Raw genomic sequence first — 115,343 nt, 5'->3', positions numbered from 1 at the left:
TCCTATCTTAAAATCTTTTGTTTGAAGCTTAACATCAAATTTAGTCTCAAATTCCCTTTGCTTAGCTCGTATCTCATTTATGTCTTGATTTACATTTTGGTATTTTTCAAGGTAAAAATGATCCATCTCAACTGGATAATCAAGGCTAACAACAATGGTATATATACAAAGTGCGATACACCCAATAATACTTAAAGTTATGCCATAAGGCCAAAATGTCTTTGTTTTAGCCATTTTTTACCTTTCTTTTATAGATCATAAAACCAAGAACTACAACAATGCTTGCATAAAAAAATATCCTAAGCGAATTTAATACATTTTTATTTGCATTTCCTATACTTGTTTGAAGTTCGACTTTTTTACTCTTTGCGATCTGCTCTGCTATATCGGCATAGCCATTTAAAAGCGCAGCGTTATATACATCTTTGCCTTTGTTTGAAACCAATATAGGCAATATAGTTCCACTCTCTGGAAATGGGCTTAAAACTTGCTCTTTATCAAATAGCCTTAAACTAGTATCATCAGCAAAAATTTCAACTTTTTTATGTGCTTTTTCTAAGATTAAAAAAACATATGGCTGGCTTAAATTTTGCTCTTTAAAAGCCTGCTCTAAACTCTTATCATTTAAGTTTTCAAATGCTGCAACAACTAACTTTACATCGGTTTTTTGTTTTAGCTCAGCACCTATGCTCTCAAGTTTTAAGCTCACTTGCTCATTTAAAATTTTATCATCATTTACAACAAATGGGTCTGCAAATAGCGAAGAAGTTAAGAAAAGGGCATAAAATACGCCCTTTTTAATAAAAATTTTCATCCTACAAAAAGATGGTTTGGCGTAAGAACCGCCCAAGCACATATCGCCCCCATAACTATCGTTAAGGCAATGACTGCTTTTTCTAACATTCCTGACATAACTACTCCTTTACGATGTGCTTAGAATTTTCAACGCTTTTCATTTGAATAGCGCTTGGATTTTCTATTTTGTATGGTTTGTTAGCCACATCTTGTTGTAGCCCAATACCCATGTATGTAAGAACAGCCAATATACTAAGCAACAAAACAGTTGCTATTAACATACCAGTTACACCATTTAAGGCAAAAACACTTCTATTTGTATTTTCCATTATTTACCCCTTGAAAGCGAGATAACATACTCGCCAACTGCTTTTTGCTGTATCTCATTTAACATAGTATCAAATTTTGGCATAACACCAATATCTCCAGCCTTACCACGAACTAAAACATCCATAACAAAAGCGTTTGAACCATATGTAGTTAGGTCAGGGAAAGTGCCATCCATGCCCTTGCCATCATCGCCGTGACATGCGGCACAAGCACCAGCATAAAGCTCTTTACCCTGCGATACAAGTGCTTCATTTTTGGTTGATTTTATACCGCTTAGCTCTTTGGCAACATATGCCGCTATCGCCTTAGAGCTAGCCTCATCGCCACCAAGTCCACCTGGCATTTCGCCACCTGGGAAATTTAGTCCTTTTGAGCCATTTAGTATGACATCATAAATTGCCATTTCACTACCCCACTTTGTAAGATCGGCAGCTTTACCGTTTATGCCATCTCCGATGATGCCATGACACTGTGAGCATTGAACCAAAAATATACCCTGACCCATCTCTTTTAGTTTTTTGTCATCAAGGTTTGCGTGCTCTTTTGCAAATTTTGCATTTGCAGCTTTCACTTCTTCATTATACTCGCCGATTTGTGAATATGAATTTAGTGGATATCCCACCAAAAAATACCATATAGCCCAAACCAATAGCAACAAAAACGATACTAGCCAGCCTGTTGGAACTTTATTTTTATACTCACCTATACCATCCCAATTATGCTCGCCAAGCTCGACACTAGCATCTTTTGAGACTTTCATTTGATTAACATATCGTCCTGCAATCGCCACAGTCAAAACAACAAGTGATAATAAACCGACAAGCGAGAGCAAATTTACACTGTCTTCTAAGTTAAACCACTCCATTTTAATGCCCCTTTACATTTTTCTCCAAGACATCGCCATTAAGCTCATCTTGTAAAGCCAAATTTGAATATTTTTCATAATCTCTTCTGCCTGTGCGCTCTGATTTGTATAAATGGTAGCAATATCCATAAAGTATACAAACCAAAAACACGACAAAGAAGAAAAAGCCATAAGCTTGTAGCTCCCTAATCGTTTGCGCGTCCATTTTTAGTCCTATTTTAAGCTATTTAGATAGGCGATCAATGCGACTATCTGGCGAATTTCACCGCTAGCAAATGCCTTTTTAATATCTTCATCTTTCATCTGCTCAACTATCATCGCTGCTTCAGCCTTTACATCTGCACTAGCTTCATCAAAAGTGCCTAGTTTTGGCATACCTTCTGCATCATAAGGAACATTAAATACCTTTTTTATAGTCTCTGCTTCAGCATATGCCGTAGCAACATCTGCATTTTTTACAAAAAGGTGTTTATATGCTGGCATGATAGAACCTGGAACAACAGAAACAGGGTCTTTCATGTGGTTTTCATGCCAATCACTTGTTCTATAGTTTCCAACACGCATAAGATCTGGTCCAGTTCTTTTTGAGCCCCATAAATGAGGGCGATCATAAGCGTATTCGCCACTAAGAGAGTACATGCCATATCTATCAGTTTCGCTTTTAAACGGACGAATCATCTGAGTATGGCAAGCATTACAACCCTCTTTCATATAAACATGCTTTCCAGCAAGCTGTAAAACAGTATATGGCTTTGTTCCCTCAACTGGTCTTGCACGATTTGCAAAGTCTGGTAAAATTTCAACTATACCAGCATAAGCAATAACTATAAATACACCCACTGCGAAGAAAAATGGGTTTTTTTCTAACCAACTAAACATTTGCCACCTCCGCATTTCTTGCACCACCCATAGGGGTTGTATTTTTTGGCTCATAATCAATCTTTGGTGCACCAAGCGACTTTAAGATGTTATATGTAAAGATGAAAAATCCAAACAGATATAACGCTCCGCCTATCGCTCTTATCCAATAATATGGCTCAAGAACAGCAACAGTATCTATAAAGCTATATAGTAAATTTCCGTAACTATCAGTTGCGCGCCACATCATACCTTGTGTGATGCCAGCTATCCACATAGAAGCAAAGTAAAGCACTATGCCAGTTGTTTGTATCCAAAACTGGACTTCCATAAGTGACTTTGAATAAACTTCACGCTTAAATACACGCGGAGTCATATGATAAAGTGCTGCCATAGTCATAAAGCCTATCCAGCCTAAAGCACCATCGTGAACATGTCCTGGAACCCAGTCTGTAAAGTGGGCTAATGCATTGACTGATTTGACCGAAAGTATAGATCCTTCAAGTGTTGAAAACATATAAAATGTTGAAGCTAAAACCATAAATTTAATCAAAGGATTGTCACGAAGTTGTATCCACTCACCCTTCATTGTAAGAAGTATATTTATAGCTGAACCCCAAGATGGAAGTATCAAAACTACTGAGAAAACGGAACCCATAGTCTGCATCCAGTCTGGTACTGTTGAGTATATCAAGTGGTGCCCGCCAGCCCAAAGATATAAAAACATAAGACCCCAGAATGAAAATAGCGATAGTTTGTATGAAAATATCGGCTGTCCACTCTCTTTTGGCAAGAAGTAGTAAATTTGTGCGATAATAGCGACAGTAAAAATAAATGCAACAGCGTTGTGTCCATACCACCACTGAACTAAAGCGTCATTACTTCCAGCATACATAGAAACTGAGTGCAACCAAGAGCCATGTTCTGATATAAGGCGAGTAGGTACTTCCATGTTATTAAACAAATAAAGCATAGCCACGCCAAGAAATGTAGCTATATAGTACCAAACTGATATGTATATAGTCTTTTCACGGCGAATTCCTATAAGTCCAAATATAGAAACACCCCAAAGAACCCAAACCAAAACAACCAAAATGTCAAGTGGCCACTCAAGCTCAGCATACTCTTTTGATGTATTTATCCCAGCAAAAAGAGAGACTACTGCACAGGCAAGCAATATAATATAAAGCCAAAAATGTAGCTTACCTATAGCCATCAAAAACGGCGACTCATTCATAGAAACTTTAAGCACACGCTGCCCAACATAATACCATGTAGCAAAAATTCCCGAAAGCATAAAGCCAAAGATGATACCGTTTGTATGTAGCGGTCTTAACCTACCAAAAAGTGAGTACTCTCCAGCTATATAGTTTAAGTCTGGATATGCCATTTGAAACGCTATTATAACGCCCAAAAGCATGCCGACTATACCAAAGACTAAAGTAGAAAACATAAAAAGTTTTGCTACTGAGTAGTCATAACTTAGCATTTGACCAGGTCGCATTTAACCCTCCTTATTAATATTACATTAACTCTAAATATGTTTTTTGTTATTTTAAGATAATTAAAATTTAATTTTACTTAAAATGAAACTTGATAGTAATTTTTTTATAAATATTTTAGAAATTTGTATCAATTTTGTAACCCAAGCCTGGAACATTTTTTACAAGGTCACAGCCAACTTTATCACGAATTCTCTTTACAAATGTTCTAATCGCCGCCTCACTAACACTTTCTCCAACCCAAACAACACTTTTTATATCATCATGAAGCACAACACTATCAAGATGTTCGACCAAAAGAGAGATAAACGCAAGCTCTTTTTTTGTAAGAGAAATTTCAGTGTCTCCTTTTATAAGCACCTTTTTTGTTTTATTAAAAGCACAATCATCTGTTATTTTTATCAAATTTAACTGCGATATCTTGCTTTGGGCAACCTGTTTTAAAGTACTTAAAAACTCATCTACATCGATAGGCTTCATGATATATTTATTTATCCCAACATCAATCGCCTTTAAAAGCTTCTCTTTTTCACTATGTGCAGATAGTGCGATTATAGGCGTTGTGCTTGAGATCTTTTTTATCGCATCGGTCATATCAAGCCCATCTACAATCGGCATAGCAATATCAGTAAGAACTATGTCTGGGCTAAATTTTTTAAATTTTTTAAGCCCCTCGTCACCATTTTGGGCAGTTATAACTTTGGCAAACTCATCTAATAAAATTTGCTCCATCAATGCCCTAGTTTCGCTCTCATCCTCAACTATCAAAACCGTGAGATCTTTTAAAATATTATTCAATTTCATCCCCTTTTAACGGTAGTTTTATACTAAAACATGCTCCATTTTTTACATTCATCACTTTTAACCCTCCCTTAAATCTATCAACAATCATTTTTGACATATAAAGCCCTATACCAGTGCCTTGCGAACTATGTTTTGTTGTAAAATACGGCTCAAAAATTTTATCTATCACCTCATCTTTTACCCCGCCCGCATTATCGATGACATTTATAAAGCCAAACTCATTATCGCTTAAAATTTCAACAACAACTAGCTTTTTTTCTATCAAACGCTCCACAAGAGCATCTTTTGCATTATTTAACAAATTTATTAAAACCTGAGTAAGCTGACTTTCATAACCATAAATCAGCACATCTTTTTTTACATTAATCTCTATCGCTATGCCTTCACGACTAAATGTGCCTTGAAGCATTGTTTTAGCGTTGTCTACCGCTTTTTTAAGAGAGAAATTCTCAGCCACTTTATCACTTGAAAAAAAGCCACGAAAGTCCTCAATGGTGTTTGACATACTTTTTATAATGCTCTTACAGCGTTCATATAATTTCTCAAGCTCATTAAGATCTTGAGCATTTTTTTTAATCTTAAAAAGCGTGATGCTTAGTTCATTTAATGGCTGTCTCCATTGATGAGCGATATTTGCTATCATTTCGCCCATGCTAGCAAGCCTACTTTGAACAAGCAAAATTTTAGTATTTTCTTCATTTTTAGCTATCTCAGCTCGTATGATGTTTTGCAAATTTTCGTTTAACTCACGCAACTCGGCAGTTTTTTCTCGAACATGCTGTTCTAGGCTTTGATTAAGCATTATTAGTTCGCTCTCCTTTTGTAAGAGCTTATCATTTAAATTTATAATCTGCGTGACATCGTGACGGATCGCAACAAATTCCTCTATCTCGCCCTCTGAGTTTAGTATGGGAGATATGGTAGTGTTTAGATAAACTACGCTGCCATCTTTTGCTAAATTTTTAGCAATGGTTTTAAAAACTTTTTTTGAAAGTATGGTGTCCCAAAGCTCTTTAAAAGTCGAAGAAGGGACATCTGGGTGGCGAACAATGTTGTGGTTTTTCCCTACCAACTCTTCACGAGTATAGCCACTCATTTTACAAAATTCATCATTTACAAATGTTATAATACCGTGTATATCGGTCTTTGAAACGATATTACTACGCTCTATGGCATCTTGATATTGTTTAAATTTTGTTCTTATGTCATCCATTTGCCATAAATCCTAAAAAAGCTAGATAAATTCCGTTTAGTATTATAATCAAAATTGCTATTTTAAACATAATTTGCTTAAACTTTTGTGTGATAAATTTAAAAACTGCATTTATTGATAACATAGCTGGTAGTGTGGAAAACCCAAAAAGTACCATGATAAACGCTCCTTGAAGGGCATTTGCGCTTGCTATAGACATTGCTAAAAAATAGTACACAACACCGCATGGAAGTAGTCCATTTAGCATTCCAAATAGGCAAAATTTCAAAATTTCTGGTAAATTTCTTAATGCTAGTGTTTTTTTTGTGATAAATTTTGAAATTTTATCATTTTCTATAAAATTTAACAATTTTCCAAGGCTTAAAAGTGCAAATCCAACAATCACAAGCAAAATTCCAACCACAAAAAATAGCACAGCCCTGCTTGTATTTGAGATTAAAAAAATCGAGCCAAAAGCACCAAATAAAGCACCTAAAACGACATAAGAAGCTATACGACAAAGGTGGTAAATAAGCGTCAAAAAAAATGCCTGTGAGATACTTTTTTGTTTAAAAGCAACTGCACAAAGTGCAAAAAAGCCACCGCACATACCTATGCAGTGGCTAAAAGATGATAAAACCGCTACGCTAATAATGCTAGCGACATTAATGTCTAAACTCAAAGAATTTTTAAAAACTCAGCAAAGATGTATTTGCTCTCGTTTGGTCCGCCGCTAGCCTCTGGATGGTGCTGAACTGAAAATATCGGATAGTCTTTATACCTAACTCCCTCAATCGTGTCATCAAATAAATTTCTGTGCGTTATCTCAGCTATTTGTGCAATCTCTTCTGGCACATTATAATTATGATTTTGCGCAGTTATCTCAACTCTTTGTGTTTGCAGATTTAAGACGGGGTGATTTGCTCCGTGCTGACCAAATTTTAGCTTATAAGTTGGATAGCCAAAGGCATTAGAAAGCAACTGATGTCCAAGACATATACCAAATATAGGAACTCTGGCATCTATAAGCTTTTTAATCTCAGCTATCTCACTAACTAAATTTTTAGGCTCTCCTGGTCCGTTTGATAAAAATACACCATTTATCTCGCTGTTTTTAAATTTTTGTATCAAAGTCTCAGCCTTTGTGTCATGCGGATATACATCAACCTCAAGTCCGACCTCACAAAGCTCATTTAAGATATTTTGCTTTACACCAAAATCAAGCACAGCAACGCGCTTGCCGATACTTTTTAGCGGCTTATAGGACATAATCTCCTTATCCCAAGCCGCTTTTTTATGCGAGTACTCATCTTTTGCACTAACGATAGCTACATAGTTTGTATCAGCTATACTTCCAGCCTTTTCAAGACGCCTTTTAAGCTCATCCTTATCGTTAATCTGCGTTGAAATGTAGCACATCATCGCACCTTCATCACGAAGCATTTTTGTTAAAAATCTAGTGTCAATATCATAAACACCAAATTTTCCCTGCTCTTCAAAGAATTTAGATAGTGACTTTTGTGAGCGAAAATTTGAAGCTTTATCGTTAAAACTGCGCACTAAAATACCGCTAGCATGTATCTTAACGCTCTCCATATCATTATCGTTTGTGCCTACGATACCTATCTCTGGCATCGTAAAGACTATAAATTGCCCAGCATAACTTGGATCGCTTATTATCTCCTGATAGCCAGTTAGCGAGGTGTTAAACACCATCTCCCCAGCACATTCGCCGTGTGCACCAAATGCTTTTGCCGTTAAAAATGTGCCATTTTGCATGTAGATGTAGGCGTTCATAGCATACCTCTTTTTTTGAGTTCTTCTTGATATAGCTTTTCAAAAACCATCTCATACTCCTCAGTGCCAGGTATGAGCTTGCGCTTATAGCCGTCGATTTTCTCCATAACCTCATCTTCGATAGTTTCATAAGTTTTTAGATAAGTGTCAATCGAGGTGTAAATGATATTTTTTATACGATTTTCTGAGACATTGTAGTCAATCAAATCATTTCTCATCAGCTCATCTAAAATTTTATGTGCAATATTGCTAAACCTATCTTCATATGACAGCATAACACCAAACTCGCCAGCAAGGCGTTTTTTGATAAGCCAAAACATATTTTTGCGGTCTATTTGCATACTTTCCATCTCATCTTCATTTTTTTCCAGAAGCTCATTCGCACGCTCTTCAAGCGCCCTTTCTTTTTGGACATCAGCAGTTAAAATTTCTTGCGCCTTTTTAACTAATGGCTCGATACCAGCCGAAAGTGTAACAAAGCCAGAGGCAAATAGATCTATTGCTATTTTATGTGCTATATATGGTGTGTGTGGTAGTTTAATGCGCATTGTTAGCCTTTTAAAAATTTTGGGATATTTTAGCCAATAAAAGGTAAAAATCCGTTAAAATTTCTACCTTTTTTGTGAGCTTTTAAGGTATTTGTGAAGTTTTGGGCTTAGTTTAGTATATTTCCAGCTGGTGCGTCTATGCTCTGTTCTTTTGGTTTGTCGATAAAAGGTGGTCCTTTTTGTAGCATTACAGTTATCTCAGAAGCCACAGCTGGGGTCATCTTTGCCATAATAGTTGAAATTTTTTTTGGGTCAAGAGTTGCTATTATCGATGTAGCTTCTGCTCTACTCATCGCAGAAAGAGTGTCTGCTGCGGCTTGGTCTTTCATCTTTGCATAAGAGAGCGTGACTTTGCCACTTGTGCCACTTTTTAACTCATCTAAAATTTTTTGATTTGAAGCTATTTGGGTATCTATCTCTTTTCGTTTTTGCTCAACCTGCTTCATCGTCGCATTTATCTCTGCCTCTTTTTTAGCAAGCTTTGCTAAATTTTCTTCATACAAAGTCCTAGTGCTAGCCCGAAAAGCCTCAAGTGCTTGGCGCTGCTCGTCAATAAGCTCCACCTCCTTTTGTATCTCAGCCTTTCTAGCTTCAAAAATTTGCACACAATCAACTGGAACATCATAGCCAAAAAGTGTGACTTTAAGAAGTATCAAAGCTATAAAAAATTTAACCATTTTGTTTTAATCCTTGTGCAAATTTCATCGTGGCAAACTCATCAAGAGCAAGCTCTTCATCTCGTTTTTTCTTTTTTAACACTGCTTTTATGTCCTCTTGTTCTAAAAATTTCATCTTTTCAAACTCAAGACTTGCATTCTTGTGCTGGTGAGTAAAATGCGTAAGCTCACGCTCGGCGATATTTAGCTCGGCTTTTATGGTTTTTAAACCATCATTCATTATCCGTAAAATTTCCAAACTCTCACGAAGCTCACTCATACTGCCTTGTGTTGGCATCTGGTAGGCATTTGCTGCATTTTGCGCCTCCTGAAGCTCTGCTTTTTTCCTTGCAATATTAGCCCTTGCCATGGCTACTTTACTTTCTAGTCTGTCAAGGGCTTGTTTTTTGACACTAACTACTGGAGTAAATTTGCTCTTCATTACCTTATTATCGTATCGCTTCTTTCAGGGCTTGTCGAGATGATGCCAACTTTTACACCAGTTAGCTCCTCTATACGCTTAATATATATCTTTGCATTTTCTGGAAGTTCATCATAGTTTTTTACACCATAAGTTTTACCCCAGCCAGCAAGCTCTTCGTATATAGGGGTAGCATTCTCAAGGTCAGTTGGAACATAATCAATCACTTTGCCTTTATACTCATATGCTTTACAAATTTTCACACTCTCAAAGCCATCAAGCACATCAAGCTTCATTAAAGCGTATTTATCAACTCCATCAAGGCGTGAAGCATATCTTACACTAACTGCGTCAAACCAGCCAGTACGGCGACGACGGCCTGTTGTAGTGCCATACTCTTTACCTATCTCACACATATCATCGCCAGCTTTTGTTTTATCCTCGGTCGGAAAAGGTCCGTGTCCCACACGAGTTGAATAAGCCTTTATGATACCTATAACTTCGCCTATCTCTTTTGGATTTAGCCCAAGTCCTGTACAAGCGCCTGCACTTATGGTGTTTGAGCTTGTTACATAAGGGTAGGTACCATGATCTATATCAAGAAGTGTTCCTTGTGCGCCTTCAAGTAAAATTTTCTTACCCTCATCAATGGCTTTCCAAACTATCTGTGTAGTTTCAGCTATAAACGGCTCAAGCGCTTGCTTATAACCTTCAAGCTCAGCCAAAAGCTCAGCTCTAGGCGGTACGCTAACTCCAAGAACATCAAGTATGGCTTTGTTTGCTTCAAAGTCTGCCATTAAAGCATCGCAAAGCTTGGCTGGATCTAAAAGCTCACCTACACGGTGACCAGACCTACCTATCTTATCCATATAGCAAGGTCCTATGCCTTTGCCAGTAGTACCGATAGCTTTATCGCCTTTTAGTCTCTCTTTTGCCTGGTCGATAAGACTATGGTGAGTTAAATTTAAGTGCGCTCTATCGCTTATAAAAAGCCTACCCTTAATATCACCAAACTGCTGCATCTCTTTGATCAAAACCGCTGGATTTACCACAACGCCATTACCGATGATATTTATGATGTTTTTATGCAAAATTCCGCTTGGCATAAGGTGAAGTGCGTATTTAACGCCATTTACCCATATAGTATGACCAGCATTATGTCCGCCTTGGCTTCTACACACAAGATTATAATCAGCTGCTAGCATATCAACTATCTTACCTTTACCTTCATCTCCCCACTGAACTCCAACAACTAAATCAGCTTTTCTCATTTTCTACCTTTCCATAATTTTATCAACTAAAGTATCTGTATAAATAGCAAAACCACTGCTTGCAACGCCGTCTATCTCGTAGTTTCCTCCGCCTGCTATTATCGAGTTTTGACTTAAAAATCTAAAAAACAACTTATCATAATATCTCATTTTTGAGTAGTAAAGAGGGACTATGCGTATATTTTCATGACTGACCGAGCAAACAAGTGTGAGTAAATTTTTAAGTGGCGTTTTTAATGCGTCTGGAACTACACTTATCACATCTTCAAGCTCTTTTTTGTTTGATAAAAGAGCCAAAGACTCAAGCCAAGGAATGTTTTGCGAGAGAATTCTTTCTATCTGTCCATTTTCAAAAATTTCTATATCAAGACCTAGAATTTTACATATAGTATGCGGGATCTCGATATTACTAAGCTGCAAAACTGCATCAAATTTTAGCTGGTTTAAAATATTTGAAACAAGCGACACGCTAGTGCTTAGCTCGCTTTCTCCGATCAGTTCAGCTCCTATTTGATAAAACTCGCTGCTTGGATACTTAAATATCGGCTGGATGTAAAACCACTTTTTATGAAGTTCGTCTTTTAGCCTTGCTCGAACAATACGAACGACATCAACTGTGCTATCTGCACGCAAACTTATTTCATGATTTGCATGGTCGCTAAATCTTAAAAGCATAGTAGGATTTACACTTAAATGCTGATGATAGGAAAAAAATGGTGTTAAAATTTCGCTAAAGCCCTCGCTATTTAAAAGATCACTTGCAAGTTGCTCGATACTGCGTTTTGTCGCTGCACTTTTGCCAAAATAAAGCCGTGAACCGACTGGAATTTCGTGTTCATAAACCTCTGTCATACTCTTGTCTTTCATAAAATACTCTCTTTGCCATCAATGTTTAAAATTTCAGCACACATGATATTTGCCGCTCGTGCCAGCGATAAAGTTCGCATCTTATCACTCGTAGCAAAGGCCTCTTTTAGATTATTAACAATATTTGTGTATTCGCTTGAGCTAAATTCATTAAGCTTTGGTAAAATTTCATTTTTTAACCCTACAAAAATTTCACTATCATCTAAAATGTGACGGGTGCTTAATGTTGAGATGATATTTTGCGCATACTCTTTTAAAGCGATACACTCTGCAAGCTTGTTAAACATCTCATCATCTATGCTATAGCTAGGATCAAAACCACTAATACCCTTAAATTCATATTTTAATACATCCTCAAGTCGCATCGGACGAGCAAAGAAATTTCCTTGGAAATTTCTAAATCCAAGACCACTTAAAATTTTAAGTGTGCTTGCGTCTTGCAGGTTTTTAATGGTTGGCGCTTTTTCAAACATATCGGCTACATTTTTTATAATGTGAACCGTAGAAAAGGCCTTCTTATTAAAAAACATATATGTACAAATGTTCTTATCAACCTTTATCTTATCTATCGGCAACAGTTCAAGTGCCTCAAATGAGCTTGTCTTGCTAGCAAAATCATCAAGTACAAACGAAACGCCAAAGCTCTTATAGCGCTGTAAAATTTTACTTGACTGAACTAAGTCTGTGACATTATTTGCATCGATTATCTCGATAAATAAAGAATTTAAATTTACATCACTATTTCTTAAAACAAGCTCTTTAAATTTCATATAAAAGCTATCACTGCAAAGCTCAATAATACTTATATTCACACAAACATTTGCGCTCTTGCCACTCTTTTGCCATGCAGCTTGTGCCTTAAGAGCTGATTTTATCGCAAATATAGCAATGTCTTCGATCACGCTTTGCTGCTGTATAAGCGGCAAAAACTCATTTGGATAGACGATATTTCCATTATGTTCCCAGCGTATAAGGGCTTCAAAACTTACAACTTCGTTGGTTTTTAGATCAATTTCTGGTTGATACTCGATAAAAATTTGCTCATTTTCAAGAGCTGTTAAAATTTTATAGTTATCAGCGTATTGATCTTTTAAGTTTTTATCTTTTTTAGGATCAAAGACATAGTAGCGGTTCTTACCACTTAGTTTTGCTTTATACATCGCCCAGCCAGCTTGCTCTATCATATTTTCAGCTGAGATATTTTTCATGGCGTCATTTATTGAAATGCCAATACTTGCACTTGCAAACAGCTTTTTGCCTTCATGATAGATAGTGCCACACGCTATGCGAAGTATATTTTCAGCCATCTCATAAATTTCACCAACATTTTCATGCAAGATGATAGCTACAAACTCATCGCCACCAATACGAGCAAACATATCACGATCTTCAAACAATACATCTATCTTGCTTGAAATTTCGGTTAAAAATTTATCTCCAGCCTGATAGCCATAAGTGTCATTTATCGCCTTAAATCCATCAAAATTCAAATAAGCAAGCGCGACTTGCTTTGCATGATCTTGCTGGGCGATGGCATGGCTTAGCTTTTGATTAAACAAATATCTGTTTGGTAGTTTTGTAAGTGGATCATGATAGGCTATGTGATCTAGGTACTCTTGCGTTGTGCGTATCTCGCCAATCTCTGAGAAAACACCAATATAATAAGACACGACATCATCTTTATCGCTTACTTCTGAGAGATTAATAAGGATAAATTTGTCATCTCCTTTTTTATTTTTTATCCAAATTCTACCCTGCCAAACACCGCTACTTTGAGTAGAGCTTAGAATGTTTGCATACTCTTGCGAACTTGTAAAGCGTGAGTTTAAGATGTGTATCGAAGAGCCTAAAATTTCGTCATATTCATAGCCCATTTCATTGCAGAAATTTTCATTTACATCTATAAATTTCCACTCTTTATCAAAGATGGCTATGCTATCTTTTGAGTATGAAAAGAGCCTTGAAGCTAGCTCTTGATAGCCTTGTGAAATTTTTTGATCGGTGATATTTCTAAATACCCCCTCTATCTTTTTGTTTACCCCATCTTTACTAAGAGTGGTTTGTCTTGCTCTAATGCTTAGCCAAATAGCTTTTTTATTTATATCTTTAGTCTTTATCTCGCCTATATAAACGCCTTCTTCAACGCAAATATCAGCAAAAAAGGTATCAAAATTTATAAATTTCTCACCAACTATTTTTCGCATTCTCACTTGATCTATGCTAACTATAGCAAGCCCATCAACTCCCAAAATTTCGCCAAATTCGCTACTGGTTTTTATGACTTGTTCGCTTGGGTCATACTCAAATGGTATAGTATCTGACGCCCAGATTAGATTTTTGTTTGTCTTTTGCTCATTTTCAAATTTATCTATCAGCTGCTTTTGCTCGGCATATTCGCTAATATGATAGGCAACTGCATCGAATTTACCGTCCGCATCTTTAAAAAATTTCACGCCTATCTTATAATAAATTCCAGTAAAAAGCGGAGTTTTTAATCTTATGACAAAATTTAAAAGATCTTTTGCCCCTTTAGCAACAGTGAAAAATCGCCTTGCAAGCTCCAGCTCATTTATAAAACCAAGTCTGTCAGCTTCAAAGATATACTCTTTTAAATTTACATTTCCACCCATAACATCTGAGTGCTTTATGCCAAGTAGTTTTTCGATATTTTGCGTGGAGTAAGAAATTTGAAGTATGTCATCTTTTTCGCCAAGCATGATAACCTCACTAAATGCCGAGTAGTACTCTGCCACTACTCTTTGGTTTTGCTTGGCAAAATTTTGCTCTGTTATATCGGTTGCTATGGTAAATATATACTCTTTATCGTTTGCACTAACAGCAGAGTTTCTAACGCTCATATCTCTTACTTCGCCATTTTTTAAGATATGCTGAGCGGTAAAAGAGCTATGTTTATCCTCCATACATCGTCTTACATCAAAGATAACTTCTTCAAATGTCGATAAAAATATATCTTTACAATTTAACTTAATAAACTCATCATGACTATATCCGTAAAATTCACACGCTTGCTGACTAACATCAACTATCTGACCATCGTAAGCATCATAGATTAAGACTATAAGAGGACTTTGCTCAAATATATAACCATAGCGCTTTTTATAATCAACAAGTCTAATCTCTTGCTCTTTGCTCTTATCATAAAGCTCTTTTAACTTATCAAAAACAGTCTGAAATTCTGTTAGAAATTTCTCATCTTGCTTGAAATTTTGCTCGGCAATACATTTATTTATCTCGTCTATAGGTTTTTTTACATAGCGCTTTGCAAATCTGATATTGCCTATCAAAGTTATCGTGTAGATAAAAAATAAAAACAAAGCTAGCCCAAAAAAGAGCATTTCAAGACCAATGGCTTGCATGCGTGGGGTATAAACTAAAACAAATACACCTAAGTTTTCATTGTATGTGGCTAAATTTGCTTGCATTTTTATATATGAAAGCTCTACTAAACCATCTTTTGTAAAATATCTATCCACCTCTTTGGTGTCTATTTTACTGCCTATCATATTATTTTCTATGATATTTGGGACTATGGTTTGAATGATGTTACCATCAATATCAAAGATATAGGTTGCGTGCTGATGTGGATTTGATAAAGCTAGGATCTCACCGCTAAGTTTTGCCAAATTTACCTCAGCCACCACCCTTTGCTTATGACCAATGTAATACGAAACAAAAATCGCCTTTGCATGTCCGCTACTTGATATAAATTTTGAGATAATAAATGGCTTTTTTTCAGTAGTTTCAAATATCCATTTGCCACCAAAAGTATCCAGCGCATAAGCACTATCTGTGACTTTTTTATGCAAAACATTTGCATTTTCATCGATAAAGTAGTAGGCTTTAAAATTTTCATCAAAAAGTTGCTGGGCAAGAGCTACATCTATATTATTTTCAAGGTTATAATCATGCGCGTTGGCATGCCTTGTGTAAATTTCAAATTCTTTTTTTATCTCAAAAATTTTATTATCTATAACATTTTGAACTTGGTTGTTGTAGTCACGAAGGTTAAATTTTATATCACCTACTCTTGAGTTAAATATATAAAACACGAGCGTTATTAGGATAAGCAAAACTATCGGATAGGTCATAAAAAGCCTAAGTCCGATGTTAAACCAAAGTCTGCTTGCGTTCTTAAAAATTTTTGATAACATAAAAAATAAAACCCTTTATATGGACTTTTTAAAGTTGGATTTTAACAAAATTTTACTTGTTTTATTATTATAATATCTTAAATCAACTTAAATTTATAAGCTTTTGTGTAGGTTTGCGCTCAAAAACTTCGCCGACTATTGCGCTTTGTGTGTAGCCAACATCTTTTAGTCTATTTAGCGCAAGTTGTGCATCTTTTTGCGATATAGCCAAAAGCAATCCACCTGAAGTTTGCGCATCATAAAGCAACATATCGGCTTTGCCATCCACATAAGCACTTGCAAAATCTCGGTTTTTATAGCTTCCTTCTGGCAAAAGACCAATATCAGCCATCTCTTTTGCACTTTGCAGTATCGGGACATTTTGAGTAAAAATTTCAAACGCTATATCATCTCGTCCCATCTCAAAAAGGTGCCCTAAAAAGCCAAAGCCAGTTATATCAGTAGCTGCATGAACGAAAATTTCACTCATCGCACCGACCGCATAAAAATTTAGCTGCGACATATAAAAAGCCGCCTCTTTTATCTGGTCTAAATTTAGCATATCGCCCTTTATCGCTGTGCTTAAAACGCCTGTACCAAGCGGCTTTGTAAGGATAAGCAAATCGCCAACTTTTGCTGTGTTATTTGCCCAAAATTTATTTGGATGTATAGCACCAGTTACGCTAAGCCCATAATACATCTCAGGCGTTGCTATGCTATGACCACCAACTACGACACCTCCGCACTCTTTGACTTTACTGGCTCCTCCAGCCATTATCTCAGAAAGAATTTCACTTTCAAGGTTGCAGCTATCAAAGCCAACTATATTTAAGGCATTTATAACGCTTGCTCCCATAGCAAAAATATCGCTAAGAGAATTTGCAGCAGCTATCTGCCCGTAAATAAAAGGATCATTTACAACTGGCGTGATAAAATCAAGCGTTTGAACAAGCGCCAAGTCATCACTTAGCCTAAAAACACTTGCATCTTCGTTGCTTGTCGTGGATGAGAGCAAATTTGGATGGGATAAATTTAGTGCACCGATACTTTTGTTTAGACCCGCCGGGTCAAGTTTGGCTGCTCAACCCGCTGCACGGACAAATTTTGTAAGCTTTTTATCATTATATATCATAGAGTTATCACATCATTTTTGCTTAAAATATCAACCACTTCAAAGGCATTTGTAATCTCACCAATAGCTAGCTTATCAACGAGTTTATAAGCCTCCAAGCAACTACCGCAGCTTAAAATTTTAACACCTGCATTTTCTAGCTCTTTTAGCGCACGAAAGCTGGGGTGTGAGCGATCAGTAGTCATCTTTACAGCCGTATTGACAAGCAAAATAGTACTTGGCTTACTTTGCACTTGCATAAAAGCTGCTATAAATTTTGACAAAAGCACTTCGCCAACTTCTCCGCTTCCAGCCCTATCTTCATTTAGATAAAGGACTTTTTGGCGTTTTGCTGGAATTTCACAGTTAAACTCATCAAAGCTTATATCTTTTAGTTCACCGTTTTTAACAACACGAAAAAGTGTCTCGCCATTTTCTAAATCACTTATCGTAAAGGCTTGTTTTTGTGAGTTTAAAAAGCGAGATATATTTTCTTTTGGAGCTATAGCATTTACGAAAATTTCTAAACTTTCGCCATCTTTTAGCTCGCTAAGTGCGTCTTTTGTATTTATAACTGGCTGCGGGCAGTCTAAATTTCTGCAGTCTATTTGCATATTTTTCCTTTAAAATGTAGTCTGGCTAAGCCTTAGCCCTTGTTGTTTTTGTTATTTTCTTGATTTTCTAACGATATTTAAAAGCAATTCAAAGCCGTGCTTACTTGAGTTCTCAACATCTTTAAATACGCTTATGCCATCTTTTTTATCAGAACTCTTATCTGAAAAAATCTTAATCGCCTTATTAAGCCCATTATGTACATTTTCATGATGTTTTGCAACTTCGTTTATGTTAGCGTTTTCACTTTGGGCAAAATTTTTAACATTTTCGCCAAACCACTTGCCAAATCTGCAACTATGATGGTCTGGTATATTGTGATGTTCGCCAGCAAAAAATGCCTTATATCCATCAAGCTTCATGTTTATATGATCTATCTTGCCATTACTCACATTGATCTCGCTGGTTACATTTAGCGTTTGATTTAGCGTTAAATTTGCGTTATTTCTTACACTTTCTATGTTTTTATAGACATCATCAAGCGTGCTAGAAACCTGTGAAGAGAGTCTAGCAAAAGACTCAGCCATCTCGGTCATAGAATTTGCATTTTGTTTTAAGCCATTAATATTTACCTCAACTTCTTGCGTGGCCTTTTGAGTGCGTTCAGCTAGTTTTCTAACCTCATCTGCAACCACAGCAAACCCTCGTCCATGCTCTCCAGCTCTAGCTGCTTCTATGGCTGCATTAAGTGCAAGTAAGTTTGTTTGATCTGAGATATCTTTTATCAAATTTATAATCTCAACAATCGAATCAACGCTCGAATTTAACGACGAGACATTAGTATGAAGTCCGCTACTTGTCTGTTCAACCTCTTGCATAGAGCCCACAACGCTACCCATTTGCTGCTCTAAAACCTGCGTTTTAGCAACAGTTTGGTTGTTTAAGCTATTCATCTCATCAAGCATTATAAGATTATTCTCCATGGTGCCTTGCAAGAAGTTTATCCCATCACCATAGCTATTTACCAAAAGCTCAACCAGCGTATCTTTGGCTGTTGTGTCAGAGTTTTTGTCTTGTGAGTTTTCACTTAAGTTGGCCAACTCAGCTCTTAAATTTAAAAGTTCGTTTTTTAAACTCTCGTTTTCTAGGCTTAAAGCTTCGATTTTTGCCTGTGCCTCATAAAGTTTTTTACCGCCACCAAACATATTATTCTCCTCGGAAAAATTTGCAATATTTTATAATATTTTTTATTAATTTAAGTTTGTTTTTTGAAATGGACGCCATTTGCGCCCATTTTCGGATATTATTTGCCAGCGAAATTTTGCTCTAGCCACTTTTGAGCAGCTTCAAAGCTCTCAAAGCGACCACTCTTTGCAACCTGTGCAACACCCTCATAAAAGCGAATACGAATGCCATCTTGGACATTATCAATCTTTACTCTTGTAATACGGTCTGTGTTTAGATAAACACGGTCATTTAATTTGATAAACATTTTTTCTCCTTTTAAAGTTTATTTATAATACAAAATTTTTAAAAATTTTACATAAGAATTTCATAAAATTTTGCAAAATAAAAATGTGTTGTTACCATTTAAAATTCTGCATTTTAAGCATATAAAATATGAAATTTATGCATATAGTTTTCACATAAAAATCAATAAATTTTTGACTAAAAAATATAGAATTTAAGTTCTTGAAAAAGGCAAAAAACTAATTTTTATTTGCCAGTTATGCGATCTTTTACATCAGATAAAAATAGCTCTTTAAATCTTTGATTGGCAAAATCTTCTATATCACGCTGAAGCTGTTTATAGGCATTTATAAGTTCGTAAGCCCTTGGATTTAGTGTAGTTCCTGCGTTTTCTCCACCACCTTGTTTTGTATTTACAAGCTCTTCGTCTAAATTTTTAGCTAAAATTTGCAGGTGATTCCAACATTTTTTATAGTTCATTCCTAAAATTTCAGCCGCTTTTACGATACTTCCAGCCTCTGCTATGACTTCAAGAACTTCGGTCTTTCCTTTACCAAAAAGCAGTTCGCCTTCTGAATTTTCTATCCAAGTTTTAGTTTTTACAATCATTTTTTTACCTTTTTTTTCTTTAAAGCAGCCAAGCTGGCAGTATTTTACATCGATATTATAATCTCTTAAAGTACCACGAATTTTGCCTAGTCCCACACCCTTTGCCGCATCTCTTGCATCTGAGCAAAGTATGCGACCACGCTCATCAAGTTTACCTTTTATATCTTTATAAGTTAGCACACTACCAAGCCCAACAGGAAGCTTGCCAAACTGACCTAACTCACAGGCATCTATCTTTACGCCAATTTGAGTGGCAGTTTCGCCAACCTGCCCTACATCACATCCAAGCTTTGCAGCAATCTTAAATGCCACTCCGCAATCAAGCCTACCTTTATCGTTTTTTAGCCTTTCTATCATTTGGATAATCTTTTCACGCATGAACACGCTCCGTACCGCTATAAACATTTAAATTTTCGCCCCGTGCAAAACCACAAAGGGTTAGATTAAATTTCCTAGCTATCAGTACCCCGAGACTTGTTGGTGCTGTGCGTGATACAAGCACAGGCAGTCCATTTACAACAGCTTTTACAACCATCTCAGAACTAAGCCTACCACTTACCATCAAAAGCCCGTCACTTAAATTTGCTCCGTCCATCGCCGCCTTGCCAATAGCTTTATCTATGGTATTGTGCTGAGCGATATCTTCACCTATATAAAATTTATCGCCTATCTTAAGCTTTGCAGTATGTACACAACCCGTTTTTTCATAAAGCTCACACTGTGTATAAAACTCACTCATTTGCTTTGAAATTTCATTTCTAGCAAAGCTAACACCTTGTTTTATCATTTTAGCCTGAATATTTGCAGGATTTACATTTGCAGTTACACTTCTGCCACAGCCACTTATTATGACTGCTTCAGTGTTTAGGTTTTTAAGATTTGTCTCATCAACCTTTGCTACTACATCTAAAACAAGTTCACTTTCATCAAATTTCAAACTTGTTACATCAGAGTAGCTTTCAAGGATATTTTCACTTAAAAGATAACCGATACCAAGAGCTTCAAGATCGGTAGGAGTAGCCATCATAGCGCCAACCTTAACGCCATTTATTCTTATGTCTAATTTGATCTCGCGGACTAAAATATCATCGGTCTCAAAACTCTCATCGGCTCTAAATTTTGTTATCTTTGTAGTAAAAATAGGGTGCATTTCTCATCTTTTAAAAAGACCCCAAATGGGGTCTTTGGGATTATTTTAGTTTCGGATATACTTTTTCGTATTCTGAAACTGGAATTTTGTTTTTAGAAACAAGTTCTTGATACCAGTAGTGGTGAAGTACATAAACCTCTTCCTCTTCCTTGTATCCATGAACCATTGACCAAATAGCACCATGAATAGCTATAGCTGCCATATAGATATGAACTAGGAAGAATACCGCACATACGATACCTAAAATATTATGTATAACCGCGCTCCATCTTAGAACTTCAATCTGTGAAATTCCAAGCCAAGTAGCTACTGGAACTGCTTGGAAGTCAAGGAAATACATTGCCGCGCCAGTTGCTATCATTACAAGTCCACCAGGTATCGCTACCCAAAACCATGCTTTTTGTCCAGCGTTAAATTTACCAGCTGGGATAGCACGCTTTTTCTTTGACAAATATCCACCTACGATAAACATCCAGCGAATATCATAAACAACTGGAAGCATTCTAACTGTCCAGTAGCAAATCATTGGTACAACTGAAATCGCAAATGCAATCGTTGAAAGTCCGTGAAGATCTTTCATAAATTTAACAAATGCACCGCCGCCAAATGCAGAGCCCCACATCATGATAATACCTGTTGGAACAAGGATAACCCATGAAATGGCTGCAATACCATGAGAGACACGCTCAACTATATCAAATGCATATATTTTTTTGCCATCGTGACTAAAGTGCTTTGGTCCGACGATCAAAAAGTGAAGTGCAAATGCAACAATAACAGCAATGATGATAGCTACAACGCCGTAAGCGAAATAGTCATTGCCTTGGATAAAGGTGAAAATTTTACCCATGCCATCTTCATAGCCTGTGATATTTTCAACCCTTCCTGCCGCCCAAACATTACTGTCGTATTGATTTGTTCCATCAGGTAAATTTAGAGCAAACGCACTCATTATCGATGCGATAAAAGCAAATACTACTCTCATACTCTATCCTTTGTGTAATATGCGATTTTCCATGTCGGAGATTCTTTGATATTTTTGATACCATATCCTCTTGCGCTGACCCGATCAAGATAAATCTGCTCTATTATATCAGATTCTCCCACAAGCAAAGCTTTAGTCGAGCACATTGCTGCACAAACAGGCACTTTTCCCTCTGCTATACGGTTTTGACCATACTCTTCAAATTCATGTTCTGAGTTAGTCGCTACATTTACGCCACCCGCACACATTGTACATTTATCCATCGCGCCTTTAACACCAAACACACCCTCTCTTGGGAACTGTGGTGCGCCAAATGGACATGCATACAAGCAGTATCCACAGCCAATACATACATCTTTATCATGAAGTACAACGCCATCAGCTCTGATATGAAAACAATCAACAGGGCAAACTAAAGCACAAGGTGCATCTTCACAGTGCATACAAGCGATCGAAGTAGAAATTTCTTTACCGACAATACCCTCATTTAGTGTGATAACTCGGCGTCTACGCACACCGATAGGTAGCTCATGAGCCTCATCACAAGCCACCGCACAACCGTTACAGTCTATACATCTATCATCGTCGCAGTAAAATTTTAATCTTGAAATTTTTTCACTCATCTCTCACCCCTTACGCTTTTTCTAGACGGCACAAACCGCCTTTTGTCTCTGGAATTTGCGTGACAATGTCATAGCCGTAATTTGTTACGGTATTTGCACTTTCGCCTACACTATAAGGCTTAGTTCCGTCAGGGAAATTTCCAGTCATATCAACACCTTGCATATATCCAGCCCAGTGGAATGGCAAGAATATCGAGTCAGATTTTACAGAGGCTACAAGACGCGCTTTAACCTTGATCTTTGTACCCTCAGGTGAGTGTATCCAAACCATATCACCATCATTTATACCGTAGCTTTTTGCCATATCTGGATGGATATCTGCAAACATCTCAGGTGTAAGGCGTGTAAGATACTTACTAGCTCTTGTTTCCATACCAGCACCACTTAAATTTACAAGTCGTCCTGTTACTAGGTTAACAGGGAAGTCTTTTGCAAAATCAGCACTTTGCTGTAAGCTCTCATACTTTGTAAATACTCTGTAGTGGTTTGGCTTATCTTTAAAGCTTGGGTATTTTTTAGCTAGATCAGTGCGAGGTGAGTGGATAGGCTCACGGTGAAGTGGGATCTGATCTGCAAAAGTCCAAACTATGGCTCTAGCTCTTGCGTTACCATAAGGTGCTATGCCAGCTTCCATACATTTTTCAGCTATTATACCGCTACCATCAGTAGCCCATGAAGCTCCAATCTTTTCTCTCTCTTCATCTGTTAAAGTTATACCAAGAACTTCTTCTATATTTTCTTTTGTGATTTGTGGATAGCCACCACTTTGTGCTCCACCAACTGGCGCAGAACCCTCAGCAGCTAGCTGACTAACGCCCTCATGCTCAAGCCCAAAGCGATTTCTAAAGCCCATACCACCTTTCATAACTGGCACATTGACATTATATAGCACTGGACTGCCTGGATGTTTTTCTGTCCAGCATGGCCATGGAAGTCCGTAGTACTCGCCTTCAACCGGCGTACCTGGCTTACCCATAAGTGTAAGCTCGTCAAATTTATCCCAGTTTTCTTGATGGCGTTTTAGTCTTTCTGGTGTCCAGCCTGTATAGCCTATTGATTTTACTATGCGAGCTATCTCTGCTGTTGCAGCTTCAGGCCAATTTATCTTACCTTCACTATCGCGGATAGTGCGAGTAAGTTCATCATAAAAGCCTATGCGTTTTGCAAGCTCAAACAACACTTCATGATCTGGTTTACTCTCATAAAGTGGCTGAACAACTTGGCTTCTCCACTGACCTGAGCGGTTTGTCGCAACGACTGTACCACTTGTTTCAAACTGTGTAGCAGCTGGCAGTAAGTAGATATTATCTTTTTTATTTGTGATAACGCCAGCGTCATTTACAAATGGATCAACTAGCACCAATAACTCAAGTGCATCTAGACCCTCTTGAATTTTTGCTTGCTGAGCGACTGAAGTAATGCCGTTACCAATAACTATAAGTGCCTTTAGTGCATCACCTGCATTTTCTATAGGATCGTTACCATTTTTACCATTTAGCGGACCAGCCCACCAGCGAGCCAGTGTAAATCCAGGCTTAAACATCCACTCAGGTTTTACGAAATTTTTCTGCAACCACTCATATTCAACACCCCACATCTTAGCAAAGTACTTCCAGCTGCCTTCATTTTTGGCATAATATCCTGGTAAGCTATCTGGAGCATTTGCCATATCGCTTGCACCTTGAACATTATCGTGACCACGAAGGATGTTAGTGCCACCACCTTCAACGCCCATATTTCCAAGTACAAGCTGTAAGATCGGAGCTATACGAGTATTTGAGCTACCTATAGTGTGCTGAGTAAGACCCATCGCCCAAACAACTGAACCAGGGCGGTTTTTCGCATAAACTTCTGTTATCTCTTTTAGTGTTGCAGCTGGTACGCCAGTAACATCCTCAACAACTTCTGGTGTCCATTTTGCCGCTTCTTCACGAATTTTATCGATACCATAGGTTCTATCATCTATAAATTTCTTATCTTCCCAGCCATTTTGAAGTATCAAATTTATCATACCATACATAAATGGTATATCTGTTCCTGGTCGAATTTGTGCGAAATAATCAGCCTTAGCTGCCGTTCTTGTATATCTTGGATCTACTACGATTAGCTTTGAGCCATTTTCTTTCGCTTTTAAAAAGTGTCTAAAACCAACTGGGTGATTAACCGCTGGGTTTGCACCGATAATAAATATAGACTTCGCCTTTTGAATATCTCCAAGGTGGTTTGTCATCGCGCCATAACCCCATGTATTCGCCACACCGGCGACTGTTGCGCTATGTCAAATTCTAGCTTGGTGATCTAGGTTATTTGTCCCAAACATTGCAGAGAATTTACTTATATAGTAGCTCTGCTCATTGCTCGCTTTTGCTGAACCCAAGAACATAACTTGCTCAGGGTTTTTCTCGCGATATGCTTTCATTTGAGCACCGATCTCATCAAGTGCTTGCTCAAAGCTTATGCGCTTCCATTTACCAGCGACTTTCTTCATCGGATACTTCACACGGCAGTGTGAGCGCACCATATCGATGACATCGCTTCCCTTACAGCAGTGTCCACCAGCACTTACTGGGTGATCTTGTGCAACCTCTTGGCGCACCCATACTCCATTTTGAACTTCAGCCTTAACCCCGCACCCAACAGAACATACTGTACATATTGTTTTCACAATCTTTGAGCCCTTATATGGGTCGCCTATCTCATGCTCGCCTGCTTTTCTAACAGCTGGGCTTGAAGCAAAAGCTGCGGTCGCACCGACAGCTGCACCCAAGCTTGCCATCTTAAGAAAAGAGCGTCTGCCAACTTGTGGCGATGAACTATCTCTCATGCTTTTTCCTTTCATGTTTTTTTAATTATTTTGCTTGCTTATAGTAAAATTCCCAAGTCTTACTTCTTGTGTATAAAACTTGCTTTTTTTCACCGTCTTCCTTGACATCAAGTGCTTTTACACCCATTGCAACAGCACCAACGCCTCCGGCTCCCGCCATGAGTTTTTTCAAAAACTCGCGTCTATCTTGTTTTTGCATACTTTTCCTTTCCATAGTTTTATTCTTCAAATTTTAATTCTCTTTCTTTAGCTCTGGCTCTACGATTTATCTCTCTAACAAGAGTTTCAGACCGTGAAATACCGCCAGTTGATTTTATCTTTTTCTCCAAAATAGGCTTTGGTGTAGCATAAAAAACTCGCTCAAATTCAACGAAATTTTCCAGCAGCACACAAGCATCAGCGTAAACATCAGCACTCTGATGCGCACTTGTAGCCTCGATAAATTCATCTATATAAGGATTTATAATCTCTTTAAAAAGATCGCCTGCATAGGTTTGATTTTCACTATTTTGCTCATTTTGTTTAAGCTCATTTTTTATAAACTCATGCATTAGCAAAAGGCAAAAACCAACATTATCCTCATTTTCTTTAAAAATTTCTTCATTTTTTCTGATATCTGTTTTTGCTATCAAATTTCTTACCTTTACACAAGCACTTCCAGTCTCATAACCTTCATCATAGTGTGAAAAAGTGTTACTTACAGGAGATGGTGGCGAGTGAAAAATGTCGTCGTATTCTTGAGATATATTTTGTAAGTTTTGTTTTTGGAATTTTGGGATTAATCTCTCTATAGCTTCTTCACATTCGCTATTAAGAGGGGAAACTTTTATAGTATTTAATAAGTCTAAAACACCGTCATATCTATCTGATTTTTGCGTAAAAACAAAAAGCTGTGAAAACAGCAAGTAATAGATAGCTCTAGCGTTTAAAATTCTTTCATGCTCACTCATTACTCTTTCCTTAAAAGATCATAGCCATCTCATCTAGTCGCTAAAATTGGGATTTTAGACTAGGCGGGATTTCTATGCTGAGAAATTTATCAAAAACTTGCTTAACTACTTAACTTAAGAAAAAATAAGTTTTTTATATTAAAGTTGTCTTAAATATGCCTTAATTGCATATTATAAATAGCTTAAAATTAAGCGCTTTATAAGTGAAAATATAACCGTTTTTACATTGATTTTACGATATTTTGATAAGCAAATATCAACTAAATTTTTTTTAAAAAATACAAAAAATTTTCAATACATTTTTCTTGTAAAAAAATTAACCAAAAAATGGCTTTTAGAAAAATTTTTATAAATTTTTAAGTATAAAAATGGATTTTATTTTAAAATCCTTTATCAAAAACTAGTCAAAATTTCACTTTTTTACAAAACTAAATTGAAATTTTTGAAATTTGTAGCTTTATTTTGTCATTTTTTTGCGTAAATTTATATATAAGATTGTCACTTATATAGCTGATACTGCTCTTTTTTGCCCGTGTTTGTTTTTGTTTTGAAATTTTTTCTAACATTAACGCAAGCTCTTTTTTGATAAGTTCTTTATATGACATGCCCATGCCATGAGTTAAATTTTTAATAAATCTTCCATCAACTTCACTTTGATCTTTTATAAGATGTAAGGTCGCATCAAAGCCTAAATTTTTAAGCTCATCGTAAAGATTTATCTTATCTTGTGGTGGTGCTATAAAGTCGCTAACACCGCAATGATAGCCAACATATATGGGCTTATGCTGCTTGCTTTGCTCTTTTAGATGTTGTAAATTTAAGACATTTCGTATGTCTTCATGAGCTTGAGAAAAGAAATTTGAAGAGCTTTTATCAAGTGTCCACATTGTCTTATCAGAGCCGTAAATAAAAATATTCTCAAAAAATTCTTTTGCGCAAAAACAGCAGTATTTCGTATAGTCAATCTCTTTGCCAAAGCCTATCATGCGCCAAGGGATAATGGCATAACTGCTGTTGTCTATAACGCCATCTATCTGCCAAGGCGCAACCTTTGCTGCCATATTTACCAAATAGCCTCCATGTGAGCTACCCACCATCACGCAAGGTAAATTTTTAGCCTCTCCCTTTGTCTTAAATAGGGCACTTGACTTAATGTAAAGTAAGGCATTTATAAGATCTTGAGCTTGCATAATGCCATAGTTTTGATACTCATTTTTTGTCGGAGCAAGCGTTAGGGGTAGATGCATTATAAACTCATGAGACAAAGAGCCATTTTGTTTGCACTGGGTTATGTGGCTATCAAGATTGGTTAAAAACTGATACATCTTGTCAAAATTTTCAAGAGCACTCATATCACCAGTTAGCCCAACGCCTATCTTTTGACACTCTTGGGATAATATTTTCCTATCAAACTCATCCATAAAAAATGTAGAACCAGTTTGCGGTCTGTTGCCTATACAGTGATAATTTACACTAGCGACCGCGACATTAAACTCGCTAGCTACAAACTCTGCTAAATGCTCTCTATAGTTAGCATCAGCATCATCGCCAAGCCCTGGTACTATAAAGATGATAGCCTCTATCTCTTTACCATCTTCATAACTTAGCTTAAAATCAAGAAGCGATCTACGCTTTATACCAAGCTCAACATCATCACATGATGGAATTTCATAGGTTTTACTAACTATCATAGCGCCTCCTTTTGAGTTTCTAAGATTTTAAGATTAGTTAAAACTAATGGCAAAAATTTCTGGCTTAGCAAGCTTTTTTATCTCCTCTTTTGCCATCTGTAAACACTTTGCGCCATTTATAAAAAGTGTGTTGTTATTAAAGCTAAACTCAAGCTTTAAATCAGCGCAGTTTAAATTTAACATCCTAGCCAGCGAAAGCATAAAACTCAACCAGCGCACAGTATCTTGCTTTGGCAACAAAGTTTTATACTTGTCATATTCATACACATTTTTCTTGCCATTTGTAGCGATGATACTTGCTATAAGTGCCTTTTGCTCGTGTGTAAAGCCAAAATTTAGGGCATTTAAAACAAGATATGCTGAATTTATGTGGTCTGAGTAAAAGCCGATGTCAGCGCCGATATTGTAAATTCTAGCCGCACTCACAAGCTCATTAAGATAAGCGCCCTCAAAGCCATGAAGTTCAGCTAAAGCATCATAGATGCCTCTTGCATATTTGCAAACACTCTTATTATCAGTTATTGCGAAACGATCTTGCAAACTTTTTATGCTGACATTTAAGCCTTCTGGGAATTTTCCTACACGCTCGCAAAGTTCACCTTTGCCACTTTTTCGTAAAAAATCTGCCAAAAATACACCCTCGCGCACTCCAACGCCACTTGTATATATATTTTTACAGCCAAGAGCCTTTGCTATGTTTAAAAATATCGTAGCGCCCTCTCTTATCGTATCAAATCTATCCTTTTTTATCGCAAAACCCTCAAGCTCATCGTTATTTGCCGCAATAAGAGAGGTGATAAAATTTTCATGCTCTTTTAACTCATATCTAAAGCCATGAATAGTTGATATAGGGTAGGAAATTTTTGACATTATTGCCGTCGAAAGTGCACGCAAACTGCCACCAATAGCGATGATGTTTTCGCACCTAAAATTTGCAGGTATTTTTGAAATTATCTTAGATAAAAACTCATCCAAACTCGCCTTATCTTTTTTGTCAGAAAAGAGCTCTTTTAGCCTAACGGTACCTATATCTAGCGAAACAGCACCAACGATCTTTGAGTCTTTTATAAAGGCTAGCTCACTTGAGCCACCACCAATATCAAGCGTGATAGCGTCATTAAGTGCGGGCAAAAGCCTATTTGCAGCTATCGCGCCATAAGTAGCTTCATCTTGTCCGTTTATAACTTTGATACTTATACCAAGTTTGTTTCGCACCATAGCTATAAGCTCGTTTGAATTTGGAGCATCTCTTAAAGCACTCGTTCCAACACAAAAAATTTTCATACATTTATAGCTTTTTGCAATGCTTTTAAACTCACTAAATGCTGCAAATGCCTTTTGCATAGACTGCTCCGAAATTTCTCCACCATTTCCATAGCCACCTTCACCAAGTCGCACTTTCATTTTGTACTCACTCAGTATAAAAAAGCCCCAACGCGATGTGCGCTCATAAATAGCCATACGCATTGAATTTGAGCCAAGGTCGATTACTGCTGTTCTTTTTGCCATTTTTTTACTTTTTATTTTTAAATTTTGTTCTAATAGGCAGGGTAAATGTAGCCACGGCGCCCTGTGTATCGGCTCGGTTTTTTATACTTACATCACCGCCAAGTGCTTGTGCTGCGCCCTTTGCCAAAAACAAGCCAAGCCCACTTCCGCCCTTGTTCCCATAGCGTTTAAACGGAGCAAATAAATCTTTATCCTCATCTATCCCGACACCCTCATCAAGCACCTCTATGATAAAATTTGACCCTTCAACTTTTGAAGCTATCGTCACGGTTTTACCTTCTGGGGAGAATTTTATCGCATTTTGTGCAAAATTTTGAACAACATGAGTTAGTAAGGTTTGCTGAATATTGAGATTAAAAATTTCTGGTTTTAAATCTAACTCAACCTTTTTTCCATCTTGATGAGCTAAAATTTTAAAGTTATTTCCTAATTTTCTTAAAAAGCCGATAACATCAGTACTAACTGGCTCCTCAAACTGCGCACCCTCTTGCCTGCCTATCTCAAGGATAGAGCCTATCATTTTATTCATACCATCGATGGCTTCGTTATTTGTGCGCAAAACCTCGATATATTTTTCGTTTTCTCTTGGTTTTAAAAGTGTAACTTCATTTTTAGTCTTCATTACTGCAAGAGGTGTCTTAAGCTCATGTGCAGTGCCTACAAAAAGCTCCTTTTGGTAAGTCACAAATGTTTGAATGCGCCGTATAAGCTGGTTAATGCTTGCACCAAGTCCTTGAAATTCATTTGGCAAACTTTGAGCATCTATCTCTTTTAAAAATTTTTCATTCAAATCACCAAGCATTAAACTAAGCTTTTTGATAGGAACTAAAAGCATTCTTGAAAGAAATAGCGCATAAAAAAGCACGAGCATGATTGAAGTGGCGTTTACGATTATAATGTCGATGAAAATTTGATTCATCGTATCGCTTTGCATTGTGGTATTTTTGGTAAGTCTAATATAAGAACTACTATCTAGCGGATAATAAAGCGATAAAAAGTCTTGCTTATTTTGCGTGTAGTGTATGTAATATGGCTTTTTTTTGGGTATTTTTTCGTTTATTATCTGTACATTTGTGGCAAGTCTATCAGGTAGTGTTATGGTAAAATTTTTCTGTCCGCTTGGGTTAAAAAGCTCTGGTTTTGCAGCATATGAGCGTGCTTCATATGCCAAGGTTTGCACTACTACTTCATAAACCGTAACTCTAATGTAATAGTAAAGGATAAAAGAAATGATGACAATTAGCATCATTGAAGCTGATGCTAATTGCAGTATAAATCTAGTTCTTAAGCTTTTTTGGGAAAGCAAAATCTATATCCACGGCGGCGAACTGTTTCGATAGTCGAGATATTGAGTGGCTTATCCATTTTTTGGCGAATTTGGTTAATCGCAACTTCGATAACATTTGGAGTTACTAGCTCTGGCTCTTCCCAGATAGCATCAAGTAACTGCTCTTTGCTTACTATCTGATCTGAGTGGCGAGCAAGGTGAGTTAAGACCTCAAATGGCTTACCTTTTAGCTCTATCTCTTTGCCAAGATATGTTATCTTTTCTTCATCTGGATTTATCGTAAGATCGTCTATCTTAATGATATTTGTTCCACCAAAGCGAAGTCTAGCCTCTATACGAGCAACCAAAACATCAAAGTCAAATGGCTTTCTGATATAATCATCAGCGCCCGCCCTAAGTGCCTTTATTTCGCTATCTTTATCATCTTTTGCCGATAAAACCACAACTGAAGTGCGTGGACTCTTGTGTTTTATAACATTAATAAGATCAACGCCATCACCATCTGGAAGCATCCAGTCAGTCAAAACTAGGTCGTAGTTTCTAATGCCTATAAAATACTCAGCATCTTTAAAATTTTCAGAGCTATCAGTCTGGTAGCCAAATTCTTGAAGACCTTCAGCTATAGTTTTATTTAGAGTTACTTCATCTTCTACTATGAGAATTCTCATTATGATTCCTTGTGTTAAAATTTTATGCGGATTATATCAGAAATTAAGCAATATTTCAAGATACTTTAATAAATTTTTAATAAACAAGCTCTATTTTTGCACCAACTAGGGCATTTTTGACTATCTCAATTTTTAAAATTTCTAGATTTATAGAGCGCAAATTTGTAAATTTTTGCTTCAAAGCCCCTGCAGTTTTTTCAACAGACTCTTCAACGCTTAGAAATTTTTGCTCATTGTAAAAACTTTGTATAAAATCTATCATCTCTGCATAATCAATAAACCCATCACTTGTAAAACTAGAATTTAAACGCACTTTTTGCGGTATTTTGCGCTCAAAGTCTAGCATACCAATGATCGTGCTAAACTCATAGTCTTTTATCAAAGTTGTAGTCATATAACCTTTGTTTCCTGACCGCTAAGTAGTCGCCTAATGTTTGGTATGTGCTTATAAAAGACGATATAGGCGATGATTAGTATTGGTGCATGCGAATGGATGGCGGTTTGTGAAGTTACAACAAAGCTGGATAAAACTATCGCAAGAAGTGCAGCAAGCGAAGCAAGGGAGCTTATTTTTAACACTTTTCCAACCACAAACCACACGACAAGGGCTATGATCAACTCAAATGGTAAGAAAAACCCAAGCACACCAGCACCAGTCGCAACACCTTTTCCACCCTCAAATTTTAAAAACGGAGAAAAGCAGTGTCCTATTACCGACAAAACTGCCATAGCCCAAAGCGTCTGCTCACTAAGTCCTATGGCTTTTGCTACAAAAAGCGGTAAAATTCCCTTTAAAACATCACATACAACGGTTAAAATGGCTATCTTTTTCGCCTTTTTTGGCTCTTTTTCTTTTAAAACACGAAGAACATTTGTCGCGCCTATGCTACCACTTCCAGCTTCAGTAATATTAACATTTGCAAAAATTTTACCAAATATAAGCCCAAAAGGTATGCCTCCAAGAATGTAGGCGATGAGATATGCTATTAAGTTTTCGTTCATTTTAAGCCTTTAAATTTAAAAGTTGGCATAATATTTAAATTTTCCTGATAATTTTATAAAATATCTATTTCCACAGCAAAACAACTTTTTCATCATATATATCGCTCTTTTTTGGTGGCAATATTAGGCTCTCAAGCTTGATATTTTTTACATCGTATGTATCTTTTAGCTCTTGGGCTTGTATCTCAAAATTTTGTGTTAGCTGCTCTATTTGGGCATTTATATCCTCTACACTTTGCTCGCTATGTTTAACATCGGTGCGGTTTTTTAGTACTCTGCTGGCACTTTTAACACCTGTTGCTATCTTGCCAACGCTTGTTTTTGTTACACCCCTGCTACCACCCAAAAATGCCCCAAGCAAGCTGGCACCAACACTTATGATCGCATCAAGTCCGCTAGCGGTCATATCTTGCTGCTCTTTTTGTAACTTTATCGCCGCTTTATTTAGTTTTTCTTCAAGCTTTGCTCTCTCTTTTTCAAATTTTTGTGTAAGCTCTGCACTTTTTTGCTCTAAAATTTCATTACATCTATCTGCTAAACGCACATAAAACTGCTCTTTGCTTTCATCGGCAAGAGAATTTATATCCATTGCGCTAAGAAGCTCTAAGCGATCATTTCTAAATATAAAATCTTTAAAATCTTTTTCAAAACTCTTTAAATTTTTAGCACTTTGGATAAAACTTGGCAAAGTTTCATAACTTGCATTATCTGGTTTATCTTGAGTGTTAAATTTAAAATTTTCACTAGCTTGCATCCAGTCTACATCTTTTTGAGTCTCTTCAAGAGCATAAAGGTAGCTAAGCTCTTTTGTGGTATCTATGCCCTTTTTGCTATCATAATAGCGTACTTTTACGCTAGCAAATAAATTTGGTGCCAAAGAGTCTTTGTTAGAAGCAAAAACCTGCTCTATCTCATCTGAGATGATCGGTGCAACAGTTGAGCTAGCTATCTTTTTAGAGACCTTTTTATTTGAAAACTCGCCTTTTTGCTCGCTCATTAAATTTGAAATTTGCTCTCTTGAAAGCGGTCCTTTTAGATAACTTAATGCCCAGCGAGTTGAGATAACACTCAAACCATCATCGTTGATATTTTTTACCAAAAAGTGGCGTTTTGCAAGGTTTGATATAGTTGTTTCTATCTCTGACTTATCTAACGCAGAACCTGAAATTCCAGTAAGCCCATCAATCACCCTTGCCTTATCTTGCGCAGTTTGAAGCCTACCAATAAACCAAGTACCGATATTGCTAAGTCCCTTATAGTCAAGATCTACTGGATTTTGCGTACTTAAAATACAGCCTATACCAAAAGCACGAGCCTGCTTTAAAAGCGTAAGCATAGGTGTTTTGCTCGGTGGATTGCCATTTGGTGGGAAAAATCCAAAAATTTCATCCATATAAAGTATCGCTCTAAGCGAACTAGTACCTTCAGTTGTTCTCATCCAAGCGATAATCTCATTTAGCAAAAGAGTTACAAAAAACATCCTTTCAGTATCATTTAAATGCGAAATCGTAAATATATTGCACTTTGCTTTGCCATTTTCATCAAATAGCATTTTTGAAATTTCTAGCCTAACACCTTCACTCCATCCCTTAAAACTAGGGCTTGCAACGAGTGTGTTTATCTTTATGGCTAGCTTCATACGCTCACTTGATGGATAAAACTGCTCAACATCAAATACGCCTATCTTGCTAAATGGAGGCGTGGCTATAAAACCAATTAGTTCAGCGATACTAACATCTCTACCTTCTTTAAATTTTGTATCAAATATCGTAGCGACTAAAAGCTGCTCTTTTGAGTTCATATCCTCATCATTTATGCCAACAAGCGAAAGCACAGAAGCCGCAAGTGAGTTTATGTAGTTACTAAAACTTTCATCATCTTTTATGTTGGGGCACATAAAGTCACTAAGTAGCGCAACACCTACTCCAGCACTACTTTTTGGTGTATAGATGGTAAAATTTGCGCTGTCTTTATAAGTTTTTACACGCTCTAAATTTTGAAAAGTTGCTTCTATCCCATTTCGCCAAGTTTCACTCTCGCTTTGAGCCATCTGCTGCTGGCTTAGCCCTTTATTTGCCGCTTCATTTTCATCTATGTATGGTAAAAAATCATCAGCACTCATATCAGCAAACGCCAAAGCCAAGTTTGTCATGTCTCCTTTTGGATCGATGATAATACTTGGGATGTTATCTATACAAGCCTCTTCAAGTAGCGTGATACCAAGACCCGTTTTACCACTACCTGTCATGCCAATGATAGCAGCATGAGTTGTTAAGTCCTTATTTTTATAAAAAAATGGCTCACCGCCTTTTAGTCCCATATAAAATAGCTTTAAATTCTCTTGTATGCTTTTCATCTTTTCTCATCTATAAAGTTTTGCTTGATTTTTAAGTTCGTTTAATGTCTCTTGGACTCTTGCATTTGTAAAGCTTTCGATAAGACTGCTGTTTTCATCATCTATAGCCTTTAAACAGTAGCGGATACTGCCATTACAAACTAGGTCTGTAACCAGCACTACATCAAGGCATATCCCAAAACCAAGCCCGCCTTCAAATGGCACTAACTCAAATTCTGCCACTATCTTTTCATCTTTTTCAAAACTTACACTATCTTTGCTAATCACACTTATGCCGCCATTTGAAATATCATAAAGGCTTCCAGAAACTTCAGCACTTGCACTTTTTAAAGTGGCTGGGGTAAATTTTCGTGGATGAACGCGCTGGCTTTTTCTAAGACTTGCGTTCATGGTAGCTATTTGGGTAAAATTTTTCAGAGTTACGGTCTGTTTTAAGACATTAAAACTTACAATGTCAGCTCTTATATGACCTAAAAGATAGTCATTTTTTATAATAAACGCGTTACCCTCTTGCTTCATAGCTAAAATTTGTACCACATCTACCTTAAAGACAACAAACTCATCGTTTATCTCTAAAATTTCTGCATTATTTCTTACATTTACGCCATCATAAAGGTTTAAAAACTCAAGCTCCGCACTATCATTTTTTATAGCTAAAAATGCCTGTTTATAGCTTTGAAATGTTTTTTCTGCATGATTTTTCACTAAATTTTCGCCAGGCAAAGCGTCGCAGTTTTCTTTTTTATCAAGCTTGTATTGTATCTGATCGATGGCTTCTGTTAATGAGATTAGCCACTGAGCGTTTTTATTGTTTTTATTAAAATTTATAATAAGCCCTAAAAATATCTCGCTTAAAAGATTTTTTCTTATACTAGAATTTGGCAAAAGGTTCTCAAATTCGTCAAAAACTATGCACATATTTACCTCTTTGCCATAAAAAACTGAGAATATCTTTAAAAGCGTATCTTTTAAATTTTGCAAAGGTGTATTTAGGTTTGCACGCTTGCAAAATTCAATACCACAAGTGATAAATTCATCTTGTAACTTCAAAATTTCAGCATAAAACTCATTAGGCATTTTTAAAATCATGTAAAAACTCCAGAATTTTTCCTAGATTATAACATAGTAAATTTAGCAGTGTGTAAATTTGAGAGAAAAAATTTAAATTTAGGGGCATTTTGCCCCTAAAAAGTGTTATTAAAGTTTATCAGCGTTGTGTGATAGGTAATCAGCTACTCCAGCTGTGTTTGGCTTCATACCAGCATCGCCCTTATTCCATCCAGCTGGGCAAACCTCTCCGTGCTCATTTGTAAAAAGCATAGTATCTACCATTCTTATCATCTCATCAACATTTCTACCAAGTGGCAGGTCATTTATAACCGCATGGCGAACTGTTCCATCTTTGTCTATCAAAAATGATCCACGAAGTGAAACGCCAGCCTCTTCGATATGCACATCAAAACCGCGTGATATAGCGTGGTTAGTGTCAGCTACGATTGGGAACTGAACTCTACCGATACCACCTTTATTTACTGGAGTTTCTTTCCAAGCAAAGTGTGAGAACTGATTATCAGTTGAAACCGCGATAACTTCGATACCACGGTCTTTAAACTCTTGATATCTCTTATCAAATGCTATAATCTCACTTGGGCAAACGAAAGTAAAATCCATCGGATAGAAAAATACTACTGCGCCTTTTTTGCCTATATTTTTGTAAAGATTGAAATCATTTACGATTTGGTTATCGCCTAGAACGGCTGCCGCTGTAAAGTCTGGTGCTTTTTTTGTTACTAACATATTTTCTCCTAATAATAAAATTTATTAATAACGAAATTATATCCCTTTAGTTTAAATATAAATTTAATAAACCAAATTTTCAAACATCAAGCTTATCTTTATAGCTATTTAGACTATTTTGTCTATCTTGCAAAAATGCACCAAGCTTCTTTTTGTTCTCTTCAAAAAAGACAGCAAAGTCACTTTCGTTTTGAATTTTATCCTCGCCAAAGCGATCTAAAAGTAAATTTGAGTTACCAACTATAACAAGATATCTGCGATTTTCATGGCTTAAGAGCATAAGCTTATTATCTTTATCAAGTGGCTTTTCATATATTATGTTTATGTCGCTAGTATTTTTATCAAATAACCAATTCATAGAATTTTGCGATGATTTTGTAGGACTATTTTTTCTAGCCTTGGTTATAAATTTCTTAAACATATATAAAAAAACTACAAGCGCAAAAAGCACCCCAAGTACGATAAAATAACGACTATCCACGACCGCACCAGTATCATTTGGTGCCGTTTGTAAGCTTACACTGGCTTGCGGTAAGTTTTGAACCTCTGAAGCGCTTCTAGGCGTTACTCTTATTCTAAGACCAAAACCATCAGTAGTTTTTGAGGCATTTACGATTATTGGATTTTGTGATTTTAACCCCAAAATAAGTGAGTTTTGCTTTGGTTCAATGCTCAGTTGCTCAAAAATTTTAGAATTTACATCTTTTGAAACCATCTGTTCAAAACTAAGTGAATTTAGTATAAGTGAAGTGGTGTTTTTCTCGCGCTTTTGAAATATATTTCCCTCATAAGGTGCATCAAAACTAAGCATAATATCAACTCTATCGCTACGCTCATAAATATTATAAGTTAGTAAATTTGCTGCAAAAACTGGCAAAATAACCCCAAAAAATAAAACAAAAATTCTCATAAAAGCTCTTTTTTAAAGTACTGAATAACAGATTTTGAGTCTAAAATTTCATTGATACGAATGGCTAAGTTTTTCTCATAAACCATAACCTCACCTTTGCCAAAGATACGATTATTTATAAAAAGCTCAACACTCTCTCCAGCTGGTTTTTCAAGGTCTATAACAGAGCCTGCTTCAAATTTCATAAGCTCTTTTATGCTCACCGTTGTAGTGCCAAGCTCAGCAATAAAGTCCACACTAATATCCATAAGCTCATCATAGCTTTTAAAAAAGCCGTGCTGATCGAGAATATCGATTATCTCTTCGCTCATGCTTTTTTATATCCTATGGCAAATGTACGATTTTTTATCTTATAAAGATATCTCTCGTCAAGTTTTATATGAAATTTCGCAACTTCACCTAAAAATTCAGGCGTTCCAAGCTTATAAAGTCCGCCAGCTTCTTGTTCGTTTAAGATATTTTTTGCTTTACCTATTATTTGATTTGCTATCTCTTTGCAAAGGTCGTCTAAATCAGCATCTACAAGCTCATCTGAGCCAAAAAAAGCATTTGCAAAAAGCTTTAAAGAGTCGCGCTTAAAAAAGAGGTAAAAATGATACTCTTCTTTGCCTTTAAAAACTGGTATAGATGAGCCATAAAGCCCATTTCCTAGTGTTTTTGCACTCTCAAGCTCAATACCAAGTGTTTCACACAAAAATTTAGCCGACAAATCGATAACATTTTTCACTAATTTTCCTTTTGTTTTTGCTCTTGCTTTATTATACTTTGCTTTTTCTAAAAAGGCTATAAATTTTAATTCGTAGCGACTTGCTCTTTGTATTTACACTTTAAACACTCGTGAAAAGTCCCCTTTTTAAGCTCTTTTTTTATCATCATCTCCCCGCATTCTGGACATTTATGCAATGTTGGCTCATAGTTGCTTATAAAGTCACATTTTGGATAGTTTTGGCAACCATAAAATTTACCCCTTCGGCTAAATCTCTCAACGATTTCGCCACCACATTTTGGACAGGCGACATCTATTTTCTTTAGCTCTCTTTTTGGCTTTTTTTCACTACTTTCAGGTATATTTTTATCAGTAATATTTCTAGAATACTTACATTTTGGAAAATTTGAGCAAGCTATAAATTTACCAAATTTGCCACTTCTTTCGACTAGCTCACCACCACACTCTGGGCATTTTTCACCTATAGGCACAGATACTTTGAGACTCTTAATGCCAGTTTTTCCATTTGAAATTTTTTCCATAAAAGGTGTGTAAAAATGGCTTAAAAGTTCTTGCCAGTCTGTTTTTTGCTCAGCTATCTCATCTAGCTTTTGCTCTAAATCCGATGTAAAGTCGCTATCTACTATATCGTTAAAATGCTCTTCTAACATGCCTATCATGCTAAATGCTATCTCGTTTGGTATTAGCTGTTTTTTCTCAACTTTTACATAGTCACGCGAAGTTAAAAGGGAGATGGTAGGAGCATAAGTTGATGGACGACCTATGCCAAGACTTTCTAGTTTTTTTACAAGTCCTGCTTCTGAGTATCTAGATGGAGGCTCTGTAAAATGTTCGCTATCTTTCACATTTTGCAACTTCATGTCATCGCCTATATTTAATAAAGGTAAAATTTTATCCTTATCCACATCACCATAAACTTTATAAAATCCATCAAAAAGTACTTTTTTGCCACTTATTTTTAGCTCAGAGTGCTCACTTTTTATAAATACATTTTGCGTCTGGCTTACACTATTGCTCATCTGTGAAGCTAGAAATCTATTATAAATAAGCGTATAAAGCCTTAATGTGTCTTTTTCTAAAAATTTAGCTGCAATCTCTGGAGTAAAGCTTAAATTTGTAGGGCGGATAGCCTCGTGCGCCTCTTGTGCACCTTTTGACTTTGTTGTATATATATTTGGCTTTGAAGGCAGATACTTCTCTCCAAACTCAGCCTTTATCTTATCTCTTGCGGCTTTTATAGCCTCTTTTGCTATATTTAAGCTGTCAGTTCTCATATATGTTATAGCACCCATAAAGCCATCATGCGTTTGCACACCCTCATAAAGACTTTGAGCAAGCATCATCGTTTTTTTGGGGCTAAAACCAAGGCTATTGCTAGCGCTTTGCTGAAGCGTTGATGTCATAAATGGTGCGGATGCCTTTGTTTTTCTATCTTTACTCTCTATCTCGCTGACCTTAAAATTTTCATGTGTTAAAACATCGACGATAAGCTTTGCTCTGTCTGGATTTTGTATAGTTAGCTTTTCTATCTTTTGATCATCAAATTTAATAAGTTCAGCCTCCAAGTCCTTTTTAAACTTAACATCTATACTAAAGTATCTAACTGGCTTAAACTCTCGAATTTCACGCTCTCTATCAACTATGATTTTAAGAGCAGCGCTTTGAACACGCCCTGCTGAAAGCCCTTTTTGTATCTTTAAATTTAAAAGTGGGCTAAGCTTATAGCCAACTATACGATCAAGTAAGCGGCGTGCTTGTTGAGCATTTACACTATCCATATCAAGCGAGCGTGGATTTGAAAGAGCTGCTTGTATAGCTGTTTTTGTAATCTCGTGAAAAACTATACGAGGCAAGCTGGTTGGCTCTTTGCCTATGGCGTGGGCGATATGAAAGGCTATGGCTTCTCCCTCCCTATCCTCATCGGTAGCAAGATATACCTTCTCAGCTTTTTTCGCAAGCTCTTTTATCTGCTTAACAATAGCTGAATGATCGGTGCTAACGCGATACTCTGGTATAAATGTGTCATTTTCTATTTTTATGCCAAAACTTGACTTTGGCAGATCTCTAATGTGTCCTTTTGAGGCGATAACTTCATAGTCTTTACCAAGAAAATTCTTAATCGTCTTTGCTTTTGCTGGAGACTCCACTATGATTAAATTTTTCATATTTTCGCTTAGCCTTTTTACTTTTTTTGCGTAATTGTAGCAAATTTGTAACTTAAAGTTTGTTAAATTTATCAATTTCTGGATAATTTTAAAAAAACAAAAGCTTTTTTTCTTATAATACGAAAATCTAAATTTTAGGACATTTTATGCTTTTAAATGAGCCCTTGCTCTACTATAAAAATATTTATAAAAAATTTCCAAGTAGCTATCTTTGTGAAGACAAAGACCAAGTTATAATAGGTATAGACTGTGATTATATAGACGCAAATAAATGTGACTTTAACCAACTAAAAGTCTATTTTTTAAATGCAAAGACAAACAATGAGATAGAGGCTAATTTTGCTGGTTTTTTTGGAGTTTTTGCACACGATGGTGTAAATTTCTTTGAAAATATAGGTTTTAGTGAAAAAAAGCAATATGACTTTCCTAAGTTTTTTTATGCAAATGCCAAAGCCTACTTGCACTATGATAAAGTAAGTAAAATTTACACATTTTATGGCGATAAGGATAGGTATTTTTCATTTTTAGAGCAAGCTTTTGAATCAGATGAGCCAAAAAAAGAGTTTTTTTATAAGATAAAGACGAATTTATGTGAAGAAAAGATACATTTTGAAGCCATTGTAAAAAAAGCAAAAGAGTATATAGCTAGTGGAGATATTTTTCAAGTTGTACTTTCAGAACAGCTAAAAATAGAGACAAATTTTGATAGCATTGACTTTTATAAAGAACTTAGTACATTAAATCCTAGTCCATATATGTTTCATTTCCCTACACCTTACGGAGATGTAGTAGGAAGTTCGCCAGAACTTGTTTTTAGTCTTAAAAATGGAGAAATTTTTGTAGCACCCATAGCTGGAACTCGTCCAAGGGGAAGTGACGCAAATGCTGATGTAATGCTTGAAAATGAGCTTTTAAATGATGAAAAAGAGCTAGCAGAGCATAAAATGCTAATCGATCTAGCTAGAAACGATATAGCTCATGTGTCAAAACCAAGAAGTGTAGTGGTAAAAAACGCCATGCATATCCAAAGATATCAAAGCGTTATGCATATAGTGAGTGAAGTTTATGGGCAAAAAAGTGATAACGCCGATGCGTTTGATGTTTTAGCTTCGATATTTCCAGCTGGCACACTTAGCGGTACACCAAAAATTCGTGCTATGCAGATCATTTCAGAGCTTGAGAGCTTTTCTCGTGGTTCGTATGGTGGTGGCATAGGATTTATAAATTTTAACCAAAATGCACTTATAGCCATACTTATCCGCTCTGCGATATTTGTTTCAGAAGGTAACACAAGTAGCGTTTTTGTCCAGGCTGGTGCGGGCATAGTTTATGACAGTATCCCAGAAAATGAGTATGATGAAATTTGCCACAAAAGAGCAAGCGTAATGCGCGTATTTAAGGACAATAGCAAGGAAATTTATGATACTTTTGATAGATAACTACGATAGTTTTGTATTTAATGTAAGACAGTATGTTGCAGAGCTAACAAATGAACAAATTTTATGCGTAAGAAATGATGAGATAACGCTTGATGAGATCCGCCACCTTGCGCCAACTCATATCATTTTAAGCCCAGGGCCAAAGCACCCAAAAGATAGCGGAGTGTGTTTAGAAATTTTACGCTCAGACATTGAAGTACCGATACTTGGGATTTGTCTTGGTCATCAAGCCATAGGGTTAAGCTATGGCGGCAAGATAAAACAGCTTTCACATCCACTTCATGGAAAAACATCAAACATAGACATTTTGTGCGCTGAGCCGTTATTTAGTGGGCTTCCGAGCAAAGTTGAAGTTATGAGATATCACTCGCTTTATGTTGATGAGCTTAGTGATGAACTACAAAGCCTTGCGGTAAGCGAAGATGGCGTATGTATGGCACTTCGTGTTAAAAATAGAAAAATTTTTGGCATTCAGTTTCATCCTGAAAGCTACTTTTCGCAATACGGCAAAAAAATGATAGAAAATTTTCTAAACATTGACAAAAAAGAACAAAAACGGGAGAACCAAATGATAAATTTCGCACCTTACATGGTAAAGCTACAAAATGGCATAATGCTTGATGGGGCTGACTATGCTGTTATTTGCAAAGCGATAAATGACAAAGAGTATGATATCGTGCAGCTCGCTGGACTCTTGGTATTAATAAGCGAAAAAAGCCTTTATGCTCAAAGCGTTGCAGCACTTGTAACAAATATCTTAAAATACTCACAAACTTACACAGACACAAGCGATATGTTTGATATCGTGGGAACTGGTGGCGATAGGCTAAAAACCATAAATGTTTCAACAACGGTAGCTTTTATACTCGCAAGTCTTGGTGTAAAGGTCGCAAAGCACGGCGGAAAAGCAGTTACAAGTAAAAGTGGAAGTTCTGATACGCTAAGCGCACTTGGTGTAAAACTTAGCGCAAGCATTGATGAAAACAGGGCAAAGATACAAAAGCAAAATTTAGCATTTTTCCATGCGCCATTTTTTCATAATATTATGGCTGAGGTTAAAGAGGTTAGAGAGCGCCTTAAAATAGGCACTTGCTTTAACATGATGGGACCACTACTTAATCCAAATTTAGGGCTAAAGTTTCAGATGGTTGGCAACTATTTGGAGCCTGTTAATGAACTCATGGCACAAACTCTACTTACACTTGGCAGAAAACATGCCTTGGTTGTGCACGGCATGGACGGCATGGACGAGATAACGCTTTGTGATGAAACGCTTATTCACGAAGTAAAGGATGGTAAAATTTTATCTTATCGTGTAACGCCAGAGCAATTTGGATTTCAAAGGGCATTTCATGCTGACATTGAAGGTGGAACAAGTGAAGAAAATGCTGAAATTTTAAGAGCAACTTTACGCGCAGAAGTAAGCGGGGCTAAGTTTGACATAGTTGTTTTAAATGCGATGTTTGCACTTTATGCGGCTGACTTTGTAAAAAGTCCAAGTGAGGCAAAACCGATCATTCTTGAAGCCATTAGCAGTGGCAGGGCATGGAAATTTTATCAAGAGTATATAAAAGAGTAGTTTTTGAAAACACTTATAAAAATTTGCGGTATCAAATCAACTGATGAAGCTAAGGCAATACTTGAAGTTGGTGCAAAATTTGGCACTCTAGCCAGCGCTAGACTTTGTGTAGATGGCAAAAGCCTTGCTAGTGGCGTGGATTTTAGCGATATAAATTCTGGTAAAAGCAATGGGTCTTATAATTTAAGTGCACCGCTAGAAAATGCCATCAGTTTTATAGGTGTTATATTTGCAAAATCAAAGCGCCAAGTAGATATGCAAAACGCTCGTGAAATTTCACGCTTAGCTCATCGTTATGGCGTAAAATGCGTGGGTGTGTTTGCAAGTAGCGACGCACAGAGTTGTTCGAGTTCTTTAGTGCAAAACGGCATTCAAAGCGATTGCGAGATAATGGAGATATGCGAATACTGTGAGCTTGACGTAGCACAAATCCACGGCTTTATAAGCCAAAATTTATACGCAAATTTAAAAGATATGGGCTTAGATGTGTTTAAGGCTGTGAGCGTGTCACCTAACGCAAAGACTTTGCCAAGCATAAATGAGCCTTGCGATATGGCTCTATATGACTGCAAAGGCGAGAGCTTGGGTGGTAATGGTACTAGCTTTGGCTGGGAAATTTTATCAGATCTTATGCCGTTTAGCTTTGGTATGGCTGGTGGCATAGGAGAGCAAAATTTCGCCAAAGCTTTGAAATTTAAACCAAGGCTAATTGATATAAACTCAAAAGTCGAAGATGAAAATTTAGTAAAAATACCAAGCAAGATAGAGAAAATTTTACAAATTTATCAAGGTGCTAAAACGCTAGACTTTAACAAGCATAAATAATACAATTAATAAAACTAAAAAGGCAAATGATGAATAAAAAAGCGTATTTTGGAAAATTTGGAGGGCAGTTTGTGCCAGAAACTGCGATGTTTGCACTTGATGAGCTTGAAAAAGCGTATGAAAGTATCGCTAAGACGCCGGAGTTTGAAGCTGAGCTTAATGACTTGCTTAAAAACTATGTCGGTCGTCCTAGTCCGCTCTATCACGCAAAACGCCTAAGCAAACACTACGGACACGAAATTTATCTAAAACGAGAGGATCTAAATCACACTGGCGCTCATAAGATAAATAACGCTCTAGCACAGGCTTTGCTAGCTAAAAAGATGGGAAAAACCAAGATCATTGCTGAAACTGGAGCCGGACAGCACGGCGTGGCAACAGCGACAGCAGCGGCGTTACTAGGTCTTGAGTGCGATGTGTATATGGGTGCTGTTGATATCGCAAGGCAGGAGATAAACGCCTTTCGTATGAAGCTACTTGGTGCAAATTTAATCAGCGTTGAGGACGGCTTAAAAACTCTTAAAGAGGCGACAACAGCGGCCATTCAAGCGTGGGTAAATGAGATAGAAAGTGTGTTTTATGTCATTGGCTCAGCAGTCGGTCCGCACCCATATCCGATGATAGTTCGCGACTTTCAAAACATCATCGGTAAAGAAACCAAAGCTCAGCTAAAAGAGCACGGCGTAAAGGCTGAGTATATCATCGCTTGTGTGGGCGGTGGAAGCAACGCCATAGGGATATTTAACGAATTTTTAGCTGATGAGAGCGTAGAGCTTATAGGGGTTGAAGCGGCCGGGCTTGGAGCTGGCACACCCTATCACGCAGCCACGCTTACAAAGGGTCGCGAGGGGATAATCCACGGTATGAAAACCATCGTTTTACAAGATAAATACGGCATGATAGAGGAGGTGCATAGCATTTCGGCTGGGCTTGATTATCCGGGTATCGGGCCACAGCATGCACATTTGCACGATATAAAACGCGTAAAATACGAGCCTATCACCGATGATGAGTGCATAAATGCCCTAAAACTCACAACTAGACTTGAGGGCATAATTCCAGCGATTGAAAGCTCACATGCTTTGGCTTATTTAGAGAAACTTTGCCCTAAACTAGATAAAAAAAGCGTCATCGTGGTAAATGTTTCGGGCCGCGGCGATAAAGATATAGATACGATAATGAGCTATGAAAAAGGAAAAATTTATGGATAAAATCTCACTTGCATTTAGGGGCGAGAAGGCAAATATCGGCTACATTGTGGGCGGATATCCAAGCGTGGAGCATACGAAGGAATTTTTATCAAAGCTTGATCAAAGCTGTCTTGATATGCTAGAGATCGGCATCCCTTACTCTGATCCGCTAGCTGATGGCAAAACGATAGCAAAGGCTAGTTTTAAGGCGTATGAGAGTGGGTTAAACACTGATAGTATGTTTGAAATTTTATCAGAGTGCAAGGGGCGATTTAGCAAGCCTGTGGTGTTTTTGGTCTATTTTAACCTTGTCTTTTCATACGGCATTCGTGATTTTATAAAAAGGGCAAAAGAGTGCGGTGTGAGCGGTATGATCGTGCCTGATCTGCCAAGCGAGGAGAGCGAGGAGATATTTGCACTTTGCGAGAGTGAAAATTTCGCACTTATACCACTTATCAGCGTTACATCGGGTGATAGAGTTGGCGAGATATTAAAACGAGCGAGTGGTTTTGTATATGCCGTGGGCGCGATAGGGGTTAGTGGCTCAAAAAGAGCGAGTGTAGATAGGCTAAAAGAGCTGGTAAAGACGGCTAAAAATTTCACCGATTTGCCCGTTTGCGTGGGCTTTGGCGTAAGGACAAAAGAGGACGCCAATGAAGTTAAAAGCTATGCCGATGGTGCGATAATAGGCACAGCAATAGTGGAGCTGACGGATAAATTTAGTGGCGATGAGCTTATGCAAAAAGTCGGCGAACTATTTTAAAGGATAAAAATGAAACAAATCATGCTATGCGCGATAAGTTCGCTAAGTTGCGGAGTGTGTGATGAGGACTGCGGATACTGCACGCAAAACATCAACTCAAAGGTAAAAATTTCACGCTATCATATAAAAAGCCAAGAGCAAGTCGTAGCTGAGGCAAAAAGAGCAAGTGCAAACCATGCTCTTGGATTTTGTCTAGTTACAAGCGGGGCGAGGCTAGATGATGATAAGACCGAGCAAGTGGCAAAGATAGCAAGAGCTGTAAGTAAAGAATGCCCCGAGCTTATGCTAATCGCTTGCAATGGCATGGCAAGTCGCGAGCAGTTAAGCGAGCTTAAAAATGCTGGTGTTTTTAGCTACAACCACAACCTAGAAACAAGCCGTGAGTACTTTTCTAAAATTTGCACCACGCATAGCTGGGATGAGAGATGGCAGACAAATTTAGACGCAAAAAGCGTGGGATTAGAGCTTTGCTGTGGTGGTATATATGGACTTGGCGAGAGTGAGAGTGACAGAGTGAGCCTGCGTGTTAGTTTGGCTGAGCTTGCGCCGTTTTCAAGTCCGATAAATTTCTTTATGCCAAGTGATGGACTTTCTATCAAGCAAGAAATTTTAAGCGCAGATGAGGCATTTAAGATCATTGATGATAGCGTAAAAGCCCTGCCAAATACAAGACTTATGATAGCTGGTGGGCGAGAGAGAGTGCTTGGTGAAAGGCAGTATGAAATTTTCTCGCACGGTGTGGTAGCTATAGTTTTAGGAGACTATCTCACTCAAAAGGGCGAAGATATGAGTGAAGATGTAAGGTGCTTAAAGGAGCTTGGCTACACATTTGCTAGCAAGTGCCACTAAATTTAAAGTTAAAAGCAAAAGAGATATACTAGACTTTTTCAACAAAGATATTTAAAGCCAAAGGATAGCTCTTTTGGCTTTGCGCGTAGCATAAATTTAAAAATTTATCCACTTAAAAACAAATTTTCTTTTACTTCTTAAAGTTGATATTTAAATTTTAGAGATATAAAAGACCTAGACCGCCGAGACGATCTAGGTTGAGTTTTAACACTTTTGCAGAAGAAGCATATCTTTTTAAAAAGATATTTTCGGTGTGTTGCCACACCAAGGTTAGAAACTTACAGAAGTGGTTAAACTACTGTAAAAGCTTCATTACGTTTTGCTGAACGCTGTTAGCTTGACTCATAGCATAACTACCAGACTGAGCTAGTATGTTAAACTTAGAGAAGTTAGCAGACTCAGCTGCAAAGTCAACATCACGGATTTGAGACTCAGCTGCTTTTACATTCACCTGAGTTGTAGTGATGTTGTTTACTGTTACGATTAGCTGGTTTTGTACAGAACCTAAGTCAGAGCGGATCTGATCAAGTGTGATCTGAGCTGACTCAGCTATATCCATAACTGCCATAGCACCGCGTAGTGTCATAACACCAGCTGATTGAGCTACGGTTAAAACGCCTGACATTCTTTGGAAGCCCATAGCTGTTGCTAGCTTGCCATCTATCTGACCACGAACATCTCTTAGAGATACTGACTGTTGTGCACCACCATTAGCTGATAAGAAAGCGTCGCTATCTATCTTAAGGTCTGAGCCTCCTGTGATTTTGATATCACGACCATCTAGTCTTACTAGATTTAAACGACCTACAAATACATCGTCTGCTTTAGCACCAATAGCTGCACTTATGTTAGTTCCTTTGAACTCCATAGCACGACCTGAACGGCTTGTTAGAACCATCTTACCTGTCTCAGCATCAACAGACGCCTCAACACCAGTTTGATCTTTAACAGCATTGATAGCATTTACCAAAGCACCGTTGCTGTCATTTGCTCTAACTTCTAGGTCGCCTATCTTTACACCATTTATCTCAAGTCCTTCTATAGCAACTGATGTGATAGCAACTGACATTATACGAGTAACATCAAATGATGCACGGATACCAGTTTTAGTAGATACTTTGTTGATATTTTCAGCCAAAGCACCGATACCTTTACCAACACCTGTTGAGATAATAGCTGAAGCAACGCCTACATCATTTACACCATCGACTGCAAGAAACTTAAGGTCTTTGACCTCAGCCAAACCTGTAAGAAGCTTTGAGCTCTCAAAACGAGTAAGACCTATCTTGTCAGATGTAGTTGAACCGATAGAAGCCTTGATAGACTGGTTAGAGTAAGCACCAACTTGGAACTCTTTATTTGTAAATGTTCCGTTAAGTAGTTGCTGACCGTTAAAAGATGTAGTGTTACCTATGTTGTCAAGTTGCTCCATCAAACGAACGATATCAGCTTGAAGTGCTTGACGAGAACGAGTAGTTTGACCATCTTGAGCAGACTGAGTAGCTTTAGTCTTAATAGTGTTAAGAATTTTTAGCTGCTCGTCCATAGCTTTGTCAGCTGTCTGGATGATACCAACTGCGTCGTTGCCGTTAGCTATAGCTTGACCAAGGGCACTTGCTTGTGAACGAAGGCTATCTGCAATAGCCAAACCTGATGCATCTTCTGCCGCTGTTGTGATTCGTAAGCCTGAGCTGAGCTTTTGCAAAGAGCCTGAAATGTCTCTGTTGTTGCCTACAGCATTAGCGTGCGAATTCATCGCGTTGATGTTTGTGTTAATACGAAAACTCATTGTAAATCCTTTTAAAGTGTATTTAGCAACCTGTCCTTTGGTTACTTGTATACCATATCGGACAAAGTCGAAAAAACTTTATAGCTAAATATAAAAAATTTGCAAAAATTTTAAAATTTTTCTAGAAAGTACGAATTTTCAAGCTTTTTAGCCACTTCGCTAGCGTAAATTTCTGGGTTAAACTCATTTAAATGTTTTGCGTCTGGCTCATTTTTGTAAATTTCATAAATTTTTTCAAGCTCTTTTACTATGTCATCAAAGCTGTTTTGCCCATCAAAAAGAAGTGCTGTCCTAGCACCCAAGGTATCTATATGAGTCTTTGAGTTAAGCTGTGTGGCTAGCAACATAACTGGCTTATGTGTGTTAGCAAAGTATCTAAGATAGCCTGCTACTCTTGGCTTTAGTCTAGTTTTGCCCTTTTCATACTTTATATGGCTAAATTTTTGTGTGGATAAAAGCGTGGCTGGGTTTGCCATAAGTGCCAAAAAAGCATTGATGTTATCATCGCTAATGCCAAGCTCATCAATACTGATACTAGCTGGATAAGCGTCATAAATTTTGGCAAAAATTTCATTAAACTGCGGGCTTAGGGGCTCATCATTTATACTATAACCATCTTTTGTTTTTTCAAGCTTTGCGATGATGTGAATGAGTGAAATTTCATCAAGGCTAATGTTTGTTTCAGACTCTTCATTTAGCTCATCTTCGTGCATGACAAGGCTTTTGCGAAACGAGCGATTTAGAAAAAAGTCACGCATTTGCTCGCGGTCGATACGACTTTTATAAGTTTTGTTTATATGCCTATCAAATCTAGCAACGCCAATACCTGGTGCAAAAACATCATCAAGCGTACTTTCAACCAAATACCCAAGCCCAAAGTCGCTTAAGCGGTTTGCAAATTTGTAAAAAAGCTGTGCTTCGTTTGTCGTTTCAAAAAACTCGTGCAAGATGTAGTAGTCGTTTTTACTATCTTTTAGTATCGAACGGACGAAATTTAGCTGGGTAAGTAGCAGCTCTTGAGTTTGTTTTAGAGCTTCGTTGCTTTTAGTGTGAAAATTCATACGCAAAAACTCACCCATAAAATTTAGCTCTCTTTTTGCAACATCAAGGCGTTTTATGCCGTTTTTATCTTTGGCACAAAACATCATATAATCACGCAAAGTATCAAAACTTTTCCAGCCCGGATAGACATTGTAGGATATAAATGCAATGCCATTTTGTTTTAAAAGTGTCTTTGTAAGCGCAAGAAAGGCGTCTCTAACATTTTTTCTAACCCAACTATAAAAGCCATGGGCGATGATGTAGTCAAATTTCCCAAGCTCTTTTATCTGCTCTGGACTTAGTGCCATTATATCGGCTTCAATAAGATGAAAATTTTCAATCCCCATCTGCTTGGCGATGGCATTGCCAGTATTTACCTGTATGCTTGATATGTCGACACCAACAACCTCAGCGTCTGGATAGGCTACTGCAAGTGGCATGATATTGCCACCAAAAGCACCGCCGAGCTCAAGCACTCTAGCCTTACGAACTGGTGTTGGCTCAAGACGCAAAAATTTGCCTATCGCATGCAAGCGAAGTACCGAGCTATCGTGAAAGGCTGCCGAAAAATAGGGCATCTCATCGTAAGAGCTCTTTACTTCAAATGACTGCATTATCTTGCCTTTGTTATAAATTTTATGAAATTATAACGCAAAAATCTTGTTTTTAACAAAAAAAATGTATAATAAAAGCAAATTTAACACGGGAAGAAACTTGCAAGAGAACGGACTTTATATACTTTTAACGCTTGCGGCGATCATTTTTGCTTCGCCTTATATCTCCAAAAATTTTCGCATACCTATTGCGCCAGTGGAGATAATGCTAGGCACTATCGCTGGCTATCTTGGTCTTTTATCACACAATGAACTTTTTGACGCGATAAGCGAGGCTGGCTTTTTCTTTTTAATGTTTTTAGCAGGCATGGAGGTTGATCTTAGGATCTTTTTAAATGCGGATAGAAAAGTTTTAAAACTAGGCTGCATATATATCGCGCTTTTATATGTCATCGCAACTTTTTGTATGTTTGTATTTAAGCTTGATCCGCTTTTTATCATCATCATACCGATAATGGCTGTGGGCATGATATTTACACTATTTAAAGAGTATGGTAAAGATCAGCAGTGGCTAAATTTAAGTATGCTAATAGGCGTTATCGGCGAAGTGGTAAGTATCACGCTACTAACGATAACATCGGCTTATTTACAGTTTGGTGGGAGCTGGGACTTTTGGCTTAGCATTATCTATCTACTTGGGTTTTTGCTACTTAGTGGGGTTTTATTTAAATTTCTTGGTATTATTTTTTGGTGGTTTCCAGGCTTTAAAACTGTGCTTATGCCACAATATGACAAAAACGAAAAGGATATACGCCTAAGCATAGCCGTATTTCTTGCTGTGTGTGCGCTGATGGTATTCTTGCGACTTGAAGTTGCATTTGGTGCTTTTATCGCGGGTATGATAATCGCTACATTTTTTGACCACAAACAAGACCTACCACACAAGCTTGGTAGCTTTGGCTTTGGCTTTTTAGTTCCTATATTTTTTGCTCACATCGGCTCAACGCTAAAAGTTGAGACGCTTTTTGTTGGTGAAGTTGTGAAAGAGGCGATATTTATAACAGTGACGATGATAGTATGCAGACTTGTTGCAAGTATAGTTTTTATAAATATCTTAAAGATAAAACAAATCGTTATCTACGCACTTAGCCACTCTATGCCACTTACGCTTTTAATCGCCGTTGCAACCATAGCTCACAAGTCTGGTAGTCTAAGTGATGAGTTTTACTCATCGTTTGTTTTAGCAAGCTTATTGCAAGTGCTATTTTGTATGGTTACGATAAAAATTCTCGTAAATTTTAAATCCAAAAAAGCATGACAAACTCTGAGCTTTTAGATCTTGCAAAAAGTGCCGCTATAGCCGCCAGCAGTGCTATAAAACACCATTATAAAAGTAGTTTTGAAGTAAGCTTTAAAAGCGATAACTCTCCGCTAACAAGTGCTGATATAGCAGCAAATGAAGCGATAATGCAAATTTTAAAACGCTCAGATATTGCCATTTGCTCTGAAGAAGAAATTTTAGACGAGAAAGAGCGCACGAGCGCAAAGGCTTTTTGGCTAGTCGATCCACTTGATGGAACTCGAGAGTTTATAGATAAAAATGATGAGTTTTGCGTATGTATCGCACTTATAGAGCAAGGCAGTGTAGCGCTTGGTGTGATAATGATACCGATGAGCAATGAGCTTTTTTTTGCAAGCAAAGATGGGGTTTTTGCTCAAATTTTAGATGAAAATGGCAAAATTTTACATCAACGCAAACTTGAGTACACAAACAAAAATAGACAAATTTTATACACAGGAAGACGCTCAAAAGCTATCCGCGAGCGCAAGATAGCTAGCGAATTTAATCTAAACTTTACACAGATAGGCTCTGCTATAAAATTTGCAAAAGTAGCACAAAATGGCGGCGTATATGCACGCTTTAGCAACAGCTCACTTTGGGATATAGCAGCTGGCGAAGCGATAGTAAAATTTAGCGGCGGGATAATGTGCGATATAGAAAATTTTGCGCCGATAAACTATAGTGCAAAAAGTCTTGAAAGCCCGAAATTTATAGCTATTAGCAAAGAAAACTTAGCACAAAAAGATGAAATTTTAGCCCTAGCAAGAGAGCTTTTATAACCTTATCTTTTTTTTAAAATATATAAAAACTCACTTACATGGATATTTCTTGAGCTTAAATTTCTACTTGCCCTAAATGTGTTGTATCTTTGCTCAATGGTTTTTACACTTCCGAGCTTAGCCAAGTTGTGTTCAAACTGCTCTTTTGAGATAAATCCTTCGCTGTTAAAAGAGATAAGCACGATACGAGCCTTTAGGCACTCTATCAGGCTAAAAAAGGCATCAGCGGCATTTGCTTTTTGGTTATAAACAGAGCGATTCCAATCTTTTGCGATACCAGAAATTCGCGAAATTTCAGCTGGTCGCTCGTTTTTTGCTATCAAATTTAACATAAAGTAATTTGAGCTGTATGGATGTTGATTATATGGTGGATCAAGATAGACAAGATCAAGCGTATCAAGCTCGTTAGCAAGGGCATTTGCATCGGTTTGATATATCTCGTAAGGTACGCTAAAATTTGAAAAAACTGGTGTTTTTAGCGTTATGTCCCCAGTGATACGCTTTAAAGCATTTTTAGCCTCGCCTCCAAACTGTCCGATACCTTGTTTGTTTTTATAAAAGCCCTTAAATACACCACTTGTATTAGCATGCAAGCTTGCCTCATAAAGCAGTGGGGCGATAAAAAATTTACGCATATCAAGCGGTAACTCATCTATCAAAGCCCTTGCAGTGTCGATAAATATCGCATTTTTTCGGGTATAAAAAACTCGCTCATTTGGCTTTATCGCACTTTCATCCTTTGGGGCATAAAGCTCGGTTATAAAATTTGGCTTCAAGCTTGCATTTACTCGCTTTACAAATGCCTTATTTGAAGCTTTTAAATGCGTTTTAAACTCATCATCAACATTGCAAAGATAGCACTCATTAACTATACGAGAGTACAGCTCAAGATCATTTGCCAGGATAAAGCTTGCGTGTTGTTTTAAGTACCTAGCCACGATACCAGAGCCACTAAAAAGATCTGCACAACTAAGCTTTTCTCGTCCAAGCTCGCTTTTAGCAAATTTTACACCTTGTGCGATTAGCCCAAGTAAGGCTCGCTTGTTGCCAAGATAAGTTAAAATTTGCTCTTTTAAAAAGGCTGGATTTTCAGCTTTTAACCCGGTTTCTGTAAAAATTTTAAGCTCTGTTTGGGTGCTATTTTTACTTGGCATTTCACCCATTTTTGCGTGCAAATTCTTTCATAAAATCAGCTAAAACTTCCACATCGTTTTGACTTACCGCGTTATATATCGACGCTCTTATGCCACCAACTAGTCTATGTCCCCTAAGTCCAAGCATATTATGGGCCAAGGCGTCTGCTACAAATTTAGCCTCCAAAGCCTCGCCACTAGCTATGTTGTAGCTAATATTCATCACAGAGCGGTGTGCTTTTTGCGCGTGTCCTATATAAAAGCCATTTGAGTTATCTATCACATCATAAATCGTCTTTGCCTTGGCTAAATTTCGCTCTTTAATAGCAGACAAACCACCTTGATCGATAAGCCACTGCATAGTTAAATTTAGTAGATAAATGGCAAATGTTGGCGGTGTGTTGTAAAGCGACTTTGCGTCGGCATGAGTTTTGTATCGTAAAAATGTCGGCACATCATTACGCCAAACTCGCTCTATTAAATCTTTTCGTATAATGATAATACTCACGCCACTAGGCCCTGCATTTTTTTGAGCTCCGCCATAAAGTAGTCCGATGTCGCTAAAATCAAGTGGTTCAGAAAAAAAATCGCTACTAGCATCAATGACAAGTGGTGCAAATGAGTGCGGCAGGGTTTTATACTGAGTACCGTATATTGTGTTATTTGTGCAGATATAGGCATAATCAGCATTGTTGCTAAAATTTACCTCTGGAATGTGGTTAAATTTCTCACTTTCACTACTTGCAACAACACTTACATTTACGCCCATAAGTCTGGCTTCTTTTATGGCTTTACTCGTCCAAACCCCTGTATTTGCATACTCTGCGATACCGCCTTTATAAAGGTTAAAAGGTATCATCGCAAACTGCAAATGTGCCCCACCTTGCAAAAATAAAACTTCATATTCATCGCCGATACCATAAAGCTCGCGTATCTTGGACATCGCACCAAAATGCACTTCCTCGTAAGTCTTGCCCCTATGGCTAACCTCCATAATAGACGCGCCCTCTCCGTGAAAGTCGGTAAATTCGGCTTTGGCTTGCTCTAAAACACTAAGTGGCAAGCCAGTTGGTCCCGCGCTAAAATTTATCTTTCTCATCATCGCTCCTTTAGTTAGTTATCGTCGCTTCTCTGCTGCCATTTTGTGACACTAGGGTTATTTGCGTGCCGTTTTCTAGGCTCATTAAATCTGCATTTTGCCCATTTATGCGTACCTGTACCATATTTTTTGTTATCTCATAAAACCCACTTCTTGCTTCAAAAAGCGCATGTAGCGTTTTGATATTATTTTCAAGGGCTAGAAATTTAATATTAAGAGCATTGTCAAGTCGCTCACTAAGGCGTAAACAAAGTGAAATTTTATGTTCTATCTTTGCTTTTAAGGCATTTGGTGAAAGCTTTGCAGTTAGTAAAACTAGCTTGTTTTCAAGTAATGCAAAACGCGAATTTAAGGTATTTTCCAGTTTATCATCAAGCTCATCAAGATACTGCATAAAGCTACTCTCATCAGGCAAAAGCTCAGCCATCGCGGCACTTGGCGTTGGTGCACGAAAGTCAGCTACAAAGTCGCTTATAACATAGTCTATCTCATGTCCTATCGCACTTACTACTGGGGTTTTTGTGGTAAAAATTTCCCTAGCAAGCCCCTCGTCATTAAAACACCACAAATCCTCTCGACTGCCACCACCACGAGCAAGCACGATAACATCTACACCGTATCTATCAGCTTTTTTAAGAGCATTTATAAGTGAAGCTGGCGCAGCTTGACCTTGTGTAAGAGCATCAAAAATAAAAATTTGTGCCATCTGCCACCTAGCAGCAGTGATACGAAGCATATCTTGCAAAGCAGCAGAAGTAGCGCTTGTAACAAGTGCAATGCGTCCTGGGATATATGGTAGAGGTTTTTTATGCATGGCACTAAAAAGCCCCTCTAATTCGAGCTTTTCTTTTAGCTGTTTAAAAGCAGTCTCAAGAGCCCCCTCTCCATCAACTAAAAGCGTACTAGCTATAAACTGATAGCTTCCACTTGGTGCATAAAGTGAAATTTTACCTCCTAAAACCACGCTCATGCCATCTTCAACTGCAAATTTAAGCTTTGAGTTTGCCCCCTTAAACATCGCACAAGAGATACTTGCGTTTTCGTCTTTGAGACTAAAATACCAGTGTCCAGAGCCGTGTTTTGTAAGGCGTGAAATTTCTCCGCGCACCTCAACATAGCTAAAATGAGTCTCTAGCAAGGTCTTTGCTTGCTCATTTAGTTCGCTAACGCTTAGCATTTTAACCCTTTTAAATTTTTTATATCAAACAAACTCAAGAACGCACCTTTTTAGCGATAAAAAGTGTTGAAATATCCATACTAAATCCCCTGCAAACTTCAACTTCAAACCCAGCCTCATAAAGCTCGTCACAAAAAGTTTTTGCATCTAAAAAGCTTTCAATCGAACTTGGTAAATATTCATATGCCTCTTTATTTTTGCTAATAAACCCACCTATAAACGGTAAAATTTTTGTCAGATAAAAGTCTCGTAAAGCCGTCACAAAGCCACTTTTGTTGCGTTTAGTAAATTCTAAAACCACAACATATCCGCCCATTTTTAGCACTCTGTTAAACTCAGCCAATGCCTCTTTGCGGGCTACGACATTGCGTATGCCATAACTTATGCTTAAAATTTCAGCACTTTCGTTTGTTAAAGTTGTCTTGTCCGCAAAAGCTTGGATAAACTCAAAGTTAGGAAATTTTGAGCGCGCAACATCAAGCATGCCACTTGATGGATCTATGCCAGTGAGTTTAGCTACATGCACGCCATACTCTCGCGCTATCTTGCTCCAAAGCCCCATCATATCGCCAGTCCCGCATGCCACATCTATGATACTAATGCTTTGTGCGCGATATTTATTTAGCATATATCTACACGCAAATTTACGCCAGCTCACATCTACGCCCATGCTTAAAACGCGATTTGCCACATCATATGTAGGGGCGATATCATTAAACATTTCGACTATTTTTTCTTGTTTTTCCATATTTTATGCCTTTTTATAGTGATTTTTAAGCTCTTTTGAGCCTTGCAACACCGCTTTAATAAACTTTTTAACGCTCTTTAAAGTCTTTGTGCGAATTTTATAAATTTTAGCATAAATTCTTACGCACTGCTCATCAGCTTGCTCATCTTGCGGTAGTTTTTGCACTAGGGTTAGGATATTATCAAGCTCTTTTAGCTCTTTTAGTCTTTTTATAAGCTTGTTTGCACGCTCTAAAATTTGTCCACTAAAAGTGGTACCACGAAATCCTTGAAATAAAATTTCCACCCTTTCAAGCTTGCTAAGTAGAGTAAAAAACTCATCATTTTCGCTTTGTTCACCTATGCCTTTTGCGAATTTCGCCGAGCTTATAGCATAAGATCTTGCTCTTTTTGCAAGAGATATTTTAAGGATTTCATCATAATTTTTTGCAACAAAAAAATCACTCGTATCGCTTAGAAAAATTTCCCAATCTTTTAAAAAATTCTCATTTTCAATGGCCTTTTTAGCATTTTTTATCTCAATCTCAAAGGCATTTTCAAGAAAAAATTCAAGCCAAGCAGCATTTTTAAGCTGATCTAAAAACAAAAGTGCTTTTAAAATTTTGATACTTTTTTGGCATGAGTTAAGAAGTTTGGTAAAATTTGCTAAAAAAAACTCAGATGTTTTCTCATCAAAAATATCAAAAAATAGCTCAAAAGTTATCTTTGTTAGAGATATTTTCTCATATAAAGTAAGAAATTTTTGCTCGTTAAACTCGTTTTTAAGATCCTCTTTTAAGGTTAAAATTTCCATCAAGTAACAATATAAAAGTGAGCAAACTGCATCTTTTGTCCGTAAATTTCTAGGAAAATTTGGGGCTATCATAAAAGTTTTAAAAACTCTCAATGCTTCAGCAAAGTCAAAATTTTCAAATATAGAAAGTGGAGTTAAGTTTTGCTCGTTAAATTCTCTTTCAAGTGTAACTTCACGAACTATAAAATTCGTTAAAAATTTTGGTGGCTTGAAAAATACACCGTAAAGCTCGTCATTAAAAGCTATCTCTAAAATATAAAGCCCACTAAGTTCGCCTTGAAAAACTTCAATGTTACATAAATTTCCATTTAGTTTAAAGCTATAAATTTGTTTTGAAATTATGCTAGATGAGTCGTTTTTTGCAGCCATAAACTCATCTTGCCTAATAGGCAACAAGTCGCTATCTCTTTGGCAAAAAAACTTATCATCAGTTTTTATAAATTTGACAGAATTTGTGTAAAAATATGAGTACTTTAAGCTTTTAAAAACAACTCCCCAAGAGTTTAAAAGCTCCAGCAGAGCGCCATCTTTGAGTAGAAATTTGCGTTTTATATCCAAGCTCATCAAGCCTCCCTGAAATTTTATAATATTTTATCAGGTTATGGCTTAATGTGCGTTTTACTTTAACGACAATGTTTGCAGTTTTTAACAGTAGCAACCACGCTTAGGTTATCAATAACATTGCCAAGTTTTCTCTCAAGACCTTCCTGATAGGCATCAAGCCCCGCCTCAGCATGCATGACATCTTCAACATGCCCACATCCTTGGCAGACAACATGTATATGCGGATGTTCGTATATGTCATATCTTGATTTTTGGTTTACAACATTTACCTCAACAACCAAGCCTTCATCTTTTAAGGTATTTAAATTTTTATAAACTGTTGCCAGCGAGATAGATGGGTTTTCAGCCTTTATCTCTTCGTAAAGCTCATCAATAGTTGGGTGCATATGTTTATCAAGCACCTTAAGAACACTGAGTCTTTGAGGCGTAACTTTGAGATTAAACTGCTTTAAAAGTGAAACATGTTGCATGACAATCCTTTGATTTTTGCAAGAATATAACAAATTTTTACTTAAGGTATTATTAATTAATATTATTTATCATTTAATAACTTTTTAGAAATTTGCTCCACACTAAGTCCCAAACTATCCTCCACAAGCGATGTTGCGCCATGTGTTATAAACTCATCAGAGTACTCAAAACTGCTTATAGCTACATCATAAATTTTATGCTCTTGCAAAAATCCAGCCAAAATTTCACCAACTCCGCCCCTTTTTGCACTATCGCTAAAAATAAACCATTTTTTACAGCTCTTAGCAAGTTCTAAAAGCAAATTTTCATCAAGCGGCTTAACAAAGATAAGATCGATCAAATTTACGCTCATTTGGGTATTTTGCATAACCTTATATGCCTTACCAACACCATTTCCATAACCAATAAATGCCACATCACTATCATTTTTTACTAACCACTCGCCCTTGCCCAAGGCTGGCAAATTTGGCGCAAATTCATCGCTTAGTAAAAATGCACCACGAGGATAGCGAAGAGCCTTTACACCCTTGCTTGAGTAGGCAAATTCCATACAATTTCTAAGGCATTGAGCACAGCGCGGCGCTAGGATAGTGACATTTGGAATGAGGTTAAAATAGCTAACATCAAATGCCCCTTGATGAGTTTCTCCATCCTCGCCAACTATGCCAGCCCTATCCATCGCAAATGTTATATCTAAATTTAATATACAGGCATCATGTATGACTTGATCAAAGGCTCTTTGCATAAATGTTGAATATATCACCACAAAGGGCTTAAAGTTCTCTTTTGCCATAGCAGCCATAGAAGTTACAGCGTGCTGCTCAGCTATAGCAACATCCCAAAAACGCTCTGGAAATTTCTCTATTAGCATATCCATTCCAGTGCCAGTTGGCATCGCAGCAGTGACGCCCACGATATCACTATGCTCTGCTGCCATCTTTAAGAGATGTTCTCCAAAAACTTGTGTGGCTGACTTTCTGTCTGCTTTTTTTATAACTTCGCCCGTAACAACATCAAAAGGCCCTACACCATGCCAGTTTGCAAGATGTCCCTCAGCCTTTTCATACCCCTTGCCTTTTAAGGTTTGTGCATGCACAATGACTGGTTTTTTCATAGCTTTTGCTGTGTTAAAGGTAGAGATAAGTTCTTCAAGATTATGCCCATCAACAGGACCTATATACTCAAGTCCAAGCTCTTCAAAAAAAATGCCAGGCGTTATAAGTCGTATGCTCTCTTCGGCTCTGCGCGCCATATAAGAGGCCGACTCTGGCATATAAGAAAGAAGCTTTTCTACGCCGCTTTTAAATTTTTGATAAGCCTCGCCAGCCATTATGTGACTAAGGTACTTGCTAATAGCACCTATTGGCTTACTTATACTCATCTCATTATCATTTAAGATGATAACACATGGATATTTGCGATCTCCAAGCTCATTTAGCGCCTCATAAACCATGCCAGCACTCATAGAGCCATCGCCTATAAATGCTATTGGTAAGCGGTTTTCGCCTTTTAAGCTTATAGCCTTTGCAGCACCTACCGCAAGTGATATAGAGGTCGAGCTATGTCCTGCTATAAAGTAGTCAAAATCACTCTCTTTTGGCTTACTAAACCCACTAAGACCCCCAAATTTACGCAAACTTTCAAACTCATCCCATCGATCAGTCAGTAGCTTATGCGCATAACTTTGATGACTAACATCAAAAATAAACGGATCTTTTTTAACATCAAACACATAGTGCATAGCCACAATCAGCTCGACTGCACCGATATTTGAACTAAGGTGCCCGCCATTTTGACTCACAACTTCTAAAATTCTCTCACGCAACTTTACACAAAGCTCTTTTAGCTCTTCTTGGTTTAAATTTTTTACATCTATCAAATCAAACTCTTTAATTTTTCAAGTCTAGTTTCAAGCGAGCCATCGATATTTCCCGCCTCACTTATGATAACCACACCGCCCTTACTAATAGCATCATCTGCCTCGATATTTACATGGGCGTTTTGTTCAAACTGCTCTTTTAGGAAATTTGCATCAGCCGGGTTTACTCTTAGAGTGATATTTTTTGCCTCTTTTAGCTCGCTCATAAGCGACTTTGCAAGTGCAAAAGCAATATTTGACGAGCCAGTGCTAACCTCTTTTGCGATAACTTGAGCGGCTACATTTACAGCTGTGGCACCAAGTTCATCTTCAGTTTTTTTAAGAAACTCTTCAAAGGTGTTATAAAAATTTGTAAGTTTACTAACAGATGAGCCAAAACGCTCATTAAGTGCCGCTAGTTCGGCATTAAAACGCTCGCTTTCTTGTGCTATACCTTGCGCGATACCATCCTCTTTAGCCCTTGTTACTTCTGCTTCAAGGCGTCTGTTAAACTCAGCCTCTTGATTTTCAATTTGCATCTGAAGTTTAATAATGTTACCGCTAAGCTCATCCGTTTTTTTAAGAAGTTCTTCAACAAAACCAGAGTCAAATCCAGCCTGAACCACCTGTGGCTGGGCTACATCTTGGGTGTCGTTTGGCAAAATTTCTGGCGAACTTTGATTTGCCTTTTCATTTTCTAAATTTTGTTCATAAACACGCATGGTTTCAGCATCGCCCTTGCCTTCGCTTGAAAGTAAAACCTTAAAGCGATAGTTTTCTACAAAATGTCCGGCTGTTTCTTCGTTTGTTATGACGCTACTTTTCATTCTATCATCTCATCTGCTTCGCCAACTTGGAAGACGCCTTGCTCTGCTAGAGCTTGCACTGCTTCAACTATACGGCGTTGAGCCTCCTCAACATCCTTAACACGCACTGCTCCTAAAAATCCCATCTCCTCGACAAAAGCATCTGCTGCACGCTGAGACATATTGCCAAGGAATTTTTGCTTAAGCTCATCTCCAGAGCCCTTGAGTGCGACCATAAGGTCTTTTTTATCAATATTTTTTAAAATTTCTCTTATCGCGGTAGCATTAAGTGTGTTAATATCCTCAAATGTAAACATAAGCTCTTTAATCGTTGTAGCCAGTTTTTCATCCGTTTTTTCGATATATTCGATAGTTGTCTTGCTAGCTTTTTGTCCGAGTCTATTAAGCATCTCGGCAACAGCCCTAGGTCCACCGACCTCAACTTTATAAGATGTAAGACTTTCAAGCTTAGTCTCAAGAACGGTTGAAACGCGTTTAATAACTGATGGACTTATATCGCCAAGATTTGCCATCCTAACCACGACATCACTTCTAAGATCATCAGGCAAATAGCTAAGAGTCTCAGCGGCGCTTGTTGCGTCCATATGAGCAAGGATAAGAGCGATAGTTTGCGGGTGCTCTTTAACGATAAAGTCAGAAAGTTGCTGAGGCTTGATCTTGTTAAGATAGCCAAAGCTTTTATTATTTTCCATACTTTTTGCAAGGCGATCGAGAATTTTTTGCGCTTCATCTGGTGGGAAAGTCTTATATAAAATTTCTTTTGCATATTCAAGTGAGCCAGATTTTACATACTGATTTGACTGCATAAGGGCATAAAATTCTTCCAAAATAGCGCCAGCTACAGCTTTGTCGATATTTCTAGCAGTAGCTATGTAGCCAGATACATCGGTAATAATATCAATATCCATATGTGAAAAAAGTAAGCTTGTAGCCTCTTCGCCGAGCTGGATAAGCAAAATTCCTATCTTCTCAGGCATAGAAAGCTCTTCGTAAACCGCCTTTTGTTGATCATTAAGTTTCATCGCTATTAGCTATCCTTACGCAAATTAAAATCCGAATCATTTCTAACTATATCTTGCAAAAGCTGTGCGATTTCCTCTCCACGCTCTTGGATGACACCCCTCATTTTTTCTATTAAAACTTCGTATTTTAGCTCATCTTCATCAAAGTCCCCACCTATACCAAGCTGCTCTTCAACCTTCTTGCGTGCGGCTTTAAATTTCTCCAAACTATCTTCATCATCTACCTCAAGCTCTTCAAGATCAACACCGAGCTCATCTTCCTCTTCTTTTTGCTCTTCAAGCATCTTTTGCATAAATGGTACAATAACTTTTTTGTAGAATAAAAATAGTAAAATTCCTGCAAAAATATATTTAAATATCGGCATAAACGGCATTATATAGGTTTGTAAAATACCATTTACCTTCTCAGTCGGAGTTGAGTTATCTGGACGCTTAAACTCAAAGTTATCAAGGCTAACCTCATCTCCCCTGGCTTCGTTATAGCCGATAGCTTGTTTGATTAAATTTTCTATCGAAGTTTTTTGCGCTTGCGTTAGAGCAACAAACTCAAGCTCACCAGTCGGATTTCCAGCTTCATCCTTTTTAGGCTGATAGCTTCCATCAACAACAACAGCCGCACTAACTCTTGAAATAGTGGCAAACTGCCCTTTGACATTAGTAATTTTCTTTGAAATTTCATAGTTTGTCTGCTGAGAGCTTTTGTTAAATTGCTCTACAAGCTTATTATCTCCAAGTCCTTCAACTGGACCTATATTGCTAACTGCACCAGGTACGCCGCCTATCTCATTTGGTGCACTGCCCTGGCGTTTTTCTTCAACATTGCTCTCACTTCTAACAACATTATTTGGATCATAAGTTTCGCTTTGGCTATCTTTTTTATCAAAGTCAAAGTCTATATTTACCTTAGCCACAACGCGATCCACACCACCAACAATAGGCGTTAAGACATTTACGATTTTTAGCTCATAGTTGTTTTCAAACTCGCGTTTATAGCGGATTTGCTGAGCTATAACCTCGCTGTCAAAACCACCATCATCTTCACCAAGCGCGATACCATCGCTACTAACTATCTTTACATTTTCGATATTTAGCTTCGTAACCGCAGCTGCGACTAAATTTTTAATACCAAAAATTTGCTTTGCATTTAAGCTAGTGCCTGGCTTTAACTCAACCACGATAGATGCTGTTGGCGGAGCTTGTCTTTCCGTAAAAACCGTCTCTTTTGGCATTGCAATGCGAACAGTTGCTTTATGTATAGGCGCTAGACTTTCTATCGTGCGCGCCAGCTCTCCCTCAAGCGCACGCTGGTATTTTACCCTTTGCTCTTCATCTGTAGTGCCAAAATTTTGTGTATCAAAAATTTCAAAGCCAACTTTGCTCTCTTTTGGAATTCCAAGTGTTGCAACAGCGATACGCTCTTTATATACATCGGCAGTCGGCACAAGTATAGTGCCTTCATTTGCAAGTTTGTAACTCACACCATCCTTGTTTAACTGATCTACAATAAGGGCTGAGTCGCTTGGGCTAATGTTTTCAAAAAGCACGCTATATCCAGCGTAGCTATCGCCTCTTGTGCCTCTAAATAATACTAAAAATACTAAAAATCCAACAACCACGACAATAGAACCAGCAATGACTGCTTTTTGCTTTAAAGAAAGCTTTTGATAAAGCTGTGCGATTTGTTGAAGTAAAGCTTTAAAATCCATCTATCTCACTTTAAAATTTCATCTAACTCTGCAAGAACTCTGTCGTTTTGAACTGCCGTTCCGATAGTTATGCGGATAGCATTTAGCCCGTAACTTTTCATATCTCTTAAAATTATACCCTTTTTGAGCAAATTTTGCACTATTTGACTTGCATTTTGCTCATTAAATTTTAAAATTATAAAATTTGTATAGCTTTTTATATATTCAAGACCATGAAATTTTGCAAATTCCTCATATCGCACCATCTGCTCAAAGTTACTCTTTATACCGTTTTGCACAAACTCATTATCACTAAGTGCCGTTATAGCGGCTGCAAGACTTAGGGTGGTTATATTAAACGGCGCTCTTAGTTTACCAAGCTCGTTTATAATCTCTTGGCTTGCGATACCATAACCAACACGCATACCACCAAGCCCATAAGCTTTAGAAAAAGTTCCTGTATAGATAGCGTTTTTAAAATTTTGCACGATAAACTCAGGCTCTATGCCCTTTTTTGCATCTTTAAATTTGGCGAATTCATTATACGCAGCGTCTATAACAACTAAGGTTTCATCTTTAACATAGCGTATAAACTCATAAACTTCGCTAGCATCAAGGCACTCGCCAAGCGGGTTATTTGGCACGCAAAGAAATATGACTGAAATTCTATCTTTATGTGTATCATAAATTTTTCTAAACTCTGCAAGATCATGCGTTTGTGAATTTGTCTTTATAACATTTGCGCCAACTTGTTTTGCATAAATTTCATACATTGCAAATGTCACGCCAGCCATTAAGACTGCACTATTTTCATTAGCTTTTGCATGCAGACAATACTCTAAAATTTGATCGCTTCCAGCTCCGATGATGATATTTTTTGAGCTGACATTAAATTTGTTTGCCAATGCGTCTTTTAGCTCAAAGTAGCTGTCATCAGGATAAAGGTGTGCATTTGTGGCTAGCTCTGTGATGCGTTTGGCAACAAGCGGACTAGTGCCAAATGGATTTTCGTTACTAGCTAGCTTTATAACATCTTGTGGCTTAATGCCGTATTCACGCACAACTAACTCAATAGGCTTACCCGCCTCGTAGTTGGTTAAATTTTCTAGATTTTTATTAAATTTCATCACTTATCTCCACTTAGATAACTTCCAAGCCAAGTGATCTCAGTACCCATCTCTTGGGCTATTTCAAAGACTGCTTGCACCTTTTCATCATCAATATGCCCATCAAAATCAAGATAAAAAACACTCTTAAACTCACGCTGTTTTATCGGACGGCTCTCAAGTTTTGTTATATTTATATTTTCATTTTTAAAGATTTGCAACAAATTTGCAAGCGCACCTGGCTGATGATCTGTTTTAGCTAATATCGAAGTTTTACAATACTCACTGCGTTGTGTTTTAAAGTCGCTTAATACAAAAAATCTAGTTCTATTTGCCATATTATCCTCAATGGTCTCATAAAGGATAGGGATATTATACATCTTAGCGGCAATTTTTGAACAAATAGCCCCCATGCTTGGCTCTTTTGAAGCCATCAATGCTGCCTCAGCAGTGGAGCGAGTCGGGATAAATGGGATATCTAAAAGCATATGATCTTCAAGAAATTTACGGCACTGATTATAGCCTTGCGGATGAGAATAAATCCCCTTTATATCGCTTAGCCTATCCGAAATGCTCGCAAAACTATGGTGAATATCTTGGTAAATTTCAGCCACTATCTTAACATTTTCAAATTTTGGCAGACAATCAAGCGTCGCTCCGACCGCTCCTTCAGTGTTATTTTCAATCGGCACAACACCATATTTTGCCTCTTTTTGTGCTAACTTTGTAAAAACTGCATCTATGCTAGCAAGTGGCACATACTCACTCATGGCACCAAATCTGCTCTCAGCAGCCTGATGCGTATAAGTACCTTCAGGTCCCAGATAAGCTATCTTTTGGGGACACTCTAAATTTCTACTTACGGCAAAAATTTCAAGATATATCGCCTCGATAGCTGCTTTATTTAGTGTACCTTTTTTATAATCAACCAAGCGCTCGATTATCGCGCGCTCACGCTCTGGACGATATATCGCTGTTCCACTACTTTGCTTTAGCTCACCAATCTTTTTAACAAATTCCATCCGTTCGTTAAGCTTTGTTAGAATTTCATCATCAATAGCGTCTATATGCTTTCTAAGTTCGTTTAATGAGTTCATTTCATAAATTCCAACTCAAGCGCGACAACATCTTCAAAGCTCTCACGCTTTCTTATAAGCCTATGCTCGCCGCCACTTACTGCAACCTCTGCTGCTCGACCTCTTGTATTATAGTTGCCGCTCATCGCAAAACCATAGGCACCTACGCTTTTTACAACGATAATATCTCCACTTTCGCAAGCTGGCAACATAACATTTTTAGCCAAAAAGTCACCACTCTCACATATAGGACCAACTATATCGCAAGAGCTTTCGTCTTTACTTTTTCCAACCAGTTCAACACCATGAAAAGCCTCATAAAGGCTCGGGCGAATAAGATCATTCATCGCCGCATCAACCATAACAAAGCGTTTTTGCTTGTTAAATTTCTCATATAAAACAGAAGTTAAAAGCACTCCAGCATTTGCAACGATAAAGCGCCCAGGCTCGCACACAACAGTAACATCAAGTCCGTTTAGCTTAGATAAAATTCCCTGTGCATAGTCATAAGTATCAATCTCTTTTTCATTATCATAAATAACCCCTATACCACCACCAACATCAAAGAATTTGATATCTATCTCAATGGCTTTTAACTCTCTTACAAACTCAGCTAAAATTCCAGCCGCCTCGATTATCGGAGAGAGCTCAGTTATCTGTGAGCCGATGTGAAAATGTACACCAACTGGATCAAGATATTCGGAGTTTTTGGCATAGATATACATTTTCTTTCCTGTATTTATATCAACGCCAAATTTATTTTCATTTAGACCCGTGGATATGTACGGATGAGTTTTTGCATCAACATCTGGATTTATACGAATGCTAATTCTAGCTTTTTTACCAAGATCTTTAGCTATTATCTCAAGGCGCTTCATCTCGGCTTCACTCTCAAGATTTATCATCAAAATATCACTCTCAAGAGCATCTTTTAACTCATCATCACGCTTACCAACGCCACTAAAAATAATCTGATATTTATTTGCTCCAGCCAAAAGCGCACGCTTTACTTCGCCTATGCTCACACAATCAAATCCAGCACCCAAATTTGCAAGGTGCTTTAAAACACTAAGATTTGAGTTTGCTTTGACAGCGTAGCATATTAGCGATTTTCTAGCATTAAATGCGTTTTTTAGTGTTAAATAGCGAGTTTGTATATAATCAAAGTCATAAACATAAAGAGGAGTTTTATAAGTCTGTGCTAAATTTTTGTAATCCATCAAAAACCTTTGTCGTAAATTCAAGGATTTTACAAAAAAAATGCCAAAATTTGGCTTAATAATGCCTTTTTACAAGATATATTGCGTATAAAATCAGCAAAACAACAGGAGCAAGTATCCCAATTTCTGGAAGCACTGTCCCGCTTTGTGAAAATTTTACTAGCACAAAAAGTACACCCCATGCTACAAGCGCTATCAAAACAAAGATAAAGCTAGCTAATGCAAGGTTAAAAAATCTACCAGCGACAGGAAGTTTATAGTAAAAAATCATCATCAAAAAAGGTGCAAAAAACGGAAATATTGCAAGGTTGTAAAATGCCGTTTTTGCCGTATTTATCTCGACATCCTCGTCTTTAAATGTAAAGATAAAATCAAGTGTATCAGGGATATTGAGCGTGCTTGCTTGCTCGGCATTTGCACTTTGTATACTCTTTGGTTTAAACCCTTTTAAGCCATCAATCTGACTTAAATTTTGTATATCCAAACCCTTTGCGCCCAGCTCAAGTAAGCTAGGAATTTTTGTTAAATTTACATCCTTTAACTGCCAAGCCCCATCTTTAAATTTAGCACTTTTTGCAAAAGCACTAAGCTTTAAATCAGTTTCGTTTAGATCGAAAATATCTATATTTAAAGCTTCATTTGTGATTGAATTTAGCTCTTTGATGTAGATAAATTTACCCTCAAATTTTATAAATGTATCCGTTGTACTTTTTGTAAAACTTGAATTTTTTGCTATGTTTTTTTGGTAATCATACGCATAAGCAAAAGATGTACAGTTTAGCCCGACATAAAACAAAGTGATAAAGAGCGCTATGAAAAACTGCGGAAAGATGACTGAGTTTTTGCTAACACCGAGCGCATAAAGGCTAACAAGCTCATTTGAGCGAACCATATTTATATGTGTGATAATGATTGCAAAAACAAGCGAAATAGGAAGCACATAAGATACAGCCGTAAGCGATGTAAGACCTACATAAAGCAGTTGTAAATTTGCCGATCTTGGCAAGTCCTTTAAATTTGTAAGCAAATCAATACCAACATAAAAAAGCTCAAGCGCTAAGAAAATAATCAAAAATGCTTTAAAATACTCCCAAGCAACATAACGAGCATAAAGTCTCACGAAATGCCCTTGCGTGAAAATTTTTGGTTGATAGTTTTTATATCAGAGTCTACAAGCTCTAAAACTGCGTTTTTTGCGACTTGCAAAAGCTCATTCAGCCCTGGTTTTTCATCTTCACTAAAGTCGCTAAGGACGAAATTTGCTGTTGATTCACCCGCAAATTTACTCCGTCCAACCCCTAGTCTAACGCGCTCATACTCAGCTCCCATTAAACCATCGATAGACTTTAAACCGTTATGTCCACCACTGCTTCCGCCCTTTTTAAATCTCATAGCACCAAAAGACAAATCAACATCATCGTGTATAACAACAATACGCTCAGGCTTATAAAAGTCACTTACAGCTTTTACACTGTTACCCGAGAGATTCATGTAAGTTTGTGGTTTTAAAAGTAAAATTTTACCAACTTTAAAAAGCTCACCTTGAAATTTAGCCGAGCTTACATCATGTGCATTGTTTGCATAGTAAGCTAAAAGCTCATCTATGAGCATAAAGCCGATATTGTGGCGTGTATTTTTGTATTCAGAAGTGGGGTTTCCAAGCCCCACAATAAGTATCATTTAAAAGCCTGATTACTTAGCTTTGATAACACCAAGAACTGCTATTCTATCGGCATCAACGATAGTTACGCCAGCTGGAGTTGGGATGTCGCGAACCAAGATGGTGTCGTCTATACCAAGCTTGCTAACATCTAGCTCAAACGCATTTGGTAAATTCTCAGCCGTGCATTTTACCGCTAGACGACGCTTAGATTGGATCAAAACACCTTTATTTTTAAGACCGATAGGCGTACCCACTGGCTTAACTGGGATCATGTATTTTGACACAACACCCGGAAGTGCAACTTTAAGATCAACATGCTTTAGATCGTTTGTAACAACATCTCTTTGATAATCAACTATAACGACATTATAGACCTTTTCGCCAACTTTTACATCAAACGCAAGGGTCTGCTTTTTGCGTACCTCTTTTATAAAGTCATTTACTTTAAATGCTGCAGCAACATTCTCTAATCCCTTACCATAAATGTTTGCGATTAGATAACCATCTCTTCTCAAAGCCTTTGCAGACTTCTTACCGATACTCTCTCTAACGATACCTTCTAACATCGTTTTCCTTTCGTAAAAAATAAACGCCGATTATACTGAAAATTTTATAAATTTAAGCTAAATTTCATCATTTAAGCGAAGCTAAAATTTCATCAAATGCGACAACAAAAGCCTTAAGTCCGTCATTTAAAAGCTCTTTATATACAACCTGCATATCTATGCCCGCATTTTTTACTACACCAAAAAATGCTTCGACATTTTCTTTTGAGCTTGGGGTTTTTAAACTTGCTTCGTGTTTTATGAACTCAGTTATAGTATCAAGTGGAGCCGTATTTATCGAATTTTCAAACATAAGCTCACGAACATAATGATCCGCCCTAAGCTCGCCACCTTTAACCCCAGTGCTTGCAAAAAGAGCACGAACATTTGGCAAATTTTCATCTTTAATAATGTGATAAATTTTAGTAGCATTCATGATACCAATCTGTGCCGTTGGTAAATTTTTCTCAGCCATTTTTATATCCAAAAGTCTATCAAAACGGCTTACAAATATGCTTATAACGCCTTTTGGCAAAGGGGTATGTGGATAGCGTTTAGCATAAATTTCAGCCCCTTCTTTAAACGCATCAAGGCAACCTTGGGCTTGCTCTGGTGAAAATATAAGAGTTGCATTTACACTTATGCCCTCAGCCATCAAGGCACTCATAGCTGCAAAACCTTCCTTTGTGGCAGGTATTTTTATCATCACATTTGGCATTTTAATAGAGTTATAAAGCCTAATACCTTCGGCGATACTAGCCTGAGCATCACTAGATAAATTTGGATCAACCTCGATACTAATGTATCCATCATCGTCATTTGCAAAATTTCTAAGCATAGCGCATGCCGCCATCTTTATATCTTGCGTGGCAAGAAGTTCATAAATATCCTTAGGATGCCTTCTAGTGGCACTTTGTATGCTGCTAGAATATGCTTTACCTGAGCTAAATGCACTTTTAAAGATCGCTGGGTTACTAGTCGCTCCATTTATAATGCCCTTTTTAAGCATATCTTTAAGCCCCGTATCAACAAACTCTCGCTCTATAAAATCGCACCAAAGTGAAAATTTTGCTTCGTTATTATACATTTTTCCATCCGTTAAAGTGATTTTTTATAGGATACAATTTTAAAGTTTAATATGCTATAAATTTAATAGTTTTATATAAAAACCTTAACGAATTTATCGATATTTTTTGAAATTTAGTTTTTGAGACTATAAGTAAAATTTGTGATTTTAAAATTTTATTTATTTTAAAATTTTTAAAACTTCCCTTAAGTCTTTTTTATCAACGCAGTGTGTGGCGTTTTGGCGCAAAATTTCTTTTGCACAAAAAGCTACACTCACGCCAGAGCGCACAAACATCGAGATATCGTTTGCTCCGTCTCCAACGCACATAGTTTCATCTTTGCTAACATTTAAAATTTTTTGCAAACGCTCAAGCATTTCACCTTTTGAGTTAGAAAACATCATCTCTCCGCCCACAAGACCAGTTAAAGCTCCATCTTTTTGGTGCAAAATATTTGCAAAATTTGCATCATAGCCTATCTTTTCTTGCATAATGTCTGTTGCTAGATGAAAGCCTCCGCTAAATACTATAACTTTTATACCACGCTCTTTAAGCCCGACAATTAGCTCTTTTGCTCCATTCATTGGAGGCAGATTTTTGCAAACCTTAAGGGCTTTTTCATGGCTCATGCCCTTAAGCAAAGAAACTCTTTTGCTAAGACTTTCAAAAAAATCAAGCTTGCCAGCCATAGCAAGTTCAGTTATCTTTTTTACATCATCTCCAACACCAAAAGAGGCGGCGAGCTCATCTATGGTCTCGCCGTCCATTAGCGTAGAATCAAAGTCAAAAATACAAAGCTTTATCAAAATTTAGCCTAAAAATCACGCTTTAGCAAGCTTTCAACTTTAAGTATCGTAAGGATATTTTGATCGCGCTTTCCGATACCATAGATCATGCCTTTTTCCTTAACCAAAGTCTCTGGCGGCGGATCAATCCTGTTGCGATTTATACGAATAGCCTCAGTAAGTCTATCTATAACAAAGCCTGCGATATTTTCTTCATCTTTCATAACGATATAGCGTGTGCTTGGTGTTTGCTTACCAGCATTAATAGAAAAACGCTTTCTAAGATCTATAAGTGGTATAACCGTTCCACGAAGGTTAAACACACCAAGAACATACTCAGGAACGCTTGGAACACGGGTAAATTCTATGGGCTTTATAATCTCTTTTATGTTTAAAATAGGTATCGCATACTCCTCTTCACCGACCACAAAGCCTACAAGTTGGATTATATCATCGTTATTTCCAACTGTTCCATCGTTTCCTATTTGTGCTTGCTGTTTCTGTAAGACTTCATTTAATTTATTACTCATATCTTACTCCCTCATGGTAACTTAATATTTTTTCTAACGACATTTTCAAGATACTCTGATGAGTATGGCTTGGTAATGTACTCAGTCATACCGACCTCAACGCCACGCAGTCTATCCGTCTTAGATGTCCTTGATGTAACGGCGATGAGTGGAAGAGTGCGATATTTAGAGTATTTACGAATTTCGCCAGCAAGAGTGTATCCGTCCATGCGTGGCATCTCAATATCAATAAGTATCGCATCAAAAGCGTGTTCGCCAGACTTTATAACAGCCAGTGCCTCAACACCATTTGTAGCTTCGATCACAGTTACGCCAGTTGGCTCAAGTGACTTTTGCATAATAGTTCTGTCCATCTTTGAGTCATCTACTATCAAGACTTTATAATCACTTGGCTTCTCTTTTACATTTTTAGTCTCATCCATCTCAGCACGAATATCTACCTTAATATCCTTTGCCATCTCCATCATCGCACCAACATCAATAATAAGAGTAACACGACCATCACCCCTTATCGTAGCACCTGCTATACCAGGGATGTTTTGCAAATAATCGCCCATAGACTTAATAACAACCTCTTCTTGACCAACCAGAGTATCAACTATGATACCAAGTTTTGCTTCTGCAACACCAATGATGACAACATAGGTATGATCTCCGCCATCAAACACCTTCTTAACTCCAAAAACATCAGAGAGGCGAACAAGAGAAAGCACTTCATCTCGTAGGCGAAGAACATTTTTGCCATCGATTGTATAAATATCGTCAATAGGCACACGAACAGTCTCAAGAACACTTGCAAGTGGAATAGCATAAAATTCCTCTTGTGTTCCAACAAGCAATGACTGAATAATAGCAAGTGTGAGTGGAATTTTGAGCTTCATTACAGTACCCTTGCCCACTTCGCTCTCTATATCTATAATGCCATTTAATTTTTCAATATTTGTCTTAACAACATCCATACCAACGCCGCGTCCACTTACATTTGTAACCTTTGCAGCCGTTGAAAAGCCTGGCTTAAATATAAGACTAAATGCCTCTTTATCGCTCATCGCATCGGCTTCACGCTCAGTTATGATGCCTTTTTCTATTGATTTCATCTTAAGCATTGCAGCATCAAGACCCTTACCATCATCAACGATCTCAATAACGATATGATTACCCTCGTTGTACGCTTTAAGCTCAACAGTACCTTTTTCAGGCTTGCCAGCAAGCTTTCTTGTCTCTGGATCTTCTATACCATGATCGCATGAATTTCTAATAATATGTACTAGAGGATCACCTATCTCTTCAACGATTGACTTATCAAGCTCTGTTTCTTCACCAGAAATTTCAAGGTCTATTTGCTTACCAAGTTCACGACTAAGATCTCGTATCATACGCGGAAATTTGTTAAATACCTTTGCGACTGGAAGCATTCTTGTTTTCATAACTGCAAGCTGAATGTCAGTAGTAACAAGGCTTAGGCTAGAGACTACTTGGTTAAGCTCCTCAAGGAATTTCTCCCCCTCATATCTCTCTTCAACATCATCATAAATTTTAAGCAAGCGGTTTTTGCCAAGTACAAGCTCGCCGATAAGATTCATCAAGTGATCAAGTCTTTTAACCTCAACACGGATAGTCTGCTCTTGAGCTACTGCACCACTTTGCGCTGGGACTTTCTTATCACCATCTTCCTCTTTTTTAGGGGCAGTGGCTGGCTTTGCAGCTGGTGCTGGGGTTGCTGGTTTTGCAGCTGCTGGAGTGGCGGCAGAAGCTGCATTTTTACTAGCACGGCGTGCCTGATCTTCAGCTTTTCTAACTTTTAACAAACGCTCTATCTCAGCCTCAACCTCATCATCACTTAGTTTTGATAAATTTTCATCACTAATCTCAGGCTCTGGCTCAGCAACGACCTCTGGCTCAGGCTCTGGCGATGGTGCAGCTGGCGCGGTAGCTGGAACCGCATCACCCTCAGAGATAGCCGTTAATCTTTCGCAGATATCTTGTATCTGTATGCCAACATCGCGGTCATTTCCATGATCCCTAATGCCATGCAAAAGTCCCTTCATCATATCTACCGACTCAAGAACGACATCCATAACATCTGGTGTCATTTTAAGCTCATCTTTTCTAGCCTTATTTAAGACATCTTCCATGTGATGAGTAAGCTTTGTAAGGACATCAAAATTTAAAAAGCTAGAACTTCCTTTTACAGTGTGTGCGACACGGAAAATTCTATTTAAAAGATCTAAATCCTCAGGGTTTGCTTCAAGCTCAACAAGGTCATGGTCGATTTGTTCAATTAGTTCGAAAGCTTCTACTAAGAAGTCTTCCATTATCTCTTTCATATCATCCATGTTTCACCTCATTTTGCAGAATTTGAGTGTGCTTCAATAACTTTTAGCACCTCTTGATAAAATATACTTGCATCAAATTTTGTAAGATATGCCGCACCGCCAGCCTCTTTACTCTTACCTTCGCTAAATTCGTTGCTTAGCGATGAGTTAAAGACGATCGGAATATCCTTAAATCTCTCATCATTTTTCATAATCGACGCAAAGTGATAACCATCCATCTGTGGCATCTCTATATCGCTTAATATGACGCGAATCTCTTTTGAGATGTTATCGCCCAGCCTATCATAAAGCTCGTTCATTCTCTCTACACCCTCAACACCATTCTTGGCTTCAGTTACCGTTAGACCCATCTTCTCAAGCGCGTCTTTTACGAGCTTTCTAGCCGTTGAGCTATCATCAAGAACCACAGCTAAGCCCTTTAGTTTTTTACTATCATCGATATTTACATCTATCTTTGGAGAGTAAATTCCAAGCTCCTCAACAATGCTTTCAAGGTCAAGGATAAGCAAAACTTCATCATTTTCTATACGAGTTACACCTGTTATCTTGCCTTTATCAAGAGTGCCAGCACCAGAAGCAAAATTTGCTGGCTCTATATCTTTCCAGCTGATACGACGAATTCTCTTTGCCTCATGCACGATAAAGCCTATTAAGATCCCGCTAAACTCAGCGATAATGACTCGTGGTTTTATCGTTACTTCATTGGTTGGCTCAGCGATATTCATCCAACGAGCAAGGTTTATAACTGGTATAACCACGCCACGAAGGTCAAAAATTCCCTCAATATATGCAGGAACGCCTGGCAACTCAGTTAAATTTGGCATCTTGATGATCTCTCGTACCTTTGCGACATTTACGCCGTATATGCCCTCATATACTTTGTTTTCGCTCTTTTTAAAGATACGAAAATCGACAAGTTCCATCTCGTTTGAGCCCGTTTTTAATACATTGTCCCCAAACATCAATGTCCTTTCAAATTTTTTCTTTCAAATTTTATACTTTGATTTTGGTATTTTACTACAAAATAACTTTGCTCGCACGCAAAAACTGGGAGATTTACATAAATTTTTTCATCAATATTAAAAATTTGCCCTTGATGATAGTGTCCCTCTATCACAATATCTGCATTATAATAGCGAATTTTAGGCGTTATAAAGGCTTTAAAATTTGGTATTTTGTAGTCTAGTTTTTTTAGTGTAAGTTTTTGTAAAATAGCATTTGAAATTTTAAAATTTAGCAAAATATCTATAAAATTCATAAATCTTAAAAACCACTCAAGGCGCAAAAACAAAAGCGCGTATTTGCTAACAAACGGCAAAAAGTTATCACCGTGCGCTATCTCTACGCTCTTGCCGTTAGATGTTAGAAATTTTACTGGCTGAGCTTGTATGGGGTAAATTTTGGCATTTTTAAAAAGTTTGCCAATAACGAAGTCATGATTTCCCTCGATATAAAAAAGCTCTGTTTTTTGTGAAATTTTGTCTATAAGCTCGATATGTTTTTCATAAAACTGACAAGTGCCAACTGAATGTGCCGTTAAAAAGTCAAACATATCGCCTATCAAAAATAGCTGTTTAGAGTAAATTTCGCCACTATCAAAAGCTTGTAAAAAGCGCAAAAAGCCATCGCGATTAGCGTTTTCATGTGCATCTGAGATAAATATCGCACCATCTTGTATGACTGGCATTTGAGTAAAATTTTGCATCAAATGCTAGCCACACATAAAACAAAAACGCTAAAAACAGGCACTGTCATCACATTTAGCCTTTAAAATTTATAGGCTTATAACAAACTGAAACTATCTCAACATCACTCCTGCCTTTTGGCAAATTTAGCGTAACTTCATCGCCTTGAGCTTTGCCAATTAGCTGGCGTGCAAGTGGTGAGCTTATGGATATAAGCCCTTTTTCTAGGTCACTTTCACTTACACCAACTATCGTATATGTGTGTTCTAGCTCGGTTTCAACATCCATTATCGTTACATTTGAACCAAAGCGCACTTTATCATGCTCGTATGCACTAGGATCGATAACTTCGGCATTTGCAAGCAGTGCCGATAGCTCTGATATGCGTGCATCGATAAAGGCTTGCTTCTCTTTTGCTGCATGATACTCGGCATTTTCTTTTAAGTCGCCATAACTTCTTGCCACATCTATCTCAGTGACTATTTGCGGGCGCTGAACAAGTTTTAGATCTTTTAGTTCTGCTTCTATTTTTTCATATCCGTAGATGGTCATTGGTTCGCTCATTTATTCTCCTTTTATCATTTTTGCAACATTTTGGCTAGAGCCGTGCTTTAGGTAGTTTCTAAGCTCTTTACAGCCTTCTAAAAATAGGCTTTTATCACACTCTTCATAGGCTTTTAACAAATTTTGCACCGTTACTTGCTCTTGTATGAGCTCAGCATGAAGTGCTCGTTTTCCAATAAAATCAAATATAATATTTGCAAGCCCAGCGTAGCGTACTTTTACTAACTTTCTAGCAAGCCAAACATCAATAGCCTTCGCTTTAAAACAAAGCACAAATGGCGTACCGATAAGTGCCGCCTCAAGCGTAGCAGTGCCAGAGCAAATAAAGGCAAATTCACTCTTTAAAAGTGTATTTGGTGTATCATACGAAATTTCAAAACTACTCACATCACCATAAAACTCATCTATCTTATCTTTTAGATGAGGAGGAACAACTAACACTTTTTGCCCTGAAATTTTGCTTGCAATCTCACGATAAATAGGCATAAGCCTTGTTATCTCAGACCTTCTAGAGCCTGGTAAAAAGGCTATTACGCCACTATTTTCAAGGCTAGTCTTTTGAAATTTTAGTTCATCAAGCAAAGGATGTCCTACATAACTTGCACGAGTATAAAATTTCTCATCAAATGGCAATATAGATGCCAAGTTATCACAATAATTCTCAACTATCTCCACTCTTTTTGGCTTCCAAGCCCAAACTTGAGGCAAAATGTAGTATGTTATAGGTGTTTTTATCCCAGCTTTTTTTATAGCTTTTGCTAACGGCAAATTAAAAGCTGGACTATCAACCAGCAAGACAGCATCGCACTCTCTAGCAAGTTCGACCATCTTTTTTATCGCACGCTTTGCCTTTAAAACTAGCGGTAAAACTTCAACAAACCCCATCGCAGAAAACTCACTGCTTTTCATAAAAGGCTTGCCAAATTTTTCATCAAATATGCCAGCTAGCTCGCACTCTCCAAGATGAGATAAAACCTCAGCAAAGTGCAAATTTGCAGATGCTTCAAGACAAGAGATTAAAATTTTTTTACTCATTTTTATCCAAATTTTTATTTGATTATATAAAATTTTAGCTAAAATATATAAATTTTACCCAACGAAACAAAAACTAAGCCAATATTTCATCTAGCGCGCTCTTAAGCCCAGTGTGCTTAAACTCAAATCCCTGCTCTAGCAAATTTTTAGGCACAGCACTTGCGCCCTCAAGTAAAATTTGCGCTCCCTCTGAAAAAGCAAGCTTTAAAACAAACTCAGGCACACGAAAAACAGCAGGTCTTTTAAGCTTTTTAGCAAGTACTTTCGTAAAGCTCTCGTTTGTAGCAAACTCAGATGCTGTAATGTTAAAAACGCCAGAAATTTCACGGCTTAAAACAAACTCATATGCTCTTAAAACATCACTCATGCTAACCCACGCAAACGCTTGCTTGCCGCTACCTAAAACCCCTCCAAGACCAAGGCGAAAAACGGGAAGCATTTTTGCAAGTGCACCGCCATTTCCAAGCACCACACCAAGGCGAAATATCGCAGTTTTTACCCCAAACTCGCCCGCTTTTTGTGCCTCGCTCTCCCACTCACGCGCAAGCTCTCCTAAAAATCCCTCGTCAAACTCACAGCTTTTCTCATCGCAAACCAAACCACTTTTATATATCCCAACGGCAGAAGTAGAGATGAAAATTTTTGGTAAAGCTTGGTTTTGCTTAGACATTAGCTCAAAGACTCTCACCAAATTTCTTGTCGTATCAATACGGCTTTGGCGCAAGATTTGCTTATAACCTTTACTCCATCTTTTTGATATGCTAGCACCAGCTAAATTTATCACAGCGTCTGTGCCAGATAATACCTTTGATAGCGCATTTACATCGGAGTAAATTTCACGCCCTATTTTTACAACTTCATGATTATTGGCGGATAAAAATTTAAAAAGCTCACTACCAACAAAACCACTTACGCCATTAATCGCTATCTTCATCTTATCACCCTTTATCACTAAATTTAATACAAGAAAGCCCAAACAAAAGAGCTCCAGCCATCAAGCACAATATAAAAAATATCATAAAAAAATCACTTAGATTTATAATCTGAAAGCCTAAAATTTCTGGAAATTTCACTGGCAATGCGTTTTTAACTAAAATTTCTATCACATCTTGGCTTGCACCGTTTGATAAAACATCACTTAGATTAATGCCTAAATTTTGCGCTTTTACAAACTTATCGGCAGTAGGTGGAAGTAGCGTAGCTAGTGTACCAGAAAGTGCGTACCCAGCAGCAATAGCAAGATAAAACACGCCAAATATAAGACCTAAAAAGCGCCTTGGAGCACTTTTTGCCACAAGTGAAAATCCAATCGGTAAAACCATCATCTCAGCGCAAGTTTGGATAAAATAAAGCCCAACAAAAAGCCAGATACTAATACTCTGAGAACCTAAATTTAAAACATTTTGTGCTATAAAAAGATAACCAAAGGCAAGCAAAAGAAGTCCGTAAGATTGAATTTTAAGGTTATTTAAAGCGATATTTTTACGATCTAAATACTGCCATAAAAGCGAAAACGGCACTGATAAAATGATAACAAAAAATGGATTAAACATCGATACCATAGATGCTGGCATCTCATAATTTAAAATTTTTCTATTCATTTGGTTGTTTGCTATAAATGTTAAAGATGTGCCAGTTTGTTCAAAAGTAGCGAGAAAAAATACGATAAAAAATGAGCTGATAAAGATACGCAAAACGGCATTTTTCTCATCTTTTTTAAGAGATTTTTCTAAAAACACATAACACATCAAAGCAACGCCAAGTGCGTAAATAACTGGATAAAATGCACTTTTTATAAACCCACTTCCACCAAAAGAGCTAGTGAGCGCAAAAACGACTGAAAAAACGAGCAAACAAAGCCAAAGTGCATTTAAATTTAGACTAAAATAGTGTTTACTTTTTACATTTTCACCTTCACTAGGTTTTGCGATAAAAATATAAAAACCTAAACCAAAACTCATAACTATAAAAGTCGCTGCAAACCCCCACTTAAACGCACTTATATCACGCACACCATCACTTAGGCTATCTCCAAAAAACGGCACTAGAAAGCTACCTAGCAAAACGCCAAGGTTTAAGAAAAAATAATAATTTGAAAAAATGGCATCAATACTTGAGCCTCTAGGTGCACGAAGGCTTAAAAGTGCTGTTATGCTGGGCTTAAAAAAGCCATTACCAAGACTTGTTAGTATTGCTCCTAAAATAGCCATATCACGGCTAAAAACCCCGCTTGCGCTCGCAAAAAAAGCAAGTTGTGAAAGTGCGAGCATTAAAGCCCCAATAACGATACTTTTATGATAACCCAACTTTTTATCTGCCAATACGCCACCAGCAATAGGCACCAAGTAGCTAAAGGCTAAAAATGCACCGTAATAAAGAGCCGCATCAACTTCGCTAAGACCCAAAAAATGCACCAAAAAAAGTGAAAATATCGCCCTAAGCCCATAAAATGTAAATTTCTCCCACATCTCAGTGGCAAAAAGCGTCCATATCTGCCCCATTAAGCCCTCTTTAATCAACCAAGAATTTGCCGAATGCTTTTTACGCAGCGCTCAACGGCTAGTTCGCACTCATGCTCGGTGATATTTAACGGTGGGTTAAAATAAAGCACATTGCCAAGAGGACGAAGTAAAAGACCATTTTGTAGGGCTATCTTGTAAATTTCATAGCCCACTCGTCCCTTTAGTTCAGACTTTGAGCTTTTATCATAAACTAGTTCAATGGCATTTATAAGACCCAAACTACGCACTTCTCCAACATTTTTATGCCCACTCAAAGCACTAAGTAAAATTTCATTTAAAAATATAGCCCTTTTCTTTGCATTTTGCATAACATTTTCTTGCTCAAATGCGTCTAATACAGCATTTGCGGCAGCACAACCAAGAGGATTTCCACTATAAGTGTGTGAGTGCATAAATGCCTTGCCTTTATCATAATCATCATAAAAAGCGTCATAAATTTTTTGTGTCGTTACGGTAATAGAAAACGGCATATATCCGCCACTTAACCCCTTTGAAAGTACCATAATATCAGGCGAAACATCAGTATGACCAAATGCAAACATCTCGCCCGTTCTACCAAAACCAGTAGCTATCTCGTCGGCTATTAGTAAAACATCGTACTCATCACATATATCGCGTAATTTTTTTAGATAAAGAGCTGGATAAATTTTCATCCCAGCAGCACCTTGAATAAGCGGCTCTATGATAATCGCAGCAGTGTTTTTACCATGCTTTCTAAAAGCTTCCTTAGCGCTTTCAAAGCACTCGCACTCACAACTATCTCGGCTTTTATTATAAGCACATCGATAACAATCAGGAGCCTTAATGCGCACTGTTTGCATAAGCATCGGCTTATAAATTTTAGCATACAAATCCATCGCACCCACACTAAGTGCGCCTATCGTTTCGCCGTGATAGCCTCCATCAAGGCACATAAAACCAGTTTTTTCTGGCTTTTTGCTTTGATAACAAAACTGAAATGCCATTTTTAAGGCACTTTCAACGGCAGAACTACCGTTATCAGAGAAGTTAAATTTATTTAATTTAGCAGGTAAAATTTCTCTTAAACGCTCAGCTAAACGGATCGCACCTTCATGCGTAAAATTTGCAAATATAACATGCTCTAAATTTTCAAGTTGAGCCGTTATTGCACGGTTTATCCGCTCATTTGCATGCCCTAAAAGGTTGCACCACCATGAGCTAATAATGTCGATATATGCCCTATCTTGCTCATCATAAAGCCACACACCCTTGGCTTTTTTTATAACTATGGGCGGTAGCGTCTCATAGTCCTTCATCTGTGAACAAGGGTGCCAAATATGCACCAAATCACGACGCACAAGATCTGAAATTTGCTCCATTTTTACCTTAACTAAATAAATTTTCTAACTTTTTTGTCTCTAAATTAAGCTCCATTTGAGAATACGATACACACTCTATCACGCTTACGCCAGTTAAAACTTCAATCATCTTGCAATTATCAACGCATACTGGGTCTTTTTCATCAAAGTGATTTAGGATGATACCTTTGATTAAAATTCCATTATTTTGCAAATACTGACAAGTTAGCACGGCCGAGTTAATGCCTCCAAGACTAGCACAAGCTACAAGCAAGACACTAGGGCAAAGTGCTTTTACAAGGTCAAGTAGCATTAAGTTTTTGCCATTTGGGCTAAAATTTAGTGGCGTAACAACTCCACCAGCCCCCTCTATAAGCAAAAAATCACAACATTTTTGTAAATCATCAAATTTATCTTTTATAAAATTTAAATCTGGGTAATTGCTTTCAAAATTTGCAGCCAAATGTGGAGAATAGCCATTTTCATACGCATAAACACTTAGTTTACTAGCCAAAGTTTTTAGCCCTGAAAACTCGCGGACAAACTCAACATCACAAAGACGCAAAGAGCCATCAAAAAGCCTTAAATTCCCACTAGAAATAGGCTTAAAATAAAGTGCGTTTAGCTCATTTTTTAATAATTTTTTTAATAAAAGCCCGCTTACATAGGTTTTACCAACATCAGTTCCAGTGCCAAGGATAAATAAATTTTTACTCACTTTTGCCCCCAAAGTGGGCTATTATAGCAAAATTTAATAAAACTAACCCAGCCGGCAAAACTTCAATTTAGCATAAAAAATTTATGTTACAATATAAAAAATCCAAAATTAGGTACAAATTTGAAAGAAATTCTACTCACAAATGACGATGGATACGAAGCGGCTGGGCTTTTGGCTCTGCGTGATTCACTGCTTGAGCTTGAAGGAGTGAATGTCACTATCGTGGCTCCAAGCCAAGAAAAATCAGCCTGCGCACACTCACTCACACTTACTCGCCCACTGCGATTTATCAGGGTTGATGATGGGTTTTTTAAACTTGATGACGCAACGCCTAGTGACTGCGTATATCTTGCTCTTCACGCCCTTTATGAAAAAAAGCCAGACCTTATCATCTCAGGCATAAATCACGGTGCTAATTTAGGCGAAGATATAACCTATTCGGGCACTTGTGGAGCATGTATGGAAGGGGTTTTGCAAGGAATTCCAAGTGTTGCTTTTTCACAGTTTTATAAAAATAACTCTTTAAATGAACTTGGTTTTGAGCTAGCTTGTGATGTTGTTAAAAACATCGTTTCACGCATACTATCTAATAAATTCCCGCTTAAAAAAAGAGAGCTTTTAAATGTTAATATCCCAGCCGTTTCAAGTAAAAATTTCAAAGGATATGCCATCGTGCCAGCTGGTCGCAGACGATATGGCACAGATGCTACAAGAGCTCGAAATCCCCGTGGAGTGGAGTATTTTTGGCTAGGAAATGCTCAACTTGACTTTTTGGAGGGTAAAGAGCGTAGCGATCTTAGCGAGATAAACGCAGGATATGCAACATTAACACCCATAAAGCTTGATCTTACCGCACACGAAAGCCTTAAAAATTTAGAAAAATGGATAGAAAATGAGTGAAGAAATTTTAATAGATAATGAGCCAAAAGACCGATATACTCGCTCGCGCTGGCTTTTTGGCGATGATTTTGAAAAACTACAAAAAGCAAAAATTTTAGTCTTTGGTGTTGGGGGAGTTGGCGGGATATGTGTAGATGCATTGGCTCGTGCAGGAGTAGGCAAGATCACCATAGTGGATAAAGATGTGTTTGATGTTACAAATCAAAACCGACAAATTTACAGTGAGATGGTAGGAGCTGTAAAGGTTGGCGAATTTAGCAAAAGATATGCTTGTGTAAGAGCTTTACAGCAGCTTGTAACGCCTGAGTTTATAGCAAATTTTGACTTTTCTAGCTTTAATCTTGTTATAGACGCAATAGATGATATGGCTGCAAAAGTTGCCATATCACACGCTACTCACAACAAACTCATAGCATCTATGGGAGGTGGCAAACGCATAGACGCGACACAGGTCAAAGTGGCAAGCGTATGGAAAACTACCAACGATGCACTTGCTCGTAAATACCGATACGAACTACGCAAATCAGGTTTTAAGGGCGACTTTGATGTTGTTTTTAGCACGGAGCTTCCAAGATGTCGTGAGCTTGGTAGCTTTATGGGTGTAACGGCAGTTTTTGGACTAAATTTAGCAAGTCTTGCTGTTAGAAAAATCTTAGCATAAAATAAAATTTTAACTACCATTGCCTGAAGATTTACAATTTTAAGGCATAATTTAGTGAATTTAAAACAAGGAGATGTTATGAAAAAATTTTTACTAGCGCTTGGCGTGGTCGCGCTTTTGGGTGGTTGTACTATTAGCGAAACAAACAAAGAGACAAAAACTGCAGCCAAAATGGCACAAGAGTCTCAGACTATCTTATTTACAGCTGTTAAAAATCCAGCCTATAAAGTAAGTGTTACTTCAAGTGACTACTTTGATACTGCGGTATTTATAGATGCAAATGGCAAAAAGCATAACCTAAAAAATGATGTCTCAGCCAACGGTATACGCCTTACAAACTCTGAGGGCATAGACCTTGCATTTCGTAGAGGTATGGGCTATCTAACACCAGGCAAAAATCAAAAAGAGATTGAATTAAAATATACTGAGTAGTTATCTTTTGATCTTTAATACCTGCTCATCATCTTTGAGCAGGTATATCTTTGTTCGTCCGATATAAATTTCTCTTGCGTTTATAGTAACATTTTCAGACACGCTTACATTTTTTATCTCACTCATAAAAAGCATTTCTCCAAATTTACGACCAAGCTCGCTATGCCACAAGCTAGCAGAAGCTAAAAGAACTAGCACATAAACAACTCTTGAAAATTTTCTAAATGAAGTATAAAATATAAAGTACCCTACTACAAATCCAATTGGCAAAAGCCACAAAAATGGGACATTATCTACAAAAACTGCGTTAAAATACTCATCTATACCATAGTGTTTAAAGTATCCACTAAAAAGCCCAGTAAATACCACAAAAACAACCGCAAATGTAAGAAGTGAGCCGACAAAAAAGGCATTTAGAAATTTCATTTAGCTCCTTTTTTGCTTTGATTTTACTCAAATTTAGCTTAAATCGCAACCTTTGGACGGCTTATAGCTTGCTCGAAATCAACTTCAGTATTTTCACTCATGATGTGTAAATTTTTACCCCGCTTAATCCTAGCATCATCTTTAAATATCGCACGAACCTTATCCATGCCAGCATAAAAGTCGCGCATCAGTACAACGCAGATATATTTACCAAAAAAAGTCGGCTTTATACAGCCATTTTCCTCATATATAGCATTAACCATTTTTAATAAATTTATCTCCACAAATAGATCTTTGTAGAGATTTGCAGCGTTATTTTGATTGTATTTTTTTATATTGACACTGCCATCAAAAAGCTCTGTCAAAAAGATATATTTTAACCGCTCTTTTTTACTAAAACCACATTTTGCTATGACGGTGCTTTCGCCAGCTTTAACCCTGCGCCCATACTCCAGAAGATTAAAAGCATTTATAACAAGCTCACCATTTAAAAAGCTAAATGCCCCACTTCCAACGCCTAAATACTCGTGGTTTGAGCCAACATACTCATCACGCAAGTGATCACAGCCATTTCTAGAAAAAGCCCAAGCGTTATTTTGTGAGTAGCCACCTTTTTTAAACTCATCAACGATAATCTCATAAAACTCACGCTCATTATCAACACTTGAAACGCCTAAAGAGCGTGCGATATTATCACGAGTAAGATCTGATTTCATGAGAGGATAGAGCGTTATTTGCTCTGGTGCTATCTGCTTTGAGATATTTATATCATTTATGAGTTGTTGCTTAGTTTGGTTTGGCAGGTTAAAAATCAAATCAAGACTGATAACTGGTATAAGCCCTAATGCCTTTTCTAGGCGACTTTGAACCTCTTTTGAGCTACCAAATTTCTCATATCTACCAACTTTTTTTAATGTATCATCATCAAAGCTTTGCACACCAACACTTAAACGATCTATAAGCCCATTAAAACGCTTCAAGCTCTCTGGTGAGATATGATTTGGATCACTTTCGGCTGAAATTTCAGTGATACCAAAAAGATCTTTTGCCAAAATCAATGTTTTTTCAAGCTCTGGCTCATTTATAAGCGTAGTTCCACCACCAACATAAAGTGAGTTAAATTTAAAGCCAGCCTCTTTTACCTGCTTCATCTCGCAACGCAAATTTTCAAAGTAAATTTTTGCAAGCTCTTGCTCATAGTGATACTTATGAAACGAACAATACGGGCAAAAAGTGTGGCAAAATGGCACATGGGCGTAAAGCATATAGCTTTTTTGCGGGTCTGGTCTCTTTGTGTAAATTTGATTTTCATCTAAAATGTTTATATTAAACTCATTATAGAGAGATTTTTGAATCGACCTGTGCGCGTAAGCAACAGCAAAGCTCTCTATGATATTTTTAACTCCCATAACTAATAATCCTTAATAAGCTTTATTTAAATAATGCAATTTCGTAGGATACCTAAAAATATATTAAAAACAGCTTTTTACCTGTTCTTCAAGCTCATCTAAGCTTTCAAAATCCTGCAACTCAATGCTTTTTTCTTGCCTTTTGAGCTCATCTATAACATCAAGAACAAGCTCTAGCGCATCAGCCTCAAATCCATACAAATTTGCATCAAAGTCTATACCCAAAACGGCATTGTTTTGAGAAATAGAGGCGCACCAACTCTCCAAAAACTCAGCCAAATCAAAGCCGCAAATTTCATACTCTGCCCACTCTTGTTTAGCACAAGCCTTTGCTAGTGTTTGGCTTGAGAAAAACACGACCACTTCACACGCAAGACCATCATCGTTCTGAAATTCATTTGAAGGACAATTTGCATATGTGCCGCTTTTTGGGTCACGCAAAGCATAGACTATCTCATTTTTAGCGATATTTGTGATAAAATTTTTATATCTTGCCTCAAGTGTGGCGTGAAATTGCGTATCTGTCCTTTTATGGATTTTGGGCGAAATTTAAAGCTTGCCCAGACTTTGCTATTTTAAATTTTTAAAACTTAGTGGAAGCTCTAAGTTTAGGCCTTTTACTATGCGTATGCACTCTTGCAAATCATCAATGCTTTTACCAACCACTCGCACCTCTTCGCCTCTTATACTAGCTGTTACTTTTAGTTTTGCATCTTTTATGGCTTTTGTGATCTTTTTAGAATTTTCGCCATCAAGTGTGTCATTTAGCTTTAAAATAGCTTTTATATTTCCGCCGCTTGCGCTCTCTCGTTTGCTTTCAGATATCGCAACTGGCGGGATATTTCGCTTGATTAGTTTTGAGATTAAAATATCCTTTAAAGCATCGACTTTACTATCGCTTGAGCTTAAAAGCGTGACGGTCTTTTCCTTTTCATTTAGTTCCATTTCAGCCACTACACCTTTAAAGTCATACCTTGCCGCAAGCTCTTTCTTAGCGGTTTCTAAGGCATTTTTAACCTCCATCATATCCACACTCGCACTTATATCAAAACTATGTTCAGTTGCCATCATTTTCCTTTATAAAATTTTCTATATTTTGAACTATTTTGGCTATCAAAGTCGCTCTTGCCTCACTGCTAGCCCACGCAATATGTGGTGTGATGATAAGTGAGTTTTTGTTTTTTACGCTTAAAAGTGGATGTCCAGCAAGCATAGGCTCAGCCTCTAAAACATCAAGACAGGCTCTTAGCCCTCGCTCATCTACCGCTTTTGCAAGTGCTCCTTCATCTACTATGCCACCGCGACCAAAATTCATTAAAATAGCACCATTTTTCATCAAATTTAGCTCGCGCTCGCCTATTAAATTTTTTGTTTTTTCATTTAACGGAGCATGAATGCTAACTATATCGCACTGTTTTAAAAGCTCATCAAGCTCAAGCCTTTCATAAAAGGCGTTGTTATTAGCTCCGCTTGTTGAAAAATAGCACACTTTCGCACCAAATGCAGACGCTACACTAGCTACTTTTTGACCTATCTCACCAAGTCCAATAATGCCAAATTTTTTACCAGCAAGTTCGCTGATAGGTGCATCAAGGTTTGTAAAAATATCGCTTTTTACCCATTCGCCACTTTGTACATAGTTATCATAAAATTTTATCTGATTAAGCAAAGCAAGAAGTGAGGCAAAAGTTTGCTGAACGACGCTATTTGTAGAATATCCTGCGACATTTTTAACAGCGATATTTTTTAACTTTGCGTACTCTAAATCAACATTATTCATCCCAGTAGCACTTATACAAATAAGTTTTAGCTCACATCTATCCATAACATCTTTATCGATTATGACTTTATTTGTTATGACAACATCAGCGCCCATTAAACGCTCCATACGCTCATCTGGCTTAGTTGTAGCGTAACTTTTAAACTCTCCAAATTTATTAAAAACACTAAGGTTGATATCTCCTAAAGTATCTGCATCAAGGCAGACGATTGTTAGTTTTTTCATTTTATAAAATGTCCTACAAATTTTGATGTATTATTTAAAATTTGGCCACCTTTTCTAAAGCCAAGCGCACACCCCTCAAAGGCAAAAAATACTCCAGCTTGATAGCTTTGCCCTTTTTCATCCTTGTTAAACTCATAAAATTCCTGATAAATCGCCCTATTTTCATCATAAATTCCATCCGTTTTCTCACTTACAGACCCATCTGCTTCTATGATAGAGATATTTGCCCCTTCACGACCAAAAACTGGTTTTTTCACACATTTTATTCCACTAAGCGCTTTATCGTCTGCACGAAGCAAAAGTGGATGATTAGGATAGAGATCCCATAAAATTTTAAGGATAGCCTTACTTTGAAAAAGTAGTGTATAGGCTGGGTTTAGCACGATGGCTTTTTGATTTTTAAGGATATTTTTTAGTATAAGCGCAAGCTCTCCCTCCTCGACTGCTATCTGCTCCCAAGGTATGAGCTTAAACCAGTACTCATAGTTTTCGCCATTATAAAAAATGCCCTCTTCATCATCAAAGCTAACTTCATTTACATAGGCAAAATCTGTGTAAAATCCAGTCTCTTTTGCCGCAGCTGCAAGGAGTTTAGTGGTGTTTTCATCCTCAGTGTTTCCACCAACGCAACTAAATAAAATTTTCCAACCCTCATAAAATTTCTCAAACTCACTTGTATCTTCATTAAGTGTAACAAGCCGCTTAAAATTTTCGACAAGACCCAAATACAAGTCATTAAACTGGCTATTTTCATCCATTTTATTATATTTTAACATAGCCCACTGAATGATGGCTGTCTCAAAGACTGCTGTAGGTGTATCGGCGTTAAATTCTATCAGCTTTATAGGCTTACCATCGATCCCACCAGCTAGGTCAAACCTACCATAAAGATGCCAATGAACATCGTTTTGCCAGCTCTCTTTTACAAGCTCAACAAGGTTAAACGGTATGCCAACTTCGTGAAAAAGGTTATTGTCTATAATATGCTGTGCAGCAGCAACGCACATATCATAAAGCTCATTTACCGACTGATAATACGCCTCCGCTTCATCTTGACTAACCTCGATAATCTCATTGCTTACATAGGCACTTTCATCGCTATCAGTGTGCCATGAAAAGCCGATTTGTTCCATAAAATTTTTATTTAAAGGCTCTATCTTTTGTAGTTTCATTGTTTTTTCCTTTTCAGCCACCAACTGATTGCTGGCTACTTGAGCCACTAGAACCACCGCTTGAGCCGAAAAATCCACTCTTTCCAGCTGCCTTTGGAGCACCAGCACTTGTCTTTGCATTATTAAAACTATTTACGCTTCTTGTATAAGCGCTTGGGTTTTTGTAGGCCGTTTGGCGTTGATTTTGAAATGTTTGGTTATTAAATAACTTATTGCCGATCCAGCTACCTATCATCGCACCAGCTATCGAGCTTAGCAAAACCTCGCCAAGACCCATACCAGTGCCACTACTAAGCTGAGCATTTGGGTTGGTTAAATTTGATGTGCCGTTATCTATCTTTGCGTTTTCTTCGGCAACCAACGCATCCATCTCCTCTTTTGTCATCACTTTTTCAGTACCATCAAGGCTTTTTAATACAACACGAGTTTGGCTGGCTGGATACTCCTCGACTACCTTATACTTACCTTTTGTAACCTCTTCTATGATAACAAATGCACCACTTGCGTTAGACTGCTCGCTAGCTTGATCAAAATTTTCATTTGAACCACCACAACCACTAAGCCCCGTCATAACTATCGCACCAAAACCACCTATAGCAGCATAGGTTGCTATTTTCTTAATATGCTTCACTCATTTTCTCCAATAATCTGTTTTAGTTTTTTATCTCTTCTTACAAGTATCACACCGTTTTTAAATTTTACAAATTTTGATTTATTTATATTTTTTATGATCTTTTTTTGTGCCTTTTTTAGACTTTTTTGATCTAAATTTAGCTCGCTCAGATATTCATTTATATTAACAAATTTATGCTCTATATCATTTTGAACCTCAGCCTCAACTACATCCTCAAATTTTCTATCTTGCGACTTGTTTAGATGCGGAATTTGACCCATTGCGTTTAAAAAAGCCATAAGCTTTTCATCACGCTCTTTATAAATCGTTGAAATTTCTTGCTTGCTTTGGATTAACATCTGCTCTTTTTCTTTAAAAAGCCGCTCTTTATCGCTTTGTAGATTTGCATTTTGAGCTTTTAGCTCATTTAATTCATTTAGTAAAAAACTTATAAACTCACTATCTTGCTTAGCTGTTGCTTGTGTTTTTCTAGGTTTTTTCTGAGTTTTTGGCTTTTGTTCTGTTTGGGCTTCTTCGCCGATTATTACAAATTTAATACCATCTTGTTCGATTGATTTTAACGAGCCTCGTCGTATGCGGTTATAAACAGCTTCTTTGCTTATGCCTAAAATCTCAGCAGCTTCGCCAACAGGCAACTTTTGCATAAAATCTCCTGCAAAATAAACTAAAAGCGGTAAAAATAAAGAAAACTAGCCAAAATTTGGCTAGTTTGTTGGTCTTAGAGTCTTGACTCGTAGCGTCTAAGCATGTATAAACGCTTAAGCATTTTCTTCCTAGCTGCGATCTTTTGTTTTTTGCGGATCTCAGTATTAGGCTCGAAAAAGCGTCTTGCACGCACTTCGGTTACGACAAGGTTACGATCAACTTGTTTTTTGAATTTCCTGTAAGCCTCATCAAATGACTCATTAGGATGTACCTTAATACCTGGCACTCTCCCCACCACCTTTCAGTTAAGATTAAAAGCTAGATTATACCCAAAATTTCTTAAAATTTACAAAATCGGAGAATTTTTGATTTTATACTATTTTAAATCATATTGCAATATAATTATCAAATCTTAAAATAAAATGAAAATGTTTTTATTTTAATAACAAAAAAGGTAAAATCATGCAAAATTTCATAACAAACTGGACAAAAAAACGCCACATTACCTACCTTCTCATAACCTGTTTTGCACTTGTTATACCATTTATCAGGATAAACGATGCGCATTTTTTTCTACTAAGTTTTGACAAAAAAGAGCTTCATCTCCTCTTTACTCGCTTTGATATGCAAGAGCTTTACCTAATGCCCTTTGTTTTTATTATATTGTTTTTATTTATATTTTTCGTAACAACACTTGGTGGTCGAGTTTGGTGTGGCTGGAGCTGCCCGCAAAGCATTTTTAGATATATGTTTAGGGACATCATACAAACTAAAATTTTAAAAATTTATGCAAATTATAAAAATAAGCAAAAAGATCCGCAAAGTATGCCAAAAAGGGTTTTGGCAGTTATTATTTGGATATTTATATCGCTTATTATTGCCTGTAACTTTGTATGGTTTTTTGTCCCTCCAGAAGATTTTTTCACATACATGCAAAATCCAGCCGAGCATAAATTTCTTATCGGTATGGTTTTACTTATCGCGGCTTGGCTTGTTTTTGATATTTGCTATTTGGCTGAGCGCTTTTGTGTTTATCTTTGCCCGTATGCAAGGATTCAGTCTGTTATGTTTGATAATGACACCATTCAAGTGATTTACGATGAAAGTCGTGGTGGAAAAATTTATGATAAAAATGTCAAACTCTGGAAAAAGCCAAAGATAGATGGAGCGCAGTGTACTGGCTGTGAAGCCTGTGTAAAAATATGTCCTACACACATTGACATCCGCAAAGGCATGCAACTTGAATGCATAAACTGTCTTGACTGCGCTGATGCTTGCTCACACACAATGAACGCACTTGGTTTGCCATCACTTATCAGCTGGACTAGTGAAAATTCCTTAAAAACAAAACAAAAGGTAAAATACGCACGCTTTAGAACGATTGCTTACTGCGTAGCGCTGTTTATAGCTGGTAGCGCGCTATTTTTAATGGGTGGCAAAAAAGAAAATATGCTTTTAAATATCAACCGAACAAGTGAACTTTATAAAATTTCAGACGATGGCAGTGTACATAACTACTACACATTTTTGTTTCAAAACATTGATAAAAAGGCACATAGCTACTATTTTGACACAAACGATACAAACCTAAAAATCGTCCGTCCAAGTGAGCCAATCGAGATAAAAGCTGGTGCAAAACAACGCGTCATAGTAACCATATCATCTCCAAAAATTCCCCTTGATAAAGATAAGGATACGCCGCTTAGCATAGGTATAAATGCTTATGCCACGGACGATAAAGAAAATATAAATGTTAAAAGAGACACTATTTTTGTGTATCCAAAAGGAGAGTAATGGCAATTTCAAAAAAGGGTAAAAAACGCTACGAAGCCGTTATAGAAGCAGCCCACGAGCTTTTTTTGCAAAATGGTTATGAAAAAACGAGCTTAAATCAAATAGTTTCAAAAAGTGGTGGCTCTCTTGCTAGCGTTTATAAATTTTTTGAAAACAAAGAGAAGCTTTTTGCTATCATCTTAGAGCGTGAAGTTGAAAAATTCCAAGCTGAAGTCGATGAAATTTCAGGCCTTAAGCAAAGCACTGATTTGAGTGATTTTCTAAATAAATTTGGACTTGTTTATTTAGAAATTTTTTATAAACCAGAAAGTACAAAATTTCTTAGAATCATAATATCAGAAACATATAAAAATAAAGAGCTTGGCAAGCTTACAGCAGATCTTTTTACAAACTCAACTATAAATTTTCTCTCTACCTTTTTTAAAAAACCAGAAATTTCAAATAAATTAAAAGAATTTGACCCACAAATACTTGCATTTAACTTCTGCGCACTCATAAGAGAGCCATTTTTTATGCAAACACTTATACTTGGCGAAGAGCCAGATCCTATAAGTAAAAAAGAGAAAAAGCAAATCGTCGCTGACATAGTTGAGATGTTCTTAAAAGGCGTATGCAAGTAGTTTTTAGGGGTATTTATATTTTATTATTTTTAAATGTGGTAGAATTACTGGTTAATATCATAAAAGTGTAATAATAATTACTAAAATATACCAAGGAGAATTTATGTATAAATTTAGCGTTATCACTTTAACTTTTTTAGCCACTCTAACATTTACAGGTTGTGAAATGCTAGATAAATTTCTAGGCAAAAAAGATGACGCACCAGCACAGGCAAAAAATGCACAACAAGCAGCTGTCCCTGTGGATGTTATAGTTGCTAAAAAGGCTGATAATAAAATGAACTTCGAGTATCCAACTCGCCTACAAAGTCAGCAAGATGTCGTGATGGTAGCAAAAGTCTCTGGTACGATAATAAAGCAAAATTTTAAACCAGGTCAAAGCATAAAGGCTGGAGATGTCTTATTTTTAATAGAGCCAGACACTTATGAAGCGATGTATGAGGTTGCAAAGGCAAATATCTTACAAGCTGAAGCATCACTTAAAAACGCTAAAAGTGAGGCAGATAGAGTAAAAAAACTGCTCTCTCAAAAAGCAGTTAGTCAAAAAGATTATGACAATACTATAGCAGCACTAGAAACTGCAAATGCAAACCTGGCAAGCGCAAAGGCAAATGCAAAAACAGCTAAGCTAAATCTTGACTATACCCGTATAACAGCGCCTTTTGATGGTGTTGCAGGTGAAAATTTAATAGATGTAGGCGCCTATGTCATAGCAAGCAACACACAACTTGTAAGACTCACAAAGACAAACCCAATAGAGGCAAGATTTTACATAGCAGATTCAGCAAATTTAAGCAGGATAAATAATCTTGCAAACAATAGCTGGGTACAAATAAATACAGACGCAAATTTAACCTTAAATGGCGAAAATTTCAGCGGAAAAGTAACTTTTATAGACAACACAGTTGATGTAAATACTGGTAGCGTTTTAGCAAAGGCAGAATTTCAAAATAGCCAAAATAAACTGCTTGCTGGCGCATTTGCAAAGATTATAATGACTGGCTTTGTTCAAAAAGATAGTTTTTTAATACCACAAATTGCGATCAAACAAGATACGATATCGCCTTATATCCTAGTCGCACAAGATGAAAAAGTTGTTAAAAAACCTATCAAAATCACATACCAAACATCAACAACAGCGATAGTTACAGAAGGCATTAATGATAATGATCAAATCATCATAAATAATTTTGGTAAAATCGGCGTTGGTGCAAGCGTTAAGCCGCAAATCAAGGAGTAAGACCGATGTTTTCTAAATTTTTTATCGATAGGCCGATATTTTCTGGGGTACTGTCTATCGTTATAGTTATTGCTGGTCTTATGTCAATGCGCGGACTTCCAGTTGAAGAGTACCCACAACTAACACCACCGCAAATTTCTGTCAGTGCTGTTTATACAGGCGCAAACGCTGATGTTATATCAAACACGGTTGCTTCAGTTATAGAAGATGAAGTTAATGGTGTTGAAAATATGATATACATGCAAAGCACTTCAAGCTCAAGTGGCTCTATGAATTTAAATGTCTATTTTAAGGTCGGAACCGACGCAAAACAAGCAACTATAGATGTAAATAACCGCGTTCAAGCCGCACTCTCACGCTTACCAGATGAAGTTCAGCAAATAGGCGTTACTGTTCGTGAAAGAAGTAGCTCCATACTAGGGCTTGTTGCATTTACAAGCACACAAATGAATGAGATAGAGCTAAATAACTATGTTATCCTAAATATACTTGATGAGATAAAGCGTATAAAAGGTATAGGGGACGCCAATGTTATAGGCAATAAAAACTACGCTATGAGAATTTGGCTAAAGCCTGATCTTCTTGCAAAGTATAAAATTTCAACAACTGAGGTTTTAGGTGCGATAAAGGTTCAAAATAGCCAGTACGCAGCAGGCAAGATAGGTGAAGCACCTCTTGAAAATCCCGTTCCTTATGTTTATTCTATAAAGGCAGATGGGCGCTTTAGCTCACCTGAGCAATTTAACAATATCATATTAAGAGCCGATAATGACGGCAATATTTTAAGACTAAAAGATGTCGCAGAGATTGAAATAGGCTCACAAAACTACTCTACAAAAGCATTTTTAAACGGTAAAACCATGGCTCCGATGATGCTATTTTTACAAAACGGTGCAAATGCTATTGAGACAATGAATTTAATAAAAGAAAAACTTGAAGAGATAAAGATAAACTACCCGCAAGGACTTGAACATAAGGTCTCATATGATACCACAACCTTTGTTAAACTCTCTATACAAGAGGTTGTTAAGACTTTTATAGAGGCGATGATACTTGTTATGATCGTTATTTGTATGTTCCTAAAGAGCTTTAGGGCAACGATAATACCAATGCTTGCCGTTCCAGTTTCTATCATAGGAACATTTGCAGGCTTTTACATAATGGGCTTTTCAATAAACCTTATAACCATTTTTGCACTTGTCCTTGCTATTGGTATAGTTGTTGATGATGCGATCATAGTTATAGAAAATGTCGAGCGTATAATGCATGAAGAAAAAGAGATAAGCGTTCGTGACGCTACCATAAAAGCTATGCAAGAAGTTACTACGCCAGTTATATCTATCGTACTTGTTCTTTCAGCGGTCTTTGTGCCAGTTAGCTTTATGGAGGGTTTTGTGGGGGTTATACAACGCCAATTTGCCCTTACTCTCGTGCTTTCAGTTGTACTCTCAGGACTTGTTGCACTTACGCTTACTCCAGCACTTTGTGCGATAATGCTAAAACGCTCACATGATGAGCCATTTTGGATCGTTAAGAAATTTAATGACTTTTTTGACTGGAGCACAAGTGTATTTTCGGCTGGTGTTGCAAAAGTACTTCGTCATGTTATCCCTAGCTTAATAGCTGTTGGCATTATCATATGGGTTATGCTAAGTTTATTTAAAACACTTCCTGGCTCTCTTGTGCCTTCAGAAGATAAAGGCTACGCCATAGCCGTAACTTCGCTTCCATCAGCCTCTTCATCAACAAGAACACTTAGAGAAGTTGAAGATGTTGCGGGAAAATTTCTTGCAAATTCAAATGTTATGAACATAACCTCCATAGCAGGCTATGACATGCTCTCAGGAGTTTTGCGAGAAAATGCTGCGATAGCATTTGTGCAGCTTAAAGACTGGAGCGAAAGAAAATCTTTTGAACAAAGTATATTTGGGCTACTTGGACCATTTAATGGCATGCTAGCACCTTCAAAAGAGAGTGTAAATTTCGTCATAAATGTTCCACCTATAAATGGCCTTAGTATGACTGGCGGCTTTGATATGTATTTACAAAATAGAAGTGGAAAAACCTATAATGAAATAGCACAAGACGCAGCAAAAGTTCTAGCCGCGGCAAATCAACATCCAGCGCTTACCCGCGTTAGAACCAACCTTGATACGACCTTCCCTCAGTATGACATAAATATAGACGAGGATAAGGCTTATTTGCTTGGCATAAGCAAGGCGGATATATTTACAACTATCGCTTCAACTATAGGCGGATACTACACAAACGACTTTTCTATGTTTGGCAAAACTTACCGCGTGTATGTTCGAGCAAGTGAGAGCTTTAGAAACTCAGCCGATGATATAAGAAATATTTTCATAAAAAGCAAAAGCGGGGATATGGTCGCACTAAATACGGTCGCAACGCTGACAAGAAGTATGGGGGCAGATCTAGTTGAACGCTTTAATCTCTTTCCAGCAGCAAAAATTTCAGGCGAACCTGCACCAGGATACACATCTGGTGACGCCCTAAACGCCATCGAGCAAGTTGTAAAAGATACGCTTGGAGTTGATGAGTACAGTGTTGCTTGGAGCGGGACTGCGTATCAAGAAAAAGACTCTACTGGAGCTGGTCAAACAGCATTTATCTTTGGTATGGTATTTGTCTTTTTAATCCTTGCTGCACAGTATGAAAGATGGCTTATACCTCTTGCGGTTATCACAGCCGTTCCTTTTGCTGTCTTTGGCTCACTTCTTGCAACCTGGATGCGTGGTCTTACAAATGATATATATTTTCAAGTTGGCTTGTTGCTACTCATTGGTTTGTCGGCTAAAAATGCTATATTAATCGTTGAATTTGCAATGCAAGAGAGAAAAAATGGTAAAAATATCTTTGATGCGGCTGTAAATGCTGCCAAGCTTCGCTTTCGCCCTATCGTCATGACATCGATAGCTTTTTCTATGGGAATTTTACCAATGGTTATATCAACAGGTGCTGGTGCAGCCTCTCGTCACTCTTTGGCAACTGGACTTATCGGTGGGATGATAGCCGCAACAACGATAGCGATATTTTTCGTACCACTTTTTTATTACTTACTTGAAAAGCTTAATGAAAAATTTTGGAACAAAAACAAACAGGATAGGAGCGTAGCAAATGCGTAATTTAATAATATTTTTATTAGCTCTTTTTATGGCTGGTTGCTCGTTTCGCCCTAGTCTGCCAGAAGTTAATGCAACATTTAGCACAGCATATGAAAGTAGCGATATTAACGATAAGTGGTGGATGGAATTTAATGATAGCAGACTAAATGAACTAATAGAACAGGCTTTAAAAAATAATATCGACCTAAAACTTGCTTATATAAATTTACAAAATGCTCAGTTAAATCTTAAAAATGCAAGAACTGAGCTTTTGCCAACCATCGGAGCTGAAGCTGGAGCAAGCAGAAATAGCACAAGCGGAGAGACATTTTCTGGACAAAAAAGTACCATTTATAACTCATTTTCGCTAAATGCGATTTTAAACTACGAGATAGATCTTTGGGGGCGAGTTAGAAACTCTATCGCATCTTCAAATGCGCTTTTAAACGCATCGAAATTTGATTATGAAACTGCGCGCATTGCTATCGCATCATCAGTTGCAAATAGCTATTTTTCACTAGTTGCACTAAAAATGCAAGAGATAGTGTATGAAGAGACGCTAAAAAGCTACCTTGAGACAATGCACTACCGAAAAAAGCAGCTAGATGCAGGCATGATAACACAGATAGTTTATACTCAAAGCCGTGCGGCAGTACAAGGTGCTCAAATTTCTTTACAAAACATTAAAAACTCAATCATTACAGCAAGTAACGCCCTTGCAATACTCACAAACAAAAGCAACGATGAAATTTTATATTCCATTATAAGTAGTGCAAAAACCCTAGCAAAAGCACCAGAAATAAATGCAAACATAAGCTCAGATATACTTTTAAGACGCCCCGATGTCGCCAGTGCTTATGAGAGACTACAAAGCTCAAATGCCCTTATTGGAGTATCAAAAGCGGCTTATTTTCCAAAATTATCTTTAACAGGACTTTTTGGATTTAGTTCTGATGAGCTTGAGCGCCTTTTTGTTAGCAATGCCAATGTTTGGTCCATTGGTGGTTCGCTTGCACAAACACTTTTTGATTTTGGTAGACGCTCAAACAATGTAGCTCTTGCCGAACTCGCCCAAAGCGCAAATACACTAAACTATGAAAAAACTATCAAAACTGCACTTAGTGAAGTAAGAATTTCTCTTGAAAACAGAAAAACAGCTACTTCCGTTTTAAAAGATACAAAAGCGTTACTAAACTCACAAAATGAAATTTATAATCTTGCAAATACCCAGTATAATGCTGGATATGTCGATCATTTAGTTTTACTTGACGCGCAACGAAATTTACTTAGCACAAGACTTAGTGAAATCGCAGCAAAGTTAGCACTGAACAATGCAACGATAGAAGTTTATAAGTCATTTGGTGGTGGCTTTAAGCTACAAAAATAACAAATCAAGATGAGCAAATTAGCTCATCTTGGCTTTTGGTGAGTTAAAGCACAAGCAAACAGCATATTTAAAAATATAGCAAAACTAACACTGGCACCAAAACTAAATACAGCATGGGTTGAGCTAAGCATTAACACCAAAAATGTTATCATGCTTGTTGTACAAGCAACTACTATCCCAAAAATTCTACCTCTAGCCTCGCCGTTCTTATATGCAAAAAGCAGATAGTCAACCCCAACAGCACTAGCTAAAATTGTCCCAAATATAACAAATATATTCATATCATCAAATATACAAAATAACCCAAGCGTCATTACGGCACTCACAAATGTTACGCCGATCACAACGAGAGCCTTTTTAAAATTAAGGCAGATCCACAACATAATAAACGCAAGCAAAAAAGCATAAATTTTAATAACTAAAGTATTTGCTTTAACCGCTGTAAAATTTTCATTCACAGCCGTGGTAAGGTCAAAATACTGAGCATTGTATCTTGATAAAATTTCATTAAATTTTTCATTTTTCTGTACTTTTGAAAGCAAGATAATGTCAGGATTATCAAAAAATAAACTAAAATTTTTTAATATTTTAAACTCTTTTAGATCGCTTTGCGGTATGATCTCAAGTTTTAAAATCTCAGACTCAATGTCAAAACCATCAAACATAGCCAAATTTTGTTTATCTTTAAAAAGAGTAGTTAGTTTATCTTTTATATCTTGCTGCGTTTTTTCATCATTTATCAGCGCATAAAGAGAGTTGTGAGAGTTTATTAATGAGTTTTGATAAAGCTCTTTTAATAGATGCTCTTGATTTTCTGGTTTTGCTAAAATAAGTCTAAATTCATTAGCAACACCAGTTATCTGTGATATTTTAACGCTTTGCTCAATAAGTTTGGTTGGCTGAGAAGAGTAGTTTTTAATGTTATCTTGAAAATCACTCCTAAATATCACAAAAATTAAAACAGAAGATAAAAAAACTAAAATAAACCAAAATGTTTTTTTGCTAAATATTTTATAGATTTGTAGGGAAATTTGTTCGATACTATTTAAAAAAGATATAAAAATTTTACTCTGCTTAAAGGTTGTACCATCTAATAATCTTGGCAATAAAAAATAACTCACACAAAATGCACCAATCAATGCAAATACTGAAAATACAGCTATTTGATGTAGAAACTGCATAGGAGAAAGTAAAAACAACAAATATCCGCTTGCCGTTACAAAAAGGGCAAGTAAAAATAGTCTAAAAACACTTTTGATACTTGAGCTTTGTATTTTTTTGCCCATATTTAACCCAAGCCAACTGGAGCTAAAATCAAGCATAAGTCCAACCAAACTAGTGCTAATAACAATACTTAAAATATGGATATCTTCTAAAAATAAAAAACAAGCGCAAAGCCCCGACAAAAGACCAAAAACAGGAGCCAAAAATACAAAAAATATTTTTAAATTTCCAAAAGCAAGTAGTAAAAAAACTATGCTTATTATGGTGCCTATAATACCTATTTTTACACCCTCTATCTGCCCACTCTCTTTTCCAAAAGCCGCATATATAGCGCCTGAACTAATTGTTACATCTTTGTTTTTTAGTTCATTATAAAATTTTAACAACAGCTTATCATCATAACCGTTTTTAAGGGTAGCTTTTGCGTATATAAAGCCACCGTCTTTGGTCTTTAAAAGCCCAGTTTGTGGCTCTATGTTTATATTTGAGCTTTGCAAAAATATGCTTGCGCTACTTGACAAACTAAAAAAATCATCTCTTACATTAAGCACTCTAGTATTTAATGGTGAATAAATTTGTTCAAGAGAATTTTGCAAAAACTCACTATCAATCTTACCTTTAAACAGTGCTAGCTTTGCTCTATTTAGCTCTTTCTTAAAGCCTTCTATCTCATCAACTTTATATAAAAAATCACTAAATATTGCAAGCTCTCTAGCTAGGTTAATTGCCGTTTTAAGTGATGCTTCATTACCAAAAAGCATATTTACTTCATTTGCTAAATTTGTATTTAAAGTTTTAAAAATTTCACTTTTTTCACTATTTATAATAGTAAAAATATCGCTATTTATTCTATCTTTTTGACTAAAAATATAGCCTAAAAAAACAATTGATAAAAGAAAAAATACAGCAAGTGTTTTTTTCATTTTACGCTAAATTCACTCTGAGTAATATCGCCATTTATCTCTGTAAGGCGTATTTTTTTGACATATTTATCGCCCCAAATTTCTATGTTTTTAAAGATTTTAGATACCATAAATCCTTTGGGGGTAAGCTCAAGCTTCCAACCATCTTGATTTCCGCTTAAATTTGGCTCAAATTCCTTTTTAAGCGAAGCTACATCTATATTTATTATACTTAGAAAAAGCTGTAAGTCAATAGCTCTCTCATTTTTTACCCAATCCCCATTTTTCAGAACAAAAACACCGTTTTTATCTACTTTTGTACTGTTTTTTATGGGCTTAGTTGTATTTAAAATAAACTCTTCGCTTTTTAATGAAAACTCTCCACTGCTTGTGATGTTTTTTTCAAAACCAAGAATACTTTTTGTTTGATTAAAATCACCCAATATATCGCCTTTTAAAGACTTTGCAAGTTCATCTATATCAAAACAAAAAGCAAAACAATATGTTAAAAATAGAAAAATTTTATATTTCATACTTCGCCTTTAAAGCATTTAAAAAATTGGTTGGAATTTCAAAAAGTGTTATCATATTCTCATAATCCACATAAGCTTGTGCCGTCTTTGCCTTGCAAATAAGCTCGCTATCTTTATAAATTTCATATCTTAAATTTAAAGTCGTAACATAATCGTCAACAAACAACTTCACACTCAAAACATCTGTAAATCTAGCTGGTTTGATAAATTTAAACTCCATTTTTATAACCGGTAAAACAATCTTATCAGACCTAAATGAATTATAATCATAACCAAGATATGATAAAAAAGCACATCTTGTAATTTCTAAAAATTTAGCATAGTTACCGTGATAAACAACATCCATACTATCAACATCATAAAATTCAACCTTAACTTCATGAGTGAAATCTATCATCTCTTAACCTGCCAAAAATCATAAAAATTAAAAAAATAGTGCGGATATCGCTCACACATTTGCTCTAAACTCCTAACATAGCTTAAAAGATAAGGCTTTACGCTTGCTTCTTTATCTCTTCCTAGGCTTACCTCATCTGCTATATGCGAAAAACTTATATGATAAACATCATCGCTTTTAAAAGTAAAAAATGTACTAACTTTTGTTTTAAGCAATCCAGCTAAGATAAAAGCACCTACGGGAAACTCGCACTCTTTACCTAAAAATGGCACACTCACAGATTTTGTCCCACTAATATTTACACGATCGCCCATAATACCAATATGCCCGCCTTTATCAATTATCTCTTTTATTTTTATCATAGCACTCACATCAAGTTCATCTACCTCAAGTACCTTAACTGGGGTTTTACTAACTTCATTTAAAATTTTAAAAAACTCGCTTGAATGCTTTGTATACATAAGTATCGTGATATCAAGCCATTCAAGCTCACTTGAAAGTGTGCGGGCTATATCGATGTTGCCAAAATGACTTACCACCAAAATCCGTCCACGACTTTGGGATACAAACTCTTTTTTAATCGCATTAATATCAACGATATTTATATCATTTAGCTTAATTTTACCAAGCCAAGCTTTAAACTTATCACAAATACTCATCGCAAATTCATAAAAATTCCAAAAAGCACTGCGTACGCTAACGCCTCTTTGCTTAAGTAAAGATAGATAAAATTTAATGTTGTCTCGTTCGTTTTTACAAAAGATATAATATATAAAACTAACACAAAAAACTATGGGTCTGAGTACAAAATTTGGCACAAATGTAACCAACAATAGCGTAAGTTTTAACAAAAACTTGCCTCCACGCTCATTTTGTTGCCACCACATTTTAGCCATTTAAAAACCTTTGTAAGATAAATTTTGGCAAGGCAAAAAAATGTATAGCATGAGTTTTAGATATAAGTACATTATCTCTAAAAGTTTTAAAATGAGAAATACCGTCATTCTTATAACAAACCAAAACATCAAGCCACAAAGGGCTCACTCCATTTTTATAGAGCAAATACATGATCTCGATATCAAAGTCCATTCTATTGGCTCTACACTTTTGCAAAAGCTCGCAAGTAATATCAACAGGATAAATACGCAGCCCGCACATAGCATCTTTTATATTAAAGCCAAGGGTGTTTATAGCTACCCAAAAATTTGTTATTTTTCTTCCGTAAAGTCTTGATTTTGGAGCATCGATACCATAAACTGGAGCACCGCAAATAAGTGCTTTTGGATTTTGCATACTAAGCTCTATAAAGTCTTGTAAATTTGTAAGATCGTGCTGCATATCAGCGTCTATTTGAAATGCGTGAGTAAATCCATTTTGTTTTAAATAAAAAAAGCCATCTTTTAGTGCCGCTCCCTTTCCGCCATTGCTATCGCGATAGATGATTTTGGCATTTAAACAAGCCAACTTTTGCCTATGAAGCTCACTAGAGCCATCATCAATTATTAAAATTTCAGCTTTAAATTTTAATAAAATGCCTACTAAAAGTTCTATTTTTTCACTATGATTAAAATGTGGTATAATAAAAGCTAACCTATACATATTCGTCCACTTGCACAAATTTTTTCACCATTATTTATACTAAAATATAGCTTCTCATTTTTTATCCAAAGCTCAAAAATTGCCTTATGATTTGGACGCAAAAAGCCACTAAATTTAACAGCTTCTATCATTTTTGCTTTAGTTAAGTTAATATTTAAAGCTCCTGCTAACTTTTGTATGCACTCAAGCTGTATAAAGCCTGGCACTAAGGCAAAATCAACAAAATGACCGTCAAAATAAAATAACGACGGCTTAATATCCGCACTAAAAACTGCCCTATCTTTACTTAAAGAAATTTGTGTAAACTCAAATGTTTCATTGTGTTTTAAAAGTTTATAAAAATCTTGTTTTTGTATCTTACCTTGTGAGTTTTTTGGTATTTTAGAGACTATTTTAAAATGTCTTACATTGTTTTGATATTCATATTTAAGATGTAATTTTAAAGCGTCACAAACGCCTTTTTTACCGTATTCTCTAAAATTTTGACTGCCAAGCTCACTAAGGACGAAAACAACGCTTATACGATCTGCTTTAGCATCACTAAGTCCGCAAACACACTCATCAACAAATTCATGTGCTCTTATCAACGCCTCAAGCGCGTCTAAGCTTATTCGTTTTTCATTTATCTTTAAAATTCTATCAAACCTACCTAAGAGCTCGATATTTTGCCCATCAATTTTTGCGACATCAGAAGTTACAAAATACTCACACCAAGGTGATGATTTTACAACAAGGCAACTTTTCTCATCCACTGTAACACTAACACCATCAAAACTACTAAGCCCACTACCGTTATCGCTTGCCACAACACCAGTTTCGGTACTACCATAGATATTTATATAAGAAGTTAGTGTTTTTAGCTCTCTTGCTAAGTCTTGTTCTAGTTTTGCGCCAGCACATATGATATTTTTTAAATCTTTTAGTTTTGTTCGTTTTGGGCTTTGAAGCAGTGCTTTTAAAAGGGTCGGGGAGCTGATTAATGTTTTATTTTTTAGATCTTTTTCGTATATAAACTCAGGATAATTTAAAAACTTAGGCTCAATCTTTACTCCAAGCAGGAGTGGTAAAAAAATTTTAAATGTAAGTCCAAACATATGCTGATGGCTTACGCTTGCTAAAAACTCATCTCCAAATTTTATATTATTAGCAAGTGCTAGTGCCTCTTTTTTCATTTGTAAGAGAGTTTTTTGTATAAGCTTTGCCTCTCCACTACTTCCGGATGTTTTTAGATAGAATATAGCATCGTCTTTTAGCTCAAATTCTAAGCCATCTTTGGCTAAAATTTTATTTAAATCGTTAATAAAATATGCTCCATCTTGAGCTAAGTTTGTGCTTAGTACAAGTGGTTTTAGATCAAGCGCTAGAGCTGCAAAAAAAGCTATTATAAACTCATCACTATCCTCTATATAAATTTCTAGATTTTTAGGCTTTTCGTCATTTAAAAACCTAACTGCTCTTGATATTTTATCCTTATATTTTTTAAGATTTATCATACCTTTAAAACATATCTCCTATATAAAATTTCTCCAAAAAATAAAATAGCTATTAACACATACGAAACAACACCGCAATAAAAAACCCATATGCTTTTATCTTGCAAGAGCGCAAAAACTAGCGACAAGGCGGCATTAAAAACAAAAAAATAGATCCAAACTTTAGTTAATTTTCTTGTATAATTTATACCATTTTCATCTAAATTTGGCTCCTTTAAAAGAGCTATTTGTGTTATGATTGGGGTTGATTTTAGACTGATTAAAAAAGTAAAAAACAGACCCAAATTTATTAAAACAGGATATGCAAATTTTAATGAGCCAACAAAAAAAGTAAAAATAAAAAAAATTGCTACAAAAAGAGCAAATCTCTGTCTCTCAAAAAAATATCTCATACCCCATAAAATACAAAGAGTAGCCACAATGATATAGCTATATTCTGGCACAAAAACTATCGTAAATGGATAAAAAATACTAACGATAGTAAGTGTAAATTTAGCTATTTTCAAGCTTTTTTGCTACCGCTTTTACTATATCATCAATAGTTTTTACAGCCTTAAAATCCTCTGGCTCCAAACGATAGCCTGTTTTTTTCTTTATATGATCAACCAAATCAACAGCATCTATACTATCTATCTCAAGCTCTTCATATATCAAACTTTCTGGACTTATCTTTGTTTCATCTATCTCAAACAATGTTATAAGTACGTTTTTTAAAATTTCATATATCTCTTTTTCAGACATTTTTATTATCCTTTATAAACTCAGCCAAATTTCTTACATTTGAAAAAATCTGCTTTAAATTTTCATTCTTGCTATCAAGAACTATGCCATACTTTTTTTGGATGGCTAAGCCAAGTTCAAGCGCATCCACACTATCAAGACCTAGTCCATCATTAAAAAGCGGTGCATCTGTATCGATATCACTCACACGAATATCTGACAGATTAAGACTTTTTATAATAAATTCCTTCACTTCATCTATCATTTTAACTCCTTATAAATTTCTAAAATTTCTTGCATTAAAAGCCTTACGCGTATCGGATCAGCTCTATTTTGGTTAAAACTAGCGATAGTTATGCTTGGCTTTTTAATAAATTCATATTTTATCGTTTTTTGAGCAACATTGTACCATTTTTCATTTTTTCTAAGGCTGCGTGGCTGCATATTTATAATAACTGGGGTTATAATCTTTGCCGCTTTAATAGCTATAAAAAATGGTGCCTTGCGAAATAAAATTTCATCTTTTGTACGAGTTCCCTCAGGGAAAATCAACAAGCTTTCTCCGTTTTTCAGGGCGTTTAAACTGTTTTGTAAAAGCTCTTCATTGTCTTTGTTTGAGATATATCCGCATGCTTTTATGGCAAATGCCAAAAAGACATTTGAACCAAGCTCAGCCTTTACAACACAGTTTAAATTCTTAACGCTGCTTAGAAAAAATACAACATCAAGTAGTGATGGATGATTTGCTATTAATAATTCGCCGTTACATCCAAGCCCCAAAGGATCAAACTCAAGCTTTAAATAGCCTGTTAAGATACAAATTTTAATAAAAAGTCCCCAAGAAATTCTAACAAGCTCTCTACAAAATCTTCTTACACAAGCAATTTTATTTAGCCCAAGCAATACAACAATGATAAAAATAAAATCGCCACATAAGCAAATAAGTCCAAAGGTAACATACAAAAATGCAACCCTAATTACCCTTGCTATATTTTTTGCCACTTCCAAGTTAAAGCTCCATCGCTTGTTGTCCAAGAGGTATTTTTGTTAAAATTTTTAAAAACATTTAATTCACTAATCTCAAAAGGCTTATCGCTTGGCTCAAACGAAAGCGTATACTCATTGCCTTTTGTTATAGAGGCTGCAACTGCTATACAAAACGGATCGCTCTTAAAATAGCCCTTATTAACACCTTCAAAATAACTAATGACCATAGCCCTATCAAATTTCAAAGCATTTAAGACACCATATTCAAAACTTGCAGGTGCTGAAATAGCTAAAATTTCGTTATGGTTTTTATCTTCAATACTAAGCAAAGCCGCAACAGCATTTAGAACAGAAAGGCTAAAAGATGTTGGCGATACCTCATCTTTTAGTGTACTTAATAGGTCAAAACAACGATTTATCTCGCCAAGATAAGAGCTAAAAACTATCGGCTGATCTAAATCTAAATCAGCCGTAGCACCAAATGAAAATTTAGCACACTGGCTAAGCCTGCGCCTTGCCAATGGTGCAACACGCGAAACATTAGCCTCGCAATCTTTCTCAAGCCCTAAAGTAAGTATATTTAACTGCTTTATGTTAAAGCTAGCTACTTGTTTCACTTTGCGATATCACCTTTTAGCGCAACACCAACCATAATGTTTCCAACTGCGCATTCAAACTCGGTTTTGCTATTAAGCTCTTTCTTTTTAAAGTAGCTTACTAAATTTATAGCCTTACTTCCGCTCTCGCTTTTTGCGCGCTCTTGAAATGTCATAAGTGCTGATATAAAAGCTCTCTGGCAAGCCACAACATCATCTTTTCCAACGCCATTTGTCTTTTTGTTTGCGACAAGATTTTTTCTTATAATATTACCTTTTGCTCCACCGCCAAATACAAATTTTATACTTCCATCAAGCTTTTGTTTTGCAAGATCAGAGTTTAAAGCATCTTGTATCGAAAGGCGTATGATGTCATTAGAGCCATCTTTTGCAACAACAGGATGTTTTGGGTCGTTTTTAGCACAACCAACAACAAATAATGCACATAGTGCGATAAATATAATTTTTTTCATATTTTCTCCTTAATTTTGGTCTATTTTTTTAAATATCAAGCTTGTATTAACCCCACCAAAAGCAAAGTTATTACTCATAATAAAATCTGTTTTAATTTTTGTTTTTTCCTTTAAATAATTTAAATTTGCACACTCGCTATCTACATTTTTTAAATTTAAAGTCGGGTAAAACTCCTCTTCATTCATCATAAATATACTAACTATAGCCTCAAGCGCCCCACACGCACCAAGAGTATGTCCCACATGCCCCTTTAGCGAACTGATCGATATATTTTGACCAAAAAGCTCGTTTGTGGCTATACTCTCGGCTATATCGCCATGTTTTGTTGCTGTTGCGTGAGCATTTATATAGCCTATATCTTTTGGCGCAATTTTAGCATCCTTTAAAGCAAGCACCATAGCCTCTTTCATGGTCGTTGCATTTGGTCTAGTTATGTGAGTGCCATCACAGTTTGAGCCAAAGCCTACTATCTCAGCTATAGGCTTTACTTTACGCCTTTTTAAACTAGCTTCACTCTCTAAAATAATATATGCACCGCCCTCACCAAGAACCAACCCATCTCTTGCTTGGTCAAATGGTGCTGGTGTTGTTTTTGGGGCAGTGTTTTTAGTGCTTGTGGCGTAAAGAGTATCAAAAACATATGCTTCGCTTACACAAAGTTCCTCTGCTCCGCCTGCTATCATTGCTTCACACATTCCATATTTTATGCTTTCATAAGCGTACCCTATAGCGTGAGATGCGGATGTGCAAGCGCTTGATGTTGGGATAATACGACCCGTTAGCTTGTAAAAAAGTGCTATATTTGCAGCTGTTGTATGGGGCATCATTTTTATGTAGGTATTTGCATTTGCATCGCTTTCACCATGTAAAATTAATTTTGCCATAGAAGCTATAGCGTCAGTACTTCCAGTGCTTGAGCCACTTGCAACACCAAAACTTGAAATTTCATCAAAACACAATCCAGCATCTTTTATCGCAAGTCCAGCCGCTTCAACAGCATAACAAGATACACGACCAAGGCTTCTAAGTTGCTTTCTATCCCACTCTTTTGGCGGTAAATATCCTTTAATAGGAGCCGCCAACTTTGTTGTCAAGTCCTTAAATTTATCCCATTCATCCATATATTTAACCGCACTATTTGATAAGTCCAAATTTGCTTTAAATTCCTGCCAACTTTTACCAAAAGCACTTACAAAACCATAACCAGTTACAAAAACCCTATTTAACATAATCCACCATTTACACCTATAACTTGTCTAGTAATATAGCTTGCACTATCACTAAGCAAAAACTCAACAACACCACTCACTTCATCAACCCTTCCAGCACGCCTTGCAGGAACTGCAAATTTTATAAAATCCTCATTTATTTCACTTGTCATATCTGTTTGTATAACCCCACAAGCAATAGAATTTACAGTTATATTTCTACTTGCAAGCTCAATAGCTAAGCTTTTAATAGCCGCATCAAGACCGCCTTTACTGGCAGCATAATTACTTTGTCCACGGTTTCCTATGACGCCACTTACAGAGCTGATGGCAACTATACGACCTGGCCTTTTAAGTCTAATCATAGGCATTAGTGCAGGGTGTAAAACATTATAAAAGCTATGCAAATTTACATTAATTACACCTTTCCACTCATCATCGCTAAGAGCAACAAATGTATTATCAGCAATAATACCGGCATTTAAAACAACAGCATAATAAGCTCCGTTTTGCTCTATATCCATAGTAATTTGCTCTTTCGCAGCCATAGTATCGCTTACATCAAAAATCAGCTCAGCACTAAAATTTTCGCCAAGCTCAGCCTTTAAATACTCCAGTTCATCACTTTTTCGCCTAGCATTACAAACTATCTTATACCCAGCTTTTGCCAAACAAAGAGCAACTCCCCTGCCAATGCCGCGCGAACAACCTGTAATCAAAACTCTTTTATCCATTTTTCATCTCCAAAAACATCTGCTTTTGTGGGCTTAAAACACTTAAAGTAGCTTTAGCGACTAAATTTTTCTTAACAAATATTTGCGAACTCCAAACACCAAAGCCGCTCTCATCTTGCATAGAAATTTGTGAGTTTATCGTAAGCTCATCGCCAATATTTAAAAAAGGAATTAAAATTTCAAATTCCCTAACACCAAGCAAAAAGCCCAATGCAAAATCATCTTTAGCATATACACCTTTAAAAGCCCCAAGGCTTTGCGCCATAATTTCAACGGTTTTATATGTATAAAATACACCGTTATCTAAAAAAGCATTATCCTCTTTTATAGTACTTTTTGTGGTTATAAAATTCTCACCAACAGACTCTATCTTGTCTATTAATACCATTTTACCAGTATGTGGAAGTTTGATACTAAAACTCATACACGCTCCAAAATCATAGCTGCATTATCTCCGCCAAACGCAAAAGATAAGTTCAAACAGTTTCTAATCTCTTTTTTAATGCTTGTTGTAGCCAAATTTATCTTTGAAATAGTAGCATCTAACTCATTTAATATCTGCATAGGCACAATGGAGTTTTGCATAGCAAGAATGCACACAGCAGCCTCAACTGCGCCAGCTGCACCCAAAGTGTGTCCTATATTTGCCTTTATGCCGCTTGCAAGGGTGTTTGGTAAGGTTAAATTTATAGCCTTTGCCTCCATAGAGTCATTTGCCAATGTTCCAGTCGCATGAAGATTTATATAATCCACATTTTCCATCTTGGCTTTGTTTAAAAGCGAGCCAATAAGCAAACTTTGCTCTCTGGCTTCAGGGTTTGGCTGAGTAATATGAAAAGCATCGCAGTTTGCACCGATCGCACTTAGCTTATAGTCAGAAATTTCATCTTTACATACTATAAAACACCCTGCCGCTTCGCCGATATTTATACCCTCTCTGCCCTTATCAAAAGGCATACTTGGCTGATCCCAAAGAACTCCAAGAGAGTTAAAGCCGTGCAAGGTTAGAGAATTTAGACTATCAACCCCACCACAAACCACAGCATCACAAATACCAAGATCAATAAAATTTTTTGCACAAGCAAAAGCCTTTATACCAGAAGTGCAAGCCGTAGAAACTCCAAAGCAAATCCCCTTTAGTCCTAAAAATTTGCGTGCAAATTCTGCTGGATTAGAAAGTGAGTTTTTATCTAAAACAATCTTTCTTGAGTCAAAGTCCTTGCCCTTAAAAGCTTCATAATTCTCCTCAACCCCTGTCGTAGTTGTTCCTATAACAACACCTATGCGACTGGTGCCATAAATTCTAACAAGCTTATCTATCTCACTTTGCAGAGGTAAAAGTGCTGATAGTAAAATTTGGTTCGTTCTTGTTTTATATCTTTGCTCTGTATTTTTACCAAACTCAGCGAGTTTAAAATTTATGCGACCAACAAGCATGTCTTTACCCAAAAAACTCTCATACACAAGAGATCTTTCACCATTAACACAGGCCAAAAAAAGGTCGTTTTCATTTCCAAAAGGGCTAATAACTCGTGGTAAACTAATATACAAGAGCAACCCCGTAGTTATCTTGAGTGGTTTTTACTTGTGCTTTTTTTGCATTAGCTTTTAAAATTTCTAAAATACCTAAAAAAAGCTGGTCATATTCACCACTTGGAGGTAAAAACTTAACGCTTTTAAATCTACCACCCCTAAGTTCTTTATCTGACACTGGCACACCAAAAGAGTTAAACATCACAAAACGATAGATACCATCTTGGTTGCTTACTACAAGTCTATTCTCATCGCTTTTACTTGTTATGATAAATTCTTTTTGGGTAAAGCTTAGTTCTGGTGTATTTATCTTTTGAGTACACCCAGCAAAAAATATAGCAAGACAAACTAGCCAAAATTTCACTTACAATACTCCCAAAGTGCCTTTAAAGCTTCATCGCTACGCCTTACATAAACATTATTTTCATCCCAGGCATATCCTGCGAGTATTGAACTTATGTTGCGTTTTACTTGATGGTTTTTGCCATTATATATAACATCTTGAAAACTGCAATCATACCAGCCATCAACATAAGTCCTAAATGCATTAACACCAAACATCAAAGGCTTTGCATACTCTTCTTCAAGGTCACACTCTTGGTTTTTTAGAATTTTACAAATACATTTTGCTGCAAGAGAAGCAGAGTGCATAGCTATAGTGACACCTGAGCTAAAAACTGGATCTAAAAACTCAGTCGCATTACCAAGCATTATAAAGCGCTCTCCATAAAGCTTACTCACATTTTTTGAATACCCCTCAATATATCTAGCGGGCGTATCCCAAACAGCATCTTTTAGTAAACGCTTTAACATGGGTGCCTTATAAACATGTTTTTTTAGCGTTTCAAGCTCGTCAAGCCCTTCGCATTTTATATACTCATCTTCGCCAACCACACCTATACTACATCTTCCATTACTAAATGGGATAAGCCAAAACCAAACATTTCTATACTCTGGATGAGTTGTGATGAGAATTTTATTTCTATCATAAAGTGGCTCTGAAATTTTATCTGTTATATGTGTAAAATAAGCTTTTTTAGGGCTTAAATGACTCTTCACTTCAAGTCCAAGCATCGATGGCAAAACTCTTGAGTATCCGCTAGCATCAACTATATATTTTGAACGAACGAGCTCGCCATTGCTAAGCGTTGTTAAAACGCATTCTGGCTTAAACTCAATATCTTTAGCCTCAATACCAAAATCTACCAAAACGCCTTGTTTTATAGCTTCATCTATCAATATCTTATCAAATTCGCCACGCACAACTTGAAATGTCGTACCATGCCCGGGTGTAGTCTTGTCGCAAAAATCAAAATATCTATACTCATCATTCCAGCTAAATGCTGCACCATTTTTATACTGAAATCCGTAAGAATTCACTGCTTCTAAAAAGCCAGCTTCCTGAATATAGTTCATACAGTTTGGCAACAAGCTTTCGCCTATTACAAAGCGTGGAAAATGCTCTTTTTCAACACAGTAAACTTTAAAACCATTTTTATTTAAAATAGCACTGCAAATCGAACCACTAGGACCAGCCCCAACAACTAAAACATCTACCTCTTTCACGAAATTTCCTTGTGATTATTGTTATTAAAAAATCATCAAATTTTATAAAATGGGTATCTATTGTACTTAAAATTTCATTAAAATTCACTGATTTTATGTAAGTAAAGTCTAATCTTTTAAACTTTATATAAGCTTCTTTTAGTGTAAAAATTTTATAAAATGTAAGCTTTTGATTCTTGGAATTTAGTACGATTTGTCTCTCATCATCACTAAAACAAAAGTCCATAATAGCGCTAAAATTTCTCTCTTTTAGCTCTTCTACATCAACACCGATTTTGCCTTTAAATTTTGCAATAACACAGAAATTTTTCTTATGCGAGATACAGACATTATCTTTAAGCTTGTATTTATATTTTAGGTAACGAGAAAGCATAAAAGATTGAGAATTTTTAAGGCTAGGAGTTTTTTTGATCCTGCGACGATCTTTAGGATAAAGTCTAAAATTTCGTTCAAACTTTTTTGCTATAAAAAGCTCAATCTTTCTCATATTATATTATTAACTATATAGTATTTTTTGTTTTATTAAAAGCCAAAATTCCAGCTTTTAACCTTTTTAATCCTTCAAGAAGCGTGGCTTTTGGACAAGCGATATTCATACGCAAAAAGCTTCCGTTAGGGCGGTAAATGTTGCCGTCATTTAACCAAAGCTTTGCATTTACAAGCAAAAATCTTTGTAAATTTGTGGAATTTTCACAAATTTGTGAGCAATCAAGCCAAAGCAGATATGTTGCCTCACTTTTTACAAGAGTTATGCCTAGGTTTTCATTTTGCAAAAACTCACTCACAATGCGTTTATTCTCAAATATATAAGCCCTTAGCTGTTCAAGCCACTCATCGCACTTTGTGTAAGCCGTGATAGTCGCAAGTGCAGCAAATGCATTGCCCTCTCCAACTTCATCGTAATTTATGGCTGCTACCATCTTTTGGTGCAAATTCTCATTTGGCACGATAACACTTGCGGTTTGAATGCCAGCTATATTAAAGGTTTTCGTAGGAGCTACGCAGGTAATGCTTAAGTTTTTACAAATTTCACTGGCTGTAGCAAACGGAGTGTAGTGCTTTTTGGGGTCAGTCAGATCGCAGTGAATCTCATCTGAGACAACTATAACGCCATGCTTTTTACAAAGTTCGCCTATTTTAGCCAGCTCATCTTTACTCCAAATTTTGCCGACTGGATTATGTGGGTTACAAAAAATAAAAAGCGTTGTAAGTGGCTGTGCAAGCTTGCTTTCAAGGTCATTAAAGTCGATTTTATACTCGCCATTTTCGTAAATAAGCTCATTTGCAAGTACATTTCTGCCATTATTTTTTATACAGTTAAAAAATACATGATAAACTGGAGTTTGAACCAAAACACTATCGCCAGGCGATGTAAAACGACGCACAGATGTTGAAAGTGCTGGTATAACGCCAGTGCAAAATATAAAATCCCTCTCATCAAATTCAGCCTTATGCCTACGAGACCACCACTCTTTTTGAACGCTTGCCCACTCTTTTGGTGTTCTTGTATAGCCTAGTATGGCGTTTTCAAGACGACTTTGAAGTGCATCCAATATAGGCTGTGGAGCACGAAAATCCATATCCGCAACCCACATAGGAAGCACATCAGGCTCGCAACTATATTTACTTGAGTTTGTATTGCTTCTATCTACTATCTCATCAAAATTTATCATCTTGTTCCTTTATGATCTTAACTTTATTTGGTTCATCCAATATGCACTCGCCGATATTTTTTGCTTTTATTGTGCCAGAAATCGGGTTTAAAATACTTGAAATTTCGCTATCTATTTGCGCATCTACGCTTGAGTATTCAAATGCAAGTGTGGTGCTTGGCGTTTGGCAGTTTATAAGCTTTAAGTTTTTGATATAGCACAGCGCTTGAATACTTTCTATCACACAATTTTCAAAGCTTAAATTTTCGCTGTTCCAGCCTATGTATTCACCACTTATATAGCTATCTTTTACAATGACATTTTTGCAATTCCAAAAGGCGTCTTTTGAAATAATTTTTGAGTTTGTGATAACTAAATTTTCACAACCATCAAAACTATAATCACCATACAAACTTAAATTTTCTACTGTCATGCTTTGACTATTCATAGCAAAATATTCGCCCTTTGCAACAACATTTTTTAATAAAATTTCATCACAACTCCAAAGTGTTTCACTGGCATTAACTAGATTTGTGTTTTTAAGTGTTATATTTTTTGATCTACGAAAAATTTTAGGTGCTAAAATCATACAGTTTTCAAATAAAATTTCACTACTATACCACACTCCAGCACGAGCCATTTCAAATAAAGTGCATTCAGTTAGACTGATGTTTTTTGAATACCAAAGGGGGTATTTGTATTTAAAATTTGAGTGGATTAAGTTGATGTTTTGTGAGTGCTTTAGTGGCGACTCGCCATCTTCAAAAGAGCAGTTAGAGATATTTAAATCGCTTGCTTTAAAAAGTGCTCTTTCATCACTAAGTGTTTGAAAATTTAACTCTTGCATGCATACTATCCTTTTTATTTAGTATTATAGTGAAAATATGCACACAAGTGTTGGAAATATTTTAAATTTATTGTAAAATACTATAAAATCCGAAGTTAAAAGCTTGACTAGTTTTAGTCAAGCTTTTTTAAATCAAAACCTCTTCTTCCTTACATCCTCAACTATCTCTTTAGCCATAGCATCAACCTCAGCAGTTACTTGATTAGTTGTTCTAGCTATTTGAACATTTTGTTTAGTTAAGTGATCAACTTCACTTACACCTTGATTTATCATATTGATAGCTTCACTTT

Annotated in this window: 116 protein-coding genes and 1 pseudogene (1 of these 117 running past the window's edge); 16 read left to right on the top strand and 101 right to left on the bottom strand. The window is 36.8% G+C overall.

Translation table 11 applies throughout. The features are described from left to right. The 42 genes and pseudogenes from LQV35_RS00585 to topA form a co-directional block, all read right to left on the bottom strand. Positions 1 to 234: the beginning of a FixH family protein gene (locus tag LQV35_RS00585; RefSeq protein ID WP_230055931.1), read on the bottom strand. Its footprint begins 252 nt before the window's first position; 234 of the gene's 486 nt are visible here — the first part of the coding sequence; it begins with the start codon at positions 232 to 234; its stop codon lies beyond the left edge, outside the window. Next, the gene (locus LQV35_RS00580; RefSeq protein WP_230055930.1) at positions 227 to 856 is read right to left on the bottom strand and encodes a hypothetical protein; all 630 of its coding nucleotides are present in this window, start codon (positions 854 to 856) and stop codon (positions 227 to 229) included. Before LQV35_RS00580 ends, LQV35_RS00585 begins: the two co-directional genes overlap by 8 nt. A 58-nt stretch (positions 857 to 914) precedes the next feature. After that, complete coding sequence (locus LQV35_RS00575; protein WP_230055929.1) at positions 915 to 1,124, bottom strand: DUF4006 family protein; 210 nt, start codon at positions 1,122 to 1,124, stop codon at positions 915 to 917. Further along, entirely contained in the window at positions 1,124 to 1,990 is an 867-nt protein-coding gene (locus tag LQV35_RS00570; protein ID WP_230055928.1) for a cbb3-type cytochrome c oxidase N-terminal domain-containing protein, read from the bottom strand. The genes LQV35_RS00575 and LQV35_RS00570 overlap by 1 nt, the downstream gene beginning before the upstream one ends. A gap of 1 nt (position 1,991) precedes the next feature. Further along, complete coding sequence (locus tag LQV35_RS00565; RefSeq protein ID WP_230055927.1) at positions 1,992 to 2,195, bottom strand: cytochrome c oxidase, cbb3-type, CcoQ subunit; 204 nt, start codon at positions 2,193 to 2,195, stop codon at positions 1,992 to 1,994. Positions 2,196 to 2,203: 8 nt separating this feature from the next. Continuing rightward, the gene (gene ccoO / locus LQV35_RS00560) at positions 2,204 to 2,869 is read right to left on the bottom strand and encodes a cytochrome-c oxidase, cbb3-type subunit II (protein WP_230055926.1); all 666 of its coding nucleotides are present in this window, start codon (positions 2,867 to 2,869) and stop codon (positions 2,204 to 2,206) included. Further along, the gene (gene ccoN, locus LQV35_RS00555; protein ID WP_230055925.1) at positions 2,862 to 4,352 is read right to left on the bottom strand and encodes a cytochrome-c oxidase, cbb3-type subunit I; all 1,491 of its coding nucleotides are present in this window, start codon (positions 4,350 to 4,352) and stop codon (positions 2,862 to 2,864) included. Before ccoN ends, ccoO begins: the two co-directional genes overlap by 8 nt. A gap of 115 nt (positions 4,353 to 4,467) precedes the next feature. After that, positions 4,468 to 5,148 (bottom strand): response regulator transcription factor, encoded by a 681-nt coding sequence (locus LQV35_RS00550; protein WP_230055924.1) that lies wholly within the window; start codon positions 5,146 to 5,148, stop codon positions 4,468 to 4,470. Continuing rightward, on the bottom strand, positions 5,141 to 6,367 hold the full coding sequence (locus tag LQV35_RS00545; RefSeq protein ID WP_230055923.1) for a PAS domain-containing sensor histidine kinase: 1,227 nt from the start codon (positions 6,365 to 6,367) through the stop codon (positions 5,141 to 5,143). The genes LQV35_RS00550 and LQV35_RS00545 overlap by 8 nt, the downstream gene beginning before the upstream one ends. Continuing rightward, positions 6,360 to 7,028: a sulfite exporter TauE/SafE family protein gene (locus tag LQV35_RS00540; RefSeq protein WP_230055922.1), complete on the bottom strand. Its 669-nt coding sequence runs from the start codon at positions 7,026 to 7,028 to the stop codon at positions 6,360 to 6,362. The genes LQV35_RS00545 and LQV35_RS00540 overlap by 8 nt, the downstream gene beginning before the upstream one ends. Continuing rightward, positions 7,025 to 8,143, bottom strand: a complete 1,119-nt coding sequence (gene carA / locus LQV35_RS00535) for a glutamine-hydrolyzing carbamoyl-phosphate synthase small subunit (RefSeq protein ID WP_230055921.1) — start codon at positions 8,141 to 8,143, stop codon at positions 7,025 to 7,027. The genes LQV35_RS00540 and carA overlap by 4 nt, the downstream gene beginning before the upstream one ends. Beyond that, positions 8,140 to 8,691: a DUF507 family protein gene (locus tag LQV35_RS00530; RefSeq protein ID WP_230055920.1), complete on the bottom strand. Its 552-nt coding sequence runs from the start codon at positions 8,689 to 8,691 to the stop codon at positions 8,140 to 8,142. The genes carA and LQV35_RS00530 overlap by 4 nt, the downstream gene beginning before the upstream one ends. A 107-nt stretch (positions 8,692 to 8,798) precedes the next feature. Continuing rightward, the gene (locus LQV35_RS00525) at positions 8,799 to 9,368 is read right to left on the bottom strand and encodes a MotE family protein (protein ID WP_230055919.1); all 570 of its coding nucleotides are present in this window, start codon (positions 9,366 to 9,368) and stop codon (positions 8,799 to 8,801) included. Continuing rightward, on the bottom strand, positions 9,361 to 9,789 hold the full coding sequence (locus LQV35_RS00520) for a flagellar export protein FliJ (protein WP_230055918.1): 429 nt from the start codon (positions 9,787 to 9,789) through the stop codon (positions 9,361 to 9,363). The genes LQV35_RS00525 and LQV35_RS00520 overlap by 8 nt, the downstream gene beginning before the upstream one ends. Next, the gene (locus LQV35_RS00515) at positions 9,789 to 11,039 is read right to left on the bottom strand and encodes an adenylosuccinate synthase (protein ID WP_230055917.1); all 1,251 of its coding nucleotides are present in this window, start codon (positions 11,037 to 11,039) and stop codon (positions 9,789 to 9,791) included. The genes LQV35_RS00520 and LQV35_RS00515 overlap by 1 nt, the downstream gene beginning before the upstream one ends. A gap of 3 nt (positions 11,040 to 11,042) precedes the next feature. After that, on the bottom strand, positions 11,043 to 11,906 hold the full coding sequence (locus tag LQV35_RS00510; protein WP_230055916.1) for an ATP phosphoribosyltransferase regulatory subunit: 864 nt from the start codon (positions 11,904 to 11,906) through the stop codon (positions 11,043 to 11,045). Next, positions 11,903 to 16,078: a sensor domain-containing protein gene (locus LQV35_RS00505; protein WP_230055915.1), complete on the bottom strand. Its 4,176-nt coding sequence runs from the start codon at positions 16,076 to 16,078 to the stop codon at positions 11,903 to 11,905. The genes LQV35_RS00510 and LQV35_RS00505 overlap by 4 nt, the downstream gene beginning before the upstream one ends. A gap of 82 nt (positions 16,079 to 16,160) precedes the next feature. Next, the gene (gene selD / locus LQV35_RS00500; protein ID WP_230055914.1) at positions 16,161 to 17,189 is read right to left on the bottom strand and encodes a selenide, water dikinase SelD; all 1,029 of its coding nucleotides are present in this window, start codon (positions 17,187 to 17,189) and stop codon (positions 16,161 to 16,163) included. Beyond that, positions 17,186 to 17,782 carry a sulfurtransferase-like selenium metabolism protein YedF gene (gene yedF, locus LQV35_RS00495; protein WP_230055913.1) on the bottom strand — a complete coding sequence of 199 codons (597 nt, stop codon included), beginning with the start codon at positions 17,780 to 17,782 and terminating at the stop codon, positions 17,186 to 17,188. Before yedF ends, selD begins: the two co-directional genes overlap by 4 nt. Before the next feature lie 51 nt (positions 17,783 to 17,833). Then, complete coding sequence (locus LQV35_RS09145) at positions 17,834 to 18,142, bottom strand: CZB domain-containing protein (protein ID WP_230056717.1); 309 nt, start codon at positions 18,140 to 18,142, stop codon at positions 17,834 to 17,836. 132 nt (positions 18,143 to 18,274) lie between these two features. Continuing rightward, positions 18,275 to 18,619 (bottom strand): annotated as a pseudogene (locus LQV35_RS09140) (methyl-accepting chemotaxis protein); the annotation flags it as partial. Positions 18,620 to 19,023: 404 nt separating this feature from the next. After that, positions 19,024 to 19,212: a sodium-dependent tyrosine transporter gene (locus LQV35_RS00480; protein WP_230055912.1), complete on the bottom strand. Its 189-nt coding sequence runs from the start codon at positions 19,210 to 19,212 to the stop codon at positions 19,024 to 19,026. 224 nt (positions 19,213 to 19,436) lie between these two features. After that, positions 19,437 to 20,177 carry a winged helix-turn-helix domain-containing protein gene (locus LQV35_RS00475; RefSeq protein ID WP_230055911.1) on the bottom strand — a complete coding sequence of 247 codons (741 nt, stop codon included), beginning with the start codon at positions 20,175 to 20,177 and terminating at the stop codon, positions 19,437 to 19,439. Then, on the bottom strand, positions 20,170 to 20,949 hold the full coding sequence (fdhD, locus tag LQV35_RS00470) for a formate dehydrogenase accessory sulfurtransferase FdhD (protein ID WP_230055910.1): 780 nt from the start codon (positions 20,947 to 20,949) through the stop codon (positions 20,170 to 20,172). The genes LQV35_RS00475 and fdhD overlap by 8 nt, the downstream gene beginning before the upstream one ends. 40 nt (positions 20,950 to 20,989) lie before the next feature. Beyond that, positions 20,990 to 21,934 carry a formate dehydrogenase subunit gamma gene (locus LQV35_RS00465; protein WP_230055909.1) on the bottom strand — a complete coding sequence of 315 codons (945 nt, stop codon included), beginning with the start codon at positions 21,932 to 21,934 and terminating at the stop codon, positions 20,990 to 20,992. Then, positions 21,931 to 22,557: a formate dehydrogenase FDH3 subunit beta gene (gene fdh3B, locus LQV35_RS00460; RefSeq protein WP_230055908.1), complete on the bottom strand. Its 627-nt coding sequence runs from the start codon at positions 22,555 to 22,557 to the stop codon at positions 21,931 to 21,933. The genes LQV35_RS00465 and fdh3B overlap by 4 nt, the downstream gene beginning before the upstream one ends. 10 nt (positions 22,558 to 22,567) lie before the next feature. Next, complete coding sequence (locus LQV35_RS00455) at positions 22,568 to 25,381, bottom strand: formate dehydrogenase subunit alpha (protein ID WP_230055907.1); 2,814 nt, start codon at positions 25,379 to 25,381, stop codon at positions 22,568 to 22,570. 25 nt (positions 25,382 to 25,406) lie between these two features. After that, on the bottom strand, positions 25,407 to 25,580 hold the full coding sequence (locus LQV35_RS00450) for a twin-arginine translocation signal domain-containing protein (protein ID WP_230055906.1): 174 nt from the start codon (positions 25,578 to 25,580) through the stop codon (positions 25,407 to 25,409). 19 nt (positions 25,581 to 25,599) lie between these two features. Then, positions 25,600 to 26,331: a TorD/DmsD family molecular chaperone gene (locus LQV35_RS00445; RefSeq protein WP_230055905.1), complete on the bottom strand. Its 732-nt coding sequence runs from the start codon at positions 26,329 to 26,331 to the stop codon at positions 25,600 to 25,602. 428 nt (positions 26,332 to 26,759) lie between these two features. After that, on the bottom strand, positions 26,760 to 28,022 hold the full coding sequence (locus LQV35_RS00440) for a DUF2920 family protein (protein WP_230055904.1): 1,263 nt from the start codon (positions 28,020 to 28,022) through the stop codon (positions 26,760 to 26,762). Between the two features lie 33 nt (positions 28,023 to 28,055). Further along, positions 28,056 to 29,531 carry a Ppx/GppA phosphatase family protein gene (locus LQV35_RS00435; protein ID WP_230055903.1) on the bottom strand — a complete coding sequence of 492 codons (1,476 nt, stop codon included), beginning with the start codon at positions 29,529 to 29,531 and terminating at the stop codon, positions 28,056 to 28,058. A 4-nt stretch (positions 29,532 to 29,535) separates the two neighbouring features. Further along, on the bottom strand, positions 29,536 to 30,777 hold the full coding sequence (locus tag LQV35_RS00430; RefSeq protein ID WP_230055902.1) for a sensor histidine kinase: 1,242 nt from the start codon (positions 30,775 to 30,777) through the stop codon (positions 29,536 to 29,538). A gap of 38 nt (positions 30,778 to 30,815) precedes the next feature. Then, on the bottom strand, positions 30,816 to 31,487 hold the full coding sequence (gene hsrA / locus LQV35_RS00425; RefSeq protein WP_230055901.1) for a homeostatic response regulator transcription factor HsrA: 672 nt from the start codon (positions 31,485 to 31,487) through the stop codon (positions 30,816 to 30,818). Between the two features lie 76 nt (positions 31,488 to 31,563). Continuing rightward, a complete protein-coding gene (locus LQV35_RS00420; protein WP_230055900.1) occupies positions 31,564 to 31,881 on the bottom strand; it encodes a dihydroneopterin aldolase in 318 nt (105 codons plus the stop codon). Continuing rightward, positions 31,878 to 32,489, bottom strand: a complete 612-nt coding sequence (plsY, locus tag LQV35_RS00415) for a glycerol-3-phosphate 1-O-acyltransferase PlsY (RefSeq protein ID WP_230055899.1) — start codon at positions 32,487 to 32,489, stop codon at positions 31,878 to 31,880. Before plsY ends, LQV35_RS00420 begins: the two co-directional genes overlap by 4 nt. 64 nt (positions 32,490 to 32,553) lie before the next feature. Then, positions 32,554 to 34,845 carry an ATP-binding protein gene (locus LQV35_RS00410; protein ID WP_230055898.1) on the bottom strand — a complete coding sequence of 764 codons (2,292 nt, stop codon included), beginning with the start codon at positions 34,843 to 34,845 and terminating at the stop codon, positions 32,554 to 32,556. Positions 34,846 to 34,851: 6 nt separating this feature from the next. Beyond that, positions 34,852 to 35,934, bottom strand: a complete 1,083-nt coding sequence (locus LQV35_RS00405) for a PilZ domain-containing protein (protein WP_230055897.1) — start codon at positions 35,932 to 35,934, stop codon at positions 34,852 to 34,854. Between the two features lie 108 nt (positions 35,935 to 36,042). Then, positions 36,043 to 36,642 carry a peroxiredoxin gene (locus LQV35_RS00400; protein ID WP_230055896.1) on the bottom strand — a complete coding sequence of 200 codons (600 nt, stop codon included), beginning with the start codon at positions 36,640 to 36,642 and terminating at the stop codon, positions 36,043 to 36,045. Between the two features lie 79 nt (positions 36,643 to 36,721). Continuing rightward, a complete protein-coding gene (locus LQV35_RS00395) occupies positions 36,722 to 37,552 on the bottom strand; it encodes a hypothetical protein (RefSeq protein ID WP_230055895.1) in 831 nt (276 codons plus the stop codon). Beyond that, on the bottom strand, positions 37,549 to 37,863 hold the full coding sequence (gene fliN, locus LQV35_RS00390) for a flagellar motor switch protein FliN (RefSeq protein WP_230055894.1): 315 nt from the start codon (positions 37,861 to 37,863) through the stop codon (positions 37,549 to 37,551). The genes LQV35_RS00395 and fliN overlap by 4 nt, the downstream gene beginning before the upstream one ends. Beyond that, on the bottom strand, positions 37,860 to 38,279 hold the full coding sequence (locus tag LQV35_RS00385) for a chemotaxis protein CheX (protein WP_230055893.1): 420 nt from the start codon (positions 38,277 to 38,279) through the stop codon (positions 37,860 to 37,862). Before LQV35_RS00385 ends, fliN begins: the two co-directional genes overlap by 4 nt. A gap of 65 nt (positions 38,280 to 38,344) precedes the next feature. After that, complete coding sequence (topA, locus tag LQV35_RS00380) at positions 38,345 to 40,444, bottom strand: type I DNA topoisomerase (RefSeq protein ID WP_230055892.1); 2,100 nt, start codon at positions 40,442 to 40,444, stop codon at positions 38,345 to 38,347. A gap of 146 nt (positions 40,445 to 40,590) precedes the next feature. Here topA and LQV35_RS00375 point away from each other — a divergent pair, with 146 nt between their 5' ends. The 6 genes from LQV35_RS00375 to LQV35_RS00350 all read left to right on the top strand — a co-directional run bounded on the left by LQV35_RS00375 (position 40,591) and on the right by LQV35_RS00350 (position 47,089). Next, on the top strand, positions 40,591 to 41,883 hold the full coding sequence (locus LQV35_RS00375) for an anthranilate synthase component I family protein (RefSeq protein ID WP_230055891.1): 1,293 nt from the start codon (positions 40,591 to 40,593) through the stop codon (positions 41,881 to 41,883). After that, entirely contained in the window at positions 41,864 to 43,462 is a 1,599-nt protein-coding gene (gene trpD, locus LQV35_RS00370; RefSeq protein ID WP_230055890.1) for an anthranilate phosphoribosyltransferase, read from the top strand. Before LQV35_RS00375 ends, trpD begins: the two co-directional genes overlap by 20 nt. Before the next feature lie 150 nt (positions 43,463 to 43,612). Next, on the top strand, positions 43,613 to 44,287 hold the full coding sequence (locus LQV35_RS00365; protein WP_230056716.1) for a phosphoribosylanthranilate isomerase: 675 nt from the start codon (positions 43,613 to 43,615) through the stop codon (positions 44,285 to 44,287). A gap of 29 nt (positions 44,288 to 44,316) precedes the next feature. After that, positions 44,317 to 45,498, top strand: a complete 1,182-nt coding sequence (gene trpB, locus LQV35_RS00360; protein ID WP_230055889.1) for a tryptophan synthase subunit beta — start codon at positions 44,317 to 44,319, stop codon at positions 45,496 to 45,498. After that, complete coding sequence (gene trpA, locus LQV35_RS00355; protein ID WP_230055888.1) at positions 45,491 to 46,240, top strand: tryptophan synthase subunit alpha; 750 nt, start codon at positions 45,491 to 45,493, stop codon at positions 46,238 to 46,240. The genes trpB and trpA overlap by 8 nt, the downstream gene beginning before the upstream one ends. A gap of 9 nt (positions 46,241 to 46,249) precedes the next feature. Further along, positions 46,250 to 47,089, top strand: a complete 840-nt coding sequence (locus tag LQV35_RS00350; RefSeq protein ID WP_230055887.1) for a biotin synthase — start codon at positions 46,250 to 46,252, stop codon at positions 47,087 to 47,089. A 295-nt stretch (positions 47,090 to 47,384) separates the two neighbouring features. On the opposite strand, the gene LQV35_RS00345 is transcribed toward LQV35_RS00350, so the two are convergent. Next, on the bottom strand, positions 47,385 to 48,878 hold the full coding sequence (locus LQV35_RS00345) for a flagellin B (RefSeq protein WP_230055886.1): 1,494 nt from the start codon (positions 48,876 to 48,878) through the stop codon (positions 47,385 to 47,387). Between the two features lie 110 nt (positions 48,879 to 48,988). Next, a complete protein-coding gene (locus LQV35_RS00340; RefSeq protein WP_230055885.1) occupies positions 48,989 to 50,533 on the bottom strand; it encodes a methyltransferase regulatory domain-containing protein in 1,545 nt (514 codons plus the stop codon). Positions 50,534 to 50,633: 100 nt separating this feature from the next. On the opposite strand from LQV35_RS00340, the gene LQV35_RS00335 reads away from it, so the two are divergent. Further along, a complete protein-coding gene (locus LQV35_RS00335) occupies positions 50,634 to 51,791 on the top strand; it encodes a cation:proton antiporter (RefSeq protein ID WP_230055884.1) in 1,158 nt (385 codons plus the stop codon). Next, positions 51,788 to 52,594 (top strand): 3'(2'),5'-bisphosphate nucleotidase CysQ family protein, encoded by an 807-nt coding sequence (locus LQV35_RS00330; RefSeq protein ID WP_230055883.1) that lies wholly within the window; start codon positions 51,788 to 51,790, stop codon positions 52,592 to 52,594. The genes LQV35_RS00335 and LQV35_RS00330 overlap by 4 nt, the downstream gene beginning before the upstream one ends. 2 nt (positions 52,595 to 52,596) lie before the next feature. On the opposite strand, the gene LQV35_RS00325 is transcribed toward LQV35_RS00330, so the two are convergent. From LQV35_RS00325 to bioD, 28 genes are all read right to left on the bottom strand, one after another. Further along, positions 52,597 to 53,748 carry a DNA adenine methylase gene (locus LQV35_RS00325; protein ID WP_230056715.1) on the bottom strand — a complete coding sequence of 384 codons (1,152 nt, stop codon included), beginning with the start codon at positions 53,746 to 53,748 and terminating at the stop codon, positions 52,597 to 52,599. Between the two features lies 1 nt (position 53,749). Beyond that, positions 53,750 to 54,826, bottom strand: coding sequence for a phosphoserine transaminase (gene serC, locus LQV35_RS00320; protein ID WP_230055882.1), 1,077 nt, complete (start codon positions 54,824 to 54,826; stop codon positions 53,750 to 53,752). A 10-nt stretch (positions 54,827 to 54,836) separates the two neighbouring features. Beyond that, a complete protein-coding gene (gene xseA, locus LQV35_RS00315) occupies positions 54,837 to 56,003 on the bottom strand; it encodes an exodeoxyribonuclease VII large subunit (RefSeq protein ID WP_230055881.1) in 1,167 nt (388 codons plus the stop codon). 34 nt (positions 56,004 to 56,037) lie between these two features. Then, positions 56,038 to 56,751 carry a bifunctional demethylmenaquinone methyltransferase/2-methoxy-6-polyprenyl-1,4-benzoquinol methylase UbiE gene (gene ubiE, locus LQV35_RS00310; protein ID WP_230055880.1) on the bottom strand — a complete coding sequence of 238 codons (714 nt, stop codon included), beginning with the start codon at positions 56,749 to 56,751 and terminating at the stop codon, positions 56,038 to 56,040. A gap of 3 nt (positions 56,752 to 56,754) precedes the next feature. Then, positions 56,755 to 58,107: a CYTH domain-containing protein gene (locus LQV35_RS00305; RefSeq protein ID WP_230055879.1), complete on the bottom strand. Its 1,353-nt coding sequence runs from the start codon at positions 58,105 to 58,107 to the stop codon at positions 56,755 to 56,757. A gap of 59 nt (positions 58,108 to 58,166) precedes the next feature. Further along, positions 58,167 to 58,577 (bottom strand): Fur family transcriptional regulator, encoded by a 411-nt coding sequence (locus LQV35_RS00300; protein ID WP_230055878.1) that lies wholly within the window; start codon positions 58,575 to 58,577, stop codon positions 58,167 to 58,169. Positions 58,578 to 58,639: 62 nt separating this feature from the next. Then, positions 58,640 to 60,454 (bottom strand): 1-deoxy-D-xylulose-5-phosphate synthase, encoded by a 1,815-nt coding sequence (gene dxs / locus LQV35_RS00295; protein WP_230056714.1) that lies wholly within the window; start codon positions 60,452 to 60,454, stop codon positions 58,640 to 58,642. After that, entirely contained in the window at positions 60,454 to 61,263 is an 810-nt protein-coding gene (fliH, locus tag LQV35_RS00290; RefSeq protein ID WP_230055877.1) for a flagellar assembly protein FliH, read from the bottom strand. Before fliH ends, dxs begins: the two co-directional genes overlap by 1 nt. Next, entirely contained in the window at positions 61,260 to 62,285 is a 1,026-nt protein-coding gene (fliG, locus tag LQV35_RS00285; protein ID WP_230055876.1) for a flagellar motor switch protein FliG, read from the bottom strand. Before fliG ends, fliH begins: the two co-directional genes overlap by 4 nt. A gap of 5 nt (positions 62,286 to 62,290) precedes the next feature. Next, a complete protein-coding gene (gene fliF / locus LQV35_RS00280; RefSeq protein ID WP_230055875.1) occupies positions 62,291 to 63,991 on the bottom strand; it encodes a flagellar basal-body MS-ring/collar protein FliF in 1,701 nt (566 codons plus the stop codon). A 5-nt stretch (positions 63,992 to 63,996) separates the two neighbouring features. Further along, the gene (gene hisC / locus LQV35_RS00275; protein WP_230056713.1) at positions 63,997 to 65,097 is read right to left on the bottom strand and encodes a histidinol-phosphate transaminase; all 1,101 of its coding nucleotides are present in this window, start codon (positions 65,095 to 65,097) and stop codon (positions 63,997 to 63,999) included. Further along, on the bottom strand, positions 65,097 to 66,173 hold the full coding sequence (gene pheA / locus LQV35_RS00270) for a prephenate dehydratase (RefSeq protein WP_230055874.1): 1,077 nt from the start codon (positions 66,171 to 66,173) through the stop codon (positions 65,097 to 65,099). Before pheA ends, hisC begins: the two co-directional genes overlap by 1 nt. Next, a complete protein-coding gene (gene lysA / locus LQV35_RS00265) occupies positions 66,170 to 67,372 on the bottom strand; it encodes a diaminopimelate decarboxylase (protein ID WP_230055873.1) in 1,203 nt (400 codons plus the stop codon). Before lysA ends, pheA begins: the two co-directional genes overlap by 4 nt. Before the next feature lie 55 nt (positions 67,373 to 67,427). Continuing rightward, positions 67,428 to 68,492 (bottom strand): LptF/LptG family permease, encoded by a 1,065-nt coding sequence (locus LQV35_RS00260; RefSeq protein WP_230055872.1) that lies wholly within the window; start codon positions 68,490 to 68,492, stop codon positions 67,428 to 67,430. Continuing rightward, entirely contained in the window at positions 68,489 to 69,052 is a 564-nt protein-coding gene (gene pth, locus LQV35_RS00255) for an aminoacyl-tRNA hydrolase (RefSeq protein ID WP_230055871.1), read from the bottom strand. The genes LQV35_RS00260 and pth overlap by 4 nt, the downstream gene beginning before the upstream one ends. Before the next feature lie 12 nt (positions 69,053 to 69,064). After that, positions 69,065 to 69,601 (bottom strand): 50S ribosomal protein L25/general stress protein Ctc, encoded by a 537-nt coding sequence (locus LQV35_RS00250; protein WP_230055870.1) that lies wholly within the window; start codon positions 69,599 to 69,601, stop codon positions 69,065 to 69,067. A gap of 67 nt (positions 69,602 to 69,668) precedes the next feature. Then, positions 69,669 to 70,667: a transaldolase gene (locus LQV35_RS00245; RefSeq protein WP_230055869.1), complete on the bottom strand. Its 999-nt coding sequence runs from the start codon at positions 70,665 to 70,667 to the stop codon at positions 69,669 to 69,671. Positions 70,668 to 70,826: 159 nt separating this feature from the next. Beyond that, positions 70,827 to 71,453 (bottom strand): phosphoserine phosphatase SerB, encoded by a 627-nt coding sequence (gene serB / locus LQV35_RS00240; protein WP_230055868.1) that lies wholly within the window; start codon positions 71,451 to 71,453, stop codon positions 70,827 to 70,829. An 8-nt stretch (positions 71,454 to 71,461) separates the two neighbouring features. Further along, the gene (locus LQV35_RS00235; RefSeq protein ID WP_230055867.1) at positions 71,462 to 71,962 is read right to left on the bottom strand and encodes a chemotaxis protein CheW; all 501 of its coding nucleotides are present in this window, start codon (positions 71,960 to 71,962) and stop codon (positions 71,462 to 71,464) included. An 11-nt stretch (positions 71,963 to 71,973) separates the two neighbouring features. After that, the gene (locus tag LQV35_RS00230; RefSeq protein WP_230055866.1) at positions 71,974 to 74,298 is read right to left on the bottom strand and encodes a hybrid sensor histidine kinase/response regulator; all 2,325 of its coding nucleotides are present in this window, start codon (positions 74,296 to 74,298) and stop codon (positions 71,974 to 71,976) included. Positions 74,299 to 74,306: 8 nt separating this feature from the next. Beyond that, entirely contained in the window at positions 74,307 to 75,260 is a 954-nt protein-coding gene (locus LQV35_RS00225; RefSeq protein WP_230055865.1) for a chemotaxis protein, read from the bottom strand. Further along, complete coding sequence (locus LQV35_RS00220; protein WP_230055864.1) at positions 75,260 to 76,003, bottom strand: UDP-2,3-diacylglucosamine diphosphatase; 744 nt, start codon at positions 76,001 to 76,003, stop codon at positions 75,260 to 75,262. The genes LQV35_RS00225 and LQV35_RS00220 overlap by 1 nt, the downstream gene beginning before the upstream one ends. Before the next feature lie 55 nt (positions 76,004 to 76,058). Then, positions 76,059 to 76,547 (bottom strand): transcription elongation factor GreA, encoded by a 489-nt coding sequence (gene greA, locus LQV35_RS00215; protein ID WP_230055863.1) that lies wholly within the window; start codon positions 76,545 to 76,547, stop codon positions 76,059 to 76,061. After that, on the bottom strand, positions 76,548 to 77,582 hold the full coding sequence (lpxB, locus tag LQV35_RS00210; RefSeq protein ID WP_230055862.1) for a lipid-A-disaccharide synthase: 1,035 nt from the start codon (positions 77,580 to 77,582) through the stop codon (positions 76,548 to 76,550). Positions 77,583 to 77,655: 73 nt separating this feature from the next. Continuing rightward, entirely contained in the window at positions 77,656 to 78,516 is an 861-nt protein-coding gene (locus tag LQV35_RS00205; RefSeq protein ID WP_230055861.1) for a TIGR01777 family oxidoreductase, read from the bottom strand. Positions 78,517 to 78,520: 4 nt separating this feature from the next. Further along, the gene (locus LQV35_RS00200) at positions 78,521 to 80,083 is read right to left on the bottom strand and encodes a peptide MFS transporter (protein WP_230055860.1); all 1,563 of its coding nucleotides are present in this window, start codon (positions 80,081 to 80,083) and stop codon (positions 78,521 to 78,523) included. Between the two features lie 14 nt (positions 80,084 to 80,097). Further along, positions 80,098 to 81,444: an adenosylmethionine--8-amino-7-oxononanoate transaminase gene (bioA, locus tag LQV35_RS00195; RefSeq protein WP_230055859.1), complete on the bottom strand. Its 1,347-nt coding sequence runs from the start codon at positions 81,442 to 81,444 to the stop codon at positions 80,098 to 80,100. A gap of 7 nt (positions 81,445 to 81,451) precedes the next feature. Next, positions 81,452 to 82,141, bottom strand: coding sequence for a dethiobiotin synthase (gene bioD / locus LQV35_RS00190; protein WP_230055858.1), 690 nt, complete (start codon positions 82,139 to 82,141; stop codon positions 81,452 to 81,454). Positions 82,142 to 82,261: 120 nt separating this feature from the next. Between bioD and surE the strand changes: the two genes are divergently transcribed. The 3 genes from surE to LQV35_RS00175 all read left to right on the top strand — a co-directional run bounded on the left by surE (position 82,262) and on the right by LQV35_RS00175 (position 84,134). Continuing rightward, positions 82,262 to 83,041: a 5'/3'-nucleotidase SurE gene (gene surE / locus LQV35_RS00185; RefSeq protein WP_230055857.1), complete on the top strand. Its 780-nt coding sequence runs from the start codon at positions 82,262 to 82,264 to the stop codon at positions 83,039 to 83,041. Beyond that, the gene (locus LQV35_RS00180; protein ID WP_230055856.1) at positions 83,034 to 83,702 is read left to right on the top strand and encodes a tRNA threonylcarbamoyladenosine dehydratase; all 669 of its coding nucleotides are present in this window, start codon (positions 83,034 to 83,036) and stop codon (positions 83,700 to 83,702) included. Before surE ends, LQV35_RS00180 begins: the two co-directional genes overlap by 8 nt. Positions 83,703 to 83,780: 78 nt before the next feature. Further along, on the top strand, positions 83,781 to 84,134 hold the full coding sequence (locus tag LQV35_RS00175; protein ID WP_230055855.1) for a hypothetical protein: 354 nt from the start codon (positions 83,781 to 83,783) through the stop codon (positions 84,132 to 84,134). On the opposite strand, the gene LQV35_RS00170 is transcribed toward LQV35_RS00175, so the two are convergent. The 9 genes from LQV35_RS00170 to rpsU all read right to left on the bottom strand — a co-directional run bounded on the left by LQV35_RS00170 (position 84,135) and on the right by rpsU (position 90,711). After that, positions 84,135 to 84,560 (bottom strand): isoleucyl-tRNA synthetase, encoded by a 426-nt coding sequence (locus LQV35_RS00170; RefSeq protein WP_230055854.1) that lies wholly within the window; start codon positions 84,558 to 84,560, stop codon positions 84,135 to 84,137. Positions 84,561 to 84,598: 38 nt separating this feature from the next. Continuing rightward, positions 84,599 to 85,969, bottom strand: coding sequence for a coproporphyrinogen III oxidase family protein (locus tag LQV35_RS00165; protein ID WP_230055853.1), 1,371 nt, complete (start codon positions 85,967 to 85,969; stop codon positions 84,599 to 84,601). A 63-nt stretch (positions 85,970 to 86,032) separates the two neighbouring features. Then, positions 86,033 to 86,446, bottom strand: coding sequence for a DUF2750 domain-containing protein (locus tag LQV35_RS00160; protein WP_268250086.1), 414 nt, complete (start codon positions 86,444 to 86,446; stop codon positions 86,033 to 86,035). A 93-nt stretch (positions 86,447 to 86,539) separates the two neighbouring features. Next, a complete protein-coding gene (locus LQV35_RS00155; protein ID WP_230055851.1) occupies positions 86,540 to 87,037 on the bottom strand; it encodes a YajQ family cyclic di-GMP-binding protein in 498 nt (165 codons plus the stop codon). Continuing rightward, on the bottom strand, positions 87,027 to 87,974 hold the full coding sequence (locus tag LQV35_RS00150) for a D-2-hydroxyacid dehydrogenase (RefSeq protein WP_230055850.1): 948 nt from the start codon (positions 87,972 to 87,974) through the stop codon (positions 87,027 to 87,029). The genes LQV35_RS00155 and LQV35_RS00150 overlap by 11 nt, the downstream gene beginning before the upstream one ends. After that, positions 87,971 to 89,146: a glutathionylspermidine synthase family protein gene (locus LQV35_RS00145; RefSeq protein ID WP_230055849.1), complete on the bottom strand. Its 1,176-nt coding sequence runs from the start codon at positions 89,144 to 89,146 to the stop codon at positions 87,971 to 87,973. The genes LQV35_RS00150 and LQV35_RS00145 overlap by 4 nt, the downstream gene beginning before the upstream one ends. A gap of 13 nt (positions 89,147 to 89,159) precedes the next feature. Continuing rightward, the gene (locus LQV35_RS00140; protein ID WP_418884430.1) at positions 89,160 to 89,777 is read right to left on the bottom strand and encodes a UPF0323 family lipoprotein; all 618 of its coding nucleotides are present in this window, start codon (positions 89,775 to 89,777) and stop codon (positions 89,160 to 89,162) included. Next, on the bottom strand, positions 89,774 to 90,424 hold the full coding sequence (locus tag LQV35_RS00135; RefSeq protein ID WP_230055848.1) for a DNA-binding protein: 651 nt from the start codon (positions 90,422 to 90,424) through the stop codon (positions 89,774 to 89,776). The genes LQV35_RS00140 and LQV35_RS00135 overlap by 4 nt, the downstream gene beginning before the upstream one ends. A gap of 74 nt (positions 90,425 to 90,498) precedes the next feature. Then, positions 90,499 to 90,711, bottom strand: coding sequence for a 30S ribosomal protein S21 (rpsU, locus tag LQV35_RS00130; RefSeq protein WP_034968862.1), 213 nt, complete (start codon positions 90,709 to 90,711; stop codon positions 90,499 to 90,501). Positions 90,712 to 90,887: 176 nt separating this feature from the next. On the opposite strand from rpsU, the gene ccoG reads away from it, so the two are divergent. The 5 genes from ccoG (at position 90,888) to LQV35_RS00105 (ending at position 98,588) form a co-directional block, all read left to right on the top strand. Next, positions 90,888 to 92,219 (top strand): cytochrome c oxidase accessory protein CcoG, encoded by a 1,332-nt coding sequence (ccoG, locus tag LQV35_RS00125; protein ID WP_230055847.1) that lies wholly within the window; start codon positions 90,888 to 90,890, stop codon positions 92,217 to 92,219. Continuing rightward, positions 92,219 to 92,839: a TetR/AcrR family transcriptional regulator gene (locus LQV35_RS00120; RefSeq protein WP_230055846.1), complete on the top strand. Its 621-nt coding sequence runs from the start codon at positions 92,219 to 92,221 to the stop codon at positions 92,837 to 92,839. The genes ccoG and LQV35_RS00120 overlap by 1 nt, the downstream gene beginning before the upstream one ends. A gap of 103 nt (positions 92,840 to 92,942) precedes the next feature. Beyond that, entirely contained in the window at positions 92,943 to 94,079 is a 1,137-nt protein-coding gene (locus tag LQV35_RS00115; RefSeq protein WP_230055845.1) for an efflux RND transporter periplasmic adaptor subunit, read from the top strand. Positions 94,080 to 94,084: 5 nt separating this feature from the next. Continuing rightward, entirely contained in the window at positions 94,085 to 97,222 is a 3,138-nt protein-coding gene (locus LQV35_RS00110) for an efflux RND transporter permease subunit (RefSeq protein ID WP_230055844.1), read from the top strand. Continuing rightward, positions 97,215 to 98,588: an efflux transporter outer membrane subunit gene (locus LQV35_RS00105; protein WP_230055843.1), complete on the top strand. Its 1,374-nt coding sequence runs from the start codon at positions 97,215 to 97,217 to the stop codon at positions 98,586 to 98,588. The genes LQV35_RS00110 and LQV35_RS00105 overlap by 8 nt, the downstream gene beginning before the upstream one ends. Before the next feature lie 23 nt (positions 98,589 to 98,611). On the opposite strand, the gene LQV35_RS00100 is transcribed toward LQV35_RS00105, so the two are convergent. From LQV35_RS00100 to LQV35_RS00005, 20 genes are all read right to left on the bottom strand, one after another. After that, complete coding sequence (locus tag LQV35_RS00100; RefSeq protein ID WP_230055842.1) at positions 98,612 to 100,735, bottom strand: MMPL family transporter; 2,124 nt, start codon at positions 100,733 to 100,735, stop codon at positions 98,612 to 98,614. Continuing rightward, positions 100,732 to 101,247 (bottom strand): LolA family protein, encoded by a 516-nt coding sequence (locus LQV35_RS00095; RefSeq protein ID WP_230055841.1) that lies wholly within the window; start codon positions 101,245 to 101,247, stop codon positions 100,732 to 100,734. The genes LQV35_RS00100 and LQV35_RS00095 overlap by 4 nt, the downstream gene beginning before the upstream one ends. Beyond that, on the bottom strand, positions 101,237 to 101,644 hold the full coding sequence (locus tag LQV35_RS00090; RefSeq protein ID WP_230055840.1) for an acyl-CoA thioesterase: 408 nt from the start codon (positions 101,642 to 101,644) through the stop codon (positions 101,237 to 101,239). The genes LQV35_RS00095 and LQV35_RS00090 overlap by 11 nt, the downstream gene beginning before the upstream one ends. Continuing rightward, positions 101,641 to 102,540 (bottom strand): LpxL/LpxP family acyltransferase, encoded by a 900-nt coding sequence (locus tag LQV35_RS00085; protein WP_230055839.1) that lies wholly within the window; start codon positions 102,538 to 102,540, stop codon positions 101,641 to 101,643. Before LQV35_RS00085 ends, LQV35_RS00090 begins: the two co-directional genes overlap by 4 nt. Continuing rightward, positions 102,533 to 103,243 (bottom strand): glycosyltransferase family 2 protein, encoded by a 711-nt coding sequence (locus LQV35_RS00080; protein WP_230055838.1) that lies wholly within the window; start codon positions 103,241 to 103,243, stop codon positions 102,533 to 102,535. Before LQV35_RS00080 ends, LQV35_RS00085 begins: the two co-directional genes overlap by 8 nt. Next, positions 103,231 to 104,736, bottom strand: coding sequence for an AMP-binding protein (locus tag LQV35_RS00075; protein WP_230055837.1), 1,506 nt, complete (start codon positions 104,734 to 104,736; stop codon positions 103,231 to 103,233). The genes LQV35_RS00080 and LQV35_RS00075 overlap by 13 nt, the downstream gene beginning before the upstream one ends. Before the next feature lie 492 nt (positions 104,737 to 105,228). Continuing rightward, positions 105,229 to 105,477, bottom strand: coding sequence for an acyl carrier protein (locus LQV35_RS00070; protein ID WP_230055836.1), 249 nt, complete (start codon positions 105,475 to 105,477; stop codon positions 105,229 to 105,231). After that, a complete protein-coding gene (locus LQV35_RS00065; RefSeq protein ID WP_230055835.1) occupies positions 105,470 to 105,721 on the bottom strand; it encodes a phosphopantetheine-binding protein in 252 nt (83 codons plus the stop codon). The genes LQV35_RS00070 and LQV35_RS00065 overlap by 8 nt, the downstream gene beginning before the upstream one ends. After that, complete coding sequence (locus LQV35_RS00060; protein WP_230055834.1) at positions 105,718 to 106,458, bottom strand: lysophospholipid acyltransferase family protein; 741 nt, start codon at positions 106,456 to 106,458, stop codon at positions 105,718 to 105,720. The genes LQV35_RS00065 and LQV35_RS00060 overlap by 4 nt, the downstream gene beginning before the upstream one ends. Then, entirely contained in the window at positions 106,443 to 107,060 is a 618-nt protein-coding gene (locus tag LQV35_RS00055; protein ID WP_230055833.1) for a beta-ketoacyl synthase chain length factor, read from the bottom strand. The genes LQV35_RS00060 and LQV35_RS00055 overlap by 16 nt, the downstream gene beginning before the upstream one ends. Further along, positions 107,057 to 107,512, bottom strand: coding sequence for an excinuclease ABC subunit A (locus tag LQV35_RS00050; protein ID WP_230055832.1), 456 nt, complete (start codon positions 107,510 to 107,512; stop codon positions 107,057 to 107,059). Before LQV35_RS00050 ends, LQV35_RS00055 begins: the two co-directional genes overlap by 4 nt. A gap of 9 nt (positions 107,513 to 107,521) precedes the next feature. Continuing rightward, complete coding sequence (locus tag LQV35_RS00045; protein ID WP_230055831.1) at positions 107,522 to 108,742, bottom strand: beta-ketoacyl-ACP synthase; 1,221 nt, start codon at positions 108,740 to 108,742, stop codon at positions 107,522 to 107,524. Continuing rightward, positions 108,736 to 109,455, bottom strand: coding sequence for a 3-oxoacyl-ACP reductase FabG (gene fabG, locus LQV35_RS00040; RefSeq protein ID WP_230055830.1), 720 nt, complete (start codon positions 109,453 to 109,455; stop codon positions 108,736 to 108,738). The genes LQV35_RS00045 and fabG overlap by 7 nt, the downstream gene beginning before the upstream one ends. Then, on the bottom strand, positions 109,448 to 109,879 hold the full coding sequence (locus tag LQV35_RS00035; protein WP_230055829.1) for a hotdog family protein: 432 nt from the start codon (positions 109,877 to 109,879) through the stop codon (positions 109,448 to 109,450). Before LQV35_RS00035 ends, fabG begins: the two co-directional genes overlap by 8 nt. Further along, positions 109,876 to 111,006, bottom strand: coding sequence for a beta-ketoacyl synthase N-terminal-like domain-containing protein (locus LQV35_RS00030; protein WP_230055828.1), 1,131 nt, complete (start codon positions 111,004 to 111,006; stop codon positions 109,876 to 109,878). Before LQV35_RS00030 ends, LQV35_RS00035 begins: the two co-directional genes overlap by 4 nt. Next, complete coding sequence (locus tag LQV35_RS00025; RefSeq protein ID WP_230055827.1) at positions 110,996 to 111,352, bottom strand: hypothetical protein; 357 nt, start codon at positions 111,350 to 111,352, stop codon at positions 110,996 to 110,998. The genes LQV35_RS00030 and LQV35_RS00025 overlap by 11 nt, the downstream gene beginning before the upstream one ends. Continuing rightward, a complete protein-coding gene (locus LQV35_RS00020) occupies positions 111,349 to 112,554 on the bottom strand; it encodes an NAD(P)/FAD-dependent oxidoreductase (protein ID WP_230055826.1) in 1,206 nt (401 codons plus the stop codon). Before LQV35_RS00020 ends, LQV35_RS00025 begins: the two co-directional genes overlap by 4 nt. Continuing rightward, positions 112,514 to 113,041 carry a 4'-phosphopantetheinyl transferase family protein gene (locus LQV35_RS00015; RefSeq protein ID WP_230055825.1) on the bottom strand — a complete coding sequence of 176 codons (528 nt, stop codon included), beginning with the start codon at positions 113,039 to 113,041 and terminating at the stop codon, positions 112,514 to 112,516. Before LQV35_RS00015 ends, LQV35_RS00020 begins: the two co-directional genes overlap by 41 nt. A gap of 13 nt (positions 113,042 to 113,054) precedes the next feature. Then, positions 113,055 to 114,227, bottom strand: coding sequence for a MalY/PatB family protein (locus tag LQV35_RS00010; protein ID WP_230055824.1), 1,173 nt, complete (start codon positions 114,225 to 114,227; stop codon positions 113,055 to 113,057). Beyond that, positions 114,214 to 115,053, bottom strand: a complete 840-nt coding sequence (locus LQV35_RS00005; RefSeq protein WP_230055823.1) for a DUF3737 family protein — start codon at positions 115,051 to 115,053, stop codon at positions 114,214 to 114,216. Before LQV35_RS00005 ends, LQV35_RS00010 begins: the two co-directional genes overlap by 14 nt. Positions 115,054 to 115,343 lie beyond the last annotated feature (290 nt).

Origin of the sequence: Campylobacter suis, from assembly GCF_905120475.1 — a bacterium.
GTDB classification, from domain to species: Bacteria; Campylobacterota; Campylobacteria; order Campylobacterales; family Campylobacteraceae; genus Campylobacter_A; species Campylobacter_A suis.
The sequence above is the reverse complement of the archived record's forward strand: the minus strand, read 5'-3'. Positions and strand labels throughout refer to the sequence as shown.

Coding starts and splice junctions, on each gene's coding strand:
- LQV35_RS00580 (WP_230055930.1), bottom strand. CDS start 856: ATGTGCTTGGGCGGTTCTTACGCCAAACCATCTTTTTGTAGGATGAAA.
- LQV35_RS00575 (WP_230055929.1), bottom strand. CDS start 1,124: ATGGAAAATACAAATAGAAGTGTTTTTGCCTTAAATGGTGTAACTGGT.
- LQV35_RS00570 (WP_230055928.1), bottom strand. CDS start 1,990: ATGGAGTGGTTTAACTTAGAAGACAGTGTAAATTTGCTCTCGCTTGTC.
- LQV35_RS00565 (WP_230055927.1), bottom strand. CDS start 2,195: ATGGACGCGCAAACGATTAGGGAGCTACAAGCTTATGGCTTTTTCTTC.
- ccoO (WP_230055926.1), bottom strand. CDS start 2,869: ATGTTTAGTTGGTTAGAAAAAAACCCATTTTTCTTCGCAGTGGGTGTA.
- ccoN (WP_230055925.1), bottom strand. CDS start 4,352: ATGCGACCTGGTCAAATGCTAAGTTATGACTACTCAGTAGCAAAACTT.
- LQV35_RS00545 (WP_230055923.1), bottom strand. CDS start 6,367: ATGGATGACATAAGAACAAAATTTAAACAATATCAAGATGCCATAGAG.
- carA (WP_230055921.1), bottom strand. CDS start 8,143: ATGAACGCCTACATCTACATGCAAAATGGCACATTTTTAACGGCAAAA.
- LQV35_RS00530 (WP_230055920.1), bottom strand. CDS start 8,691: ATGCGCATTAAACTACCACACACACCATATATAGCACATAAAATAGCA.
- LQV35_RS00525 (WP_230055919.1), bottom strand. CDS start 9,368: ATGGTTAAATTTTTTATAGCTTTGATACTTCTTAAAGTCACACTTTTT.
- LQV35_RS00520 (WP_230055918.1), bottom strand. CDS start 9,789: ATGAAGAGCAAATTTACTCCAGTAGTTAGTGTCAAAAAACAAGCCCTT.
- LQV35_RS00515 (WP_230055917.1), bottom strand. CDS start 11,039: ATGAGAAAAGCTGATTTAGTTGTTGGAGTTCAGTGGGGAGATGAAGGT.
- LQV35_RS00510 (WP_230055916.1), bottom strand. CDS start 11,906: ATGAAAGACAAGAGTATGACAGAGGTTTATGAACACGAAATTCCAGTC.
- LQV35_RS00505 (WP_230055915.1), bottom strand. CDS start 16,078: ATGTTATCAAAAATTTTTAAGAACGCAAGCAGACTTTGGTTTAACATC.
- yedF (WP_230055913.1), bottom strand. CDS start 17,782: ATGCAAATAGACTGCAGAAATTTAGACTGCCCGCAGCCAGTTATAAAT.
- LQV35_RS09145 (WP_230056717.1), bottom strand. CDS start 18,142: ATGAAGCTTGATGGATATAAGGCATTTTTTGCTGGCGAACATCACAAT.
- LQV35_RS00480 (WP_230055912.1), bottom strand. CDS start 19,212: ATGTTTATCAAATTAAATGACCGTGTTTATCTAAACACAGACCGTATT.
- LQV35_RS00475 (WP_230055911.1), bottom strand. CDS start 20,177: ATGCGTGAAAAGATTATCCAAATGATAGAAAGGCTAAAAAACGATAAA.
- fdhD (WP_230055910.1), bottom strand. CDS start 20,949: ATGCACCCTATTTTTACTACAAAGATAACAAAATTTAGAGCCGATGAG.
- LQV35_RS00465 (WP_230055909.1), bottom strand. CDS start 21,934: ATGAGAGTAGTATTTGCTTTTATCGCATCGATAATGAGTGCGTTTGCT.
- fdh3B (WP_230055908.1), bottom strand. CDS start 22,557: ATGAGTGAAAAAATTTCAAGATTAAAATTTTACTGCGACGATGATAGA.
- LQV35_RS00450 (WP_230055906.1), bottom strand. CDS start 25,580: ATGCAAAAACAAGATAGACGCGAGTTTTTGAAAAAACTCATGGCGGGA.
- LQV35_RS00445 (WP_230055905.1), bottom strand. CDS start 26,331: ATGAGTGAGCATGAAAGAATTTTAAACGCTAGAGCTATCTATTACTTG.
- LQV35_RS00440 (WP_230055904.1), bottom strand. CDS start 28,022: ATGATAGTTAGTAAAACCTATGAAATTCCATCATGTGATGATGTTGAG.
- LQV35_RS00435 (WP_230055903.1), bottom strand. CDS start 29,531: ATGGCAAAAAGAACAGCAGTAATCGACCTTGGCTCAAATTCAATGCGT.
- LQV35_RS00430 (WP_230055902.1), bottom strand. CDS start 30,777: ATGCTAATTGTCATCATTTCTTTTATCCTTTACTATTACATTAGAGTT.
- hsrA (WP_230055901.1), bottom strand. CDS start 31,487: ATGAGAATTCTCATAGTAGAAGATGAAGTAACTCTAAATAAAACTATA.
- LQV35_RS00420 (WP_230055900.1), bottom strand. CDS start 31,881: ATGACTACAACTTTGATAAAAGACTATGAGTTTAGCACGATCATTGGT.
- plsY (WP_230055899.1), bottom strand. CDS start 32,489: ATGAACGAAAACTTAATAGCATATCTCATCGCCTACATTCTTGGAGGC.
- LQV35_RS00410 (WP_230055898.1), bottom strand. CDS start 34,845: ATGAAAAGCATACAAGAGAATTTAAAGCTATTTTATATGGGACTAAAA.
- LQV35_RS00405 (WP_230055897.1), bottom strand. CDS start 35,934: ATGATTTTAAAAATGCCTAATGAGTTTTATGCTGAAATTTTGAAGTTA.
- LQV35_RS00400 (WP_230055896.1), bottom strand. CDS start 36,642: ATGTTAGTAACAAAAAAAGCACCAGACTTTACAGCGGCAGCCGTTCTA.
- LQV35_RS00395 (WP_230055895.1), bottom strand. CDS start 37,552: ATGAGAATTTTTGTTTTATTTTTTGGGGTTATTTTGCCAGTTTTTGCA.
- fliN (WP_230055894.1), bottom strand. CDS start 37,863: ATGAGCGAAGAGATAATCGATATTCTCGATCAGCACGGCTTTTTTAAA.
- topA (WP_230055892.1), bottom strand. CDS start 40,444: ATGAAAAATTTAATCATAGTGGAGTCTCCAGCAAAAGCAAAGACGATT.
- LQV35_RS00375 (WP_230055891.1), top strand. CDS start 40,591: ATGCTTTTAAATGAGCCCTTGCTCTACTATAAAAATATTTATAAAAAA.
- trpD (WP_230055890.1), top strand. CDS start 41,864: ATGATACTTTTGATAGATAACTACGATAGTTTTGTATTTAATGTAAGA.
- trpB (WP_230055889.1), top strand. CDS start 44,317: ATGAATAAAAAAGCGTATTTTGGAAAATTTGGAGGGCAGTTTGTGCCA.
- trpA (WP_230055888.1), top strand. CDS start 45,491: ATGGATAAAATCTCACTTGCATTTAGGGGCGAGAAGGCAAATATCGGC.
- LQV35_RS00350 (WP_230055887.1), top strand. CDS start 46,250: ATGAAACAAATCATGCTATGCGCGATAAGTTCGCTAAGTTGCGGAGTG.
- LQV35_RS00345 (WP_230055886.1), bottom strand. CDS start 48,878: ATGAGTTTTCGTATTAACACAAACATCAACGCGATGAATTCGCACGCT.
- LQV35_RS00340 (WP_230055885.1), bottom strand. CDS start 50,533: ATGCAGTCATTTGAAGTAAAGAGCTCTTACGATGAGATGCCCTATTTT.
- LQV35_RS00330 (WP_230055883.1), top strand. CDS start 51,788: ATGACAAACTCTGAGCTTTTAGATCTTGCAAAAAGTGCCGCTATAGCC.
- LQV35_RS00325 (WP_230056715.1), bottom strand. CDS start 53,748: ATGCCAAGTAAAAATAGCACCCAAACAGAGCTTAAAATTTTTACAGAA.
- serC (WP_230055882.1), bottom strand. CDS start 54,826: ATGAGAAAGATAAATTTTAGCGCGGGACCAACTGGCTTGCCACTTAGT.
- xseA (WP_230055881.1), bottom strand. CDS start 56,003: ATGCTAAGCGTTAGCGAACTAAATGAGCAAGCAAAGACCTTGCTAGAG.
- ubiE (WP_230055880.1), bottom strand. CDS start 56,751: ATGGAAAAACAAGAAAAAATAGTCGAAATGTTTAATGATATCGCCCCT.
- LQV35_RS00305 (WP_230055879.1), bottom strand. CDS start 58,107: ATGAGCTTGGATATAAAACGCAAATTTCTACTCAAAGATGGCGCTCTG.
- LQV35_RS00300 (WP_230055878.1), bottom strand. CDS start 58,577: ATGCAACATGTTTCACTTTTAAAGCAGTTTAATCTCAAAGTTACGCCT.
- fliH (WP_230055877.1), bottom strand. CDS start 61,263: ATGAAAAGTAGCGTCATAACAAACGAAGAAACAGCCGGACATTTTGTA.
- fliG (WP_230055876.1), bottom strand. CDS start 62,285: ATGAAACTTAATGATCAACAAAAGGCGGTTTACGAAGAGCTTTCTATG.
- fliF (WP_230055875.1), bottom strand. CDS start 63,991: ATGGATTTTAAAGCTTTACTTCAACAAATCGCACAGCTTTATCAAAAG.
- hisC (WP_230056713.1), bottom strand. CDS start 65,097: ATGAAATTTAATAAAAATCTAGAAAATTTAACCAACTACGAGGCGGGT.
- pheA (WP_230055874.1), bottom strand. CDS start 66,173: ATGAACTCATTAAACGAACTTAGAAAGCATATAGACGCTATTGATGAT.
- lysA (WP_230055873.1), bottom strand. CDS start 67,372: ATGGATTACAAAAATTTAGCACAGACTTATAAAACTCCTCTTTATGTT.
- pth (WP_230055871.1), bottom strand. CDS start 69,052: ATGATACTTATTGTGGGGCTTGGAAACCCCACTTCTGAATACAAAAAT.
- LQV35_RS00250 (WP_230055870.1), bottom strand. CDS start 69,601: ATGTTAGAAGGTATCGTTAGAGAGAGTATCGGTAAGAAGTCTGCAAAG.
- LQV35_RS00245 (WP_230055869.1), bottom strand. CDS start 70,667: ATGTATAATAACGAAGCAAAATTTTCACTTTGGTGCGATTTTATAGAG.
- LQV35_RS00235 (WP_230055867.1), bottom strand. CDS start 71,962: ATGAGTAATAAATTAAATGAAGTCTTACAGAAACAGCAAGCACAAATA.
- LQV35_RS00230 (WP_230055866.1), bottom strand. CDS start 74,298: ATGGATGATATGAAAGAGATAATGGAAGACTTCTTAGTAGAAGCTTTC.
- LQV35_RS00225 (WP_230055865.1), bottom strand. CDS start 75,260: ATGTTTGGGGACAATGTATTAAAAACGGGCTCAAACGAGATGGAACTT.
- LQV35_RS00220 (WP_230055864.1), bottom strand. CDS start 76,003: ATGCAAAATTTTACTCAAATGCCAGTCATACAAGATGGTGCGATATTT.
- greA (WP_230055863.1), bottom strand. CDS start 76,547: ATGAGCGAACCAATGACCATCTACGGATATGAAAAAATAGAAGCAGAA.
- lpxB (WP_230055862.1), bottom strand. CDS start 77,582: ATGAGTAAAAAAATTTTAATCTCTTGTCTTGAAGCATCTGCAAATTTG.
- LQV35_RS00205 (WP_230055861.1), bottom strand. CDS start 78,516: ATGAAGATAGCGATTAATGGCGTAAGTGGTTTTGTTGGTAGTGAGCTT.
- LQV35_RS00200 (WP_230055860.1), bottom strand. CDS start 80,083: ATGGGGCAGATATGGACGCTTTTTGCCACTGAGATGTGGGAGAAATTT.
- bioA (WP_230055859.1), bottom strand. CDS start 81,444: ATGGAGCAAATTTCAGATCTTGTGCGTCGTGATTTGGTGCATATTTGG.
- LQV35_RS00180 (WP_230055856.1), top strand. CDS start 83,034: ATGAGTGAAGAAATTTTAATAGATAATGAGCCAAAAGACCGATATACT.
- LQV35_RS00175 (WP_230055855.1), top strand. CDS start 83,781: ATGAAAAAATTTTTACTAGCGCTTGGCGTGGTCGCGCTTTTGGGTGGT.
- LQV35_RS00170 (WP_230055854.1), bottom strand. CDS start 84,560: ATGAAATTTCTAAATGCCTTTTTTGTCGGCTCACTTCTTACATTTGCG.
- LQV35_RS00165 (WP_230055853.1), bottom strand. CDS start 85,969: ATGGGAGTTAAAAATATCATAGAGAGCTTTGCTGTTGCTTACGCGCAC.
- LQV35_RS00155 (WP_230055851.1), bottom strand. CDS start 87,037: ATGGCAACTGAACATAGTTTTGATATAAGTGCGAGTGTGGATATGATG.
- LQV35_RS00150 (WP_230055850.1), bottom strand. CDS start 87,974: ATGAAAAAACTAACAATCGTCTGCCTTGATGCAGATACTTTAGGAGAT.
- LQV35_RS00145 (WP_230055849.1), bottom strand. CDS start 89,146: ATGAAACTACAAAAGATAGAGCCTTTAAATAAAAATTTTATGGAACAA.
- LQV35_RS00135 (WP_230055848.1), bottom strand. CDS start 90,424: ATGCAAAAGTTGCCTGTTGGCGAAGCTGCTGAGATTTTAGGCATAAGC.
- ccoG (WP_230055847.1), top strand. CDS start 90,888: ATGCAAAATTTCATAACAAACTGGACAAAAAAACGCCACATTACCTAC.
- LQV35_RS00120 (WP_230055846.1), top strand. CDS start 92,219: ATGGCAATTTCAAAAAAGGGTAAAAAACGCTACGAAGCCGTTATAGAA.
- LQV35_RS00115 (WP_230055845.1), top strand. CDS start 92,943: ATGTATAAATTTAGCGTTATCACTTTAACTTTTTTAGCCACTCTAACA.
- LQV35_RS00110 (WP_230055844.1), top strand. CDS start 94,085: ATGTTTTCTAAATTTTTTATCGATAGGCCGATATTTTCTGGGGTACTG.
- LQV35_RS00105 (WP_230055843.1), top strand. CDS start 97,215: ATGCGTAATTTAATAATATTTTTATTAGCTCTTTTTATGGCTGGTTGC.
- LQV35_RS00100 (WP_230055842.1), bottom strand. CDS start 100,735: ATGAAAAAAACACTTGCTGTATTTTTTCTTTTATCAATTGTTTTTTTA.
- LQV35_RS00095 (WP_230055841.1), bottom strand. CDS start 101,247: ATGAAATATAAAATTTTTCTATTTTTAACATATTGTTTTGCTTTTTGT.
- LQV35_RS00090 (WP_230055840.1), bottom strand. CDS start 101,644: ATGATAGATTTCACTCATGAAGTTAAGGTTGAATTTTATGATGTTGAT.
- LQV35_RS00085 (WP_230055839.1), bottom strand. CDS start 102,540: ATGGCTAAAATGTGGTGGCAACAAAATGAGCGTGGAGGCAAGTTTTTG.
- LQV35_RS00080 (WP_230055838.1), bottom strand. CDS start 103,243: ATGTATAGGTTAGCTTTTATTATACCACATTTTAATCATAGTGAAAAA.
- LQV35_RS00075 (WP_230055837.1), bottom strand. CDS start 104,736: ATGATAAATCTTAAAAAATATAAGGATAAAATATCAAGAGCAGTTAGG.
- LQV35_RS00070 (WP_230055836.1), bottom strand. CDS start 105,477: ATGTCTGAAAAAGAGATATATGAAATTTTAAAAAACGTACTTATAACA.
- LQV35_RS00065 (WP_230055835.1), bottom strand. CDS start 105,721: ATGATAGATGAAGTGAAGGAATTTATTATAAAAAGTCTTAATCTGTCA.
- LQV35_RS00050 (WP_230055832.1), bottom strand. CDS start 107,512: ATGAAAAAAATTATATTTATCGCACTATGTGCATTATTTGTTGTTGGT.
- LQV35_RS00045 (WP_230055831.1), bottom strand. CDS start 108,742: ATGTTAAATAGGGTTTTTGTAACTGGTTATGGTTTTGTAAGTGCTTTT.
- fabG (WP_230055830.1), bottom strand. CDS start 109,455: ATGGATAAAAGAGTTTTGATTACAGGTTGTTCGCGCGGCATTGGCAGG.
- LQV35_RS00035 (WP_230055829.1), bottom strand. CDS start 109,879: ATGAGTTTTAGTATCAAACTTCCACATACTGGTAAAATGGTATTAATA.
- LQV35_RS00015 (WP_230055825.1), bottom strand. CDS start 113,041: ATGAGAAAGATTGAGCTTTTTATAGCAAAAAAGTTTGAACGAAATTTT.
- LQV35_RS00010 (WP_230055824.1), bottom strand. CDS start 114,227: ATGATAAATTTTGATGAGATAGTAGATAGAAGCAATACAAACTCAAGT.
- LQV35_RS00005 (WP_230055823.1), bottom strand. CDS start 115,053: ATGCAAGAGTTAAATTTTCAAACACTTAGTGATGAAAGAGCACTTTTT.